At 72.5% G+C, this 88,328-nt stretch carries 65 protein-coding genes, 2 rRNA genes, 1 other RNA gene and 3 pseudogenes; 49 read left to right on the top strand and 22 right to left on the bottom strand.

What is annotated here, in order from left to right:
• Positions 1 to 388: ribosomal RNA gene (locus TU30_RS23185) — 23S ribosomal RNA — on the top strand; the annotation flags it as partial.
• Positions 389 to 487: 99 nt separating this feature from the next.
• Positions 488 to 604: ribosomal RNA gene (rrf, locus tag TU30_RS23190) — 5S ribosomal RNA — on the top strand.
• Positions 605 to 696: 92 nt separating this feature from the next.
• On the opposite strand, the gene TU30_RS23195 is transcribed toward rrf, so the two are convergent.
• Genes TU30_RS23195 through TU30_RS23215 form a run of 5 tightly spaced genes read right to left on the bottom strand, consistent with a single transcriptional unit; the run spans position 697 to position 6,289 of the window.
• On the bottom strand, positions 697 to 2,007 hold the full coding sequence (locus TU30_RS23195; protein WP_042173148.1) for a DUF58 domain-containing protein: 1,311 nt from the start codon (positions 2,005 to 2,007) through the stop codon (positions 697 to 699).
• Positions 2,007 to 2,996 carry an AAA family ATPase gene (locus TU30_RS23200; RefSeq protein ID WP_370626697.1) on the bottom strand — a complete coding sequence of 330 codons (990 nt, stop codon included), beginning with the start codon at positions 2,994 to 2,996 and terminating at the stop codon, positions 2,007 to 2,009. Before TU30_RS23200 ends, TU30_RS23195 begins: the two co-directional genes overlap by 1 nt.
• Positions 2,996 to 4,192, bottom strand: coding sequence for a DUF4350 domain-containing protein (locus tag TU30_RS23205; protein ID WP_042173152.1), 1,197 nt, complete (start codon positions 4,190 to 4,192; stop codon positions 2,996 to 2,998). Before TU30_RS23205 ends, TU30_RS23200 begins: the two co-directional genes overlap by 1 nt.
• Positions 4,189 to 4,965: a DUF4129 domain-containing protein gene (locus TU30_RS23210; protein WP_199816887.1), complete on the bottom strand. Its 777-nt coding sequence runs from the start codon at positions 4,963 to 4,965 to the stop codon at positions 4,189 to 4,191. Before TU30_RS23210 ends, TU30_RS23205 begins: the two co-directional genes overlap by 4 nt.
• Positions 4,966 to 4,969: 4 nt before the next feature.
• A complete protein-coding gene (locus TU30_RS23215) occupies positions 4,970 to 6,289 on the bottom strand; it encodes a membrane protein (protein WP_042173155.1) in 1,320 nt (439 codons plus the stop codon).
• 138 nt (positions 6,290 to 6,427) lie between these two features.
• Here TU30_RS23215 and mtnA point away from each other — a divergent pair, with 138 nt between their 5' ends.
• From mtnA to TU30_RS23250, 7 genes are all read left to right on the top strand, one after another.
• Entirely contained in the window at positions 6,428 to 7,576 is a 1,149-nt protein-coding gene (gene mtnA / locus TU30_RS23220) for an S-methyl-5-thioribose-1-phosphate isomerase (protein ID WP_042173157.1), read from the top strand.
• 4 nt (positions 7,577 to 7,580) lie between these two features.
• Positions 7,581 to 8,270 carry a two-component system response regulator MtrA gene (gene mtrA / locus TU30_RS23225; RefSeq protein WP_193478414.1) on the top strand — a complete coding sequence of 230 codons (690 nt, stop codon included), beginning with the start codon at positions 7,581 to 7,583 and terminating at the stop codon, positions 8,268 to 8,270.
• Position 8,271: 1 nt separating this feature from the next.
• Entirely contained in the window at positions 8,272 to 10,458 is a 2,187-nt protein-coding gene (gene mtrB / locus TU30_RS23230; RefSeq protein WP_042173161.1) for an MtrAB system histidine kinase MtrB, read from the top strand.
• On the top strand, positions 10,448 to 12,304 hold the full coding sequence (locus TU30_RS23235; protein ID WP_042173163.1) for an LpqB family beta-propeller domain-containing protein: 1,857 nt from the start codon (positions 10,448 to 10,450) through the stop codon (positions 12,302 to 12,304). Before mtrB ends, TU30_RS23235 begins: the two co-directional genes overlap by 11 nt.
• A 123-nt stretch (positions 12,305 to 12,427) precedes the next feature.
• Complete coding sequence (locus TU30_RS23240) at positions 12,428 to 13,351, top strand: ComF family protein (protein ID WP_042173165.1); 924 nt, start codon at positions 12,428 to 12,430, stop codon at positions 13,349 to 13,351.
• Positions 13,352 to 13,662: 311 nt separating this feature from the next.
• Entirely contained in the window at positions 13,663 to 14,355 is a 693-nt protein-coding gene (hpf, locus tag TU30_RS23245) for a ribosome hibernation-promoting factor, HPF/YfiA family (RefSeq protein ID WP_042173167.1), read from the top strand.
• A 207-nt stretch (positions 14,356 to 14,562) separates the two neighbouring features.
• Positions 14,563 to 15,345, top strand: a complete 783-nt coding sequence (locus TU30_RS23250) for a response regulator transcription factor (protein ID WP_042173169.1) — start codon at positions 14,563 to 14,565, stop codon at positions 15,343 to 15,345.
• Between the two features lie 6 nt (positions 15,346 to 15,351).
• Here the strand turns inward: TU30_RS23250 and TU30_RS23255 are convergent, their stop codons facing one another.
• The gene (locus TU30_RS23255) at positions 15,352 to 16,539 is read right to left on the bottom strand and encodes a winged helix-turn-helix domain-containing protein (RefSeq protein WP_042173170.1); all 1,188 of its coding nucleotides are present in this window, start codon (positions 16,537 to 16,539) and stop codon (positions 15,352 to 15,354) included.
• A gap of 245 nt (positions 16,540 to 16,784) precedes the next feature.
• On the opposite strand from TU30_RS23255, the pseudogene TU30_RS23260 reads away from it, so the two are divergent.
• A pseudogene (locus TU30_RS23260) lies at positions 16,785 to 17,702 on the top strand (IS110 family transposase); the annotation flags it as partial.
• 97 nt (positions 17,703 to 17,799) lie between these two features.
• Positions 17,800 to 18,000: a helix-turn-helix domain-containing protein gene (locus TU30_RS36580; RefSeq protein WP_234307960.1), complete on the top strand. Its 201-nt coding sequence runs from the start codon at positions 17,800 to 17,802 to the stop codon at positions 17,998 to 18,000.
• Between the two features lie 307 nt (positions 18,001 to 18,307).
• Here the strand turns inward: TU30_RS36580 and TU30_RS23265 are convergent, their stop codons facing one another.
• Positions 18,308 to 18,877, bottom strand: coding sequence for a GNAT family N-acetyltransferase (locus tag TU30_RS23265; protein WP_042173172.1), 570 nt, complete (start codon positions 18,875 to 18,877; stop codon positions 18,308 to 18,310).
• Between the two features lie 277 nt (positions 18,878 to 19,154).
• Here TU30_RS23265 and secA point away from each other — a divergent pair, with 277 nt between their 5' ends.
• Entirely contained in the window at positions 19,155 to 21,992 is a 2,838-nt protein-coding gene (gene secA, locus TU30_RS23270) for a preprotein translocase subunit SecA (RefSeq protein WP_042173174.1), read from the top strand.
• Positions 21,993 to 22,112: 120 nt separating this feature from the next.
• Here the strand turns inward: secA and TU30_RS23275 are convergent, their stop codons facing one another.
• The gene (locus TU30_RS23275) at positions 22,113 to 22,898 is read right to left on the bottom strand and encodes an Rv3235 family protein (protein WP_042173176.1); all 786 of its coding nucleotides are present in this window, start codon (positions 22,896 to 22,898) and stop codon (positions 22,113 to 22,115) included.
• 360 nt (positions 22,899 to 23,258) lie between these two features.
• Here TU30_RS23275 and TU30_RS23280 point away from each other — a divergent pair, with 360 nt between their 5' ends.
• The 3 genes from TU30_RS23280 (at position 23,259) to TU30_RS23290 (ending at position 30,217) form a co-directional block, all read left to right on the top strand.
• Positions 23,259 to 23,756, top strand: coding sequence for a hypothetical protein (locus tag TU30_RS23280; protein WP_042173178.1), 498 nt, complete (start codon positions 23,259 to 23,261; stop codon positions 23,754 to 23,756).
• Between the two features lie 361 nt (positions 23,757 to 24,117).
• Entirely contained in the window at positions 24,118 to 24,783 is a 666-nt protein-coding gene (locus tag TU30_RS23285; protein ID WP_042173386.1) for an HAD family hydrolase, read from the top strand.
• 505 nt (positions 24,784 to 25,288) lie between these two features.
• A complete protein-coding gene (locus tag TU30_RS23290; RefSeq protein ID WP_042173180.1) occupies positions 25,289 to 30,217 on the top strand; it encodes an NAD-glutamate dehydrogenase in 4,929 nt (1,642 codons plus the stop codon).
• Positions 30,218 to 30,319: 102 nt separating this feature from the next.
• Here TU30_RS23290 and TU30_RS23295 read toward each other — a convergent pair whose 3' ends face one another.
• Entirely contained in the window at positions 30,320 to 31,207 is an 888-nt protein-coding gene (locus TU30_RS23295; protein WP_042173182.1) for an ATP-binding cassette domain-containing protein, read from the bottom strand.
• Positions 31,200 to 32,126, bottom strand: coding sequence for an ABC transporter permease (locus tag TU30_RS23300; protein ID WP_042173184.1), 927 nt, complete (start codon positions 32,124 to 32,126; stop codon positions 31,200 to 31,202). Before TU30_RS23300 ends, TU30_RS23295 begins: the two co-directional genes overlap by 8 nt.
• A gap of 309 nt (positions 32,127 to 32,435) precedes the next feature.
• On the opposite strand from TU30_RS23300, the gene TU30_RS23305 reads away from it, so the two are divergent.
• On the top strand, positions 32,436 to 33,074 hold the full coding sequence (locus TU30_RS23305) for a TetR/AcrR family transcriptional regulator (RefSeq protein WP_042173186.1): 639 nt from the start codon (positions 32,436 to 32,438) through the stop codon (positions 33,072 to 33,074).
• A 33-nt stretch (positions 33,075 to 33,107) separates the two neighbouring features.
• On the opposite strand, the gene galE is transcribed toward TU30_RS23305, so the two are convergent.
• The gene (gene galE / locus TU30_RS23310) at positions 33,108 to 34,097 is read right to left on the bottom strand and encodes a UDP-glucose 4-epimerase GalE (RefSeq protein ID WP_042173188.1); all 990 of its coding nucleotides are present in this window, start codon (positions 34,095 to 34,097) and stop codon (positions 33,108 to 33,110) included.
• A 90-nt stretch (positions 34,098 to 34,187) separates the two neighbouring features.
• Positions 34,188 to 34,694 (bottom strand): MarR family winged helix-turn-helix transcriptional regulator, encoded by a 507-nt coding sequence (locus TU30_RS23315; protein ID WP_042173190.1) that lies wholly within the window; start codon positions 34,692 to 34,694, stop codon positions 34,188 to 34,190.
• Between the two features lie 134 nt (positions 34,695 to 34,828).
• Here TU30_RS23315 and TU30_RS23320 point away from each other — a divergent pair, with 134 nt between their 5' ends.
• Positions 34,829 to 35,242 (top strand): organic hydroperoxide resistance protein, encoded by a 414-nt coding sequence (locus TU30_RS23320; RefSeq protein ID WP_042173192.1) that lies wholly within the window; start codon positions 34,829 to 34,831, stop codon positions 35,240 to 35,242.
• Between the two features lie 72 nt (positions 35,243 to 35,314).
• Here the strand turns inward: TU30_RS23320 and TU30_RS23325 are convergent, their stop codons facing one another.
• Genes TU30_RS23325 through TU30_RS23335 form a run of 3 tightly spaced genes read right to left on the bottom strand, consistent with a single transcriptional unit; the run spans position 35,315 to position 38,887 of the window.
• Positions 35,315 to 36,229, bottom strand: a complete 915-nt coding sequence (locus TU30_RS23325; RefSeq protein WP_042173194.1) for a carbohydrate ABC transporter permease — start codon at positions 36,227 to 36,229, stop codon at positions 35,315 to 35,317.
• Positions 36,226 to 37,572 carry a carbohydrate ABC transporter permease gene (locus TU30_RS23330; RefSeq protein WP_078878459.1) on the bottom strand — a complete coding sequence of 449 codons (1,347 nt, stop codon included), beginning with the start codon at positions 37,570 to 37,572 and terminating at the stop codon, positions 36,226 to 36,228. The genes TU30_RS23325 and TU30_RS23330 overlap by 4 nt, the downstream gene beginning before the upstream one ends.
• Before the next feature lie 7 nt (positions 37,573 to 37,579).
• Positions 37,580 to 38,887 carry an ABC transporter substrate-binding protein gene (locus TU30_RS23335; protein WP_234307964.1) on the bottom strand — a complete coding sequence of 436 codons (1,308 nt, stop codon included), beginning with the start codon at positions 38,885 to 38,887 and terminating at the stop codon, positions 37,580 to 37,582.
• Here TU30_RS23335 and TU30_RS37555 point away from each other — a divergent pair.
• Entirely contained in the window at positions 38,868 to 39,128 is a 261-nt protein-coding gene (locus TU30_RS37555; RefSeq protein WP_234307965.1) for a hypothetical protein, read from the top strand. The two genes, TU30_RS23335 and TU30_RS37555, sit on opposite strands and share 20 nt — an antisense overlap.
• 165 nt (positions 39,129 to 39,293) lie before the next feature.
• On the opposite strand, the gene TU30_RS23340 is transcribed toward TU30_RS37555, so the two are convergent.
• A complete protein-coding gene (locus TU30_RS23340; protein WP_042173390.1) occupies positions 39,294 to 43,121 on the bottom strand; it encodes an FHA domain-containing protein in 3,828 nt (1,275 codons plus the stop codon).
• A 492-nt stretch (positions 43,122 to 43,613) separates the two neighbouring features.
• Between TU30_RS23340 and TU30_RS23345 the strand changes: the two genes are divergently transcribed.
• From TU30_RS23345 to TU30_RS37560, 4 genes are all read left to right on the top strand, one after another.
• Positions 43,614 to 45,314 (top strand): serine/threonine-protein kinase, encoded by a 1,701-nt coding sequence (locus TU30_RS23345; RefSeq protein WP_042173198.1) that lies wholly within the window; start codon positions 43,614 to 43,616, stop codon positions 45,312 to 45,314.
• 141 nt (positions 45,315 to 45,455) lie between these two features.
• The gene (locus TU30_RS23350) at positions 45,456 to 46,706 is read left to right on the top strand and encodes a serine/threonine-protein kinase (RefSeq protein WP_042173200.1); all 1,251 of its coding nucleotides are present in this window, start codon (positions 45,456 to 45,458) and stop codon (positions 46,704 to 46,706) included.
• A 98-nt stretch (positions 46,707 to 46,804) separates the two neighbouring features.
• Positions 46,805 to 47,911: a peptide chain release factor 2 gene (prfB, locus tag TU30_RS23355; protein ID WP_042173202.1), complete on the top strand. Its 1,107-nt coding sequence runs from the start codon at positions 46,805 to 46,807 to the stop codon at positions 47,909 to 47,911.
• A gap of 309 nt (positions 47,912 to 48,220) precedes the next feature.
• On the top strand, positions 48,221 to 48,832 hold the full coding sequence (locus TU30_RS37560; RefSeq protein ID WP_042173204.1) for a hypothetical protein: 612 nt from the start codon (positions 48,221 to 48,223) through the stop codon (positions 48,830 to 48,832).
• Between the two features lie 104 nt (positions 48,833 to 48,936).
• Here the strand turns inward: TU30_RS37560 and TU30_RS23365 are convergent, their stop codons facing one another.
• Positions 48,937 to 49,128: a hypothetical protein gene (locus TU30_RS23365; RefSeq protein WP_042173206.1), complete on the bottom strand. Its 192-nt coding sequence runs from the start codon at positions 49,126 to 49,128 to the stop codon at positions 48,937 to 48,939.
• A gap of 291 nt (positions 49,129 to 49,419) precedes the next feature.
• Between TU30_RS23365 and ftsE the strand changes: the two genes are divergently transcribed.
• The 5 genes from ftsE to ssrA all read left to right on the top strand — a co-directional run bounded on the left by ftsE (position 49,420) and on the right by ssrA (position 53,391).
• Entirely contained in the window at positions 49,420 to 50,109 is a 690-nt protein-coding gene (gene ftsE / locus TU30_RS23370; RefSeq protein ID WP_042173209.1) for a cell division ATP-binding protein FtsE, read from the top strand.
• A 29-nt stretch (positions 50,110 to 50,138) separates the two neighbouring features.
• Positions 50,139 to 51,056 (top strand): permease-like cell division protein FtsX, encoded by a 918-nt coding sequence (ftsX, locus tag TU30_RS23375; RefSeq protein WP_042173211.1) that lies wholly within the window; start codon positions 50,139 to 50,141, stop codon positions 51,054 to 51,056.
• A 67-nt stretch (positions 51,057 to 51,123) separates the two neighbouring features.
• Entirely contained in the window at positions 51,124 to 52,278 is a 1,155-nt protein-coding gene (locus tag TU30_RS23380) for a S41 family peptidase (RefSeq protein ID WP_078878460.1), read from the top strand.
• 72 nt (positions 52,279 to 52,350) lie between these two features.
• Positions 52,351 to 52,830: an SsrA-binding protein SmpB gene (gene smpB, locus TU30_RS23385; protein ID WP_042173215.1), complete on the top strand. Its 480-nt coding sequence runs from the start codon at positions 52,351 to 52,353 to the stop codon at positions 52,828 to 52,830.
• Between the two features lie 157 nt (positions 52,831 to 52,987).
• Positions 52,988 to 53,391, top strand: a transfer-messenger RNA (tmRNA) gene (ssrA, locus tag TU30_RS33245).
• Positions 53,392 to 53,503: 112 nt separating this feature from the next.
• Here the strand turns inward: ssrA and TU30_RS23390 are convergent.
• Both TU30_RS23390 and TU30_RS23395 read right to left on the bottom strand, forming a co-directional pair.
• Positions 53,504 to 54,511: a LacI family DNA-binding transcriptional regulator gene (locus TU30_RS23390; protein ID WP_042173217.1), complete on the bottom strand. Its 1,008-nt coding sequence runs from the start codon at positions 54,509 to 54,511 to the stop codon at positions 53,504 to 53,506.
• A gap of 242 nt (positions 54,512 to 54,753) precedes the next feature.
• Positions 54,754 to 56,118, bottom strand: a complete 1,365-nt coding sequence (locus TU30_RS23395; RefSeq protein ID WP_042173218.1) for an MFS transporter — start codon at positions 56,116 to 56,118, stop codon at positions 54,754 to 54,756.
• Positions 56,119 to 56,201: 83 nt separating this feature from the next.
• On the opposite strand from TU30_RS23395, the gene TU30_RS23400 reads away from it, so the two are divergent.
• The 4 genes from TU30_RS23400 to TU30_RS23415 all read left to right on the top strand — a co-directional run bounded on the left by TU30_RS23400 (position 56,202) and on the right by TU30_RS23415 (position 62,375).
• On the top strand, positions 56,202 to 57,170 hold the full coding sequence (locus TU30_RS23400; protein ID WP_042173220.1) for a LysR family transcriptional regulator: 969 nt from the start codon (positions 56,202 to 56,204) through the stop codon (positions 57,168 to 57,170).
• A 212-nt stretch (positions 57,171 to 57,382) separates the two neighbouring features.
• On the top strand, positions 57,383 to 58,852 hold the full coding sequence (locus TU30_RS35575) for a hypothetical protein (protein ID WP_052479895.1): 1,470 nt from the start codon (positions 57,383 to 57,385) through the stop codon (positions 58,850 to 58,852).
• A complete protein-coding gene (locus TU30_RS23410) occupies positions 58,852 to 61,050 on the top strand; it encodes a glycosyltransferase (protein ID WP_042173223.1) in 2,199 nt (732 codons plus the stop codon). The genes TU30_RS35575 and TU30_RS23410 overlap by 1 nt, the downstream gene beginning before the upstream one ends.
• Positions 61,047 to 62,375 (top strand): acyltransferase, encoded by a 1,329-nt coding sequence (locus TU30_RS23415; protein ID WP_042173225.1) that lies wholly within the window; start codon positions 61,047 to 61,049, stop codon positions 62,373 to 62,375. Before TU30_RS23410 ends, TU30_RS23415 begins: the two co-directional genes overlap by 4 nt.
• A gap of 166 nt (positions 62,376 to 62,541) precedes the next feature.
• Here TU30_RS23415 and TU30_RS23420 read toward each other — a convergent pair.
• Positions 62,542 to 62,823, bottom strand: a pseudogene (locus TU30_RS23420) (DUF6083 domain-containing protein); the annotation flags it as partial.
• Between the two features lie 45 nt (positions 62,824 to 62,868).
• Positions 62,869 to 63,414, bottom strand: a complete 546-nt coding sequence (locus tag TU30_RS38370; RefSeq protein ID WP_370626698.1) for a hypothetical protein — start codon at positions 63,412 to 63,414, stop codon at positions 62,869 to 62,871.
• Here TU30_RS38370 and TU30_RS23430 point away from each other — a divergent pair.
• The 9 genes from TU30_RS23430 to TU30_RS23470 all read left to right on the top strand — a co-directional run bounded on the left by TU30_RS23430 (position 63,350) and on the right by TU30_RS23470 (position 74,920).
• Entirely contained in the window at positions 63,350 to 64,342 is a 993-nt protein-coding gene (locus TU30_RS23430) for a membrane protein (protein ID WP_042173230.1), read from the top strand. The two genes, TU30_RS38370 and TU30_RS23430, sit on opposite strands and share 65 nt — an antisense overlap.
• A gap of 193 nt (positions 64,343 to 64,535) precedes the next feature.
• Complete coding sequence (locus tag TU30_RS23435; protein WP_042173232.1) at positions 64,536 to 65,927, top strand: NarK/NasA family nitrate transporter; 1,392 nt, start codon at positions 64,536 to 64,538, stop codon at positions 65,925 to 65,927.
• A 164-nt stretch (positions 65,928 to 66,091) separates the two neighbouring features.
• The gene (locus tag TU30_RS23440) at positions 66,092 to 67,291 is read left to right on the top strand and encodes a uroporphyrinogen-III synthase (protein ID WP_370626699.1); all 1,200 of its coding nucleotides are present in this window, start codon (positions 66,092 to 66,094) and stop codon (positions 67,289 to 67,291) included.
• Between the two features lie 448 nt (positions 67,292 to 67,739).
• A complete protein-coding gene (locus TU30_RS23445) occupies positions 67,740 to 68,360 on the top strand; it encodes an ABATE domain-containing protein (RefSeq protein ID WP_042173234.1) in 621 nt (206 codons plus the stop codon).
• Positions 68,361 to 68,604: 244 nt separating this feature from the next.
• A complete protein-coding gene (locus TU30_RS23450) occupies positions 68,605 to 69,192 on the top strand; it encodes a sigma-70 family RNA polymerase sigma factor (protein WP_074993260.1) in 588 nt (195 codons plus the stop codon).
• 65 nt (positions 69,193 to 69,257) lie between these two features.
• Positions 69,258 to 70,019, top strand: coding sequence for an anti-sigma factor (locus TU30_RS23455; protein ID WP_042173239.1), 762 nt, complete (start codon positions 69,258 to 69,260; stop codon positions 70,017 to 70,019).
• Between the two features lie 59 nt (positions 70,020 to 70,078).
• Positions 70,079 to 72,391, top strand: a complete 2,313-nt coding sequence (locus tag TU30_RS23460; RefSeq protein ID WP_042173241.1) for a UvrD-helicase domain-containing protein — start codon at positions 70,079 to 70,081, stop codon at positions 72,389 to 72,391.
• Between the two features lie 389 nt (positions 72,392 to 72,780).
• Positions 72,781 to 74,205, top strand: coding sequence for an NAD-dependent malic enzyme (locus tag TU30_RS23465; RefSeq protein WP_042173243.1), 1,425 nt, complete (start codon positions 72,781 to 72,783; stop codon positions 74,203 to 74,205).
• Positions 74,206 to 74,638: 433 nt separating this feature from the next.
• Complete coding sequence (locus tag TU30_RS23470; RefSeq protein ID WP_042173245.1) at positions 74,639 to 74,920, top strand: HU family DNA-binding protein; 282 nt, start codon at positions 74,639 to 74,641, stop codon at positions 74,918 to 74,920.
• 294 nt (positions 74,921 to 75,214) lie between these two features.
• Here the strand turns inward: TU30_RS23470 and murA are convergent, their stop codons facing one another.
• Positions 75,215 to 76,561, bottom strand: a complete 1,347-nt coding sequence (gene murA / locus TU30_RS23475; RefSeq protein ID WP_042173247.1) for a UDP-N-acetylglucosamine 1-carboxyvinyltransferase — start codon at positions 76,559 to 76,561, stop codon at positions 75,215 to 75,217.
• A 317-nt stretch (positions 76,562 to 76,878) separates the two neighbouring features.
• On the opposite strand from murA, the gene TU30_RS23480 reads away from it, so the two are divergent.
• The 9 genes and pseudogenes from TU30_RS23480 to TU30_RS23520 form a co-directional block, all read left to right on the top strand.
• Positions 76,879 to 77,457 (top strand): YqgE/AlgH family protein, encoded by a 579-nt coding sequence (locus TU30_RS23480; protein ID WP_042173249.1) that lies wholly within the window; start codon positions 76,879 to 76,881, stop codon positions 77,455 to 77,457.
• A gap of 29 nt (positions 77,458 to 77,486) precedes the next feature.
• Positions 77,487 to 77,783 carry a DUF3039 domain-containing protein gene (locus TU30_RS23485; protein WP_042173251.1) on the top strand — a complete coding sequence of 99 codons (297 nt, stop codon included), beginning with the start codon at positions 77,487 to 77,489 and terminating at the stop codon, positions 77,781 to 77,783.
• A 206-nt stretch (positions 77,784 to 77,989) separates the two neighbouring features.
• Complete coding sequence (locus TU30_RS23490; RefSeq protein WP_042173253.1) at positions 77,990 to 79,282, top strand: extracellular solute-binding protein; 1,293 nt, start codon at positions 77,990 to 77,992, stop codon at positions 79,280 to 79,282.
• Positions 79,279 to 80,253, top strand: a pseudogene (locus TU30_RS34490) (carbohydrate ABC transporter permease); the annotation flags it as partial. The gene TU30_RS23490 and the pseudogene TU30_RS34490, both read left to right, overlap by 4 nt.
• Before the next feature lie 40 nt (positions 80,254 to 80,293).
• Positions 80,294 to 81,139: a carbohydrate ABC transporter permease gene (locus tag TU30_RS23500; RefSeq protein ID WP_042173399.1), complete on the top strand. Its 846-nt coding sequence runs from the start codon at positions 80,294 to 80,296 to the stop codon at positions 81,137 to 81,139.
• 1 nt (position 81,140) lies between these two features.
• Entirely contained in the window at positions 81,141 to 82,820 is a 1,680-nt protein-coding gene (locus tag TU30_RS23505; RefSeq protein WP_042173258.1) for a beta-N-acetylhexosaminidase, read from the top strand.
• A 303-nt stretch (positions 82,821 to 83,123) separates the two neighbouring features.
• Positions 83,124 to 84,017, top strand: a complete 894-nt coding sequence (locus tag TU30_RS23510) for a xanthine dehydrogenase family protein subunit M (protein WP_042173260.1) — start codon at positions 83,124 to 83,126, stop codon at positions 84,015 to 84,017.
• Positions 84,014 to 86,044: a 2Fe-2S iron-sulfur cluster-binding protein gene (locus TU30_RS23515; RefSeq protein ID WP_042173262.1), complete on the top strand. Its 2,031-nt coding sequence runs from the start codon at positions 84,014 to 84,016 to the stop codon at positions 86,042 to 86,044. Before TU30_RS23510 ends, TU30_RS23515 begins: the two co-directional genes overlap by 4 nt.
• A partial coding sequence (locus TU30_RS23520) for a xanthine dehydrogenase family protein molybdopterin-binding subunit (RefSeq protein WP_042173401.1) occupies positions 86,041 to 88,328 on the top strand: 2,288 nt, incomplete at its 3' end. The genes TU30_RS23515 and TU30_RS23520, both read left to right, overlap by 4 nt.

Raw genomic sequence — 88,328 nt, forward strand, 5'->3', positions numbered from 1 at the left:
GTCGCATCCTGGGGCTGGAGTCGGTCCCAAGGGTTGGGCTGTTCGCCCATTAAAGCGGTACGCGAGCTGGGTTTAGAACGTCGTGAGACAGTTCGGTCCCTATCCGCTGTGCGCGTAGGAGTCTTGAGAAGGGCTGTCCCTAGTACGAGAGGACCGGGACGGACGAACCTCTGGTGTGCCAGTTGTCCTGCCAAGGGCATGGCTGGTTGGCTACGTTCGGGAGGGATAACCGCTGAAAGCATCTAAGCGGGAAGCCTGCTTCGAGATGAGGACTCCCACCTCCATGAGAGGGTAAGGCTCCCAGTAGACGACTGGGTTGATAGGCCGGATATGGAAGCACGGTAACGTGTGGAGTTGACCGGTACTAATAGGCCGAGGGCTTGTCCTCAGTTGCTCGCGTCCACTGTGTTGGTTCTGAAACCACGAACGACCCCGTGTTCCGCCGTTTTTTCGGCGGGGTGCGGTGCGGTTGTCTGTTTCATAGTGTTTCGGTGGTCATGGCGTAGGGGAAACGCCCGGTTACATTCCGAACCCGGAAGCTAAGCCTTACAGCGCCGATGGTACTGCAGGGGGGACCCTGTGGGAGAGTAGGATGCCGCCGAACAATTTTTGAGGGAAAGCCCCGTGCCATTCGGCACGGGGCTTTCTGCGTTTATTGGGGGCCTTGGGGCTGTGCGGCCCCCTCCCTCTCTCCTCTCAGAGGCGTCCCGCTGCCTTCAAGGCGAGGTAGGCGTCTGCCAGGGCCGGTGCCAGGCCGTCCGGGGTTGCTTCGACGACTGTGACGCCGTGGCGGCGGAGTTGTTCCGCAGTGCGGTCGCGTTCCGTCTGAGCCTGGGCTGCTGCCGCGGCCTCGTACACGGCGTCGGTGTTTCCACGGGCGTTGGACATCCGTGCCAGGTGCGGGTCGGCGACCGAGGCGAGCAGGACCGTGTGGCGCTGGGTGAGCTGGGCCAGCACGGGGAGCAGACCCTCCTCTATGGGGGCCGCGTCGAGTGTCGTGAAAAGGACGATCAGGGAGCGGCGAGGGGCTGTGCGCAGGGCTGTGGCCGTGAGGCTTCGCGCATCGGTTTCGACGAGCTCCGGTTCGAGGACAGCCATGACGTTGACCAGGGAAGGGAGGACGTCGCCTGCCGAACGGCCCTGGACGAGGGCGCGGAGGCGGCGGTCGTGGGCGAGGAGGTCGACGCGGTCGCCGGCCCGGGAGGCGAGGGCCGCGAGGAGCAGGGCCGCGTCCATGGAGGCGTCCAGGCGGGGAACGTCGCCGACCCGGCCCGCGGAGGTGCGGCCGGTGTCGAGGACCAACAGGATGTGCCGGTCGCGTTCGGGGCGCCAGGTGCGTACCGCCACGGCGGACTGCCGGGCCGTGGCACGCCAGTCGATGGAGCGGGTGTCGTCGCCGGGGACGTACGCGCGCAGGCTGTCGAACTCCGTGCCCTCGCCGCGGGTGAGGACGCTGGTGCGGCCGTCCAGCTCGCGCAGCCGGGCCAGTTTGGAGGGCAGGTGTTTGCGGCTGGTGAACGGCGGCAGCACACGGACCGTCCAAGGGACGTCGTGGGTGCCCTGGCGGGCGAGGAGACCGAGCGGGCCGTAGGACCGGACGGTGACACGGTCGGCCCGGCGGTCGCCGCGGCGGGTGGGGCGCAGCCGGGTGGTGACGCGCCGGCGTTCACCCGCGGGGACCGTGAGGCGGTGCCGGGAGGCTGCCACCTCGGTGCCGGGCTGCCAGCTGCTGGGGGGCCAGGCGTCACGGATACGGGCCCGGAGCGGTCGGCCGGACGTGTTGGTGACCGTCAGGGTGACGTCGGCGCTGTCGCCCAGGCGTACGGAGGTGTCCCCGGAGCGGCTGAGGCCGAGCCGGCGTACGGGGGCGGCCAGGGCGAAGTCGCAGGCACAGGCCACCGCCAGGGGGGCGTTGACGGCGAGCAGGCCCGCCCAGCCCGGTTCCCAGAGACCGACGGGGAGAGAGCCGAGAGCCGCCAGGAGAGCGGCGCGTCCGGTGAGGGCCATCAGCGGGGAACGGGGACGTGGGCGAGGATCGCGTTGATGACCGAGTCGGTCGTGACGCCTTCCATCTCGGCCTCCGGGCGCAGCTGTACGCGGTGGCGGAGGGTGGGCAGGGCGAGGGCCTTGACGTCGTCGGGGATGACGTAGTCGCGTCCGGTCAGCCAGGCCCAGGCGCGGGCGGTGGACAGGAGGGCGGTGGCTCCTCGGGGGGAGACGCCGAGGGCGAGGGACGGCGATTCGCGCGTGGCGCGGCAGATGTCGACGACGTAGGCGGTGATCTCGGGGGACACCGTCGTCTTCGCCACCGCGGTGCGGGCGGTTTCCAGATCGGCTGCGGTGGCGACGGGGCGTACGCCGGCGGCGCGCAGGTCGTGGGGGTTGAAGCCCTCGGTGTGGCGGGTGAGGACGTCGATCTCGTCCTGGCGCGAGGGCAGCGGGATCGTGAGTTTGAGGAGGAAGCGGTCGAGCTGCGCCTCGGGGAGGGGGTAGGTGCCCTCGTACTCCACGGGGTTCTGGGTGGCGGCGACCAGGAAGGGGTCGGGGAGGGGGCGGGCGGTGCCGTCGACGGTGACCTGGCGCTCCTCCATGGCCTCCAGCAGGGAGGCCTGGGTTTTCGGGGGCGTGCGGTTGATCTCGTCCGCGAGGAGGAGGTTGGTGAAGACCGGGCCGGGCTGGAAGGAGAACTCGGAGGTGCGGGCGTCGTAGACCAGGGAGCCGGTGACGTCGCTCGGCATCAGGTCGGGGGTGAACTGGACGCGCTTGGTGTCGAGGTCGAGGGCCGCGGCGAGGGTGCGGACGAGCAGGGTCTTGGCGACACCGGGAACACCTTCGAGGAGGACGTGTCCGCGGCACAGCAGGGCGACGGCGAGGCCGGTGACAGCGGGGTCCTGGCCGACCACGGCTTTGGCGATCTCGGCGCGCAGGGCTTCCAGGGAGGCACGGGCGGCGGCCGGACCCCCGGTGTGCGCGGCGTTGTCAGTGGTCGGGTCCATCATGGACGGCGTACCTCTCTTTCGAGGGCGTCGAGTCGGGCGGCGAGGGTGGTCAGGGCTGCGTCGTCGCCGGGTGGTGGGCCGAACAGGAGATCGTGCAGGGCCTGCCCGTCGCCGTGGAGGCGGGTGGACAGGGAGGGAAGCAGGGTCTCGGGCGTGTGGGCCCGGGACACGGGGACGCCTGCGAGAGGGGCGAGGCGCGTGCGGGTGGTGGAGCGCAGAGCGGTGGCCGCGCGGTCGCGGGCGTTCGCCTTGCGGTAGAGGCGGGCGCGGCCTTCGACGGTTTCGGAGGCGCGGATCGCGACGGGGAGTCTTTCGGGGACGAGCGGGCCGAGCCGGCGCGCCCGCCACAGGGCGGCCAGGGCCGCCGCGACGAAGAGCTGCGCGGTGCCCCAGAGCCAGCCGGAGGGGAGCAGGTCGAAGAAGCTGCGTCGGCCCTCTTCCGAGGCGGCGGAGGCGTCGGCGAGGGAGGGGAGGTACCAGACGAGATGCGGGCGCGAGCCGAGGAGCTGGAGGGCGAGCGAGGCGTTGCCGTGCTCGTCGAGGCGGTCGTTGAGAAGGACGTCGGGGGCGCCGAGGAGGACGGTGTCGCCGCCCCCGGTGGCTGCCGGGATGCGCAGCAGGGTGGCCAGGCGCTCGCTGGGGTAGCACTCGTCTGCGTCGAGATGGGCGGTGGTGTAGCGCAGGCCGCCCGTGTCGGCGGAGCCCGCGCGGACGGCGGCGGGCAGGTCGCAGACCGGGTCGAGGGTCGAGCCGAAGCTGGTGGCCGGGTCGGCGATGACGCCCGGGGCCAGCCGGTCGACGGACGTGCTGCCGGCGGAGACCAGGACGGTGCGGCCGCCGGAGTCGGCGAACCCGGAGTGCAGCCGCGACTGCTGGCGGTGCGTCAGGAGGTCGGGGACGGCCACCAGGAGGGTCGTGTCGGGTTTCGCGGCGGCGGACGCCTCTTCCAGGGTGGTGACGACGCGCGTGTCCACGCCGCGGTCGGCGAGGAGTTCGGCGACCGCGCGGCTGCCGTAGCGGTCGGCGGAGCGCGGGTCGAGTTCGCCGTGGCGGGCGTCGGAGCGGACCACGGCGATGACGACGGCTGCCACGGCCAGCAGCGCGAGTGCGAGGACGACGCCTCGCGCGCGGGTCCACACCTGGCGGGCGGTGGGCGAGGCCGAGGTGGGAGGGAGCGGGACCTCGGTCGTCATCCGGCGGCTCCCTGACGGGCGTTGCCGCCCGTGTCGCTGTGGTTGTGGCTGCCGGCGGAGGCGCTCGCGAGCCGGGGCCTGGCCCGTTCCAGGTCGCGGTCGAGTTCGGTGAGCCGGCGGTACGCCTCCTCCGTCGCGGTGCGGCCGCCGTAGGTCACGTCGTCGAAGTTTTGGGCCGCGGTGTGCAGCCGGCCGGTGTGGGCGGGCAGGGCGCGGCCGGCCTCCGCGGCGGCCTCGTCGGCGGTGCGGCCGGGGCGGAGGTCGAGCAGGGCGCGTTCCTCCAGGGCGCGGACGAGGGCGCGCATGCGTTCCTGGACGGCCTGGTTCCAGTGGCCCTGGGCGGCGTGTGCCTCGGCGGCCGCGCGGTGTTCGGCGGAGCTGCGGGGGCGGTCGTCGAACAGGACGGGCGCGGAGGTCGGCCGGCGGCGTGGGGTGCCCAGGCGCCACCACAGGGCGCCCAGGACGGCAAGCACGGCGACGACGATGACGATCAGCCCGAGCGTGCCGCCGGGCGCGGCGGTGGAGGCGGCGTCGAACAGCTTGCCGACCCGTTCCCAGAAGGCGTCCAGGGCCCGCTGGAACCAGCTGGGGTCGTTCTCGTGGTACATCTGCTTGGACAGTTCGCGCCGGGCCGCCTCCCGCGCGGGGTCGCGCGGGAGGGTGACGGGCGGTTCGCCGTCACCGCGCGGCAGTGCCAGGACGGCGCTGCCGGCGGCTTCGGGCAGTGTCGGCGCCGACGTGAGCACGGTGAGCACTCCCCCCGCGGTGTGCACCCTGTCAGCTCCCCGGGACGGTGCCGGGCCCGTAGCCCTGGACGCCGGCGGCGCGGCCCAGTTCGAGGTCGAGGGCCTCGCGGCGGATGCGCTGGTCGATGTAGAGGAGCACGGTGACGCCGGCCGTGATCGGGTACGTGATCATCGCGCCGATGACCGCGCCGATTCCGGTGATGATGAGGAACGTCCAGCCGATGTCGCCGCCGGCGCTGTTGAGGAAGCCGGTGACGCCGTCGCCGGTGAAGGCCGCGGCGATGAAGGTGAAGGGGATGATGATGATCGACGCGACGACGTTCGCGATGATCGTCGCGAGCAGCTGGATGCCGAAGATCCGCCACCAGGAGCCGCGCACCAGCTTCGCGGACCGGCTCAGCGCCTTGAGGACGCCCTGCTTCTCCAGCATCAGCGTGGGCGAGGCCAGCGAGTAGCGGATCATCAGCCACAGGGCGACGAGGCCGGCGCCGATGATGCCCAGGACGGTGAGTGCCACCGCGCCTCCACCGCCGACCGCGGCGGTCATGACGAAGCCGGGTACCGCGCCCACCGTGATGACGAGCACGGTGATCAGCAGCAGGCAGATCAGGCCGAACAGCCTCAGGATCTGGGGGCGGGCGTCGCGCCAGGCCTCGGCGGCGGTGACCGAGGTGCCGAGCACGGCGCGGCTGGTGACGGTGGTGAGCAGGGCGGTGGCGGCGACGGTGCCGATCAGGGTGACCATGAAGATCACCCCGCTGTTGAGCAGGGAGTCCCCCATGGCGGCGGTCAGTTCGTCGAGGGTCGCGCCCGGATCGCTGAGGGCCGCGGCGCTGGAGCTGTCCAGGAAGAACCCCTGGACGAGGACTGCGACGACCTCGGTGAGGACGGCGACGGTCAGCGCGATGCCGAGGACGGTGCGCCAGTGGGTGCGCATGGTGGAGACCGCGCCGTCGAGGATCTCGCCCACCCCGAGCGGGCGGAGCGGGATCACACCGGGCTTGGCCGCGGGCGGGGGACCGCCCCAGCCTCCTCCCCAGGAGCCGTGACCGCCGTAGCCGCCAGGGCCTGCGTACCCGCCGCCGTGGCCACCGGGTCCGTGAGGGCCGGGCCCGGCCGGCGGCGGGGCGCCCCAGCCCGGCGGGGGCGCCTGGCCGGGGTCCGGGGTGCCGGGCCGGCCGGTGGGCGCGGACCACTGGCTCGGCGGCTGCTCCTTCGACCAGCCCGGACCCTGCGGGGCGGGCTGCTCGGGGTTCGGGCGGTCTGCGGGCGCGGCAGGTCCGGACGCATCCGGTCCCTGCCCTTCGGACGGGGCGGATCCGGGCGAAGCCCAGCCCGGAGTGTCGTTCATCGTCGCTCCTTCACGGTGCCCGTCCGCGGTCGCGGCGGCAGGTTCGCTGCCATCGTGCCATGGGGCGGTCGGCGACGGACCGGCCGAGGTGAGGGCTGCGCCTTCAATTGTCCGCGCTCCAGGGGGCAGACTGGCGGCATGGCTGATCAGTACGCACACAGCGGCGACCACAAGCGGCCGACCGAGATCCCGGTGATCCGCTGGGAGGAGCCACCGGAGGGGCCCGTTCTGGTGCTCCTGGACCAGACCAGACTGCCGGCCGAGGAGGTCGAACTCGTCTGCACGGACGCCTCCGCGCTCGTGGAGGCGATCAGCTCGCTCGCCGTACGCGGTGCGCCACTGCTGGGCATCGCGGGGGCGTACGGCGTCGCCCTCGCCGCCGCACGGGGCTTCGAGGTGGGCGACGCCGCGGCCGCGCTGGAGGGCGCCCGGCCCACCGCGGTGAACCTCGGCGTGGGGGTGCGCCGGGCCCTGGACGCCCACCAGGGCGTCCTCGCCCGCGGCGGTGATCTCCAGGAGGCGGCCGGGGCGGCGCTGGCCGCGGCGCGGCAGCTGCACCGGGAGGACGCCGAGGCCAGCGCCCGGATGGCCGGGCACGGCCTGGCGCTGCTGGACGAGCTGATGCCCGGCGGCGGGCACCGGATCCTCACCCACTGCAACACCGGTTCGCTGGTGTCGGGCGGAGAGGGCACGGCGTTCGCGGTGGCGCTGGCGGCGCACCGGGCGGGCCGGCTCAGGCGGCTGTGGGTGGACGAAACGCGTCCGTTGCTGCAAGGTGCTCGCCTGACGGCATACGAGGCGGCCCGTAGCGGCATGGCGTACACGCTGCTCACCGACAGTGCGGCGGGATCGCTGTTCGCGGCGGGCGAGGTGGACGCGGTACTGGTGGGGGCGGACCGCATCGCGGCCGACGGCTCGGTGGCGAACAAGGTGGGGAGCTATCCGCTCGCGGTGCTCGCGCGGTACCACCATGTGCCGTTCATAGTGGTGGCACCGGTGACGACGGTCGATCCCCGGACACCGGACGGGGCGTCCATCGAGGTCGAGCAGCGCCCCGGGCATGAAGTGACCGAGGTCACGGCACCGCAGGTGCCGGTGGCCGGAACCGAAGCGGGAGGCGGGATTCTTGTGGCACCCCTGGGGACCCAGGCGTACAACCCGGCGTTCGACGTGACACCACCAGAGCTGGTCACGGCGATCGTCACGGAGGAAGGTGCCGTCTCACCCGTGACGGCAGAGGCCCTGGCCGAGCTGTGTGCCAGGTCACGCCAGGTCACGAATAGCTAATGGGATGATGTCGTTTATGAAGGGACGAGTCCTTGTCGTCGACGACGACACCGCACTGGCCGAGATGCTCGGCATTGTGCTGCGTGGTGAAGGTTTTGAGCCGTCTTTCGTAGCCGACGGCGACAAGGCGCTGGCCGCTTTCCGTGAGGCCAAGCCCGATCTGGTGCTGCTGGATCTGATGCTGCCCGGCCGGGACGGCATCGAGGTGTGCCGCCTGATCAGGGCGGAGTCCGGGGTGCCGATCGTGATGCTCACGGCGAAGAGCGACACCGTCGACGTCGTGGTGGGCCTGGAGTCCGGCGCCGACGACTACATCGTCAAGCCGTTCAAGCCGAAGGAGCTGGTCGCCCGGATCCGGGCGCGGCTGCGCAGGTCGGAGGAGCCCGCGCCGGAACAGCTCGCCATCGGCGACCTGGTGATCGACGTGGCCGGGCACTCCGTGAAGCGGGAGGGGCAGTCGATCGCGCTGACCCCGCTGGAGTTCGACCTGCTGGTCGCGCTGGCCCGCAAGCCGTGGCAGGTGTTCACCCGGGAGGTGCTCCTCGAGCAGGTCTGGGGGTACCGCCACGCGGCCGACACCCGGCTGGTGAACGTCCATGTCCAGCGGCTGCGCTCCAAGGTCGAGAAGGACCCGGAGAAGCCGGAGATCGTGGTGACCGTCCGTGGAGTCGGCTACAAGGCAGGGCCGAGCTGACATGTCCGGTGACAGTGCCGCTTCGGGCTCCGGCCGGTCCGGGGACCGACCGGAGCGGTCTGTCGGCCGGACGTCCGAGGGCCGCACCCCGAGGCGTTCCCGCTGGGGGCGCCTCCCGGCGGGCGGGCTGCTGCAGGGCGGAGTCCAGGGCAGCCCGGTCATCCGCCTGTTCGTGCGCTGGGTGCGCCGGCCGCTGCTGCCCGTCATGCGGCTGTGGCGGCGCAACATCCAGCTCAAGGTCGTCGTCACCACTCTGCTGATGTCGCTGGGCGTGGTCCTGCTGCTGGGCTTCGTCGTCATCGGCCAGGTGCGCAACGGCCTGCTGGACGCCAAGGTGAAGGCGTCCCAGAGCCAGGCCACCGGCGGGTTCGCGGTGGCCAAGCAGCGGGCCGACGAGGCCGCGAGCGGCACCGGGGAGGATCCGTCCGCGGTGGACGGGTCCTCGCAGAGCGTCATCCAGTGGATGAGCGACCTCGTGGAGTCGCTCTCCAGCGGCGGTCAGGGCGCCTTCGACGTGGTCACCCTGCCCATGGGCGACGAGAGCGGCGGCGGGCGCGGGCCGCGCGCCTCCGGGCACGTCGACCCGGCCCAGAGCGTGCCCGGCGACCTGCGGGACCGGATCGACACCAGCACGGGGGCGACACAGCGGTACACGCGGATCGTCTACAGCGACGGCGCGGACTCCCAGCCCGGTCTGGTCATCGGCAAGCAGGTCAACGACCCCAACGGCGATCCGTACCAGCTGTACTACCTCTTCCCGCTGTCGCAGGAGGAGAAGTCGCTGAGCCTGGTCAAGGGCACGCTGGCGACCGCCGGTCTGTTCGTCGTCGTCCTCCTCGGGGCGATCGCCTGGCTCGTGGTGCGGCAGGTCGTGACGCCGGTGCGGATGGCGGCCGGGATCGCCGAGCGGCTGTCCGCCGGGCGGCTCCAGGAACGGATGAAGGTCACCGGCGAGGACGACATCGCGCGGCTCGGCGAGGCCTTCAACAAGATGGCGCAGAACCTCCAGCTGAAGATCAACCAGCTCGAGGACCTGTCACGGATGCAGCGCCGGTTCGTGTCGGACGTCTCCCACGAGCTGCGGACACCGCTGACGACCGTACGGATGGCGGCGGACGTCATCCACGAGGCGCGTGAGGACTTCGACCCGGTGACCGCGCGGTCGGCCGAGCTGCTCGCCGACCAGATCGACCGGTTCGAGTCGCTGCTCTCGGACCTGCTGGAGATCAGCCGCTTCGACGCGGGCGCGGCGGCCCTGGAAGCGGAGCCGGTCGACCTGCGGGTCGTCGTACGGCGTGTGGTCGGCGGGGCCGAGCCGCTCGCCGAGCGCAAGGGCACACGGATCAAGGTGGTCGGCGACCAGCAGCCCGTCGTCGCCGAGGCCGACGCCCGGCGGGTGGAGCGTGTCCTGCGCAACCTCGTCGTCAACGCGGTGGAGCACGGCGACGGCAAGGACGTCGTCGTCAAGCTCGCCGCAGCGGGCGGGGCGGTCGCCCTCGCCGTGCGGGACTACGGCGTCGGGCTCAAGCCCGGTGAGGCGACCCGGGTCTTCAGCCGCTTCTGGCGGGCGGACCCGGCACGCGCGCGGACCACCGGCGGCACCGGGCTGGGGCTGTCCATCGCGCTGGAGGACGCGCGGCTGCACGGCGGCTGGCTCCAGGCCTGGGGGGAGCCGGGCGGCGGCTCGCAGTTCCGGCTGACGCTGCCCCGGACGGCGGACGAGCCGCTGCGGGGCTCCCCGATACCGTTGGAGCCCCGGGACTCGCGCCGCAACCGCGGACTCGACGCCGCCGGTCTGCCGCACGGCGGCGGGGACGGCGAGAAACGGGCCACCCTGCCCGCGCCGCCCGCGGACACCGAGGGCTCTGCCCGCGCGGCCCGCGATCCGCTCGCCCCGCTGTCGGCCGCCGTGACACCCACGGCCGATCCGACGGCACTGCCCGGCAACGGCGCACGCGTGGTGTCGCGGCCGGCAGCCGGCGCGCCGCGCCGGGAGGAGCCGGCGGGACCGGCCGCGGGAGACGCGGAGCCTGCCGCCGGGGGCACCGACGCCGCCGCGGATGACGACGCCGGTGACGTGGACGAACTGGATGACGTGGACGAACTGGACGGCCTGGACGATGCGGACGGTCCGGAAGGGCACGACGGCCTCGGAGGCAGGCAGGGGGAGGCTTCACGTGGGCGGTGAGCGCGCAGGGCGCGGCCGAGGGGCGCCGGCACGGATGATCGCGTACGCCACCAGCGGTGCCGTACTGCTGGCGGGGTGCGCCTCGATGCCCGACAGCGGGGATCTGCGGGGCGTGGAGTCCACGCCCCGGCAGGACGCGCAGGTGAGGGTGTTCGCGATGCCGCCGAGCGAGGACGCGTCGCCCGCACAGATCGTGCAGGGTTTCCTGGAGGCGCTGACCAGCGACGACGCGGACTACAAGACCGCGCGTCAGTATCTGACCACCGAGGCGGCCCGGGCCTGGAAGCCCGAGCTGTCCACCACGGTACTGGCGGACGGGCCGGGTGCGCAGGCCGACCGGCCTGGCCGGGAGGACACCGGCGCGGTCTCCTTCACGCTGACCGGCGAGAAGGTCGCCACCGTGGACGCGCAGCAGGCGTACGCGTCCGCCACCGGGCCGTACGGCAAGCTCGTGCATCTCACACGGGACGCGAAGAGCGGGCAGTGGCGCATCGACGGGGTCCCGCAGGGCGTCGTCATGGGAAAGTCGGACTTCCAGCGCAACTACATGTCCGTCAGCAAGTACTACTTCGCCTCCACCACCTCGAGGGCCGCCGCGGACGGACCACCGATGGCGGTCGCCGACCCGGTGTACGTCCGCAGCCATGTGGAGCCCACCACCCAGATGGTGCGTTCGCTGCTGGGCGGTCCCACGGCCTGGCTCGACCCGGTCGTCAGGTCGAGCTTCCCCGCGGGCGCGGCACTGCACGAGGACGCCGGGCCGCTGGCGGCGGACGACCACGGCAAGCTGACCGTGCCGCTCAACGACAAGGCGGCCGGAGCCGGTACCGGGCTGTGCAAGGAGATGGCCGCCCAGCTGCTGTTCACGCTGCGCGATCTCAGCCCCGCCGTGGACGAGGTCGAACTGCGGGCCGAGGGGAAACAGCTGTGCTCGCTGCCCCAGGAGGCGACCGAGACCGTGGCCGACCGGGGCTCGCTGGACAGTCCCGACTACCTGTACTTCCTCGACGAGGAGCACCGGCTGGTGCGGATCCCCGCCGGCGGCACCGCCACCCAGCCGGACCCGGTGCCCGGCGCGCTCGGCGAGGGCGAGACCTCGTTGCGGTCGGTGGCCGTCTCGCGGGACGAACGCACGGCGGCCGGGGTCACGCTCGACGGGCAGTCGCTGTACGTCGGCTCGATCGTGCCGGGCGGTTCGCTCGGGGAGCCCGTGCTGAGCAGCCGGGGCGAGTCCGAGGACGACCGGCTGACCGCGCCCAGCTGGGACGCGCAGGGCGGTCTGTGGGTGGCCGACCGCGACCCCGCCGATCCGGGGCTGTTCCTGCTCGAGGAGGGTGGGGGCGAGCCGCTGGAGGTGCGCACTCCAGGCCTGGACGGGCGCATCCAGTCGGTCCGGGTGGCGGCCGACGGGGTCAGGATCGCGCTCGTCGTGGCCGAGGGCGACCGGCGCTCCCTGATGATCGGACGGATCGAGCGGAGCGGGACGGAGGGGCCGGCCGGACCGGCCGAGAAGACAGGCGCGCGGCCCGCTGTCACCGTGCTGCAACCGAGGCCTGCGACGCCCGAGCTGGAGCAGGTCACCGCCATGTCGTGGACCGGCGACAGCCGGCTCGTCGTGGTCGGACGCGAGGAAGGCGGGGTGGAGCAGATGCGGTACGTCGAGGTCGACGGCTCCCTGCCGGAGGTCTCGCAGCCCGCAGCCCTGACGGGAGTCGAGGCGGTCGCCGGATCCGCCGACGAAGAGGTGCCGCTGGTGGCCCACTCGGTGGACGGGATCGTCCGGCTGCCGTCGGGGGCCCAGTGGCAGAAGGTGACGGAGGGGACCGCGCCGGTCTATCCGGGATGAGCGCTCGCCCGGCGGATGCCGGGCGGGGCTGAGGGGCCGCCGGCCGGGTGAAGGGTGTGCCGGCGGGCCGGGGAGTTTTCCACAGGGGTGGCCGGGCTCGGGGCGCCTTGGCACAGTGGGGCCGTGCGGGGCTGGTGGCAGGACCTCACCGACCTGGTGCTTCCGGCCGAGTGCGGCGGATGCGGCAGGCCTCGTACGGTGCTGTGCGACCGGTGCCGTACGGCGCTCGGCGGTGCCGCGCCCCGCCGGGTGCGGCCGGAGCCGGAGCCGGCCGGGCTGCCGGTGACGCACGCGGCCGCCCGGTACGCGGACGAGGTGCGCGCCACGCTGCTGGCCCACAAGGAACGGGGCGCCCTGGCCCTGTCCCGGCCGCTGGGCGAAGCCCTGGCGGGAGCCGTGCGCGGGGGACTGCGGGAGGCGGCGGTGGTGCGGCCGGGCTCCGGCCAGCCCGGGGGGCCGCTCCACGGCGACCGGGGCCCGGTGCTGCTGGTGCCCGTGCCGTCCGCGCGGCGGGCCGTGCGGGCCCGTGGCCACGACCCCGCCCTGCGGATCGCCCGGGCGGCGGCGGGTGCGCTGCGCCGGCAGGGGGTACCCGCCTCGGTGCTTCCCGCGTTGCGGCAGCGGCGGGGCGTGGCCGACCAGTCGGGTCTCGACGCCCGGGAGCGGCATGCCAACCTCGCCGGTGCGCTGGTGGTGGCGCCGGGCTGTGGCCGGCTGCTGCGCGAGGGGCAGGTCGTCCTCGTGGACGACCTGATGACCACCGGGGCGTCGCTGGCGGAGGCGGCGCGTGCGGTGCGGACCGCGCTGCGGGCGCAAGCGGATCCCGGGGCCGATTCGAGTATGTCGGCGCCCGCGTTCGTGTACAGAGGCGAGACCTGGGAACGGTGTGGAGAACAGCGAAACGGACCGGCTCACCAGAGGGCGGGCCGGAGGTCCGGCCGGTCGGTGGGCACAGTGGGCGCGCACGGGGCCGACCGGCCCATTGACGTGAAGTGCGCTGCGGTTGTTGCGGCTTCAGCGGATTCTTTCGAAATGAGCCGGAACTGAAGGGGAACGTGCATCGTTGCAGGTAGTGAGAGCGTAAATTCACCTGAACGGAGGTACGCGGTAGAAGAGGGTGACGACATCCGTCCGGGCGAGATATGTTCGGTTGTGAGGGAAAGCCGCAGGCCACACCTCTCGAATCCGAATGCCGTGCCACGGGTTTTTCGCAATCACCCGGGCCGGTGGACTGGGGATCTCGCTCCTGGGGGAGGAGGTGGAAGTCACCGAGTCCGAGGTTCCGGGGCCGACCGGAACCTGGTGCAAAAGGGAGACGCTCCGCACCGAGGCGGAGCGATCCGGGAACGGAGTTCTGCGTGGACATCGTCGTCAAGGGCCGCAAGACCGAGGTGCCCGAGCGGTTCCGGAAGCACGTGGCCGAGAAGCTGAAGCTGGAGAAGATCCAGAAGCTCGACGGCAAGGTGATCAGCCTCGACGTCGAGGTGTCCAAGGAGCCCAACCCCCGACAGGCCGACCGCAGTGACCGGGTGGAGATCACGCTCCACTCCCGCGGTCCGGTGATCCGGGCGGAGGCAGCGGCGAGCGACCCGTACGCGGCGCTCGACCTGGCAGCGGAGAAGCTGGACGCCCGACTGCGCAAGCAGCACGACAAGCGTTACTCACGGCGCGGCGCGCGCAGGATCTCGGCAGCGGAGGTGCCCGCCCACGTCCCCGACGCGGCGACACTCAACGGAACGGGGGCACTGTCCTCCCAGGAGAAGCAGGAAGCCGTCCCCACCAAGAAGATCAGCCCGCTGGAGGTGCAGGGCGAAGGGCCCCTCATCGTCCGCGAGAAGACCCACGTGGCCGCCCCCATGACCCTGGACCAGGCGCTCTACGAGATGGAACTGGTCGGGCACGACTTCTATCTGTTCGTCGACTCCGAGACCAAGGAGCCCAGTGTCGTCTACCGACGGCACGCCTACGACTACGGCGTGATCCACCTCAGCACGGACACCATGGTCACGCACCCGCATGCTCCCGAGGCGGGCGGGACGCTCGGCGGCTGACCGGGCCGGGTCACAGCTGGACCGGTGCCCCTGGTGCGTGCATGTGCGCCCCCAGGGGCACCGGTGTGCGACCACTTCGCACCCCGAGCTGTCACCCCCGTGCCGTCCGGGCATGGAATCATGGCGGCAACGGCCCAAACGGTGGGCCGTTGCCTTGGGTTGGCGATGGCTCAGGACCACAGGCCACAGCCTTCAGGGGGAGGAACGATGGCGGACAGCTTCGGACCGATGCATGGAAAGGACTCCGACGACGGCGACACCGGCAGGGGACCGGACACGCGCTCCAGGTACGGGGAACCGGCCGGCGAGTTGGCGAAGGAGCCGGAGCGGGAGCCGATCAGAGTCCTCGTGGTGGACGACCACGCGCTCTTCCGCCGCGGCCTGGAGATCGTGCTCGCGGCCGAGGAGGACATCCAGGTCGTCGGCGAGGCGGGGGACGGCGCGGAGGCCGTGGAGAAGGCCGCCGACCTGTTGCCGGACATCGTCCTGATGGATGTGCGGATGCCCCGGCGGGGCGGTATCGAGGCGTGCACCTCCATCAAGGAGGTCGCCCCCAGTGCGAAGATCATCATGCTGACGATCAGCGACGAGGAAGCGGATCTCTACGACGCCATCAAGGCGGGCGCGACCGGTTACCTCCTCAAGGAGATCTCCACGGACGAGGTGGCCACCGCCATCCGCGCGGTGGCCGACGGACAGTCGCAGATCAGCCCGTCCATGGCGTCGAAGCTGCTCACCGAGTTCAAGTCGATGATCCAGCGCACCGACGAGCGCCGGCTGGTGCCCGCGCCCCGGCTGACGGACCGTGAACTCGAAGTGCTCAAGCTCGTCGCCACGGGGATGAACAACCGGGACATCGCCAAGGAGTTGTTCATCTCCGAGAACACCGTGAAGAACCACGTGCGCAACATCCTGGAGAAGCTGCAGCTGCACTCCAGGATGGAAGCGGTGGTCTACGCGATGCGGGAGAAGATCCTCGAGATCCGCTGAGCGGAGTCAGGCGAGGGCGCGCGACAGTTCCCGGGTGAGTGGCTCGCGCAGCTCCGGCGGATCGACCCGCTCCACGCGGACGTCCGTGCAGTCCACCCAGCCCGCGGCCTCGACCAGGGCCTGCGCGACGGCCGGAACCGCCTTGGGGCCGTCCAGCGTGAGCTGCTTGGCCACCAGGGTGCGGCCCTCGCGGGCCGGGTCGACGCGGCCGACGAGCCGGCCACCGGCGAGCACGGGCATCGCGAAATAGCCGTGCACCCGCTTCTGCTTCGGAACGTAGGCCTCCAGGCGGTGGGTGAAGCCGAAGACCCGCTCGGTGCGCGCCCGCTCCCAGACCAGGGAGTCGAACGGGGACAGCAGCGTCGTACGGTGGCGTCCGCGCGGAGGCGTGGCGAGGGCCTCGGGATCGGCCCAGGCCGGCTTGGGCCAGCCCTCGACCGCGACCGGCACCAGACCCGAGTCGGCGATCACCGCGTCGACCTGATCGCCCTTGAGCCGGTGGTAGTCGGCGAGGTCCGCGCGGGTGCCCACGCCGAGGGACCTGCCGGCCAGGCGGACCAGGCGGCGCAGGCACTCGGCGTCGTCCAGCTCGTCGTGCAGCAGCGTGTGGGGGATCGCGCGCTCGGCGAGGTCGTAGACCCGCTTCCAGCCGCGGCGCTCGACGCACACCACCTCGCCGTACATTAGGGCCCGCTCGACGGCGACCTTGGCGCCGGACCAGTCCCACCACTCGCTGGTGCGCTTCGCGCCGCCCAGGTCGGTGGCCGTGAGCGGGCCCTGGGCACGGAGCTGCTCGACGACCCGGTCGTAGGCGCCGTCGGGGAGGTCGTGGTTCCAGTGCGGGCGGGCGCGGTAGGCGCGGCGGCGGAAGGCGAAGTGCGGCCACTCCTCGACCGGCAGCAGGCAGGCCGCGTGCGACCAGTACTCGAACGCGCGCGGCGGCTCGGACCCCGACTTCCAGTACGCGTCCTCGACCGTCGCCCGGCCGACGGCGCCGAGGCGGGCGTAGGGGATCAGCTCGTGGGAGCGGGCGAGGACCGAGATGGTGTCGAGCTGCACCGCGCCCAGGTGACGCAGGACCCCCCGGACACCGGAGCGGCGGTCGGGGGCGCCCAGGAAACCCTGGGCGCGCAGGGCGATGCGGCGGGCCTCGGCCGCCGAGAGGTCCGTGGACGGACGAGGGAGGGTCGTCATACGTCCGCACGATAGAGGGCGGCACCGACATTGATGCTGATACTCGGGTTCCGGTGGTCGTGACCCGGGCACTGACTGACGTCCTGCTGGGCTGTCTTCGCGTTGTTCTGTCCGGCCGCCGGGGCCTGTTCTCATGGCTCCGGCCGGGCGGAACATGACCTGAGGAGCTTGGTCAGAAGCCCCTTCAATGTCCTGTCTGCGCCACCCGGCCGGCGCCCACCTTCGGCTGGGAAGGCAGTATCAGCATGACATCAGCGGTCGCGGACGACACCACGGACCAGATCGTGTTCGGCGGGGCCGACTCCCACGCCGACACCGTCCACGTCGCGGTCATCAGCGACAACGGCGGCCGTCTCGCCGACGCCGAGTTCGCCACCACCGCCGCCGGATACGCGGCGGCCCTGGCTTTCCTGACCGCACACGGACGCGTCAGCGCGATCGGGGTGGAAGGCACCTCCTCCTACGGGGCGGGTTTCACCCGGACCGCTCGCACCCACGGACACCAGGTCGTCGAGGTCAACCGCCCCGACAGGGCCGAACGCCGCCGCACCGGCAAGTCCGACCCGATCGACGCCTACGCCGCCGCCCGCGCCGCCCTGTCCGGACGAGCCGACAGCGCTCCCAAGGACGACACGGTCCTTGGGATACGCGCCCTGCACAACGCCGCCCGCTCGGCGGTCAAGGCCCGCACCGCCGCGCTCAATCAGATCGGTCACGTCCTCATCACCGCCCCGGAGGCCGTCCGCGCGAAATACGGGCAGCTCAAGGGCACCGACCGGACCGAGGCCCTGGCCCGGCTGCGGCCGGCCGGCGACGCTCTTCACGTCGCGGTCCTCACCGCGCTGAGGAGTCTGGCCCGCCGCGTCAAAGAGCTCACCGCCGAGCACGAGGCGCTGACGAGGGCCCTGGATACCGAGGTCACCGCACACACCCCGGGCCTGCGGGCGGCCTACGGTGTCGGACCCGACACCGCCGCGCAGCTGCTGGTCACCGCGGGCGGCAATCCCGAACGGATGCGGAGCGAAGCGTCCTTCGCGGCCCTTTGCGGAGCCGCCCCGGTCCCCGCCTCCAGCGGCCGCACGAACCGTCATCGCCTGTCCCGGGGCGGCGACCGGGCGGCCAACGCCGCCCTCTACCGCATCGCCCTGGTCCGCATGTCCAGCGATCCCCGCACCCGCGACTATGTGGCACGGCAGACCGCCGCCGGCCGAACCAAGAAAGGAGATCATCCGGCTGCTGAAACGGGCCATCGCCCGGGAGGTGTTCCGCTGCCTGACCACCACGGTCACCAGCCCCGACACAGCCGACCTGCGGCCCCTGCGACAGTCGAAGAACATCACCCTCACCGCAGCGGCCTGCCACTTCGGAGTCTGGCCCGCCACGATCTCCACCCTCGAACGCGGAATCCGCCGAGACGACGACCTCGCCAACACCTACCGCGACTGGCTCACCGCCGCTTGACAGCAATAGGAGCATCAACGGCCGGGGCGGCGGACCGGACGGCGGGCGGTGACCTGTCCGGCGCAGACGGGCCGGGCGCAGGCACCGGCGGGAACCGCGGGACAGGACTTCGCGGAACAGGTTCCAGCCCGGCCTCCGCCCCGGCCCGGGGGCGGGCCGGGGCGGAGGCCGGGAGCAACGCCGCAAGGGACCGGAAGCCGGTGGGGGAAGGGCCTCGCCCGGACCCGGACGCGTCGCCCGGTGCGTACGGGGCCGGTGCGGGGGGCCGGTGCGGCGGGCCGGAGGGGGTCCCGGGTCCGGCGGGCCGTCACTCCACGGCGGGCAGGTACGGGGCCGTCGCCGTGAGGCCCAGGTCGGACGGGAGCAGGGAGCCGATCCAGGAGTCGCGCAGCACCCCCCTGTTGTTGAGCCCGGAGCGCAGGGTCCCCTCGACGACGAAGCCCGCCCGTTCCGCCACCGCGCGGGAGGCCCGGTTGCCGACCTCGGCGCGCCATTCCACGCGGTCGACGGACATCTTCGTGAAGGCCCACCGCGAAACGGCGACCACTCCCTCGGCGACGTAGCCGTGGCCGCGGTGCTCCTTGACACCCCAGTAGCCGATCTCCCCCATCCCCGGGGACTGCATGGTGAGGCCGAGCATGCCGGTGAGTTCCCCGGAGGGGAGGAAGGCGCCGAAGGTGAACATCGAACCGCTCGCCCAGCCGTTCGGGATCATCTCCTCCGTGAAGCCCCTCGCGTGCTCGGGGAGGTACGGGGAGGGAACCGTGGTCCAGCGCTGGATGTCGGCGTCCTGGCAGGCGGCGTACACGGCGTCGGTGTCCTGCGGGCCGACCGTGCGCAGCAGGAGACGGTCCGTGGTGAGGGTGACGGGGTCCATCGGCCGATTCTGCTCACGGAGGGGCGGGCGGCGCCAACCGTTTGCCGTACGTGAGGAAATGATCACCCTTCGCTCCATTCGACGGGCGGAGCGGCACCATCCGCAGCGGCCGGACGTTGTCCCTGTGAAGCAGCCGTGCAACAGATATGACGCTGCGCGCGGCCACCGTCACGGCAGGCCTCCCGACGTGGTGGGGTCCTCGCATACGATGGCCGTTGCTCAGCAGTGAAACGGAAACCGACCGTCCCAGGCCCGACCGGCAAGGAGACCACCCCCCGTGTCCGTCCTCTCCAAGATCATGCGTGCAGGCGAAGGCAAGATCCTGCGCAAGCTGCACCGCATCGCGGGCCAGGTCAACTCCATCGAAGAGGACTTCGTCGACCTCTCCGACGCCGAGCTGCGGGCCCTCACCGATGAGTACAAGCAGCGGTATGCCGACGGTGAGAGCCTGGACGACCTGCTCCCCGAGGCCTTCGCCACCGTCCGTGAGGCCGCCAAGCGCGTCCTGGGCCAGCGGCACTACGACGTGCAGATCATGGGCGGCGCCGCCCTGCACATGGGATACGTGGCCGAGATGAAGACCGGTGAGGGCAAGACCCTCGTCGGCACGCTGCCGGCGTATCTGAACGCGCTGTCGGGCAAGGGCGTCCACATCATCACGGTCAACGACTACCTGGCCGAGCGCGACTCCGAGATGATGGGCCGCGTCCACAGGTTCCTCGGCCTGGAGGTCGGCTGCATCCTGGCCAACATGACGCCGGCCCAGCGCCGCGAGCAGTACGGCCACGACATCACCTACGGCACGAACAACGAGTTCGGCTTCGACTACCTGCGCGACAACATGGCGTGGTCCAAGGACGAACTGGTCCAGCGCGGCCACAACTTCGCCATCGTCGACGAGGTCGACTCGATCCTCATCGACGAGGCCCGTACGCCGCTGATCATCTCCGGTCCGGCCGACCAGGCCACCAAGTGGTACGGCGACTTCGCCAAGCTGGTCAAGCGCCTCAAGCGCGGCGAGGCCGGCAACCCGCTCAAGGGCATCGAGGAGACCGGCGACTACGAGGTCGACGAGAAGAAGCGCACGGTCGCCATCCACGAGTCCGGAGTCGCCAAGGTCGAGGACTGGCTGGGCATCGACAACCTCTACGAGTCGGTCAACACCCCGCTGGTGGGCTACCTGAACAACGCCATCAAGGCGAAGGAGCTCTTCAAGGCCGACAAGGACTACGTGATCATCGACGACGAGGTCATGATCGTCGACGAGCACACCGGCCGCATCCTCGCGGGCCGCCGCTACAACGAGGGCATGCACCAGGCGATCGAGGCGAAGGAGGGGGTGCCGATCAAGGACGAGAACCAGACGCTCGCCACCATCACCCTCCAGAACTTCTTCCGCCTCTACAAGCGCCGCGACCACGACGACAAGGAACAGCCGGGCCTGTCCGGCATGACCGGTACGGCGATGACCGAGGCCGCCGAGTTCCACCAGATCTACAAGCTCGGCGTGGTCCCCATCCCGACCAACCGGGACATGATCCGCAAGGACCAGGCGGACCTGATCTACCGCACCGAGGTCGCCAAGTTCGAGGCCGTCGTCGACGACATCGAGGAGAAGCACGGCAAGGGTCAGCCGATCCTGGTCGGCACCACCTCGGTGGAGAAGTCCGAGTACCTCTCGCAGCAGCTCAGCAAGCGCGGCATCCAGCACGAGGTGCTGAACGCCAAGCACCACGACCGTGAGGCGACGATCGTCGCCCAGGCCGGCCGCAGGGGCGCCGTCACCGTGGCGACCAACATGGCCGGCCGTGGTACGGACATCAAGCTGGGCGGCAACCCCGAGGACCTCGCCGAGGCGGAGCTGCGCCAGCGCGGCCTCGACCCCGAGGAACACATCGAGGAGTGGGCGCACGCCCTGCCGGAGGCGCTCGCGCGGGCCGAGGACGCGGTCAAGGCCGAGAAGGACGAGGTCGAGCGGCTCGGCGGACTCTACGTGCTCGGCACCGAGCGTCACGAGTCGCGGCGGATCGACAACCAGCTGCGCGGCCGTTCCGGCCGTCAGGGCGACCCCGGGGAGTCCCGCTTCTACCTGTCGCTCGGCGACGACCTGATGCGCCTGTTCAAGGCCCAGATGGTCGAGCGCGTGATGTCCATGGCGAACGTGCCGGACGACGTGCCGATCGAGAACAAGATGGTCACGCGCGCGATCGCGTCGGCCCAGTCGCAGGTCGAGACGCAGAACTTCGAGACCCGTAAGAACGTCCTGAAGTACGACGAGGTCCTCAACCGCCAGCGCGAGGTCATCTACGGCGAGCGGCGCCGTGTCCTGGAGGGCGAGGACCTGCAGGAGCAGATCCACCACTTCATGGACGACACCATCGACGCCTACGTCCAGGCGGAGACGGCCGAGGGCTTCCCGGAGGACTGGGACCTGGACCGGCTGTGGGGCGCTTTCAAGCAGCTCTACCCGGTCAGGATCACGGTCGAGGAGCTGGAGGAGGAGGCCGGCGACCGGGCCGGGCTGACGGCGGAGTACATCGGCGACACGGTCAAGGACGACATCCGCGAGCAGTACGAGCAGCGTGAGGCGCAGCTCGGCTCGGAGATCATGCGTGAGCTGGAGCGCCGGGTCGTGCTGTCGGTCCTGGACCGCAAGTGGCGCGAGCACCTCTACGAGATGGACTACCTCCAGGAGGGCATCGGCCTGCGCGCGATGGCGCAGAAGGACCCCCTGGTCGAGTACCAGCGCGAGGGCTTCGACATGTTCACCGCGATGATGGACGGCATCAAGGAGGAGTCCGTCGGTTACCTGTTCAACCTGGAGGTCCAGGTCGAGCAGCAGGTCGAGGAGGTCCCGGTCGAGGACGCCAGGCCGGAGCCGGCGGCGCAGGACGCGGTGCCCGCTCAGGCGGGTGCCCGGCCGGAGATCCGTGCCAAGGGGCTCGACGCCCCACAGCGGCGGAACCTGCACTTCTCCGCGCCGACGGTGGACGGCGAGGGTGGCACCGTCGAGGGCGAGTTCGCCGAGGACGAGCCGGTGCGCTCCGAGGCCGACGGCCTCACGCGCGCCGAGCGCCGCAAGCAGGCGCGGGGCGGACGCCGCCGCAAGAAGTGACCGCTGCTCCACCGGGAGGCGTGAGCTGCCGGTGGAGGGACGGGCCGAGGCCGAGGGCCGGGCACCCCAGGGGTGCCCGGCCCTCGGGCGTCTACGGTGCCCGAGGGGGATGCCCGGGGCTCAGTGGCCGTGCGGGCGGGGCGGGCGGGGGCCGCCCAGCTCCACGGCGGTGCAGCGCCAGCGCAGGTCGCTGCCCTGTTCGAGGCGGAAGGCCATGGCCCGCAGCCTGTCCCCCGCACCGATCCGGGCGAACACCTCGAGAGCACCCTCGCGGGGGACGTAGTAGCCGATGTCGCGCACGACCGGCCGGGTACCGCGGGTGCGCAGTGGACCGCGCTCGGCGAGGTCCGCCAGCTCGTCGTAGGCGCGGCCCGCGGTGTGCCGGAGCATGGAGTGGACGGGCCGCTGACCGCTCAGGACGGCGAGCAGCAGTTCGGCGAAGTGGTCGGTGGGGCGGGGCTGCGGGACGGGCCGTCGGGGGGTCTGGACGGGCACCCGGGGGGCGGCGGGAGCCGGCTCCCGCGCAGGGACGGCGGCCGGTCGGGGGGCGTCGGTGAGGTACGGCGGCCGGCGCGTGGCGGGACGCGGAGCGCGGGCGGGGACGGCCCTCGCAGCGCGCACGGACGCTTCCTGCGCGGGGTCCGCGGGCAGCGGCAGTGGCAGGCGACGAGGGCGTCCGGGCGTCGCCGGGGCTGTCGTGGCGAAGGACGGCGGGCGGTTGTCGGCGGGGCGGGTGGAAGCGGTGCGGGGCGGGGGAGAGGGACGGTCCTCGCCGTGCGGCGGGGCGGGGGCGGCGCCTCCTGCGGGGATGCGCGGCGGGGTGGTGCCGGTCGGGCGGCGCGTGTCGCGGCGGCCGGGAGGACGCGTGCCGGTGCGGCGCTGTGCCCTGGTCATGACCTTGTTCATGGGACCCCGTTCAACGGGCCGGGCGGCGCCGCCGGCCGGGGGACCGGGGCGATACCAGGCAGTAACTTCGTGGTGGGGATCTTCTACGGGGCGACGCGGGGCGGCGGCAAGGAACCGTGAACCGTGTCGGGGCGGCCGGAGGGTTCACTTATCCGAGTGAACGACAGCCGGTCGGCCCCGCACGGGAGCGGGCGGACCGGGTGAATTCCGGGCCCGGAGTGGACGCCGCCGAGGGGGTGGGCAGCAACCCGATGGGGGACGCCCGCACGTATCCTGAAGGCCCACCTGGCCGGATGCGGCCGCCCCTCCCGGAGGTGTCCCGCGATCCCCGGCGGGCCCCCGACCACGAAAGCGGCCGACATGCGCGTCTACGTCCCCCTGACCCTCTCCGGTCTCGCCGAGGCGTACCGGACGGGAGAGCTGGGCGCGGGGCCGTTGCCCGCCTACGGCGTGACGCCCGCGCTGCGCGAGTGGTACCGCTCCGAGGACATCGAGGAACTGGAGTACGCGGCGCTGGGCCGTGCCGCGCTGGCCTCGCTGCGGCTGCTGGCGGCGGACGCCGGAGCCCCGCGACGCCGGGTCGTGGTCGCCGTGGACGTACCCGACCGGGCGGCCTCGGCCGATCCCGCCGGCCCCGGTGAGCTGCGGGTCGACGGTCCCGTACGGCTGGACCGGGCGGCGGCGGTGCACGTGGACGCGGCGGACGCGGAGTCGGACGTGACGTCGGCCGCGCAGGCCCTGCCCGCGGCCGACGCCGGGGACGCCGACGCGCAGTCCGCCGTGGACGGGGCGGAGGACCACGAACTGCTGTGGTATGCCACCCAGGAGATCCCGAACCTGGTGGGACCGACGGCCTAGCCGCGACACCGAGGGGCGCGACGGTGTCCTCGTGTCGGCGTCGGCCGGGCGGGACACGGGGTTCGTCGTCGTGCTCGTGATCGTCGGATACGGCGCCGGCCTGCTGTTCTCCCCGATGATGCTCCTACCGGTCGTCAAGCGGTCTGGAGCCGGTCGCGGTGGTTGTCGGCGAGGTCGTCGCGGCGGACGCCGCGTTCGAGGGGGGAGAGATCTTCGAGGGGGGAGACCACGGCGGGCCGGACTCCGAAGCGGCGGGCTGCGGTGGTGAGGGTGGTGTTCTTCGACTGCCGCAGTGGCCGGAGGCCGGCCGATGCGGGGGACGGTGACCGTGGTGGTCAGTGGTGGCGGGTACTTTTTCTGCATGGGGACGCACAGGGACGCGCACATCGTCTGGGACTGGAACGGCACGCTGTTCCACGACGTCGACGCGGTCATCGGGGCGACGAACGCGGCCTTCGCCGAGCTGGGTCTGGAGTCGCTGACGCTGGAGCGGTACCGGGAGCTGTACTGCGTGCCGGTGCCGAAGTTCTACGAGCGGCTGATGGGGCGGCTGCCCACCGGGGCCGAGTGGGAGCTGATGGACGCGACCTTCCACCGGTACTACACCGAACACCGGGTGCGGTGCGCGCTCACCGAGGGCGCGGCGGAGCTGCTGGCCGGATGGACGTCGGCGGGGCGCAGCCAGTCGATCCTCAGCATGTACGGGCACGAGGACCTGGTGCCCCTGGTCCGGGGCTTCGGCATCGAGCCGCACTTCCTGCGCGTCGACGGGCGGACCGGGCCGTCCGGCGGCGGCAAGGCGGAGCACATGGTGCGGCACCTCGGCGCGCTGACCGGCGTGGCCCCGGAGCGCACGGTGGTGATCGGCGATGCCGCCGACGACGCGCTGGCCGCGCGGCACGTGGGGGCGTCGGCCGTGCTCTACACCGGCGGCTCGCACAGCAGGGCGAGCCTCGAGGCGGTGGGGGTGCCGGTGGTGGACACGCTGGCGGAGGCCGTGGAGGAAGCGCGACGCCTGGCGGGCTGAGCCGGGTGCCGGGCGCCACGGCGAAGGGCTGACGGCGGGGGGAACGGACGACGGAGAACCCGGTGGCACCGGGGCGCACTGTGCAGAACGTCAAAGTTCCACCCCATGTTTTGTACACATACGGCTCATGACGGGCCCCCCGCGGGGGGCGATAGCCTGGGTGGCGTGATCAGCGCGATAGCTCGCGGGGGCCTCGTCGTCCCTGCTGTGCGCCCGGCGAGCACGGACGACATCCGTGGCCGGGTGACGCTCGCTGGTCCTCGCGGGCGGGACGGGACCCGGAGGGTCCCCGGGACGCGCCGCATCCCCCGGGTCCACACGTCGCGGAGAGCGATGTCACACCCGTCGGGCGCGTCGAAACGGGCAGAGAAGCCCCCGCTCGTCTCATCCTGCGGCATAGCGTCGGTACGGAGCGGACACCCCGCCACGTACTACCGCACCGCGGGCGCAGAGACCGTACTTCCTTCTACGTCACGCAACGGCGCGCGACAGGAGCCAGAGGACAATGCAGACCAAGCTGGACGAAGCAAAGGCCGAGCTGCTCGAAAAGGCTGCCCGGGTAGCTGAGAACAGCCCGGCCGGGGGGAAACTGCCGACCGGGACGACGGACAAGGGCATGCCCGACCGGGACACCGTGCTCGCGTTCCTCCAGCGCTACTACCTGCACACCGCCCCGGAGGACCTTGTCGGCCGCGACCCGGTCGACATCTTCGGAGCAGCCGTCTCCCACTTCCGGCTGGCCGAGAACCGCCCCCAGGGCACGGCCAGTGTCCGGGTCCACACCCCGACCGTCGAGGAGAACGGCTGGACGTGCAGCCACTCCGTCGTCGAGGTGGTCACCGACGACATGCCCTTCCTCGTGGACTCCGTCACCAACGAGCTGACCCGGCAGGGCCGCGGCATCCACGTCGTCATCCACCCGCAGGTGGTGGTGCGCCGCGACCTCACCGGCAAGCTGATCGAGGTGCGCGCCGAACCCGCCGGGGGGGAGCTGCCGCACGACGCCCACGTCGAGTCCTGGATCCACGTCGAGACCGACCGTGAGAGCGACCGCGGGGACCTCAAGCAGATCACCGTCGACCTGCTGCGCGTCCTGTCCGACGTCCGCGAGGCCGTCGAGGACTGGGGCAAGATGCGGCAGGCGGCGACCCTGCTGGCCGACGGCCTGCCCGACGAACCCGTCCCCGCCGACGTGCCGGGCGGGCAGGTCGAGGAGGCCCGGGAGCTGCTGCGCTGGCTCGCCGACGACCACTTCACCTTCCTCGGCTACCGCGAGTACCAGCTGCGCGACGACGACTCGCTGGCCGCCGTCCCCGGCACCGGCCTCGGCATACTGCGCTCCGACCCGCACCACCTCACCGACGACGGCCACCCGGTCAGCCCGTCCTTCGAGCGGCTGCCCGCCGACGCCCGCGCCAAGGCGCGCGAGCACAAGCTGCTCGTCCTGACCAAGGCCAACAGCCGGGCCACCGTGCACCGGCCGTCCTATCTGGACTACATCGGCGTCAAGAAGTTCGACGCGGACGGCAATGTCGTCGGCGAGCGCCGCTTCCTCGGCCTGTTCTCCTCCGCCGCCTACACCGAGTCCGTCCGCCGGGTCCCGGTGATCCGCCGCAAGGTCGAGGAGGTCCTCGAGCGCGCCGGCTTCTCGCCGCACAGCCACGACGGGCGCGACCTGCTGCAGATCCTGGAGACCTACCCGCGCGACGAGCTCTTCCAGACCCCGGCCGACGAGCTCCGGGCCATCGCCACCTCGGTGCTCTACCTCCAGGAGCGCCGCCGTCTCAGGCTCTACCTGCGCCAGGACGAGTACGGGCGCTACTACTCCGCCCTCGTCTACCTCCCGCGCGACCGCTACACCACCGGTGTGCGGCTGAGGATCATCGACATCCTCAAGGAGGAACTCGGCGGCATCAGCGTCGACTTCACCGCCTGGAACACCGAGTCGATCCTCTCCCGGCTGCACTTCGTGGTCCGCGTCCCGCAGGGCACCGAGCTGCCGCAGCTCTCCGAGCACGACCGCGAGCGCATCGAGGCCCGGCTCGTCGAGGCCGCCCGCTCCTGGGCCGACGGCTTCGGCGAGGCCCTCACCGCCGAACTGGGCGAGGAGCGCGCCGCCGAACTGCTGCGCCGCTACTCGGGCGCCTTCGCCGAGGGCTACAAGGCCGACCACACGCCGCGCGGCGCCGTCGCCGACCTGGTCCGCCTCGAACAGCTCGACGACGAGAAGAACTTCGAGCTCAGCCTGTACGAGCCGGTGGGCGCGGCCCCCGAGGAGCGCCGCTTCAAGATCTACCGCAAGGGTGAGGCCGTCTCCCTCTCCGCCGTGCTGCCCGTGCTCCAGCGGCTCGGCGTCGAGGTCGTCGACGAGCGGCCCTACGAACTGCGCTGCTCCGACCGCAGCGTGGCCTGGATCTACGACTTCGGGCTGCGGCTGCCCAAGGCCCCCGGCGGCGCCGACTACCTCGGCGACGACGCCCGTGAGCGGTTCCAGGACGCCTTCGCGGCGACCTGGACCGGCAAGGCGGAGAACGACGGCTTCAACACCCTCGTGCTGAGCGCCGGACTGACCTGGCGTCAGGCGACGGTGCTGCGCGCGTACGCCAAGTACCTGCGCCAGGCGGGCTCCACCTTCAGCCAGGACTACATGGAGGACACCCTCCGCAACAACGTCCACACCACCCGGCTGCTCGTCTCCCTGTTCGAGGCGCGGATGGCGCCGGAGCGGCAGGGCGCCGGGTTCGAGCTGGTGGACGCGCTGCTGGAGGAGCTCGACGCCGCCCTCGACCAGGTCGCCTCGCTCGACGAGGACCGCATCCTGCGCTCCTTCCTCACGGTGATCAAGGCGACGCTGCGCACCAACTTCTTCCAGGAGACGAGCGGCGGCCGCCCGCACGACTACGTCTCCATGAAGTTCGACCCGCAGGCCATGCCCGACCTGCCGGCGCCGCGTCCGGCGTTCGAGATCTGGGTGTACTCGCCGCGGGTGGAGGGCGTGCACCTGCGGTTCGGCAAGGTCGCGCGCGGCGGCCTGCGCTGGTCGGACCGCCGGGAGGACTTCCGCACCGAGATCCTGGGCCTGGTCAAGGCGCAGATGGTGAAGAACACCGTCATCGTGCCGGTCGGCGCCAAGGGCGGCTTCGTCGCCAAGCAGCTGCCGGACCCGTCCGTGGACCGCGACGCCTGGATGGCCGAGGGCGTCGCCGCGTACAGGACGTTCATCTCGGCGCTGCTCGACATCACCGACAACATGGTGGCCGGCGCGGTCGTGCCCCCGGCGGACGTCGTCCGGCACGACGGGGACGACCCCTATCTCGTCGTCGCGGCCGACAAGGGCACCGCCAGGTTCTCGGACACCGCCAACGAGGTCGCCGAGGCCTACGACTTCTGGCTCGGCGACGCCTTCGCCTCCGGCGGCAGCGCCGGATACGACCACAAGGGCATGGGCATCACGGCCCGCGGCGCCTGGGAGTCCGTCAAGCGGCACTTCCGGGAGCTGGGCGTGGACACCCAGAGCCAGGACTTCACGGTCGTCGGCATCGGCGACATGTCCGGTGACGTGTTCGGCAACGGCATGCTGCTCAGCGAGCACATCCGGCTGGTCGCCGCCTTCGACCACCGGCACATCTTCATCGACCCCACCCCGGACGCGGCCGTCGGTCACGCCGAGCGCCGCCGCCTGTTCGACCTGCCGCGCAGCTCCTGGGAGGACTACGACACCGCCCTGCTGTCGGCCGGCGGCGGCGTGTTCCCGCGCAGCGCCAAATCCATCCCGGTCAACGCGCAGATCCGCGAGGCCCTCGGCATCGAGTCCGGGGTCACCAAGATGACCCCGGCGGACCTGATGAAGGCGATCCTCAAGGCGCCGGTGGACCTGCTGTGGAACGGCGGCATCGGCACGTACGTCAAGGCGGCGAGCGAGTCCAACGCCGACGTCGGCGACAAGGCCAACGACCCCATCCGTGTCGACGGCAAGGACCTGCGGGTCGACGTCGTCGGCGAAGGCGGCAACCTGGGCATGACCCAGCTCGGCCGGATCGAGTTCGCGCTGCACGGCGGCCGGATCAACACCGACGCCATCGACAACAGCGCCGGCGTGGACACCTCCGACCACGAGGTGAACATCAAGATCCTGCTCAACACCCTGGTCGCGGACGGCGACATGACGGTCAAGCAGCGCAACAAGCTGCTCGCCTCGATGACCGACGAGGTCGGCGGGCTGGTGCTGCGCGCCAACTACGCGCAGAACACCGCCATCGCCAACGCCCTGGCCCAGTCCAAGGACATGCTCCACGCCCAGCAGCGCTTCATGAAGTACCTGGTGCGCGAGGGCCACCTCGACCGGGCCCTGGAGTTCCTCCCCGCCGACCGCCAGATCCGCGAGCGGCTGAGCGCCGGTCAGGGCCTGACCGGTCCGGAGACGGCCGTCCTGATGGCGTACACGAAGATCACGGTCGCCGACGAGCTGCTGCGCACCTCACTGCCCGACGACCCGTATCTCAGGGTGCTGCTGCACTCCTATTTCCCGGCCCCGCTGCGCGAGCAGTTCCCCGACCGGATCGACGCGCACCCGCTGCGCCGCGAGATCATCACGACCGTCCTGGTCAACGACACGGTCAACACGGGCGGTACGACGTACCTGCACCGGATGCGGGAGGAGACCGGCGCCTCGCTGGAGGAGATCGTCCGGGCCCAGACCGCGGCCCGCGCGATCTTCCGTGCCGCTGTGGTGTGGGACGGGGTCGAGGCCCTCGACACGTTGGTCGCGGCGGACGTCCAGACCCGGATCAGGCTGCACTCGCGCCGGCTGGTGGAGCGCGGCACGCGCTGGCTGCTGAACAACCGGCCGCAGCCGCTGGAACTCGAGGAGACGGTGACGTTCTTCGCCGAGCGCGTCGAGCTGGTCTGGTCCCAGCTGCCGAAGCTGCTGCGCGGCGCGGACCTGAAGTGGTTCCAGAAGATCCACGACGAGCTGACGGGCGTCGGCGTCCCCTCGGAACTCGCCACCCGGGTGGCCGGGTTCTCCTCAGCGTTCGCGGCGATCGACATCGTCTCGGTGGCCGACCGCATGGGCAAGGAGCCGCTGGACGTGGCCGAGGTGTACTACGACCTCGCCGACCGGCTGCGCATCACCCAGCTGATGGACAGGATCAGCGAGCTGCCCCGCGCCGACCGCTGGCAGTCCATGGCCCGCGCGGCGATCCGCGAGGACCTGTACGCGGCGCACTCGGCGGTCACGGCCGACGTGCTCGCGGCGGGCGACGGCACGGCGACACCGGAGCAGCGGTTCACGGTGTGGGAGGCGAAGAACGAGGCCATCATCGGCCGGGCCCGCACCACCCTGGACGAGATCCAGAGTTCGGACACCTTCGACCTGGCGAACCTGTCGGTGGCGATGCGGACGATGCGGACGCTGCTGCGCTCGCACGCGTAGGGCACCGCGCGTACGCGCACGGCCCGCCCACGGCTCACCACGCGCAGGGGCGCCCCGGACAGGATGGTCCGGGGCGCCCCTGCGGCGTTGCGGTGCCGGTGCTCAGGCGGGCTTCGGAACGGGCTCGGGATCCGGCTTCGGCTCGGCCCCGGCCCCGGGCTCCGGCCCGGTCCTGGGCTTCGGCTTGGGCTTGCGGGCCTTGTCCGGGCCGCCGGTGAACTTCTCGTACTCCTTGAGGACCTCGTCCGTCGGGCCGTCCATGCGCAGTTCGCCGCGCTCCAGCCACAGCACGCGGTCGCAGGTGTCACGGATCGACTTGTTGCTGTGGCTGACCAGGAACACCGTCCCGGCGTGCTTGCGCAGCTCGCGGATGCGGCCCTCGGAACGCTTCTGGAAGGAGCGGTCGCCGGTGGCCAGCGCCTCGTCGACGAGGAGGACGTCGTGGTCCTTGGCCGCCGCGATGGAGAAGCGGAGCCGGGCCGCCATGCCGGAGGAGTAGGTGCGCATCGGCAGGGTGATGAAGTCGCCCTTCTCGTTGATGCCGGAGAAGTCGACGATCTCCTGGTAGCGCTCCCGGACCTCCTCGCGGGACATGCCCATGGCGAGCCCGCCCAGCATGACGTTCCGCTCGCCCGTCAGGTCGTTCATCAGGGCGGCGTTGACGCCGAGCAGGGAGGGCTGGCCGTCGGTGTAGATCCGGCCGTTCTCCACCGGGAGCAGGCCGGCGACGGCCTTGAGCAGGGTCGACTTGCCCGAGCCGTTGGTGCCGATGAGGCCGATCGCCTCACCCCGGTGGGCGACGAAGGACACGTTGCGCACCGCGTGGACCTTGCGCACGCCGGACGCCTTCTCGGTCTTGCGGCGGCGCACGATGCGGTTGAGGGCGGCGGTGGCGCTGCCGCGTCCGGCGCCGGTGCCGTTGACCCGGTAGACGATGTCGACACCGTCGGCGACGACGGTGGGGATCTTCTCGTCGGTGTTGTCAGCCACGGCCGTACCTCTCCTCAGCCTTCCAGAAGTAGATGAAGCCGATCACGCCGGCCAGCAGCGCCCAGCCCAGCGCGAACGCCCACACGTGGGCGGGCAGGTACGAGGAGCCGTAGCCGTCGATCAGCGCGAAGCGGACCAGGTCCATGTAGACCGCGGCGGGATTCCACTGCAGGACGTCGGCGAGCCAGTGGGGGACGTCCTTGTCGGCGAGCATCGCCGGGATGCTGAACATGACGCCCGAGGCGTACATCCAGGTGCGCAGCACGAACGGCATCAGCTGGGCCAGGTCCGGCGTGCTGCTGCCGAGGCGCGCGAAGATCAGCGCGAGGCCGGTGTTGAAGACGAACTGGAGCAGCAGCGCGGGGACGACCAGCAGCCAGGACAGGGCGGGCATGCTGCCGAACGCCATCACCACGACGACCAGGACGATCATCGAGAACAGCAGCTGCTGGAGCTGCTGCAGCGCGAACGAGACGGGCAGCGCGGCCCGCGGGAAGTGCAGGGCCCGCACCAGGCCGAGGTTGCCGGAGATGGCCCGCACCCCGGCGAGGACCGAGCTCTGCGTGAACGTGAACACGAACACGCCCGTCACCAGGAACGGGACGTAGACGTCGCTCGGAATGCCCCGGCGGGCGCCCAGCAGCAGGCCGAAGATGAAGAAGTACACGGCCGCGTTCAGCAGCGGCGTGGCCACCTGCCACAGCTGGCCGAGCTTGGCCTGGCTGTACTGCGCGGTCAGCTTCGCCCGGGAGAAGGCGAGGATGAAGTGCCGGCGCGCCCACAGCTCGCGGACGTAGGCGGGCAGGGTGGGGCGGGCGCCGCTGACCGTGAGGCCGTGGCGGGCGGCGAGGGCGGGGAGGTCGTCCTCGGCGGCCGGGTGGACCGGTGCGGGAGGCGGTGTGTGGAGGACCTGACTCACATCCGCTGCTTTCGCTAGGGGGTGGGGGAGACGGCGGGGTCGTGCGGTGCCGGGCTCCGCCCGGTGTTTCCCCGCGCATCGTCGCGCGTTCACCCACGTCGGGACGGCACCGTATCGTCGCAACGCGAGCGTAGGCCGAACGCACGTCGGAACGCAACCGTTTCGTCGTGACGGCCCGGGGGTCGGCCCGTCCTCTCCGGTCCCGGCCGGGTCCGTTCCGGTCCCGGCGCAGCTCCGCTCCCGTGCCTGTCTGTGCCGGATCGGTGTACGTGCTGTCGTCAGAACGGGTCCGTATCGTCGTCACGCCCTATGCTGGTCCGCATGACGACGAACGCCGAGGAGCCCCAGCCGCCTCCGCGCCGCAGGGCCCCCGCCGGGGCCGCCGTACTGCGCGAGGACGTGACGGAGGCGATCCGGACGGCGGTCTTCGAGGAACTCGCGGCCGTCGGCTACGCGCGGATGTCCATCGAGGGCATCGCGCGCCGCGCGGGTGTCGGCAAGACCGCCGTGTACCGCCGCTGGCGGTCCAAACTGCACCTGGTCCTGGACCTGGTCTCGGCGATCGCCGTGCAGGGCCTGCCCGCGCCGGACACCGGCTCCCTGGAGGGCGACCTGCGGCTGCTGTACGAGGTCACCTCACGCGCCCTGCGCCACCCCGTCGCCTCGCAGATCCTCCCCGACCTCCAGGCCGAGGCCGCCCGCAACCCCGACATCGCCGAGGCACTGCAGAAGGCGCTGCGGGAGGGCCAGGACGGGGTCGCCAAGGGCGTCGTCACGGCGGCCCAGGAGCGCGGCGAGGTGCGCCCCGGCGTCGACCACGCCCTGGCCCTCGACCTGATCTCGGGCCCGCTGTACTGGCGCTCGGTCGTCATCCGCAACCCGACACTCCCGAAGGGCTACCTGGCAGCCCTGGCGAGGGCGACGACCGCGGCGCTCAGGGCGCTGTAGGGCAGGTGCCGGGGCGGAGGGCGCCCGCGCGGGTCAGCCGCGCCCCGCCGCCGGGTGCAGGCGCTGCCAGCCCTGCCAGGCCGAGGTGATCATGTCGTCGACGCTGTGGCGGGCCTTCCAGCCGAGTTCGGTGGCGGCGCGGTCGGACGAGGCGACGACGTCCGCCGGGTCGCCGGGGCGGCGGGGGGCGACCGTGGGCTGAAGGCCGTGGCCGGTGAGGACGTTGATGCGGTCGATCATGCCCCTCACCGAGACGCCCTCGCCGCGGCCGATGTTGAGGGTGAGGTCCCGGCCGGGTGCGGCACGCAGCGCGCGCGCCGCGGCCACGTGGGCCTCGGCCAGGTCGACGACGTGGATGTAGTCGCGGACGCAGGTGCCGTCCGGGGTCGGGTAGTCGTCGCCGAACACCCGCGGGGGCTCGTTCGCGGTCAGCCTCTCGAAGACCATGGGGACGAGGTTGTGGACGCCCGTGTCGGCGAGTTCCGGGCGCGCGGCGCCCGCCACGTTGAAGTAGCGCAGGGAGGCGGTGGACAGGCCGGTCGCCCGCCCCGTGGCGCGGACCAGCCACTCGCCGGCCAGCTTCGTCTCGCCGTAGGGGGACATCGGCAGGCAGGGGGTGTCCTCGGTGACCAGCCCGGCGCCGGAGGGCGGTGTGCCGTACACCGCCGCCGACGACGAGAACACGAAGGACGACGCCGCGTCCGCCGCCGTCACCGCCTCCAGCAGGACGCGCAGGCCCTCGACGTTCTCCCGGTAGTAGTGCAGGGGCAGTTCCACCGACTCGCCCACCTGCTTCTTCGCCGCCAGGTGCACGACGCCGGTGACCTCGTGGTCGGCGAGGGCGCGCGCCACCCGCTCGCCGTCCAGGACCGAGCCGACCACCAGCGGTACGCCGTCCGGCACGCGGTCGGGGATGCCGGTGGACAGGTCGTCGTACACCACCGTCCGTTCCCCCGCCTCGGTCATCGCGCGTACGACGTGCGCCCCGATGTAACCGGCGCCGCCGGTGATCAACCAGGTCATGTGCGGCCGTCCCCTCGTCGTTGGCCCCGTGGCGGTGCGGTGGGTGGTCGGTCTCCACCGTGTCTCCGGTCTCCGCCGTCCGTCAGGATCCTAGGCTTCGTTCGCCGCCGCCGTGTCCAGTGCGGTGGTGAGACGGTCCAGGCGGACCTTCAGGTCCTGGATCTCGTCGAGCCCGGATCCGGTCGCGGTGGCGATCCGGCGCGGGAGGTCGAGGGCCTGTTCGCGCAGCGCGAGGCCCTCCCCGGTGGGCCGTACCTCCACCGAGCGCTCGTCGCGCGCACTGCGTTCCCGACGGACCAGGCCGGCCGCCTCCAGCCGCTTGAGCAGCGGGGACAGCGTGCCGGAGTCGAGCCGCAGGTGCTCGCCGAGCGTCTTGACGGGCAGCGTGCCGTGCTCCCAGAGGGCCAGCATCACCAGGTACTGGGGATAGGTGAGGCCGAGGTCCTTGAGGAGTACGCGGTACAGGCCGTTGAAGGCGCGGGAGGCGGACTGCAGGGAGAAGCAGATCTGCTGGTCGAGGCGGAGCCAGTCGCCGGCGGGCCCGGGTGGCCGGGCGGTCGTCTCCGGGGCCGGTCCGGGGTTCGGGGTCGGTGTCATGACTCCAGGGTAGCTCTTTCGAGCCATTTAGTTGTGCGCAACTTAATTGTGTGCTTTGCTTGTGGTCGTGCGGAGGCCCGGACCACCGACGGACCGGCCTCCGCACGACCACCACTCGAGAGGGAAGGGTTCCCATGGACGCGCTCTACACCGCTGTCGCCACCGCCACCCACGGCCGCGACGGCCGCGCCGTCACCTCCGACGGCAAGCTGGACCTCGGCCTCAGCGCCCCCGTGGAGCTGGGCGGCAACGGCGAGGGCACCAACCCGGAGCAGTTGTTCGCCGCCGGTTACGCGGCCTGCTTCGGCAGCGCCCTCGGCCTGGTCGGCCGGGCCGCCAAGGTGGACGTCAGCGAGGCCGCGGTGACCGCCGAGGTCGGCATCGGCAAGCAGGGCGAGGGCTTCGCGCTCGCCGTGACGCTGCGCGTCGAGCTGCCCGACGCCGTGGACCAGGAGACCGGACGCAAGCTGGTCGAGCAGGCCCACCAGGTCTGCCCCTACTCCAACGCCACCCGCGGCAACATCCCGGTCGAGCTCGTCATCGAGTAGTCCACGGCACCGGTCCCGGCCCCGCTTCGGGCCCCGGCGCGCACGACGCGTCCGGGGCCCCTGCGCGGTACGTCACTTCACCGCGCCCGCCATCACGCCGGAGACGAACTGCCGCTGGAAGGCGAAGAACACGGCCAGCGGGATCACCATCGAGATGAACGCGCCCGGTGCCAGCACGTCGATGTTGTTGCCGAACTGCCGTACCTGCGTCTGCAGCGCGACCGTGATCGGCTGGCTCCCGGAGTCCGTGAAGATCAGCGCGACCAGCATGTCGTTCCACACCCACAGGAACTGGAAGATGCCCAGCGAGGCGATCGCCGGCCCGCCCAGCGGCATCACCACCCGCGCGAACAGGCGCAGTTCGCCGGCGCCGTCCAGGCGGGCCGCTTCCAGCAGCTCCTTCGGGATCTCCGCGAAGAAGTTGCGCAGCAGGAACACCGCGAACGGCAGACCGAAGCCGACGTGGAAGAGGACCACGCCGACGACCGAGCCGAAGACGCCGATGGTGCCGAAGAGTTCGGCGATCGGGATCAGCGCCACCTGCACCGGCACCACCAACAGCCCCACCACGCCCAGGAACCACCAGTCCCGGCCGGGGAACTCCATCCAGGCGAAGGCGTATCCGGCCAGCGAGCCGATCACCACCACCAGCACCGTCGCCGGGACGGTGATGTACACCGTGTTCAGCAGGGAACCGGTGATGTCGTCGTTCTCCAGCAGGGTCTCGTAGGCGCCGAAGGTGAGCTGCGACGGCTCGGTGAACACCGTCCACCAGCCGTCGGCGGCCATGTCCTGCGGGGTGCGCAGGCTGGCCAGCAGCAGACCGGTCGTCGGGACCAGCCAGAACAGGCCGACGACGGTCAGGAAGACGCGTACCAGCCCGCCGCTCACCCCCTCGCCGAGCCTCGAACCCAGTGACCGCCCGGCCTTGACGGCACCGACAGGCGGCGAGGCCGCCTCGGTGGCACTGCCGGCGTCCGCGCTCATCGCCGTACCTCCCGCCTCAGCCGCCGCACGTTGAACCACATCACCGGGATCACCAGAAGCAGCAGGAACACCGCGATCGCGCTGGCGACGCCCGGCTGGTCCTCGGAGAAGCCCTTGCGGTACAGCTCCAGCGCGAGGACGTTGGCGTCGTCCTGGGAGGAGCCCGGCGCGATGATGAACACCAGGTCGAACACCTTGAGCACATTGATCATCAGGGTGACGGTGACCACCGCCAGCACCGGCGCCAGCATCGGCACCGTGATCCTCCGGAACACCTGCCACTCGTTGGCGCCGTCGACCCGTGCGGCCTCCAGCAGCTCCCGCGGCATGCCCGCGAGCCCGGCCGCGATCAGCACCATCGCGAAGCCCGCCCACATCCAGATGTACGAGCCGACGACGGCCGGCGTGACCAGCGACGGGCCCAGCCAGTCCAGGCCGTTGTACGGCTCCTGGAAGTTGCTCGCCGGCAGCCGGAGCCGTGCGCCGTCCGCCTTCGCCGACAGGGAGAACGTGCCGTCGGCGCCCGCCGTGGCCGTCTCCACCACCGTGCCGTCCCTGACCGCCTCGATCCTCATGCCGGGATAGCCCAGCTCGTCCGCGTCGACGCCGTTCAGCGTGCCGACGCCCTTGCCGCGGGTGAAGTCCTGCCAGGTCGTGCCGGTGATCCGGTCCGCCTTCGGCTTCGGCGCCGCGGCCCGCTCCGCGTCGTCCGGGAGCAGGTCCGGCGCGACACCGACCAGCGGCAGCGTGACGGCCTCACCGACGCTCACCGTCGCCCTGGTGACGAAGGCACCCCCGCCGGCCGCCTCCAGCGGCGACTCACGGCCGGGGTGGGCCTTCGGGTACGCCGACGCCTGGGCGAAGGTGTCGTGCACGCCCACCCACACCGCGTTCGCCACGCCCTTGTCCGGGTCCTGGTCGTACACCAGGCGGAAGATGATGCCCGCCGCCAGCATCGAGATCGCCATCGGCATGAAGACGACCAGCTTGAACGCCGTTCCCCACCGGATCCGTTCGGTCAGCACCGCGAAGACCAGGCCGAGCGCGGTGGCGACCGTCGGCGCGAACACCACCCAGACGACGTTGTTCCTCAGGGCGGCGCGGATGCCGTCGTCGGTGAACAGGGCCCGGTAGTTGTCGAATCCGGCGAACCCGTCGCCGGACCGGTCGTAGAAGCTGCGGACGACGGAGTACCCGATCGGGTAGACCACGAGCGCACCGAGCAGCAGCAGCGCGGGCAGCAGGAACAGCGCCGCCACGGTGGTGCGGGTGCCGGTGACGCTCCTGCGCGGCCGGCGAGCGGCAGGGGCCCCGGAGGACCCCGCCGCCGTGTCCGACGCCATCGCCGGCTCAGTTCCCGTACGCCGCGGCCGCGCCGGCCTCCAGCTGCCGCTGGGCGCCCGCGATGTCCTTCGGGTTCTTCAGGAAGTCCTGGAGCGCCTTCCACTCGCCCTTGCCGGGGGTGCCGCCGAAGGCCTGCGGGGCCTGGTCGGACATGTCGAAGCGGAAGTCGTCCCCGGCGTCGACGAGCGCCCGGGCCATCTTCCGCTGCACCTCGTTCGGATACGCCGAGTTCGGCACGTTCCTGTTCGGCGAGAGGTAGCCGCCCAGCTTCGCCTGAACGCCGGCGGCGTCCGGGGAGGCGAGGAACGTCGCCAGCGCCTGCGCCGCCCTCGAGTCCTCGAGGATCACGGCCGCGTCGCCGCCGGACACCACGGGCGGGCTGTCACCGACCGCGGGGAACGGGAACACCTTCGCGTCCGTACCGACCTCCGCCTCGGTCTCGCCGATGTTCACCTGGACGAAGTCGCCCTCGTAGACCATGCCCGCCTCGGGCTGGTCGCCGCCGGTGAAGGTCTGCGTCACGGAGGCCGGGAACTCGGTCTGCAGGGCGCCGTCCGGACCGCCCGCCAGGTACTCCGGCTTGCCCCAGATCTCCGCCAGCGTGGTCAGCGCGTCCTTCACGGACGGGTCCGTCCACTTGATCTCGTGCGCGGCGAGCCGGTCGTACTTCTCCGGGCCCGCCTGGGAGAGGTAGATGTTCTCGAACCAGTCGGTGAGCGTCCAGCCGTCGGCGCCGCCGACCGAGAACGGGGTGACCCCGGAGTCGTAGACCGTCCGCGCCGTGCTGAGCAGGTCCTGCCAGGTGGCCGGCTCACTCGCGCCGGCGTTCTCGAAGACCTGGGCGTTGTACCAGATCAGCGACTTGTTGGCGGCTTTGTAGTAGACGCCGTACGGCGTGCCGTCGACCGAGCCGATGTCCTGCCAGCCCTGCGAGTAGTTCTTCTTGAGCTCCGCCTGCGCCTCGGCGCCCAGCGGCTTCGCCCAGCCCTTCTCCACGGCCTGCTTGACGGCGCCCGGCTGCGGCAGCAGCGCCACGTCGGGCGGTGCGCCGCCCGCGATCTTCGAACCGAGGAAGTTGACGATGGGGTCCTGGGCGGGAACGAACGCCACCTTCGCGCCGGTGCGCTTCTCGAACTCCGCGAGGACCTTCTTGAAATGGGCCTGTTCGGTGCCGGTCCACACGGCGGCGACCTCGAGGCTCTGGCCGTCGAGCCGGGGAAGGGTGACGGTGGAGGCGGTCCCGTCGGTGCCGCCGCCCGGCTCGTCGCTGCCGTCGTCGTCGCCCCCGCACGCGGTGAGCGAGACCGCGAGCACGCCCGCGACCACCGCGGCCGCCGCCCTGACGGCCCTGCGGGTGCGGGGAGTTGCCGTTGCCGTGGGTGTACCGGACGACCTGTGTGCCCGGATGGTCCTGCTCGTCCTGCGCATCACTGCCCCGTTCTTCGTACCTCGTCGAACGTCGAGCGCTGTCCCGTGCGCTCTGGTGTACGCCCGTGAGGTCGAGGGCGGCAAGAGCGCGTCCCGTGTCACGTCCGGGATCGTGACCGCGTCGTGACTCTCCGGGGCGGAGGAGTCCCGTCCGGACCCGCGGGAGCGAGTCGCACGCCCTCACCATCCATGGGATACAGGGGTGTTGAGGGGGTTGAGGGATTCCGCGGGTGGGGCTGGTGCGAGGGCCGTGACGGCCGGGGAACGGGGCGCGCCGCTCCCCGGGACCGGGTCACAGCAGCGACGGCACCTCGGTGGCCGCGACCTCGCGGGCCGCGCGTTCCAGCGCGCTGGCGAGCAGCGCCAGGTCGGTCGGGCCGTTGCCGAGTTCCCTGACCGTGCGACGGGCCGGCGGATCGCCCATGCGGTGCCACTCCAGCGGCACGACCGTGGGCCGCAGCGTCGCCGTGCGCGGGATGCGCCCGGTCACCCGCCCGCCCTGGAACGCGGTCACCCGGCCGTCCGGGTGGGCCAGACGCCCCCGGCCCGGAGCCGGTTCGCCCCCGCTCTCCTGGTTCGGCTCGAACGGGGAGGCGGTCCCGCGGCCCGGCGCCGACGCGTCCAGCGTCACGCGCAGGGCCGCGCGGCGCACCGGCTCGGTCTCCGCCGTACGGGCACCGGGCCCGGTGGCCGACACCAGGTGCACGCCCAGCCGTTCACCCTCCCGCGCCACCGCCTCCAGCGCCCGCAGCACCGACCCGGCGGCGGGCCGCCCCGGTGAACCGAGTGCGGGGGAGACCAGCGCGTCCAGGTCGTCCACGACCACGATCAGCCGGGGCAGCGGCGGCGGGGCCTCGGCCCTGCGCAGGGCGGAGCCGGGCCGCAGCCGCAGCGTGGAACTGCTGGGCAGGGAATCCAGGTCTCCAGGGTGCTCGCCGCCGCCGGTCGCGGGGCCGCGGGGCGCGGCCGCGCGCTGGGCGACCATACGGTCCGACAACTCGCGCCCGGTGTGCCACTCCACGAAGTCCGACCGGCCGAGGAGTTCGGCACGCCGCTTCAGCTCGGCGCTCAGCGACTGGGCGAACTCCCGCATCCGCACCGGGTCGTTGGCGCTGAGATGCGTGGTGACGTGCGGTACGTCCGTACACACGCGCAGTCCGTCGCCCTGCCCGCCGCCGTGCCCGCTGTTCTGCCCGCCGCCCTGTCCGCCGTCCGTGGTGCCGGCGCAGCCGTCCACCAGCACGATGCCCAGCCGGTCCGGCCGCTCGGCCGCGGCCAGGGAGGCGACGACGGCCCGGAGCAGTTCCGTACGGCCACTGCCGGACGGGCCCTCCACCAGCAGATGCGGCCCGTCGGCCACCAGGTCGGCGGAGACCGGGCCACGCGGCCCGGCACCCAGCACCGCGCACACCCGGCCGCCGAGCCGCTCCTTGTCGTCGGCCGAGTCCGCCCAACGGGCCATCAGCGAGGCCGGGGTGGCGCGGGCCAGCCCCAACTCGTCCAGCAGCCGCGCCGACCGGGGCAGCGGCGCCGACACACGCGCGTGCCGCGTGCCGGAGGCGCCCGCCGTGCGCAACGGTGCCAGGGCCCGCGCGAACCGCTCGGCCCACGCGGGGGAGACCGCGTCGACCGTGGCCACCGTGCCGTGACCGACCGGGCCCGGTGCCGTCCCCGAACCGGTGGCGGCCACCCGCAGCAGCCGCAGGGTGGTCGCCACGTCCCCGCTGAGCAGGGCGACGGCACCGCACTCCCGGAACGCGGGCGTCACCGCGCAGGCCGCCTCGTACGTCTTCGTCACCGGGGAGGAGGCCGAGGCGGCGGCCGTCTCGGCGAGACACACCAGGTGGATTCCGGCCCGCGGCCCCTCCACCGCCAGCCGTGCCACCGCGTCGCGCACCCCGGGGTCCCCGGGGTCACCGTCCACGACGACCACGGTGTACGAACCGGCGAAGCCGCCCGCCGCACCGCCACCGGCGCTGTCGTCCCGGACCCGGGAGGGGCGCCGGGGGGTGCCCCGGTCGGCGCCGGAGGCCCGGGGCTGTTCGGGGATGAGCGGGGCGGACGAGGCGGATGAGGCGGATGGGGAGGCCGGGGCGGAGGAGGTGCGGGACGCGTGGTCGTGGTCCTCCAGGCGGCGCAGCAGCTCCTCGGCGCGGGCCGCCGCCTGTTCACGGTCGTGGGCGAGGAGCAGCCGGCAGTCCTGCCCGTGCCCCGGCCGCACGTGTGGCAGCCAGCCCAGCCAGGCCCATTCCGCGGTGCGCTCCTCCAGGGTGCGGGAGCGGTCGGCGGTGATCAGGACGATCTCGAGCACGTCGGGGGAGTGCAGTGCGGCGAGCTGGGCCAGGACCGCGCGGGCCAGCCCGGTGAGCCGCTCGCGCGGACCGGCCAGGCCCAGCGCGCCCACCTCGCGCAGCCCCGACGTCACCGGTACGGCGGGCAGCAGGCCCGAACCGCCGGGCACCGCCCGGTCGGCCGTGCCGAGGCGTATCGCGAGCGCCTCCGGGTGGCCGGGCCCGCGCTCCCACAAACGGGGGCCGGGGCCCAGGGCGGTCAGCAGCAGGGTGGCGGGGTCGGGCCAGGTCTCGGGCGGTCCGGCCGCGGCGACGGCCGGTTCGGCCGGGACGGCACCGGCCGCCTCCTCACCGTACGGGTCCGGTCCGGTGCTCTCCGGCTCCGGACGCCCCCCGGCCAGCCGGCGTGCCCACGCCGAGAGCCCGCCGCGCCGGCGTCCGCCGGAGGGCTGCGGCGCGAGGTCGGCTTCGGCCGGATCGGTGCCGCGCGCCGGCGTGCCCCGGCGGCCGTCGGCGGGCCGGTCCCCGGGAGCGCCGGGCCAGGCGGTGAGCCCGCCGTCGGCACCGGACCCGGCGGGCGCGCCGGTACCGCCCGCGTGGGTGGCGGCCCCCGCCCCGGAGACCCGGCCGGACCCGTCGCCGGCCGGCCTCGGCTGCGACACCCGGCGCCCCTTGGGGACCCGCGGCACATCGCCCCGGGAAGCCACGTGGACCGTACGTCCGCCACTTCCGCCGTGGCGATCGGTGTTTCTGGAGCCGTAGCCGTAGCCGGTCTCGGAGCCGAGACCGGCACCGGCACCGGCATCAGCACCGGAGCCTGTGCCCGTGCCCGAACGGGGGCCGGGACCCGAATCCGAGCCGTGGGCCGAACCGGAACCCGGACCGGAACCCGGACCGGAGCCGGATCCTGTGTCCGAACGGGAGCCGGAAGCGGCGCCGGAGCCCGGGCCGTGGACCGAACCCGAACCCCAACCGCCCGTCCCGCGGTTCTCGGTCCCCGGGGCGCTGCCCAGGCCGGGTACCGGCGGGGCTTCCCCGGCGGTCCGGACCGCCGCGGAACCGTGGGCGTGGTGTGTCGGGCCGTCCGGCGGACGCACGGTCACCGACCCCGACCCCGCGCTCGCCTCCGCGCCCGAGGGCGGCTTGGTGGACGGCTCCGTGGACGGCTCCGGCACGCGGACGTGCCCCTCGCCGTCCGGCGTCGTCCATGCCCGCGCCCCCGGCCCCGCGGCCGGGGTGAGCCGGAGGGCCGACTCACCGATCCGCAGCAGCGCGCCCGGTGCCAGACCGACCGGGCGGGAGCCCACCCGCCGGCCGTCCAGGGTCGTGCCGTTGGTGGAGCCGAGGTCGGCGACCGAGACCCTGCCGTCCGGGCCGACCGTCACCGCGCAGTGCAGCCGGGAGACGTCCGGGTCGTCGAGCGGCACATCGGCGTCGGCCGAGCGGCCGATGCGGATCTCGCCGCCGTGCAGCAGATGGACGCCGCCCGCGTCGGGGCCGGCGACGACGTGGAGCCTGGTCGGGGCGTCGTCCAGCTCGGGATGCGGCTCGGGCTGGCCCGGGGTGCCCACGGCCAGCACCGCGCCGTCGATCAGGGGAGGCTCGCCGAGCGTGCAGCGCTGGGCGTCCAGCCGCTGGTCGCCGGCGTACAGCACCGGGGCGCCGGAGGAGCCCGGGGAACCGGAGGCGCTGTCGCCGCCGGAGACCGCGGAGGCCAGCGTGGCGGCCACCGCCGCCAGGGCCGTACCGGCGGGGGCGGTGACGACCACATGGCCTCGCGCGGGGGAGGGCGGGCCCAGCGGATCTACCACGGTCAGCCGGATCTGCATCGCCGTGAGCGGTCCCTTCTGCGCGAGCGCCCGTGGTACGGAGGACGGGACCGCCCCGCGGTCCCCCACCGCGGACTTCCCCCACCACCACACGCGCACGTACGGCCAGTGCTTCCCGCATCCTCGCACCTGCCACCGACAACGCGCCCGCCTTCCCGCATCAAATGATCTTGATTGGTCGGCTCTGCCCTCAAAAGTGCCTGACCAATGAGTCGTGAATGATCGTTCCTCCGCCGCTTGAGATCGGTCACGTCCGGCCCCCGGCAACCAGGGGACCGGGTCGAGCGTCTTCCCTTCACACGTGTTGCCTCGCCTCGCACGGGGGCGGGCCCGTACAGGAGACGGGGAAGGAACCGGGAGGGAACCGGGAAGGAAGTCGTCGACGGTGTCAGGCCGGTGTCCCGCGCTGCGGCATTACAGTGGGGCGGAACATTTCCGAGCACGACGCATCACGGTGTACGCCAGCCAAGCAAGCAGCAGGGAGCGCATGACGTGCGGCCGGTAGGCAGCAAGTACCTGCTCGAGGAGCCGATCGGACGCGGCGCCACGGGCACCGTCTGGCGGGCCCGCCAGCGGGAGACCGCGGGGGCCGAGGCGGCAGTGCCCGGTCAACCGGGAGAGACCGTCGCGATCAAGGTCCTCAAGGAGGAGCTCGCGAACGACGCGGACGTCGTGATGCGTTTCCTGAGGGAACGCTCCGTCCTGCTCAGACTGACCCACCCCAACATCGTCCGGGTCCGCGACCTGGTCGTCGAGGGTGATCTGCTGGCGCTGGTCATGGACCTCGTCGAGGGCCCCGACCTGCACCGTTACCTGCGCGAGAACGGCCCCTTCACGCCCGCCGGCGCCGCTCTCATGACCGCCCAGATCGCCGACGCCCTCGCCGTCAGCCACGCCGACGGCGTGGTGCACCGCGACCTGAAGCCCGCCAACGTGCTGCTCCAGCAGGGCGGCGGCGAGCTGCACCCGATGCTGACCGACTTCGGCATCGCCCGGCTGGCCGACTCCCCGGGGCTGACCCGCACCCACGAGTTCGTCGGCACGCCCGCGTACATCGCGCCGGAGTCCGCCGAAGGCCGCCCGCAGACCTCCGCCGTCGACATCTACGGCGCCGGCATCCTGCTGTACGAGCTGGTCACCGGTCGCCCGCCGTTCTCCGGCGGTTCCGCCCTGGAGGTGCTGCACCAGCACCTGAGTGCCGAGCCGCGCCGCCCCTCCACGGTTCCGGACCCGCTCTGGACGGTCATAGAGCGCTGCCTCAGCAAGAACCCCGAGCAGCGGCCCAGCGCCGAGAACCTCGCGCGCGGCCTGCGGGTCGTCGCCGACGGCATCGGCGTGCACGTGAACTCCGCGCAGATCTCCGCCGCCGAGAACGTCGGCGTGCTCCTCATGCCCGACCCGGCGCCCGCCCCCGTGCCCGGCACCCCCGGCGCGCCCGGTTCCGCCGACCCGACGCAGGTGCTGCCGCACACCCAGGGTGCGTACGACCCCAACGGCGCGACCAGCGTCCTGCCGCAGACCGGCCCCCACACCGGCGCGGGCGGCCCCTCCGGCGCCGCCGACCCGACCGCCGTCATGCCCCCGGTACCACCCGGCTCGCCCGGCCAGGGCGGCCAGGGACAGTCCGGCCCCGACGACCCGCATCCCTGGCAGAACCAGATGCGCGCGGCCCGCGACCGCAACGATCAGACCCAGGTCCAGTACGTCGACCCGGGTGAGGACCCGCTGCGCCGTCGCCCCCAGCGGCAGGTCGCCCGGCCACAGCAACAGCCACAGCAGCCGCCGCGGCGGCGCCCGCAGTCCGGAACCGGCCCCGGACGGCCGCAGCCGTACCAGCAGGCGCAGCAGCCTCAGCAGTACGCCCCGCCCCCGCCCCCGCAGCCCCGGCCCCAGCGGTCGCGGCAGCCGGAGCCGCAGCGGTACACCCCGCCGCCGGAGCCGCGACGCCCCGCGCGCGAGCCCCGGCAGCGCGGCGCCAACCCGATGCGCATCCCCGGTCTCGGCTGCCTGAAGGGCTGCCTGTTCACGATCGTCATCCTGTTCGTGGCGAGCTGGCTGATCTGGGAGCTGAGTCCGCTGCAGGACTGGATCGGCAGCGGCAAGGGCTACTGGGACCAGCTCACCGACTGGTTCGGCAACACGGTGGACTGGTTCCAGGACCTGGGCGATTCCGGTTCCGACCTGCCGCAGTAGTCCGGCGCTGCCGACGGCCCGGGGCGCTTCCGGCCGGTGTGTCGACGTGTCGACATCCGGCGGGTGATTTCCGGATCCCCGGTGAAGGTCGGCTTCCGGGGCGCGTAGCTTTGGCGGCAACACGCGTCGGTAGGAGCAGTCTTGGCACGGAAGATCGGCAGCCGGTACACCGCCCACCAGGTCCTCGGCCGGGGCAGCGCCGGCACGGTGTGGCTCGGCGAGGGGCCGGAGGGGCCCGTCGCCATCAAGCTGCTGCGCGAGGACCTCTCCTCGGACCAGGAACTCGTCGGACGCTTCGTGCAGGAGCGGACGGCGCTGCTCGGCCTGGAGCACCCGCACGTCGTCGCGGTGCGCGACCTGGTGGTCGACGGCAACGATCTCGCGCTGGTCATGGACCTGGTCCGCGGTACGGATCTGCGCACCCGCCTCGACCGCGAGCGCAGGCTCGCCCCGGAGGCCGCCGCGGCGATCGTCGCCGACGTCGCGGACGGCCTGGCGGCGGCGCACGCGGCGGGGGTCGTGCACCGGGACGTCAAGCCGGAGAACGTCCTGCTGGACATGCAGGGTCCGCTCGGCCCCGGCGGCTCGCACCGCGCGCTGCTGACCGACTTCGGTGTGGCCAAGCTCATCGACACCCCGCGCCGCACCCGTGCCACGAAGATCATCGGGACGCCGGACTACCTGGCTCCGGAGATCGTGGAGGGCCTGCCGCCGCGCGCGTCGGTCGACATCTACGCCCTCGCCACGGTCCTGTACGAGCTGCTCGCGGGTTTCACGCCGTTCGGCGGCGGACATCCCGGAGCGGTGCTGCGCCGCCATGTCACCGAGTCGGTCGTCCCGCTCCCCGGCATCCCCGACGAGCTGTGGCAGCTGCTCGTGCAGTGCCTGGCCAAGGCGCCCGCCTCGCGGCTGCGGGCCTCGGAGCTCGGGGCGCGGCTGCGGGAGCTGCTGCCCCTGCTGGCCGGGATGCCGCCGCTGGACGTGGACGAGCCGGACACCGAGCCGGCGGAGCGGGAGGGCGACGAGACCCGGCCCTCCGGTCCGGCGCCGGCCACCGCGGAGCCCGCGCCGCGCCGCGGCGCCGTTCCGCTGGTGCCGGGCGCGAAGCCGGCCGACTCCAACCGGGACACCCATACGTCGATGCGGGTGCCGGCCCCGGACGAGCTGGCCGGAGGCGCCCGCGGCACGGCCCGCGCGCCCCGCGCCAGCGGCGCCCGCCGCCCCGGCTCGGCCCGCAACCGCGCGATCGCCCGGCGGCGCCGGCTGGCCCTGGCCGCGCTGACGGTGACCCTGCTGGCCGCCGTCGGGGCGGGCGCCTGGCTGGCCGCCTCGGACGACGGGCCCGGAGCGGACCCGCGCGACTCGAACAACTCGGCCCCCGCCACGCCCTGACCCCCGACTCGCCGCCCTGACCTGCCCCGACGCCCGCTACAGGCCCTGCGGACGGGCGTCCGGCATGGGCTGCTCGGACGAGCCGTTACGCTGGGGGTGTGGCAGTCGTCGATGTTTCCGAAGAGCTCAAGTCCCTCTCCTCGACCATGGAGTCGATCGAGGCCGTTCTGGACCTCGACAAGCTGAGGGCAGACATCGCCGTGCTCGAGGAGCAGGCGGCCGCTCCCTCCCTGTGGGACGACCCGGATGCGGCGCAGAAGATCACCAGCAAGCTCTCCCACCTCCAGGCCGAGGTCAGGAAGGCGGAGACGCTGCGCGGGCGGATCGACGATCTCGCCGTGCTCTTCGAGATGGCCGAGGAGGAGGACGACCCGGACACCCGCGCGGAGGCCGAGTCCGAGCTGACCAACGTCCGCAAGGCGCTCGACGAGATGGAGGTCCGGACCCTCCTGTCCGGCGAGTACGACGCGCGCGAGGCGCTCGTCAACATCCGCGCGGAGGCCGGTGGCGTCGACGCCGCCGACTTCGCGGAGAAGCTCCAGCGCATGTACCTGCGCTGGGCCGAGCAGCACGGCTACAGGACCGAGATCTACGAGACGTCGTACGCGGAGGAGGCCGGCATCAAGTCGACCACCTTCGCCGTGCAGGTGCCGTACGCCTACGGCACCCTCTCGGTCGAGCAGGGCACCCACCGGCTGGTGCGCATCTCGCCCTTCGACAACCAGGGCCGTCGCCAGACCTCGTTCGCGGGCGTCGAGGTGCTGCCCGTCGTCGAGCAGACCGACCACGTCGAGATCGACGAGTCCGAGCTGCGGGTGGACGTGTACCGGTCGTCCGGGCCCGGCGGCCAGGGCGTGAACACCACCGACTCCGCGGTGCGGCTGACCCACCTCCCCACCGGCATCGTGGTCTCCTGCCAGAACGAGCGCTCGCAGATCCAGAACAAGGCCACCGCGATGAACGTCCTCCAGGCCAAGCTGCTGGAGCGGCGCCGCCAGGAGGAGCAGGCCAAGATGGACGCCCTCAAGGGCGACGGCGGCAACTCCTGGGGCAACCAGATGCGTTCGTACGTGCTGCACCCCTACCAGATGGTCAAGGACCTGCGCACGGAGCACGAAGTCGGCAACCCCGAGGCCGTGTTCAACGGTGAGATCCAGGGCTTCCTGGAAGCCGGAATTCGCTGGCGCAAGCAGCGGGAGAAGTAACCCGGCGCGCGAACAATGCTTTGTCGACAAGGCAACTGCCGCCCCTGTGGCGGCAGTTGCCTTTTGTGTGTCGGAGAAGCCGGGGTTTTACGTCACAATCACAGCTCCAACTCTCGGCAAAGTGCCTTTACCCGGACATCGCGTACGCAACGGCCTTGACGTTCATTTGAAAAATGGGAAAGGTGAGGCGCGGCATGCGTATCTCTGGGGCGCATGTGAACCGGGGGGCTTGCCTGTGGCAGTCGGCCCTGTTGATCACGGCCCCGAACGCAGCCTCATTGACGATCAGCTACTGGGGGTAGCACGCATATGACGAAGAAGACGCGGATTCGCGTCGCACGCATCGCAGCCGGCGCAGTGGTCGCCGCGGGTGCATCGCTGATGGTGACGGGCGTGGCCCAGGCCGACGAGGACCCCATCTGCGACATCGTGGTGACTCCGGACTGTGAGGAGGAGCCCGGCGAGGAGGAGCCCGGCGAGGGGGAGCCGGAGGAGCCTGTCGAGCCGGAGGAGCCCGTCGAGCCCGGGGAGCCTGTCGAGCCGGAGGAGCCCGGGGAGCCTGTCGAGCCGGAGGAGCCCGTCGAGCCCGTCGAGCCGGAGGAGCCCGTCGAGCCGACCGGGGAGCCGACGACCCCGGGCGGTGGCGGCAACGGTGACGGCAAGGGGAACGGCAACGGCGGCAACGCCGCCGACCCGGCCGGCGGCTCCGGCCCCTCCACCCAGGAGGAGGGCTCCTCGGCCCTCACCGACACGGGCGACGAGCCCGCCACGTCGGCCCAGGGCAGTGGCGAGGAGCTCGCCGAGACCGGTGCCGCCGAGATGACCTTCCTGGTCATCGGCGCCGCCACGATGATCGCCGGTGGCATCGGCTTCCGTGTGCTGCCGCGTCTCGCGGGCAGCCGCTCGGGTGCCGCTGCCTGAAGGTGACGGCGCGCGTACGCACCGTACGCACGGCAGGACGGAGGTCGAGGGGCTCGGAGCGGCGCATGCGCTCCGGGCCCCTCGGTCGTCCGTGCCGTGTGCCGTCAGGCGGTCTGGTGGGCGAGCAGCGCCACCGCCGCGACCAGTACCACCAGCAGCGCGATCAGCGCCGTCGGGTTCAGGCCCGCGAAGAAGTTCACCTGCTGCAGCCGCTCACGGTTCGCGCGGCACACCGGGCACCGGCCCTCGTTCACGGGTGCGGCGCAGTTGGCGCACACCAGCCGGTCGTACGTCATGCGCTCGCCCTCCTCGCGCCGGTTCCGGTCGGTACAACGCCCGCGACGACGCGAACGTTCCCCGTCCCACTGTGCCAGGTTCCGCGGGAATCGGCGCGGCCCTCCGTGCCCTGCCTCGCCCCCGCCCCCGGCCCCGTCCCGTCCGTCCTCTGTCGGCTTCCGGCGCACCGGGCGGGTGCACATCCGGCATATAGCGCGCAAGTGTCGCGCAACCCCGGCCGGTGACTGCGGGCGGCCTTCCGCTTCGCGTAAGGTCACGCACATCTACCCCCGGCGACCCGTGGTGCACCAGTGATCCGATTCGACAACGTCTCCAAGGCCTACCCCAAACAGAACCGTCCAGCCCTCCGGGATGTCACCCTGGAGGTCGAGAAGGGCGAGTTCGTGTTCCTCGTGGGGTCCTCGGGCTCCGGCAAGTCCACCTTCCTGCGGCTGATCCTCCGCGAGGAGCGGGCCAGCCACGGGCAGGTGCACGTCCTGGGCAAGGACCTCGCGCGCGTCTCCAACTGGAAGGTGCCGCAGGTCCGGCGCCAGCTGGGGACGGTGTTCCAGGACTTCCGGCTGCTGCCCAACAAGACGGTCGCCGAGAACGTCGCCTTCGCGCAGGAGGTCATCGGCAAGTCCCGCGGCGAGATCCGCAAGTCCGTGCCGCAGGTGCTCGACCTGGTGGGGCTCGGCGGCAAGGAGGACCGGATGCCCGGTGAGCTCTCCGGCGGTGAGCAGCAGCGCGTCGCCATCGCGCGGGCCTTCGTCAACCGGCCCAAGCTGCTCATCTGCGACGAGCCCACCGGCAACCTCGACCCGCAGACCTCGGTGGGCATCATGAAGCTGCTCGACCGGATCAACCGGACGGGCACCACCGTGGTGATGGCGACGCACGACCAGAACATCGTGGACCAGATGCGCAAGCGCGTCATCGAGCTGGAGAAGGGCCGCCTCGTCCGTGACCAGGCACGCGGCGTCTACGGCTACCAGCACTGACGAGGAACGGAAAGGCTTAACCCCACGCCATGCGCGCCCAGTTCGTTCTGTCGGAGATCGGTGTCGGTCTCCGCCGCAACCTGACGATGACCTTCGCCGTCGTCGTCTCCGTCGCCCTGTCGCTCGCCCTGTTCGGTGCCTCACTCCTGATGAGCGACCAGGTCACCAGCATGAAGGGCTACTGGTACGACAAGGTCAACGTCTCCATCTTCCTGTGCAACAAGAGTGACGCCGAGTCCGACCCCAACTGCGCCAAGGGGGCGGTGACCGAGGACCAGAAGGGGCAGATCAAGGGCGACCTGGAGAAGATGTCGGTCGTCGACTCGGTCACCTACGAGTCCCAGGACGCGGCGTACAAGCACTACAAGGAGCAGTTCGGCGACTCCCCGCTGGCCAGTTCCCTCACGCCGGACCAGATGCAGGAGTCGTACCGCATCAAGCTCAAGGACCCGGAGAAGTACGAGGTCGTCGCGACCGCCTTCGACGGGCGGGACGGGGTGCAGTCCGTGCAGGACCAGAAGGGCATCCTGGACAACCTCTTCGGTCTGCTGAACGGCATGAACTGGGCCGCCCGCGCGGTGATGGCCCTCATGCTGGTCGTCGCCCTCATGCTGATCGTCAACACGGTGCGTGTCTCGGCGTTCAGCCGTCGGCGTGAGACCGGGATCATGCGGCTGGTGGGTGCCTCGGGCTTCTACATCCAGGCGCCGTTCATCGCCGAGGCCGCGGTCGCCGGACTCATCGGCGGCACCCTCGCCTGCGGATTCCTGCTGGTCGGCCGGTACTTCATCATCGACAACGGACTGGCGCTGTCGGAGAAGCTGAACCTGATCAACTTCATCGGCTGGGACGCGGTGCTGACTAAGCTTCCGCTGATCCTCGCCACCAGTCTGCTGATGCCGGCCCTGGCCGCTTTCTTCGCGCTGCGCAAGTACCTGAAGGTGTGACTCTTGCCAAGAGGGGCGTACGGGCAACCGACCGTGCGCCCCTTCGCGCTGTCCTAGACTCACCGGCATGTCAGGTCGTGCCCCGTTCTGCGAGCCCCGTCGGATCCGCCGAGGGGGCGCCCTGACCTTGGTGTTCGCCGGTGTGCTCGTGGCCGGCGCGGCCACCGGCAACCTGCCCGCGCCCGCCGACCGGAAGCCCGCCGCGGGCAGTACCCCGTCGGCCGCTCCCGTCGGCCGCCACGCCGAGGTCGCCGAGGCGGCCGAGGAGGCCATGGCCGCGGGCACGTCCCCCGTGGAGGCCGCACGGCGCGCCGTCAGCCGCAGTGGGGACCGGTGGGGCGCCGTCTACTCCCCGGGCGAGTACGAGGACACCCTCGACGGCAGCTACACCGGCGTCGGCCTGTGGGCCCGGGAACGCTCCGGCCGCATCGAGGTGACCGGGGTGGGCGGCGACACCCCCGCGGCCGACGCCGGCATCCGTGCGGGCGACCTGCTGCGCAGCGTCGACGGCACGCCGGTCGACGGAAGGCCCGTCACCGAGGTCGTCTCCTTATTGCGCGGTGACGACACGGAGGAATCCGCCGGCACCACCGTCCGCCTCGGCCTGGAGCGCGGCACGCGCGCGTGGAGCGAGACCCTGCGCAGGGCCAGGCTCTCCCGCGACACCGTCACCGTCGACGAACTCCCCGGCGGGACCACCGTCGTCAGGGTCGGCGCCTTCACCAAGGGCTCCGGCGACGAGGTCCGGGCCGCCGTGCGCCGGGCCCCGGCCGACGCGGGCATCGTCCTCGACCTGCGCGGCAACTCCGGCGGCCTGGTCGCCGAGGCGGTCACCGCGGCCTCCGCCTTCCTCGACGGCGGCCTGGTCGCCACGTACGACGTCGAGGGCGAGCAGCGCGCCCTGCACGCCGAGCCCGGCGGCGACACCGGCAGACCCCTGGTCGCGCTCGTCGACGGCGGGACGATGAGCGCGGCCGAACTGCTCACCGGCGCCCTCCAGGACCGCGGACGGGCGGTCGTCGTGGGCTCCCGCACCTTCGGCAAGGGCGCGGTGCAGATGCCCGGCAGGCTGCCCGACGGTTCGGTCGCCGAACTGACCGTGGGCCACTACCGGACCCCGTCCGGCCGGGGTGTCGACGGCCGGGGCATCACCCCCGACCTGGAGGCCGAGGAGCAGGCCATCGAGCGGGCGGGCACGGTCCTCGCCGGACTCGGCCGGTAGCACGGCCGGGGGCACGGCCGTCGAAATCGGCTTTCCGCCGACCCCCTCCGTAGTGCCAAAATGGGCTGCACTATGGCTAAGGAAAAAGGGCGCAAGCTGATCGCGCAGAACAAGAAGGCGCGGCACGACTACCTCATCATCGACACCTACGAGGCAGGCCTGGTCCTCACCGGGACCGAGGTGAAGTCGCTGCGCCAGGGCAGGGCGTCGCTGGCGGACGGCTTCGTCCAGCTGGACGGCAACGAGGCGTGGCTGCACAACGTGCACGTCCCCGAGTACAGCCAGGGCACCTGGACCAACCACAGCGCGCGGCGCAAGCGCAAGCTGCTGCTGCACCGTGAGGAGATCGACAAGCTGGAGTCCAAGTCCCAGGAGACGGGACACACCATCGTGCCGCTCGCCCTGTACTTCAAGGACGGCCGCGCGAAGGTGGAGATCGCGCTGGCGAAGGGCAAGAAGGAGTACGACAAGCGCCAGACGCTCCGTGAGAAGCAGGACCGGCGCGAGACCGAGCGGGCGATCTCGGCGGTCCGCCGCAAGCAGCGGGCGTAGGGCGGACCCCGGGCAGGAGGGCCTGCCCGAGCGGCCTCCGGGCCGGCGGCGGAGGCCGCGGAGCGGCCGCGCGGGAATACGCTGGCACCGACCCGCGTTGGTCACGTACGATGGGGATCGCACCTCACAGCGGGTGCACACCTTGAGAAATGAACATGGGGATGATCGGTTTCGACAGCGGCTGTCGAAGCAGGGGAAGCGTGTCGAGGAAGCGGCCATGATCTCGTAAACCACAGGCCGAAAAAAATAATCGCCAATTCCAAGCGATCCATCTCCCAGGGCGAGCTCGCCCTCGCTGCCTGATCTTCAGGTAGCGAGCAGCGGCTCCCCTACCAAAGGGAGTGTCAGCCCGGGGGTGTTCCCGACCCGGATCCTGGCATCATTCAGGGAACTAAACCTTGATCCCGGTCACGGGGTGAAGAGGGAAATCCAACAGTGACTGAGCCCGTCGGAGACTTGTCCGCGTGATCTCCGGGGCTGAGAAAAGCACAGCGGACTGCACACGGAGAAGCCCTGATTCCGCACCGTTGGACGCGGGTTCGATTCCCGCCATCTCCACTTACCCCATGTGGGCACAGGCCCCGTCGCATCAGCGGCGGGGCCTGTGCCATGCGCTCACGCACCGTGTCACGCGGTCGCGCGAAGGCCACGGCCGGGTGGCACGCCGGGCGGGTCAGGCCCGGCGCGGCCCCGTGCTGGCGCGCTCGGTCAGGCGGGGCGGCAGCAGCGTGGCCTGCGGTACGGGGGCGCCGGACAGTTTCCGTACCAGCAGGTGCACCGCGCGGGTGCCCAGCTCGGCGGACGGCACGGTGACCGACGTGAGCGGGACACGGGCCGAGGCGGCGACCGGCGCCGGGCAGACGGCGGTGAGGGAGAGGTCGTCGGGGACGCGCACGCCGAGTTCCGCGAAGGCGTCGATCAGCGGGTCGAGCAGCGGCTCGTTGTGCACGACCACCCCGGTCAGCGCGGGCTGCTCGCGCAGCAGCCGCTCGGCGATCGCGCGGGCCGCGCCCCGGCCCGGCGCGCACGGGTGCACCGCGGAGGCGATCCGGTGCCGGTCCGCCGCGGCCGTGAAGCCCTGCACGAGCCGGCGGGCGAACGCCGTCCGCCGGACGTACACCTCCGGTGGCGAGCCGACCAGCGCCACCGTCCGGTGCCCGAGCCGCACCAGATGGTCCACGCACAGCTCACCCGCCGCACCGAAGTCCAGGTCCACACAGGTCAGCCCGTCCGGTTCGGCCGGGACGCCGATCAGCACGGACGGCAGGGGCAGCGCGCGCAGTAACGGCAGCCGGGGATCCTGGAGCTGTAAGTCCATCACCACCAGCCCGTCCGCCAGCCCCGTCTCCGCCACCCGCCGGACGCCCTCCACCCCCTCCCCCCGGGTGAGCAGCAGTACGTCGTGGTCGTGGGCGCGGGCGGCGGTGACCACCGACACCGCGAACTGCGTCACCACCGGCACGTGGACACCGGAACGCACCGGCACCGCCAGCGCCAGCACCCGCGATCCGGCCCCGCCCGCGCCACGGGCACGGGCGTGCGTGCGGTAGCCCAGCTCGTGGACGGCGGCCTGGACGCGGCGCCGGGTCTCGTCGGAGATCGGCCGCTTGCCGCTGAGCGCGTACGACACCGTGCTGGGGGAGACCCCGGCGCGCCGGGCCACGTCCGTGATCTTCACCATCGGGGGTCCTTCACTGAAACCGGGTGCCGCTGCGGGAGGGGGTGTCGGAGCGAGGGAGTGTCGAAGCGCTTCGACGGGTGAAGGTATGTGCGGGCCGTGGAACCGTCAATGGGGTGCGCGGGAATCGGTGGGGCGGTTCGACGGCCCGAACCGCGGACCGGGTCGAACGGTGCCGAAAGGTCTGAACGGGAGATGCCCCGGCCGGTGGGAGAGGGAAAGGGGAGGAGGGAGGACCGTCGGCCTCAGGCACCCGGGCGGGCCGGGGAGGGTGCCCCGAACGGGCGGGGCCCCGACGGGCCGAGCAGGACGAGGGCGGTCAGCAGGGCCGTCGCGGCCGCCGCCACCGGGACCCCGTACCCGGCCGCCGCCGAGACGTGCTCCACCGTCCATCCGCCGGCCGCGCTGCCGCAGGCGATCCCGCCGAGCAGGCCGGTCACCGCGAGGGTCATGCCCTCGTTCAGCCGGCCCTCGGGGGTGCAGCGCTGGACCAGGGTCATCGCCGTGACCATCGTCGGCGCCGTGGCCATGCCGGCCGGCAGGAGCGTGCCCGCCAGCAGGACGAGCGAGCCGCTGAGGGAGGCCGCGAGCAGCGGCAGCACCATCAGGGCGGTCATCGCCGCCAGGCACCACGGCAGCCGGGACCACGCGGACCCCGCCGGGCGCGTCGCCCCGTACACGAGCCCTGCCGTGAAGGAGCCGGCCGCCTGGAGGGCGAGCACCGCGCCGGCCGCCGGGCGGTGCCCCCGGGCGTCCGTGAACGCGACCGTGACGACCTCCATCGCGCCGAACACCGCGCCGGTCGCGAGACAGACGACGAGCAGCGGGCGCATCCCGGGCGCCCGGAAGGGGGCCCGGCCGCCCGGCGCGTGGCCTGCGGTCGGCGGTTCGGTGGAGCGCTGGGCGGTGAACAGCGTCACACCCGTCAGCAGCAGCACCGCCCCCACCAGCGTGCCCGCCTCCGGGAAGAGCGCCGTGCAGAGGAAGGCCGCGAGCACCGGCCCGAGCATGTAGCACAGCTCGTCCGCGGCCTGCTCGAAGGAGTTCGCGGTGTGCAGCGCCCCGGCGGCCCCGGGACGGCCCCGCAGCAGGTGCGCCCAGCGGGCCCGGGACATCCCGCCGGTGTTCGGCGTCGTGGCGGTGGCTGCGTGGGCGGCGAACAGGGTCCAGTCCGGGGTGCCGTGGCGCACGCAGAGCAGCAGCGCGAGAGAGCCGAGCACGGCGAACACCGTGGCGGGCAGGGCGACACGGGCCTGCCCGTGCCGGTCGACCAGCCGCGCGATCCAGGGAGCGGCCACCGCGGTCACCGCGAGCCCGGTCGCGACGACCGCGCCGGCCAGGGCGTACGAACCCCGTGTCACGGCGATCATCATGACCGCGCTCACGCTGAACATGCCCATCGGCAGCCGGGCGACAAGGTTCCAGGCCGTGAACGCGCGGGCGCCGGGCAGCGCGAAGAGGCTGCGGTACGGGCTCCGCCGCCGGGTGCGGCCGTCGTCCTTTCGGCCCCGCGGCGAGAAGTCGACGGCGACCAGGGTGTCGGCGGTGACCGTGAACAGAGGGGTGTCCCGGGAGGCCGGAGGGCGCCTGTGGAAGGTCGGTTGCGGCATGGCCCCACCGTCGCCCGGGCCCGCGGTGCCGGTCCAACACCTTCCCGGTACCGATTCACGCACCCGCGTTGTAGGTTCACGGGGTGCCCGCTCCCGCCCACCTCGACCCCCGGCTCCTGCGCGCCTTCGTCACCGTCGCCGAGGAGCTGCACTTCACCCGCGCCGCGATGCGCCTCTACGTCGCCCAGCAGGCGCTGAGCCGCGACGTGCGGCGGCTGGAACGGGAGCTGGGCAGCGAACTGTTCGTACGGACCACCCGGCAGGTGGCGCTCACCCCCGACGGTGAACGCCTGCTGCCGTACGCCCGCCGGGCCCTGGTCGCGCAGGACGATCTGCTCGCCGCCGCCGGACAGGCCCGGCCGCTGCTGGTGGACCTCAACTCCCCGGGACTGGCCACCGGGCGCCGCGTCCTGCACCGGGCCCGCGAACTCACCCCCGGTCACGAGCTGATGGCCCGCTACGAGAGCGGACTGACCTGGGCCGCGGGCGAGTTGACCGCGGGGCGGCTCGACGCGTCGTTCGGACGGTTCGCGGGGCTCCCCGAGGCGCTGAAGGCCGGGCTCGACCAGCAGCCCGTACGCTACGAGCCGATGGCGGTGATCCTTCCCGAGGGCCACCGGCTGGCCGCCCTGGACCGGGTGCCGCTCGACGCGCTGGCCGGCGAGACCGTGTACGCCGGGGCGGGCAATCCGCGCACGCCCGAGTGGACCGACCTCGCGAGGCTGCTGTTCGAGGGGCGGGGCATCGACGTCGCGCCGCCCGCGCCCCTGGCCGTCGGTGAGGAGGAGTCCCAGCGGATCATGGCCCGTACCGGGCATCCGGTCCTCGCCGTGGTGGACTTCCCGCCGCTGCCTTCGATGGTGCTGCGCCCGCTGGTCGACCCCGTTCCGCTGTCCCCTGTGTCACTGGTGTGGCGAAAAGGGATGATTCACCCCGCTCTGGAGGGACTTCGTGGTGCGGCGGCCGAAATCGCCGCGGAAGAGGGCTGGTTGCGACGGCCCGCGAAGGGGTGGGTTTCGGACAGGGATCTCGATGTCATGAGTTCTCCGTGATGTCTCATGGATGTCTCATGCCCGTCCGTGATGTCTCACGCCTGACACGAATCCACACCCGGGGAACGCGGGACCTCCGCGTACGCTACATTCGATGCTCGAGCACAGTGTGATAAACGGGACGCTCGGAGCGGGCGGGGGACCATGTCCGGCGGCGCACGCCCAGGCCGCACGCGCACCCGGAACAGTCCCGTGGGGGAAAGAGCGTGCGCGTGGAGAAGTGGCGAGAAAACGCCCAACCTGAACGGTCCGAGGCCGAGGCCGAAGCCGCCCCGACCGGGGACGCCCGGCCCGCCCCCGGCGGTTCTGCCACCGACCGGGGAACGTGGTTCTCCCGGGACGTGCCCGGCCGCACCGCCCGTGCCGACGGGGCGGACGACGCCACCGCGGTGAAGGGAACCCCCGCCACACCCCACGCGGCCGGCCCGGACGACCGGGCCGACCTGGAGCACCGGGTCGCCCCGGACGACGCGAAGGCCAGGACGACCACGATGAGCGCAACGCCCCCGCCGGGCGGCACGAGCAGGATGCCCGCACAGCGCGGGCCGGAGCGGGCCGCCCCGACGCCCCCGAGGGCCTTCGAGGACCCCGAAGAGACCAGGGCGCTGCGCATCAGGCCCCGTACTCCGGCCGAGGGGGGCGGTGGGTTCGACCGGACCGAGAGGTTCGAGAAGCCCGGGGCGCCCTTCTCCGCCCGCACCACCCCCGCACCCCCCTCCACCGGGGACACCGGCTTCACCGCGCGCCTCTCCACCCAGGTCCCCGCGTCGCCCCGGCCGCCCCGTACTCCCCTGCGCGACCCCTGGCAGGAGGGGGCCGAGGCGACCGCGCCCGCCCCCGCGCCCACCAGGCCGGTGCCCGCAGTCGCGGAGACAGCCGCATCCGTAGTCGCGGACGCCGGTGCGACCGAGCACACCCACGACCCGCACGAGGTGACGGTCCAGCTCGACGCCGTGCAGTTCGGCGACGGCGTGCTGCGGGCAACGCCGGGCAGGCACCGCAGCGGCGCGGGCCGCGACGCCGCGGACGGACCCGTGTTCGTCGACGAGTCGGGCCGCCGCAGCCGCCTCTACCGCCGGATCGGCCTGGCCGTCGGCCTGGCCTGCGCCGGGTACGCCGTTGTGATCGTCGCCACGCTGGTGTCCGGCAACTCCACCGCCCCCTGGATGCCCGTGCCCGGCCAGGGGAAGGAGCAGCCCGCCGGGAAGGTCGAGACCTCGCCGCGGCCCGCCGAGCCGGTCGCGTCGCCCAGTGCCGACCCGACCCCGGGCACCGGACCGACCGCGGGCGACCCCGGCGCCCCCGCCTCCCCCGACGCCGGCGTCCCCGCGGGCGGCGTGGCGACCGCCGGGGCCGAGTCCGGCGAGATCGCCGAGCCGTCGTCGACGCCGACCGGGACCGCCCCGGAAGCGGGCACCGGCACCGGCGGCTCCGCCACGACCGAGCCGGCCGATCCCCCGGCCGAGACGGAAACCGCCGACCCGCCGGCCTCGTCCGGCGGCACCGGCACCGATCCGGACACTCCCCCCGTGGAGGAGGGCCCCGGCGACGAGGAGCCCGCCGGCACCGACACGGTCGCCCAGGCGCCCCAGGCCCCGCCGGCCGTGGCCGCCGAGAACCCCGCCGCACAGCCCGCCCCGTCCCCCGCCCCCACCGCACCGTCCCCGGAGCACGCTCTCTGATGGCCTCCCACTCCCGCCGCCCCGGGCCCGCGACCAGAGCCCGAGGCGGCTCCCGGCGTCGCCGTCTGCCCCTGCGCCTGCTGCTTCCGCTGCTCGTCCTCGTCGCCCTGTCGGCGATGCTGATGCTGCGCGGATACACGCACAGCGAGATCCTCGCCGACCACCGCGTCCAGCCGCCCGCCGCCACCGACCGGGTGCCGGAGAAGATCCTGGAGGGCGGCCCGGTCATCGACGCCCGGGAGGGGCGCGCCGAGACCCTGAGCGTGCCCGACCGCCGGCTGGTCCTCACCTTCGACGACGGACCGGACCCGACCTGGACGCCGCGCGTGCTGGACGTGCTGAAGAAGCACGACGCGCACGCGGTCTTCTTCGTCACCGGCACCATGGCCTCCCGCCACCCGGACCTGGTCCAGCGCATGGTCGACGAGGGCCACGAGCTCGGCCTGCACACGTTCAACCACCCCGACCTCTCCCTCCAGTCCAGGGAGCGCATCGACTGGGAGCTGTCGCAGAACCAGCTGGCGCTCACCGGCGCGGCCGGGGTGCGCACCTCCCTCTTCCGCCCGCCGTACTCCTCCTTCTCCGCCGCCATGGACAACAAGTCCTGGCCGGTCACCGAGTACATCGGCAGCCTCGGGTACATCACCGTCGTCAACAACACCGACAGCGAGGACTGGCAGCGGCCCGGCGTCGACGAGATCATCCGCCGTGCCACGCCCGAGGACGGCGAGGGCGCCATCGTCCTGATGCACGACTCCGGCGGCGACCGCAGCCAGACCGTCGCGGCGCTGGACCGGTTCCTGCCCGACCTGAAGGAGCGGGGCTACGAGTTCGCCAACCTCACCGAGGCCCTGGACGCGCCCGGCGCGATGACTCCGGTGACCGGCGCCGAGCTGTGGAAGGGCAAGGCGTGGATCTTCCTGGTCCAGGCCTCCGAGAAGATCACCGGCGGCCTGGTGGTGGGCCTGGCGGTCATCGGCACCCTGGTCATCGCCCGCTTCGTGCTGATGCTCCTGCTCTCCGGCATCCACGCCCGCCGGGTCCGCCGCAAGGGCTTCCGCTGGGGCCCGCCGGTCACCGAACCGGTGACGGTGCTGGTCCCGGCCTACAACGAGGCCAAGTGCATCGAGAACACCGTCCGTTCCCTGATGGACAGCGACCACCCGGTCGAGGTCCTGGTCGTCGACGACGGTTCCAGCGACGGCACGGCCCGCATCGTCGAGGCCATGGGCCTGCCCAACGTCCGGGTGATCCGCCAGCTCAACGCGGGCAAACCGGCCGCCCTCAACCGGGGCCTGGCCAACGCCCGGTACGACATCGTCGTGATGATGGACGGCGACACGGTCTTCGAGCCGTCCACCGTCCGCGAACTCGTCCAGCCCTTCGGCGACCCGGGGGTGGGAGCCGTGGCGGGCAACGCGAAGGTCGGCAACAAGGACAGCCTCATCGGCGCCTGGCAGCACATCGAGTACGTGATGGGCTTCAACCTGGACCGCCGCATGTACGACGTCCTCGGCTGCATGCCGACGATCCCGGGCGCCGTCGGCGCCTTCCGCCGCTCGGCACTGGTCCCGATCGGCGGCATGAGCGACGACACGCTCGCCGAGGACACCGACGTCACCATGGCGCTGCACCGCGCCGGCTGGCGCGTGGTCTACGCCGAGAACGCCCGCGCCTGGACCGAGGCCCCGGAGACGGTCCAGCAGCTGTGGTCCCAGCGCTACCGCTGGTCCTACGGCACCATGCAGGCCATCTGGAAGCACCGCCGCGCCGTGATCGACAAGGGGCCCTCGGGCCGCTTCGGCCGTGTGGGCCTGCCCTTCGTCTCCCTGTTCATGATCGTGGCCCCGCTGCTGGCCCCCCTGATCGACGTCTTCCTGCTCTACGGCCTCGTCTTCGGCCCGACCGAGAAGACGATCACGGCGTGGCTGGGGGTCCTGGCCGTCCAGGCGGTCTGCGCGGCCTTCGCCTTCCGGCTCGACCGCGAACGCATGACCCACCTGATCTCGCTGCCGCTGCAGCAGCTCCTCTACCGCCAGCTCATGTACGTCGTGCTGCTCCAGTCCTGGATCACCGCGCTCACCGGCGGCCGCCTGCGCTGGCAGAAGCTGCGGCGCACCGGCGTCGTCGAGGCGCCCGGCGGCTCGGTGCCGCGCCAGAACGCGCGGACCGACGACGATCGGAGGCCCGTGGCATGACCCACGGATACACGACCGGTACGGGCCCGGTGCCGGAGCCGGCCGGCCCGTACGGAACCGGGCGCACGGGAGACGCGCACGGCGTCCCGGAAACGCCGCTCGCGGTCCCGCGGCAGCGCACGACCGCGTCCGCGCCCGTACCGGACCCCGACGCCCCGGCGGCCCCCGCGAAGCCCGGCCGTGACCGGTATCTCGACCTGCTGCGCTCCCTCGCCCTGGTCCGCGTGGTCGTCTACCACCTGTTCGGCTGGGCCTGGCTGACGGTGCTGTTCCCGTCGATGGGCGTGATGTTCGCGCTGGCGGGTTCGCTGATGGCGCGTTCGCTGAAGCGTCCGGCGGGGAGCGTGATCCGCAGCCGGGTCCGCCGTCTCCTGCCGCCCATGTGGGCGTTCGCCGTGGTCGTGCTGGCGATGATGTTCGCGAACGGCTGGAACCCGGCGAAGGACGACGGTTCCTGGGGTCTGATCGGGCTGTTCAACTACATCGTCCCGATCGGTGCTCCGCCCTATCCCTGGGAGCTCGGCTCCCCGTCGGGCCTGCTGGGCGACACCTGGGCGGTGCAGGCCGCGGGCCCGCTGTGGTACCTGCGCGCCTACCTGTGGTTCGTGCTCGCCTCGCCGCTGCTGCTGTGGGCGTTCCGCCGGGCCCCCTGGCCGACCCTGCTCGCACCGCTGGCCCTGACGGCGGTCGTCGGCACCGGCCTGGTGACCATCCCCGGTGAAACGGGCAACGCGGTCACCGACTTCGCGGTCTACGGCGGCTGCTGGGTGCTGGGCTTCGCCCACCACGAAGGCATGCTGCAGCGGATCCCGCGGTACGTCTCGGTCTCCTGCGCGTCGCTGGTGATGGCCTTCGGCCTGTGGTGGGCGTCGAACCACCTGGGCCCCGACGGCTGGGACCTCAACGACATCCCGCTGGCCCAGGCGGCCTGGTCGTTCGGGTTCGTCGTGATCCTGCTCCAGTACTCCCCGTCGTGGCGGGAACTCCCGGGCCGCCTGGCGCAGTGGGACAAGCTGGTGACCCTCTCCAACAACCGGGCGGTCACCATCTACCTGTGGCACAACATGCTGATCATGGCGACCGTCCCGATCATCGACCTGCTGTACCGGCTCCCGTTCCTGCAGAGCGAGCGCGGGGCGGATGCCATCACCAGCACGTACACCCTCTGGATGTTCGCCCTGATCTGGCCGCTCATCGGCCTGACGGTCCTCGCGGTCGGCTGGGTCGAGGACCTCGCGGCGAAGCGAAGGCCCCGCCTGTGGCCGAACGGCGCGAAGCGCTCCGCCGGAAAGGGGCCCGGCCGCCGCGCAGCCCGCCGGGGCTGACGACGACCCTCTTCCCGGGACTCCGCCTTCTTCGGCGACAGCGTCGGCGAGGGCGCCGGGCCTGCGGTCCACGTCGGCGCAGGTCTCGTCGAAGGGGTGCCGGCAACCCGTTACGTGTTCCGGCCGGGCCTGACGGCCCGGGTGGAAACAGAGATGTCCGCGGTGGTCAGCCCGCGTCGGGCAGCGCCTCCGGGAAACCCCGCTCACCCGCCTTCCGCCGTGCCCGCTCCGTGTTGAACCGCCGGACCGTCTCCAGCCACCGCCACGGACGGATCTCGTCGAGGGCCAGGCCGGGACAGGCGAGCCGGTGGGGGACGCGGCAGGTGGCGCCGGGCAGGGGTTCGTCCAGGCCGCCGTTCCAGGCGGTGCCGTCGGTGTCGAGGTGCCAGCGGTGTCCGCCGGGCACGAGAGAACCCCATGAGTGCCGACAGAGCCACTCGATGAATTGACCGCGGCTGCGCTCGCGTTGGCGTGCCGGTCCGGGAGCTCGGGTTCAGCTCGCGGTCGAGTCCCTGGTCAGCGCGTCCATGAAGAGGTCGACGAGCGGGCGGGCTTGCTCTTTGGTTCCGTGCTGCACGGAATAGGCGATGCCACCCATGAGGAGTAGGACATCGTCCGGGGCGGCGTCCGTTCGCAGGCTTCCGTCTCGGGCGCCGGCCGCGAGGAGGGTGGCGACAGCGTCGGTAAGGAGTGTGCGGCTGTCGGAGTCCGGGCGTGGACTGCGCCTCGTCCAGGAGTGCGCCGACTCCTGGGGAGGGTGGGCCCTCGGCGGCAGCGTGCTGGGGTGCGGGGCCGGGAAGCTGCTGTGGTTCGAAGTGGGTGGGCGATGAGCGATGAGCGATGAGCGGTGAGCGCTGCGGTGAGGCTCGATCCTCCGCCAGGCGCCTCGGCCGCGCTTCCGCGACGGTGCGCCCCCGTGCGAAACTGCCCCCTGTTGCGGAAGTGAACAGTGTGACCAGGGGGAGCGGGAACGGATGAGCAAGCGGCAGATGCGCAAGATGCTGGGGCTGATGGCGGGCGGGGAGCCGGTGGAGCTCACCAGTGCGATGGCATCCGTGAAGAAACTCGCCCGACTCGCCTTCGTCGCGCAGCAGTTCGGGTACGAGTACGCAGACGTGCGCCAGGGCGGCGGGCAGAACGCCTCGCTCAGGATGCTGATCGTCCCCGACCCCTCCCCGCAGGCACGGGCGCGGGCCGCGCAGAACCGGGCCCAGTACCCGAACGCGGGGGACGGCGTCTCCCTGCCGCCGCTCGTGCCGGACGCCTTCGAGCTCCTCAAGGCCCGCATCAACTTCGACCTCACCGGCAAGAACGCCGAGAAGCGGATGGGGTACGGGGCGCTCGGTCTTTCCATCGGCTGCGTGATCCTGGCCTACCGGTCCGGGGGCGCGTCGTCCGACTTCGTCGTGGCGGGCGTGATCTGGCTCCTCCTCATGACCGCCTTCGGCATCGGCTTCGTCGTCACCCGCAGGCGCAACGCCAAGTTCGCGGCCCGGCTCCGGGCGGCCGGGTTCACCCCGGTGACGGACGAGACCGGCCGGGTGCGCTACCTGCCGCCGGGCGGACAGACGCCGGGGCACGGAAATCCGCTCGGCGGGAACCCGTACGGCGGCAACTCGTACGGCGGGGCCCCGTACGGCGCCCCGGGCGCGGCCCCCGCGCCGTACGCCCAGCAGGGTCCGTACGCCCAGCAGGCCCCGGGCCCGTACGCCCAGCAGGCCCCGGGCCCGTACGCCCAGCAGGCCCCGGGCCCGTACGCCCAGCAGGCTCCGGGCTCCTACGCCCAGCCCGCACCCGCCGCCACCCCCGCCGTCCATGGCACGCCGCCCGCGCCCGTCCCGTACGGGACTCCGCAGCAGCCCCCGGTGCCCGGTGGTCCCTACGCCCAGCCGCAGCCGCCGTACGGGCAGCCGGTCCAGCCGCCGTACCCCCGGCACAACGCCTACGGGCAGCCTCCGCAGCGCTGACCTCACGGTGTGGTGTCCGACCGGTGCCGGACTCCTCTCACCCCGCCCCGGCCCGGGGTGAGAGCAACGTTCCCCAGCGGTCACCCACCGCCACGGGCCGGAAACGCTCCCTCCCTACCTTCGGGACCAGGCCCCGGGCCCCCAGGCCCTCGCGGCATCCGTCCGCACCACCCCGGAGAACAGTGGAGGCGTCATGACAGCCCCTGGCCAGGTCCCCGCACCGGCGCCGCCCCCGAACAGGGGCGGTCGCTGGATCCAGCACTGGGACCCCGAGGACGAGACGTTCTGGAACCGGACCGGGGAGCCGATCGCCCGCCGGAACCTCCTCTTCTCCGTGCTGTCCGAGCACATCGGGTTCTCGGTGTGGACGATGTGGTCCGTGCTCGTGCTCTTCATGGGTCCCGAGTACGGGCTGACCCCGGCCGACAAGTTCCTGCTGACGTCGGTGGTGACGCTGGTCGGCGCCGTCGTCCGGGTCCCGTACACCTTCGCCGTGGCGGTGTTCGGCGGGCGCAACTGGACGATCGTCTCCGCCGCGCTGCTGCTCGTGCCCACGGTCGCCGCGTTCGCCGTGATGGAGCCGGGGACGTCCTTCTCCACGTTCCTGCTGGTCGGCCTGCTGGCCGGCATCGGCGGCGGCAACTTCGCCTCCTCCATGACCAACATCAACGCCTTCTTCCCGCTGCGGAAGAAGGGCTGGGCGCTCGGTCTGAACGCCGGTGGCGGCAACATCGGCGTCCCGGTGATCCAGCTCGCCGCCCTCGCGATCATCGGGGCGGGCGGCGGGCCCCGGGTGCTGCTCGGCCTCTACATCCCGCTGATCGTCGTGGCCGCCGTGCTCGCCGCGCTGTACATGGACAACCTGGCCTCGGTACGCAACGACACCGGTGCGGCCAAGGACGCCGCCCGGGACGCGCACACCTGGATCATGTCCTTCCTCTACATCGGTACCTTCGGCTCGTTCATCGGCTACAGCTTCGCCTTCGGGCAGGTGCTGCAGAACCAGTTCGACCGCACACCGCTCGAGGCCGCCTACGTCACCTTCATCGGCCCGCTGCTCGGCTCCCTGATCCGCCCGGTGGGGGGCAGGCTCGCCGACCGGTACGGCGGCTCGCGGATCACGCTGTGGAACTTCGTCGGCATGGGCGCGGCGACCGGGGTGCTGATCCTCGCCTCCATGCAGGAGTCGCTGGCGCTGTTCACCGTGGCCTTCGTGGTGCTGTTCGTGCTCACCGGCCTGGGCAACGGCTCGACGTACAAGATGATCCCGGGCATCTTCCAGGCCAAGGCACTGGCCCGGGGGCTGAGCGGCGAGGAGGCGGCCGCCTACGGGCGCCGGCTGTCCGGGGCCTCCATGGGGCTGATCGGCGCGGTGGGCGCGCTCGGCGGCGTCGGCATCAACCTGGCCTTCCGCCAGTCCTTCCTCTCCTACGGGTCCGGCACCGGCGCGTTCGTCGCCTTCCTGGCCTTCTACGCGGTCTGCCTGGCGGTCACCTGGGCCGTATACCTTCGCCGCCCGGCCCGGCCGTCCGTGCCGACGGCCACCGCGGAGGAGAAGCCCCAGCTCAGCTATGCCGAGGTGTGACGTAACACGGGCGACACGAAGCAGAACCGAGCCTGTCATGGACCGTTGACAGGCTCGGTCGGCATGAGGACGAGCCGTGCCTCGGGCAGCACAACGCAACACAGCACAACGCAACGCAACGCAGCACACCGACTCGAGTGCGGGACGAGAGCGGGACGAGAACCATGCACGACGAACAGCAGAAACCCGACCGGCCCACGGAGCCGTCCACGGAGCAGACCATGGAGCAGACCCCCGACCACGGGCCGCTCGCGGGCTTCACCGTGGGGGTGACCGCGGCGCGCCGGGCCGACGAGCTGGGCGCGCTGCTCCAGCGGCGTGGTGCCGCCGTCCTGCACGCCCCCGCGCTGCGGATCGTGCAGCTCGCCGACGACAGTGAACTGCTGGCCGCCACCAAGGAGATCATCGGACAGGCTCCGGACATCGCGGTCGCCACCACGGCGATCGGCTTCCGCGGCTGGGTCGAGGCCGCCGACGGCTGGGGGCTCGGCGACGCTCTGCTGGCGCGGCTGCGCGGGGTGCGGATCCTGGCCCGCGGACCGAAGGTCAAGGGCGCGATCCGGGCGGCCGGGCTGACGGAGGAGTGGTCGCCGTCGTCGGAGTCGATGGCCGAGGTCCTCGACCGGCTCCTGGAGGAGGGCGTCGACGGACTGCGGATCGCCCTCCAGCTGCACGGTGAACCCCTGCCCGGGTTCGTGGAGTCGCTGCGGGCCGCGGGAGCGGACGTGGTGGGGGTGCCCGTCTACCGGTGGATGCCGCCGGAGGACATCACCCCCGTCGACCGGCTCCTCGACGCCACCGTCGCCCGGACCCTGGACGCGGTCACCTTCACCAGCGCGCCCGCCGCCGCGTCCCTGCTGTCCCGGGCCACGGAACGCGGTCTGCTCGACGACGTCCTCGCCGCCCTCGGCCACGACGTCCTGCCCGCCTGCGTCGGCCCGGTCACCGCGCTGCCGTTGCAGGCCCGGGGCGTCGACACGGTCCAGCCGGAACGCTTCCGGCTCGGCCCCCTCGTCCAGTTGCTCTGCCGGGAACTGCCCGGCCGGACCCGCTCGCTGCCGGTCGCCGGGCACCGGGTGGAGATCCGCGGGCACGCCGTCGTGGTGGACGGCGAGCTGCGTCCCGTACCGCCCGCGGGCATGTCGCTGCTGCGGGCGCTGGCCCGCCGCCCCGGCTGGGTCGTCGCCCGCGCGGACCTGCTGCGCGCGCTGCCGGGCACCGGCCGCGACGAGCACGCGGTGGAGACCGCGATGGCCCGCCTGCGCACCGCCCTCGGCGCACCCAGGCTGATCCAGACGGTCGTCAAACGCGGCTACCGCCTGGCCCTGGACCCCCAGGCGGACGCCAAGTACGGGGACGCCTGAACGGACCGGACGGCGCGGCGCCGCGCGTGAGGCCGGGGGGAGGCGTACGAGTGCGGGTCCTGAACCGGGACGTGGACCGGCCTTGGGCGGGGGCCGGGAGGAGTGTCCTGCGTCGGTAGGTGGCGCGGCCCTCGGTGGGGGCCTGTGCCGGGGCCGGGTCGGATCTCGGTCGGGACCTGTGCCGGGGCCGCAACCCGGTGCGGGATGTGGGACGTGGGACGCGGGTGGCACCGGCAAGGGGTCCGTCCCGGGACCGGGCCGGAACGTCCGGGCCGGGTGTCCCGGGCGAGGGGGTTCCGGTCGTAGGGTTCCGGACGGGGGGTTCCGGGCGGGGGAGCGGGCGGGCACTGTAGAGGGAGCGGATTCCCGGAACGCGTCCCTCAGATCCCTCACTCGCACCGCCCCGGCCCCCACCCGACCGGGGTGAACCCTAGGCGGTGACAGGCACATGGCACTGGGTACGGTCACGGCGCCCCACGAGCTGCGGTTCGACACCGGGCGGGTCTGTCTGGATCTCCTCGCGACCACGCATCCCGAGGAACGGCTCGGCTCCGTCGACGTGCTGAGCGCCTGGATCACCGGCTCCGGCCTCGTCCCGGACGGCACCCCGCTGACCCACGCCGACGACGCCTGGCCGGTCGCCTTCCGCGAACTGCGCGGCCACCTCGCCCGTCTGGTGCGCGGCCACCTCGCCCGTCCGGCGCGCGGTCGCCCGGGGCCCGGCGGTGCCGCCCACGACCTCGCGCTCGCCCGCCTCAACGAGACCGCCCGGGTCGCGCCCCCCGCGCCGCGCGCGGTCCCCGGCGACGACGGGGCACTGGTACGGCGGCTGGAGGCGCCGCCCGGCTGCGCCGCGCTGCTCGCGGCGATCGCCCGGGACGCCGTGGACCTGCTCACCGACCCGCTCGCGCGCGCGTGCCTGCGGCAGTGCGAGGGCGACCACTGCCCGATCGTGTACCTGGACACCTCACGGGGCCGCCGCAGGCGCTGGTGTTCCAGCGAGGTCTGCGGCAACCGTGAACGCGTGGCCCGCCACCGCCGCAGGGCCGCGGCGCACCCCCGCGCCTGACCCGTCCTCAACTCCGTGGACGTGTGACATCGCCAACACCCCGTTTGCCTTCCGTGCGTCACGGGCGGCCGGGCCGCTCCCCCGCCTGTGGTGGAAATGTGAAAAAGGAGCGGGGGGAATGTGCTCCCATGTCCCGGTCTTCACCTCACTCTTCAGAAAAACGACGCCTCACGTTGAACACCCGGCGCACCGCCTCCGTACCCGATGTCGAGCGACCGACGGGGGGATCCCCGGGACACCGGAGGTGGGCGTGCGCAAGGATGCGGCCGTGGCCAATGAACGTGGAGCGAGGGCCCGACATCGCATGTCCCCGTCCTCGTCGAACGAACCCGACGAGGAGTTGATGCGTGCGCTGTATCGAGAGCACGCCGGGCCTCTGCTCGCCTACGTCCTGCGGCTCGTCGCCGGAGACCGGCAACGAGCCGAGGACGTCGTGCAGGAGACGCTCATCCGTGCCTGGAAGAACGCCGGTCAGCTCAATCGGGCGACCGGATCGGTACGCCCCTGGCTGGTGACGGTCGCCCGGCGCATCGTCATCGACGGCCACCGCAGCCGGCAGGCCCGGCCGCAGGAGGTCGATCCGTCGCCGCTGGAGGTCATCCCCGCGGAGGACGAGATCGACAAGGCGCTGTGGCTGATGACGCTGTCGGACGCACTCGACGACCTGACCCCGGCCCACCGGGAGGTGCTCGTCGAGACGTACTTCAAAGGACGTACCGTGAACGAGGCGGCCGAGACCCTCGGGATACCCAGCGGCACGGTCCGCTCCCGGGTGTTCTACGCCCTGCGTTCGATGAAGCTGGCTCTGGAGGAGCGGGGGGTGACGGCGTGATGAGTGCGTACGGGGGATTCGGAGCGAGCGGTACGGGTATGTCTGGTGCCATGCAGGGATCACCGGTGCCGAACGAGCACGAGACCGTCGGTGCCTACGCTCTCGGTATCCTCGACGATGCCGAGGCGACCGCGTTCGAGTCGCACCTCGCCGGCTGCGAGTGGTGCGCCCAGCAGCTCGACGAACTCGCCGGCATGGAACCGATGCTGGCCGCCCTCGCGGACCTGCCCGGCACCGGCACGCCGTCGCTCGGCGAGTCGCTGTCGGCCAAGCCGGCGCCGCGCGTGGTGGAGAAACTGGTCGACGAGGTCGCCGAGCGCCGCGCCAGGAAGCGCCGCCGCAACTTCTACATGGTCGCCGCCGCGGGCGCCCTGATCGTCAGCGGCCCCTTCGTCGCCGTCGCGGCGAACGGCGGGGGCGACAGCGGCAGCGGGGGAGGCAATACCAGCCAGACCCTCTCCGCCGACCCCGCGAAGGACGTCTTCGAGCAGATCCCCGACAAGCTCGCCGTGACCGACCCGGGCACCAAGGTCTCCGTGACCGTGGCGTTCGAGGAGAAGGACTGGGGCACCGGCCTCGCCGCGCGGATCACCAACGTCAAGGGCCCCGAGAAGTGCGCCCTGGTCGTCGTCGGGAAGAACGGCGAGCGGGAGACCGCGACCTCCTGGACCGTCCCGGAGTGGGGCTACGGCCTGCCGGACGCCAAGACGGACAAGGCCAAGCAGCCGCTCCACGTCCAGGGCGGCGCCTCGCTGAACCCCGACGAGATCGACAGCTTCGAGATCGTGACCTTCGACGGCGACAAGCTCGTCGAGGTCGACGCATAGCCTGACGGGTCCCCTTCGCGTACGGTTGACGGCTGCCCAGCACGTCAGAAGGGGGCCCGGTGGCCGTTCAGGCTCAGCAGGAAACCGCGGTCGATCCGGTTCACGAATCCACTCGCGACCGGGAGATCAGCGGCGAACAGGAACACCTCGACCGGGTGTACCGGCGGCTCGAGGAGAAGATCCACGAGGCCGAGTTCCTCATGCACGACGCCGCCCGGCGCGGCCAGGTCGGCACGCCCGGCGCACTCGCCGAACGGGACGCCCAGGTCTTCCGGGCCGGCGTTCACCTCAACCGGCTGAACAACGAGTTCGAGGACTTCCTCTTCGGCCGGATCGACCTGCTCCTCGGCAAGGACGGCAAGAAGGGACCCGACGGCGCCTACACCGCCGTCGAGCCCGCCGAGGGCGCCGTCCGACCCGACAACACCGCCGACATCGCCGAGACGCTGCACATCGGCCGCATCGGCGTCCTCGACGAGAACTACACCCCGCTGGTCATCGACTGGCGGGCGCCCGCCGCCGCCCCGTTCTACCGGTCCACCCCGGTCGACCCCGGCCGGGTGGTGCGCCGCCGCGTCATCCGCTCCAAGGGCCGCCGGGTCCTCGGTGTCGAGGACGACCTGATGCGCCCCGAGCTGACGGCCTCCCTGGACGGCCGCGAGCTGCCCGTCATCGGCGACGGCGCCCTGATGGCCGCGCTCGGCCAGGCCCGGACGCACAGCATGCGGGACATCGTCGCCTCCATCCAGGCCGAGCAGGACCTGGTGATCCGCGCCCCCGCCGCCTCCGTGACCCACGTCGAGGGCGGCCCCGGCACCGGCAAGACCGCCGTCGCCCTGCACCGCGCGGCCTACCTGCTCTACCAGGACCGGCGCCGGTACGCGGGCGGCATCCTGATCGTCTCGCCCACACCGCTCCTGGTCGCCTACACCGAGGGCGTCCTGCCCTCCCTCGGCGAGGAGGGCCAGGTCGCCATCCGCGCCATCGGCTCCCTGGTCGACGGCGCCGAGGCCACCCTGTACGACGCCCCGGCGGTGGCCCGTGCCAAGGGCTCCTCCCGCATGCTCAGGGTGATCCGCAAGGCCGCACGCGGCGCCCTGGAGAGCGGCGGCACGCCGACCCGGCTGCGCGTCGTCGCCTTCGGCCGGCGGCTCGAACTGGACGCCGACGAACTGGCGGCCGTCCGCCACACCGCCCTCGGCGGCACCGCCCCGGTGAATCTGCTGCGCCCCCGCGCCCGCAAGCTGCTGCTCGACGCCCTGTGGGAGCGCTCCGGCGCGGGCGGCCGGCACACCGACCCGGAGCTGGCCGCCGAACTGCGCTCCTCCTTCGACGACGACATCACCACCGAGGACGCCTTCCTCGCCTTCTTCGACGCGTGGTGGCCCGAACTGACCCCGGCCGCCGTGCTGGACGCCATGGCCGACGAGCGCCGCCTCGGCCGCTGGGCCCGGCGCGTCCTCAACCCGGGCGAGGTCCGCAAGGTCGCCCGCTCCCTGCGGCGGGACGGCCGCTCGGTGCACGACATCGCGCTGCTCGACGAACTCCAGGCCGTCCTCGGCGCCCCCTCCCGCCCCCGGCGCAAGCGTGAGCTGGACCCGCTGGACCAGCTCACCGGCCTCGAGGAACTGCTGCCGGTGCGCGAGGAGTCGCAGCGCGAACGGGCCGAACGCCTCGCCCAGGAGCGCACCGAGTACGCCCATGTCATCGTCGACGAGGCCCAGGACCTCACCCCCATGCAGTGGCGCATGGTCGGCCGGCGCGGCCGGCACGCCACCTGGACGGTCGTCGGCGACCCCGCCCAGTCGTCCTGGTCCGACCCCGACGATGCCGCCCAGGCCCGCGACGAGGCCCTCGGCAGCAGGCCCCGCCGCCGCTTCGAGCTCACCGTGAACTACCGCAACCCGGCCGAGATCGCCGACCTCGCCGCCAAGGTGCTCGCACTCGCCATGCCCGGCTCCACCTCGCCGCGGGCGGTGCGCTCCATCGGCGTCGAACCCCGCTTCGTGACCGCCGGCCCGTCCGCACCCGGCTCCGCCCTGGCCGAGACCGTGCGCGCGGAGACGGCCCGGCTGCTGGAGCGGGTCGACGGCACGGTCGGTGTGGTCGTCGCCATGCAGCGCCGCGAGGAGGCGCGGCGCTGGCTGGACGGGCTCGGCGGCCGGGCCGTCGCCCTCGGCAGTCTGGAGGCGAAGGGCCTGGAGTACGACGCGACGATCGTCGTCTCCCCGGCCGAGATCGCCGACGAGTCCCCGGCCGGCCTGCGCGTCCTGTACGTCGCCCTGACCCGCGCCACCCAGCAGCTCACCGTCGTCTCGGCGGAACGCGACGAGCCGGACGCGGCGGGCGTCCCCGATCTGCTGCGGGACTGATCCGGCCGAGGGAGTGGTTCTGCGGCATCCGTTTGTTAGCCTGGCAAGTGACACCGGCCCGATCCAAGCCCCCGGGCCCAACCTTCGTCGCTACGAGCGACCACTTGCCGCGAGGCGAGCATGGCGGGCCGGTGTCACTGAGCAACCGAGAGGCCCATGTCACTTCCGGGTGACATGGGCCTCTCGCGTTGGCCTGCGAGACGTACGGGGCGTACGAACGTCCCCCGACTTCTCGTATGGTGGAACGGCCTTCCGGAGGGTTTCGCAGTTACCCGCTTTCCCTGTGACCAAAACGTTCGCAATCGGATGCGGCTACCACGTACTCGGCGGTAGGTGCGACGATCGGACGGCACAAAGCAGCTACACGGTGAAAGCAGAGGAAGTCGGCCATGGCAACGGCGCCCAGCGTCTCCTACTCGATGACCATCCGGCTGGAGGTGCCGGCGAGCGGAACCTCCGTCTCTCAGCTCACCACCGCCGTGGAATCCTCCGGCGGCACGGTCACCGGCCTCGACGTCACCGCGTCCGGCCACGAGAAACTCCGCATAGACGTCACCATCGCGGCCACCTCCACCGGGCACGCCGACGAGATCGTCGAGAAGCTCCGCGGAGTCGAGGGCGTCAACCTGGGCAAGGTCTCGGACCGTACGTTCCTGATGCACCTCGGCGGCAAGATCGAGATGGCGTCCAAGCACCCCATCCGCAACCGTGACGACCTCTCGATGATCTACACGCCGGGCGTGGCCCGCGTCTGCATGGCCATCGCCGAGAACCCCGAGGACGCCCGCCGCCTCACCATCAAGCGCAACTCCGTTGCGGTCGTGACGGACGGCTCCGCCGTGCTGGGCCTCGGCAACATCGGCCCGAAGGCCGCCCTGCCGGTGATGGAGGGCAAGGCCGCCCTGTTCAAGCGGTTCGCCGGCATCGACGCCTGGCCGCTGTGCCTCGACACGCAGGACACCGACGCCATCGTCGAGATCGTCAAGGCGATCGCCCCGGGCTTCGCCGGCATCAACCTGGAGGACATCTCCGCGCCGCGCTGCTTCGAGATCGAGGCCCGGCTGCGCGAGGCCCTCGACATCCCCGTCTTCCACGACGACCAGCACGGCACCGCGATCGTCGTCCTCGCCGCCCTGACCAACGCGCTGCGGGTCACCGGCAAGGCGATCGAGGACATCAGGGTCGTCATGTCCGGCGCCGGCGCGGCCGGTACGGCGATCCTCAAGCTGCTCATCGCGGCCGGTGTGAAGCACGCCGTCGTGGCCGACATCCACGGTGTGGTGCACGCGGGCCGCGCGGACCTGGTGGACGCCCCCGCCGACTCCCCGCTGTGCTGGATCGGCGACAACACCAACCAGGAGAACCTGACCGGCACGCTGAAGGAGGCCGTGCACGGCGCGGACGTCTTCATCGGCGTCTCCGCCCCGAACGTCCTCGACGGCGACGACGTCGCCGCGATGGCCGACGACGCGATCGTGTTCGCGCTCGCGAACCCCGACCCCGAGGTGGACCCGGGCATCGCCCGCCGGACCGCGGCCGTGGTCGCCACCGGCCGCTCCGACTTCCCGAACCAGATCAACAACGTGCTGGTCTTCCCGGGTGTCTTCCGCGGCCTGCTGGACGCCCAGTCCCGCACCGTCAACACCGAGATGATGCTGGCCGCCGCCAAGGCCCTGGCCGACGTGGTCACCGAGGACGAGCTGAACCCGAACTACATCATCCCCAGCGTGTTCAACGACAAGGTCGCGGGCGCGGTCGCCGGTGCCGTCCGGGAGGCCGCGAAGAACACGGAAGCCCCGGCCGCCCTCGCCTAGGACCCCTGCCGCGGCTGTGACCATCACCACGGCAGGTGTGCGAACGGCGCGTCGTGGAACCCGTGACACACGGCCTCCCTCTAGGGTGGCGGCCGTGACTCGGGCCCCGGCCTCCGCGGTCCGCTGCCGACAGTGGACGCAGCGTTACCGTCGTCGGGCCGTGGGCGCCTCCCGGGTGACTCCCACGGGTGACTCCGGGGTGGTATCGCGGCTCCTGCGAGTGCCGGATTGGCTTTACCGCCGCAGGTAGAGGCAGGATGCTCCACCGGGACCACGTTCAGGGGGCAGCACCTCCAGGGGCGTACGGGCCCGAATAAGTACCCGGGTCCGGGGGACTCACCGAGGACCCTGGCAGCATCGGCTTGGTCGTGCCCCAAGTGCGGCCCCGCCGCGTGGCACGCCCCAACGGCAAGAAGAACACGGGAGTAACAACATGAACCGCAGTGAGCTGGTGGCCGCGCTGGCCGACCGCGCCGAGGTGACCCGCAAGGACGCCGACGCCGTGCTGGCCGCGTTCGCCGACATCGTCGGCGACATCGTCTCCAAGGGGGACGAGAAGGTCACCATCCCCGGTTTCCTGACCTTCGAGCGCACTCACCGTGCCGCTCGCACCGCGCGCAACCCGCAGACCGGTGAGCCGATCCAGATCCCGGCCGGCTACAGCGTGAAGGTCTCCGCGGGCTCGAAGCTCAAGGAAGCCGCCAAGGGCAAGTAATTCCGCCGTTCGTACGTCCCGGGACGGCGTACGACGCACAGCGACGCCAAAGGGGCGGCCACCCGAACGGGTGGCCGCCCCTTTGGCGAGACCGCGACAGGCCGGCGGGCGGGGGACCGGGCTGCCCGGCAGGGCGCCCTGCCGGGCAGCCCGGCCTTCGCCTCCGGCTTCCCCGGCTTGTCCATGCTGTGTCTGTCCGGGGGAGGGCCCTCAGCCCCCCGGCCCGTCGGCCGGGCGGGTGGTGCCGGGCGGGTCGGCCGGGCGGGTGGTGCCGGTGCCGGTGGTGAGCCGGTCTCAGCCGAGGGCCTTGCCGGGCAGCTCGACCTTCGCCCCCAGCTCCCCCAGCTTGTCCATGAAGTTCTCGTAGCCGCGGTTGATCAGGCCGATGCCGTGGACGCGGGACGTGCCCTGGGCGGCGAGAGCGGCGATCAGGTAGGAGAAGCCGCCGCGCAGGTCGGGGATGACCAGGTCGGCGCCCTGGAGCCGGGTCGGGCCCGAGACGACGGCCGAGTGGAGGAAGTTGCGCTGGCCGAAGCGGCAGTGGGAGCCGCCCAGGCACTCGCGGTAGAGCTGGATGTGGGCGCCCATCTGGTTGAGCGCCGAGGTGAAGCCGAGCCGGGACTCGTAGACCGTCTCGTGGACGATCGACAGGCCCGTCGCCTGGGTCAGGGCGACGACCAGCGGCTGCTGCCAGTCGGTCTGGAAGCCCGGGTGGACGTCCGTCTCCAGCGCGATCGACGTGAGCTGGCCGCCCGGGTGCCAGAACCGGATGCCCTCGTCGTCGATCTCGAAGGCGCCGCCGACCTTCCGGTAGGTGTTCAGGAACGTCATCATCGAGCGCTGCTGGGCGCCGCGGACGTAGATGTTGCCCTCGGTGGCCAGCGCCGCGGACGCCCAGGAGGCCGCCTCCAGGCGGTCGGGGAGGGCGCGGTGGTTGTAGCCGCCGAGCTTGTCCACACCGGTGATGCGGATGGTCCGGTCGGTGTCCATCGCGATGATCGCGCCCATTTTCTGCAGGACGCAGATCAGGTCCTCGATCTCCGGCTCCACCGCCGCGTTGGACAGCTCGGTGACGCCCTCCGCGAGGACCGCCGTCAGCAGCACCTGCTCCGTCGTGCCGACGGACGGGTACGGCAGCTTGATCTTCGTACCGCGCAGCCGCTGCGGGGCCTCCAGGTACTGGCCGTCGGCACGCTTCTCGATCGTCGCGCCGAACTGGCGCAGCACGTCGAAGTGGAAGTCGATCGGCCGGCCGCCGATGTCGCAGCCGCCCAGCCCCGGGATGAACGCGTGCCCGAGCCGGTGCAGCAGCGGGCCGCAGAACAGGATCGGGATGCGGGACGAACCCGCGTGGGCATCGATGTCGGCGACGTTGGCGCTCTCCACCCGCGTGGGGTCGAGCACCAGTTCACCGGGCTCGTCGCCGGGACGGACCGTCACTCCGTGCAGCTGGAGCAGCCCTCGGACGACGCGGACGTCGCGGATGTCCGGAACGTTGCCCAGTCGGCTCGGCTCGCTGCCCAGCAGGGCGGCGACCATGGCCTTCGGTACGAGGTTCTTCGCACCGCGGACACGGATCTCCCCCTCCAGCGGGGTCCCGCCGTGGACAAGCAGTACGTCTTCAGCGCCGTTGACGGTCATGAATCTCGCGTTCCGTGGAGGGGGGCAGGGCCAGAAGGGCAAGGGTAGTCGCCCGCAACGCCCGGTCCACCAGTCCGTGCACGGCCCGCTCCCGCCCCCGGGCCGCCACGACACGGGCGGTTTCCGTCCGGACACCCGGGGTCACCGGTGCCACCGTGCGCCGGGGGTGCTCCCGTACGCCCGCCCGGCTCCGGCGGGCCGCTTCGGCCCGCCCCGACGGGCGCCCCACCAGGCCGCTCCCGCGCCGGACGGCCGCGACCACCCCCGTACTCCCATTGCCTCCCCACGGAGGGGGAAGATGCGGGATCATGTCTGGCATGACCGAGGTGTCCTCGCTCACAGGGCGGCTGCTCGTGGCCACGCCCGCCCTGGCGGACCCGAACTTCGACCGCGCGGTCGTGCTCCTCCTCGACCACGACGAGGAGGGGTCCCTCGGCATCGTGCTCAACCGCCCGACCCCGGTGGACGTGGGCGACATCCTGGAGGGCTGGGCGGACCTGGCCGGCGAACCCGGGGTCGTCTTCCAGGGCGGCCCGGTGTCGCTGGACTCGGCCCTCGGCGTCGCCGTCGTCCCCGGCGGGGCCGGGGCGGGCACCACGGCCGCGCCGCTGGGCTGGCGCCAGGTCCACGGCGCGATCGGACTGGTCGACCTGGAGGCGCCGCCGGAGCTGCTCGCCGCCGCCCTCGGCTCGCTGCGCATCTTCGCCGGATACGCGGGCTGGGGCCCCGGCCAACTGGAGGACGAACTGGTGGAAGGCGCCTGGTACGTCGTCGAGTCGGAGCCCGGCGACGTCTCGTCCCCGGTGCCCGAGCGGCTCTGGCGCGAGGTGCTGCGCCGCCAGCGGGGCGACCTGGCGATGGTGGCCACGTATCCGGACGACCCTTCGCTCAACTGAGCCGTGTGAGCTTCAGTACTCTTGGTTTCATGAGCACTCTTGAGCCCGAGCGCGGGACTGGTACGGGGACCCTCGTAGAGCCGACGCCGCAGACCTCCCACGGTGACGGCGACCACGAGCGCTACGCCCACTACGTCCAGAAGGACAAGATCATGGCGAGCGCTCTCGACGGCACGCCCGTCGTGGCGCTGTGCGGCAAGGTGTGGGTGCCCGGCCGTGACCCGAAGAAGTACCCCGTCTGCCCCATGTGCAAGGAGATCTACGAGTCCATGAGCGGCGGCGACGACGACAAGGGCAAGGGCGGCAAGGGCAAGGGCGGCAAGTAGCCGCGCCGGGCTCCGGCCCCCGGGTGCGTGGTGTACGCCCTGGGGGCCTTCGTGCTGCCCGCGCGTCGCACGGAGTGCGTCGGTCGGTCACAGAGTGGTGGCGACCTCTTGTGGGCTCGTTCACCTAGTCCCTAGCCTCCGGTGTTGTTGTGCACGGCGAAACCAGCGTTGCGCATGTTGCAGCGCTTCATCGGAGGAAGCCGTCCATGAAGCTGTCCGTCCGCCTGGTCGCCCTCGCGGCCGTCATCGCCACCGCCGCCTGCGCGCCCCGGACTTCCGGGGATTCCTCCTCCGGCCAGGACGAGAGGACCGGGCCCTTACGCGTCTGGCTCTTCCAGGAGGTGAACAACGCACCCAAGGAAAAGGTCGTCGAGTCCGTCGTCGCCGGATTCGAGAAGGCGCACGACGGCACCGAGGTCACCGTGGAGTACATCCCGGTCGAGACCCGCGCCGAGCGCATCAAGGCCGCCTTCAACGACCCGAAGTCCGCGCCCGACCTCGTCGAGTACGGCAACACGGACACCGCCGGCTACGTGAAGGACGGCGGACTCGCGGACGTCACCGAGGAGTTCGGTGACTGGGACGAGGCCGAGGACACCGACCCGACCGCCCGGCAGTCGGTCACCGTCGGCGGCAGGGTCTACGGCGCGCCGTACTTCGTGGGCGTGCGCGCCCTCTACTACCGCACCGACGTCTTCGACGAACTCGGCCTCGAACCCCCCGCCTCGCAGGCCGAACTGATCTCCACCGCACAGGAGATCCGCGCCGCGAAGCCGGACCTGTACGGCATCGCCGTCGGCGGTGCCTACACCTACGGCGCGATGCCCTTCATCTGGGCCCACGGCGGCGAACTCGCCACCGGCAAGGGCGGCTCGTACGCCTCCGCGATCGACACCCCCGCCGCCCGCAAGGGCATCGAGGCGTACACCTCCCTCTTCGGCGACGACAACTGCCCGGCCGCCAAGTGCGCCGGCATGGGCGGCAACGACACGGTGACCGCCTTCGCCTCGGGCAAGGCCGCCATGGCGATCGGCGGCGACTTCAGCCACGCGGCGATCGAGGCCGGGGCCGTGAAGGGCAAGTACGCCGTCGTGCCGCTGCCGGGCGTGGAGCCCGGTTCCATCGCCCCCGCTTTCGCGGGCGGGAACAACCTCGGTGTCCTGAAGTCGACCTCGCACCGCACCCTCGCCGTCGACCTGATGCGGCGGCTCGCCTCGAAGAAGACGCAGGGCGAACTGTTCGACGCGATGGGCTTCCTGCCGACCTTCTCGGACGTGCGCCGGCAGGCGGCCGCCGAGGAGCCGTTCCTGAAACCGTTCGTGGAGACCCTCGAGGCCGGCACCGAGTTCGTGCCGGCCTCGCCCGCCTGGGCGCAGATCGACGCCTCGCTGGTACTGCCGACCATGTTCCAGGAGGTCGTCAGCGGCAAGAAGGACGTGGACGCCGCCGCGGAGAGCGCGGAGAAGAAGATGAACGAGGCGTTCGGCTCCGCCGGATGACCGCGCCCGGCAGCTCGGGGGGCGTGGACCGTGTACGGCTGCCGGCGGTTCGTGGCCGGCCGCGCCCACGCGACGGCAGCCGCACGTCCGGCACGGCCCCGCGCCCCGCCGGGCGCTCCGGCACCCCCTGGCTCCATCTCGCCCCCGCCCTCGTCGTCCTCGGCGGGCTGCTCGCCTACCCCGTCTACCAACTCGGCCTGATCTCGCTCTTCCACTACACCCAGGCCCAGGTCAGCGGCGGCGAACCGACCACCTTCCAGGGCCTGGGCAACTACGGCGAACTCTTCGCCGACGAGCAGTTCTGGCAGGTGCTGCTCACCACCGTCCTGTTCGCGGCGGCCTGCGTGGCCTCCACCCTGGCCGTGGGCTGCGCGCTCGCCGTGCTCCTCACCCGGGTGCGCGCCGTGCCCCGGCTCGCGCTGATGCTGGCCGCGCTCGGCGCCTGGGCGACCCCGGCCGTCACCGGCTCCACGGTGTGGCTGCTCCTCTTCGACGCCGACTTCGGTCCGGTGAACCGGATCCTCGGTCTCGGTGACCATTTCTGGACGTACGGGAGGTACAGCGCCTTCTCCCTCGTCCTGCTCGAGGTCGTCTGGTGCTCCTTCCCGTTCGTGATGGTCACCGTCCACGCCGGTATCCGCGCCGTGCCCGCGGAGGTGCTGGAGGCCGCCGCCCTGGACGGCGCCTCGCAGTGGCGTGTCTGGCGCTCGGTGCTCGCCCCGATGCTCCGGCCGATCCTGGTCGTCGTCACCATCCAGTCGGTGATCTGGGACTTCAAGGTCTTCACCCAGATCTACGTCATGACCGGCGGGGGCGGCATCGCCGGCCAGAACCTGGTCCTCAACGTCTACGCGTACCAGAAGGCGTTCGCGTCCTCGCAGTACGGCCTCGGTGTCGCGATCGGCGTGGTGATGCTGCTGATCCTGCTCGCCGTCACGCTGGTGTATCTGCGACTGCTGCGCCGCCGGGGGAGGAACTGTGACGCGCGTGAGCCGGGACGGGGTGCGCCGGGTGGATCCTGTGCGCGGGTTCGTACGGCGTCCGTGGCGACTGGCCGCCGGGGCGACCGCGCTGGCGGTCGCCGTGGTGGTGGCCTTCCCGCTGTACTGGATGGTGCTCAGCGCCTTCAAACCGGCCGGCGAGATCGAGTCGGACCGGCCGCGGCCGTGGACCCCGGCCCCCACGCTGGATTCCTTCCGGAGTGTGTTCGGGCAGGAGGAATTCGGCCGGTACTTCCTCAACAGCGTGGTCGTCGCGGTCGCCGTGGTGCTCGCCTCCGCGCTGATCGCCTTTCTCGCGGCGACCGCCGTCACACGATTCCGGTTCCGTATGCGGACCACCCTGCTGATCATGTTTCTGGTGGCCCAGATGGTGCCCGTGGAAGCGCTGACGATCCCGCTGTTCTTCCTCATGCGGGACGCGGGCCAACTGAACACGCTGTGGTCGCTGATCCTGCCGCACACCGCGTTCTCGCTGCCGTTCGCGATCTGGATGCTGCGGGGTTTCGTGAAAGCCGTTCCCGACGCGCTGGAGGAGGCCGCCTGCCTCGACGGCGCGCGCCGCGCGCGGTTCCTGTGGCAGATCCTTTTCCCGCTCGTTCTGCCGGGGCTGGTGGCCACCAGCGTGTTTTCCTTCCTCTCCGCCTGGAACGACTTCCTGTTCGCCAAGTCCTTCATCATCAGCGACACCTCGCAGTCGGCACTCCCGATGGCCCTGCTGGTCTTCTACAAGCCGGACGATCCCGACTGGGGCGGCGTGATGGCGGCGTCCACGGTGATGACGGTTCCGGTACTGGTCTTCTTCGTACTCGTACAGCGGCGCCTGGTCTCCGGCCTGGGCGGCGCGGTGAAGGACTGACATGACAGCACCGACGGAACTGATTCCCGCACCGCGCAGCGTCGTCGCCGGGTCGGGCGAAGTGCGGCTGACGGCGGACTCCCGGCTCTGTGCCGGCACTGCGACGGAGGGCGTCGGACACTGGCTGCGCACCGTGCTCCGGCAGGCCACCGGCCTGCCGCTGCGCGAGGGACGGGAGCCCGACGACACCGGCGGCGACGGTATCCGGCTCCGGCTCGGCTCCGGGCTCGGCCCCGAGGAGTACCGCCTCGTCAGCGACCGGAACGGCGTCCTGATCGAGGGGGGCGGCGCGGCCGGTGTCTTCTGGGGTGCCCAGACGCTGCGGCAGCTCCTCGGCCCCGACGCGTACCGCAGGGCTCCGCTCGCCCGCGACCGGGTCCGGGCCGTGCCGCACGTCACCATCGAGGACGCCCCCCGCTTCCGCTGGCGCGGCCTCATGCTCGACGTCGCCCGGCACTTCACGCCCAAGGAAGGCGTGCTGCGCCACCTCGACCTGATGGCCGCGCACAAACTCAACGTCCTGCACCTCCACCTGACGGACGACCAGGGATGGCGCATCGAGATCGAACGGTACCCGCGGCTGACGGAGGTGGGTTCCTGGCGGACCCGGACGAAAACCGGCCACCGCGCCTCGCCCCTGTGGGACGACACACCGCACGGCGGCCACTACACGCGGGACGACATCCGGGAGATCGTCGCCTACGCGGCCGAGCGGCATATCGCCGTCGTTCCCGAGATCGACGTGCCCGGCCACTCGCAGGCCGCCATCGCCGCGTATCCGGAACTCGGCAACACCGATGTCGTCGACACCTCCTCGCTGACAGTCTGGGACACCTGGGGGATCAGCCCGAACGTACTCGCCCCCACCGACACCACCCTGCGCTTCTACGAAGGGGTCCTCGAGGAAGTCCTGGAGCTGTTCCCCGCCGACGCCGCGGGTCCCGCCGCGTATGCGCCGTCCCCCTCGTTCTCGTCGTTCGTCCACATCGGCGGCGACGAATGCCCGAAGGACCAGTGGCGTGCCTCGGAGGCCGCGCAGAAACGGATCGCCGCTCTCTCACTGGCCGACGAGGACGCCCTCCAGCCCTGGTTCATCGGGCACTTCGCCGGCTGGCTCGCCGCGCGCGGGCGCCGGCTGATCGGCTGGGACGAGATCCTCCAGGGCGGCCTGCCCCCGGGCGCCGCCGTGTCCTCCTGGCGCGGCTACGCCGGCGGGGCCGCCGCCGCCCGCGCGGGACACGACGTGGTCATGTGCCCCGAGCAGCACGTGTACCTGGACCACCGTCAGGACGCGGGCCCCGAGGAGCCGGTGCCGATCGGGTACGTGCGCACCCTGGAGGACGTCTACCGGTTCGAGCCCGTACCGGCGGACCTCACGCCCGAGGAGACCGGGCGGGTGCTCGGCACCCAGGCCAACGCCTGGTCCGAGGTGACCGAGAACCAGGCGCGGGTGGACTACCAGGTCTTCCCCCGGCTCGTGGCCCTCGCCGAGGTCGCCTGGAGCCCGCTGCCCGCGCCCGCGCAGCGGGACTTCGCCGACTTCGAGCGCCGGATGACCGCCCACTACCGGCGGCTCGACGCCCTCGGCGTCGCCTACCGCCCGCCCACCGGCCCGCTGCCCTGGCAGCGGCGCCCCGGCGTGCTGGGCCGCCCCCTCGACGGCGTACCCCCGAACCGGTAGCGGGTACCGGGCCGGTGACGCGCACCCCGGCCGGAACCGGCCATGCGCGGAAGTCCACCCCCTGGTGAACAGGTCGTGCGAAAAGGGTGCAAGTGCCACTGAACCGTTCTCATTCGATCGCACGGGCGATGGTGTGCGAAAACGGTCCAATTGGGCTGTGAGGTGGGTGAACGTCTCCTAGTGGACCCCTGTCCTCGGTGCTCGCGAAGATGTGCCAGAGTTGCCACGTCCGCCCTGTCAGGTCGTACCGTACGGCTGCAACAGGTGGGGCCAGGTGGGGTCGCGGGAAGGGGCTAGTCGGTTTTGAGCACGCACGCACCGCAGGCGGCGCAGTCCGTGACGCTGCCCACGACGCTGGACGAGGCCGTGGCGGCGCTGACAGCCGTGCCCGCCGCCGTGCCCGTCGCGGGCGGCACCGATCTGATGGCCGCCGTCAACTCCGGGCAGCTCAGGCCGACGGCACTGGTCGGCCTCGGCAGGATCAGCGAGATACGCGGCTGGCAGTACCAGGACGGCCACGCGCTGCTCGGCGCCGGCCTCACCCACGCCCGTATGGGCCGCCCCGACTTCGCCGCCCTCATCCCGGCGCTCGCCGCCTCCGCGCGGGCCGCCGGACCGCCGCACATCCGCAACGCGGGCACCCTGGGCGGCAACATCGCCTCCGCCGCCCCGACCGGGGACGCGCTGCCCGTGCTGGCCGCGCTCGAGGCGACCCTGATCATCGCGGGCCGGGGCGGGGCCCGCCGGGAGATCCCGGTGTCGCACCTGCTGGCCGGGATGGACATGCTGCGCGCCGGTGAACTCATCGGCTACGTGCGCGTGCCGCTGCTGCACGCCCCGCAGGTCTTCCTGAAGGCCACCGGCCGCACCGGCCCCGGCCGCGCGGTCGCCTCCGTCGCCCTGGTCCTCGACCCCGCCCGGCGCGGTGTCCGCTGCGCGGTCGGCGCCATAGCGCCGATGGCGCTGCGGCCCCTGGAGGCCGAGCAGTGGGTCGCCCAGCTCATCGACTGGGACAACAACCGCGCGCTCGTGCCGGAGGCGCTGAAGGCGTTCGGGGAGTACGTCGCCGCGGCCTGCATCCCCGATCCGGTACCCGACGAGGACGGCTCCGTCCCGTCGCTGCCGCCCGCGGTACTGCACCTGCGGCGCACCGTCGCCGCACTGGCCCGACGAGCACTGGGGAGGGCGCTGTCGTGACCGACGACCAGCACGGAGAGGGCACGTCCGGCACGTCCCAGGGCGGCGGAGGCCGCTGGGACCCGCTGCCCCAGGGTGACTACGACGACGGCGCCACCGCCTTCGTGAAGCTCCCCGAGGGGGGCATCGACGCCCTGCTGGACTCGATGGAGAGCCCGCTCGCCGCACCCGGCCACGGCTACGTGCCGCCGTCCATCACCGCCACCACCGCGGGCACCGACCCCGCGGGCACCGACCCCGCGGTCGCCGGCGGCTGGGCGGTGCCGGGTGCCCCCGCCGACGGCGTCCAGTGGCACGACCCGCAGGCCGGGCAGGCGGGGGAGGACCCCGGGGCGCAGGCGGCGCAGCAGTACGGCGGCCAGGACCGGTTCACGTACGACCCCGGGGCCTTGGGCCAGTGGCACTTCGAGGAACCGCCCGGCGCCGGCGGCCCGGCGCAGGCGCCGGGTTCCGACGTGACCGGCCAGTGGTCGATCCCCGTCGCCGGCGGCGACCTCCCGGACGAGTCCGGCGAGTTCACCACCTCCGCGCTGGCCGAGCAGTGGGGCGCCACCCCGCCGGTCACCCCGCCCCCCACCCTCCCGGGCGGCGCCTCCGCGCCCTGGGCCGCGCAGGCCATCGGACAGCCGTGGGGCCCCGGAGTGCCGGGCGTGGACCCGGAGCACCACCCCCACTCCGCTCCAGGCCGGGAGCAGGAGCGCGGACAGGACGGGGGCCAGGGCCGCGGGCAGGGCGGCCCGGAGACCGACTGGCGCGCGGAGCACGGCCAGAGGGCCCCCGCGTACGGCCAGGAGTACACCGCCGACCCCGCAGCGGAGCGGACCGACGGGTGGCCCGCCCCGGGGCACGACACCCCGCCCCGGTCGACCGGGGTGCCACAGCCGGCCCCCGCCGAGCCCCACTGGCGGCCCGGCCCCGAGGCCCACCCGGAGGCGGTCGGCGGACCGTCCGCCCCGGAGTTCCGCGAGCACCCGCAGCCGGATCCGGAGGCCGCCGCACGGCCCGCCGACGGGCACGGGCAGGCTCCGGGAGCCGACGGAGCCGACGGAGCCGACGGAGCCGACGAGGCCGTCGCGGACGTCCAGCCGCCCCAGGAGCCGCACGACGCCCAGGAGGGCCCGGGAGCCCCCTCGGCCGCAGCGGCACCCGAGGGCGCCAGGGACCACACCGGGACGTCCCCGGACGGGGACGCCGGACCGGAACCCGCGGCCCCCGAACCCGCCCCGCCCCTCGACACGGGCGCGGACCCGGACGCGGGCCCGGACGTACCCGACGACACGTCACCCGGGCACGAACCGCTCCTCGTCGCCGCGCACGACGACCACCCCCTCGCCTCCTACGTGCTGCGCGTCAACGGCATCGACCGGCCCGTCACCGACGCCTGGATCGGCGAGTCGCTGCTCTACGTGCTGCGCGAGCGCCTCGGCCTCGCCGGCGCCAAGGACGGCTGCTCGCAGGGCGAGTGCGGGGCCTGCAACGTGCAGGTCGACGGCCGGCTCGTCGCGTCCTGCCTGGTCCCGGCCGTCACCGCGGCCGGCAACGAGGTCCGTACCGTCGAGGGCCTCGCCCAGGACGGCCGGCCGTCGGACGTGCAGCGCGCGCTCGCGCGGTGCGGCGCGGTCCAGTGCGGCTTCTGCGTACCGGGCATGGCGATGACCGTGCACGACCTGCTGGAGGGCAACCCGGCGCCCACCCCGCTGGAGACCCGCCAGGCGCTGTGCGGCAACCTGTGCCGCTGCTCCGGCTACCGGGGCGTGGTGGACGCCGTCCAGGAGGTCGTCGCCGAACGCGAGGAACTCGCCGCGCACGCCGAGGACGACCAGGACGACCAGGACGACCAGGACGACCAGGACGAGGACCGGGACACGCACCGGGGCACGGGACCGGAACACGGATCCGGCGGCGGGACGGGCGAGTTCCGCATCCCGCACCAGGCAGGACCGGGCGCCGGCGGCGTCGGCCCCGCCGCCTTCACGGACCCCGGACCGCATGACCGGCCGCACGGCCGGGACGGAGGCCAGGCATGAGCAACGAGGCCGCCACCGTGCAGGCCGCACGGACCACGGAGGACGCCGCCGGGACGGAGGCGCCCCCGCGCGGGCTCGGTGTCTCCCTGCCGGCCGCCGACACCCGCGCCCAGACCGAGGGCACCTTCCCGTACGCCGCCGACCTGTGGGCCGAGGGCCTGCTGTGGGCGGCCGTGCTGCGCTCCCCGCACCCGCACGCGCGGATCGCGTCCATCGACACCACCCACGCCCGCGAGATGCCCGGCGTGCACGCCGTCGTCACCCACGAGGACGTCCCCGGCACCCCGGTGTACGAGCGCGGCCGGTCCGACCGCCCGGTCTTCGCCTCCGACGTCGTACGCCACCACGGCGAGGCCATCGCCGCCGTCGCCGCCGACCACCCGGACACCGCGCGGATGGCCGCCGCCGCCGTCATCGTCGAGTACGAGGTGCTCGACCCGGTGATCGACCCCGAACAGGCCTTCGAGGCCGAGCCGCTGCACCCCGACGGCAACCTGATCCGCCACATCCCGCTGCGCCACGGCGACCCCGACGCGGCCGGTGAACTCGTCGTCGACGGCCTGTACCGCATCGGCCGCCAGGACCCCGCGCCCATCGGCGCCGAGGCCGGACTCGCCGTTCCCCGCCCGGACGGAGGCGTCGAGCTGTACCTGGCCTCCACCGACCCGCACGGCGACCGGGACGAGGCCGCCGCCGCGTTCGACCTGGACCCCGAGCGCGTGAAGATCGTCGTCACCGGGGTGCCCGGCGCGACCGCCGACCGCGAGGACCAGAGCTTCCGGCTGCCGCTCGGCCTGCTGGCGCTGAAGACCGGCTGCCCGGTCAAACTCACCGCCACGCGCGAGGAGTCCTTCCTCGGGCACGCCCACCGCCACCCCACCCTGCTGCGCTACCGCCACCACGCCGACGCCGAGGGGAGGCTGGTGAAGGTCGAGGCGCAGATCCTGCTCGACGCGGGAGCCTACGCCGACACGTCCTCGGACGCGCTGGCCGCCGCCGTCTCCTTCGCCTGCGGCCCCTACGTCGTCCCGAACGCCTTCATCGAGGGCTGGGCGGTCCGCACCAACAACCCGCCCTCCGGCCACGTGCGTGGCGAGGGCGCCCTGCAGGTGTGCGCCGCCTACGAGGCGCAGATGGACAAGCTGGCCAGGAAACTCGGCCTCGACCCGGCCGAACTGCGCATGCGCAACGTCATGGCGACCGGCGACGTCCTGCCCACCGGCCAGACCGTGACCTGCCCGGCCCCGGTCGCCGAACTCCTCGAGGCGGTGCGGGACCACCCGCTGCCGCCGCTGCCCAAGGACACCCCCGAGGACGAGTGGCTGCTGCCCGGCGGCCCCGAGGGCGCGGGCGAACCGGGCGCGGTGCGCCGCGGTGTGGGCTACGGCCTGGGCATGGTGCACATGCTCGGCGGCGAGGGCGCGGACGAGGTGTCCACGGCCACCGTGAAGGTCCAGGACGGGGTGGCGACGGTGCTGTGCGCGGCCGTCGAGACCGGCCAGGGCTTCACCACGCTGGCCCGGCAGATCGTCCAGGAGATCCTCGGCGTCGACGAGGTGCGGGTGGCCCCCGTGGACACCGACCAGCCCTCGGCCGGCGCGGGCAGCCGCGGCCGGCACACCTGGGTGTCGGGCGGCGCGGTGGAGCGCGCGGCGAAGATGGTCCGCACCCAGCTCCTGGCGCCCCTGGCCCACAAGTTCGGCATGTCCGCCGAACTGCTCCAGATCAGCGACGGCCGGATCACCTCCTACGACGGCGTGCTGTCGACGCCCGTCGCCGACGAACTGGTGGGCAAGGAGCTGTGGGCCACCGCCCAGTGCCGTCCGCACCCCACGGAGCCCCTGGACGAGTCCGGCCAGGGCGACGCCTTCGTCGGGATGGCGTTCTGCGCGATCCGCGCGGTGGTCGACGTCGACATCGAGATCGGTTCCGTACGGGTCGTGGAACTGGCCGTCGCCCAGGACGTGGGGCGGGTGCTGAACCCGGCCCAGCTGGCCGCCCGGATCGAAGCGGGCGTCACCCAGGGCGTGGGGGCCGCGCTCACCGAGAACCTGCGCACACCGCGCGGTCTGGTCCGGCACCCCGACCTCACCGGCTACGCCCTGCCGACCGCCCTGGACGTGCCCGACATCCGGATCGTGAAGCTGGTCGAGGAACGGGACGTGGTCGCGCCGTTCGGCGCGAAGGCGGTCAGCGCGGTGCCGGTGGTGACCTCGCCGGCGGCCATCGCCGCCGCGGTCCGCGCGGCCACCGGCCGCCCGGTCAACCGCCTGCCGATCCGCCC

Source organism: Streptomyces sp. NBRC 110035 (assembly GCF_000829695.1).
GTDB lineage: Bacteria > Actinomycetota > Actinomycetes > Streptomycetales > Streptomycetaceae > Streptomyces.

Bases quoted from the DNA above. Each gene is read 5' to 3' on its own strand.
- TU30_RS23195 (WP_042173148.1), bottom strand. From the start codon at position 2,007: ATGGCCCTCACCGGACGCGCCGCTCTCCTGGCGGCTCTCGGCTCTCTC.
- TU30_RS23200 (WP_370626697.1), bottom strand. From the start codon at position 2,996: ATGGACCCGACCACTGACAACGCCGCGCACACCGGGGGTCCGGCCGCC.
- TU30_RS23205 (WP_042173152.1), bottom strand. From the start codon at position 4,192: ATGACGACCGAGGTCCCGCTCCCTCCCACCTCGGCCTCGCCCACCGCC.
- TU30_RS23215 (WP_042173155.1), bottom strand. From the start codon at position 6,289: ATGAACGACACTCCGGGCTGGGCTTCGCCCGGATCCGCCCCGTCCGAA.
- mtnA (WP_042173157.1), top strand. From the start codon at position 6,428: ATGGCTGATCAGTACGCACACAGCGGCGACCACAAGCGGCCGACCGAG.
- mtrA (WP_193478414.1), top strand. From the start codon at position 7,581: ATGATGTCGTTTATGAAGGGACGAGTCCTTGTCGTCGACGACGACACC.
- mtrB (WP_042173161.1), top strand. From the start codon at position 8,272: ATGTCCGGTGACAGTGCCGCTTCGGGCTCCGGCCGGTCCGGGGACCGA.
- TU30_RS23250 (WP_042173169.1), top strand. From the start codon at position 14,563: ATGGCGGACAGCTTCGGACCGATGCATGGAAAGGACTCCGACGACGGC.
- TU30_RS23255 (WP_042173170.1), bottom strand. From the start codon at position 16,539: ATGACGACCCTCCCTCGTCCGTCCACGGACCTCTCGGCGGCCGAGGCC.
- TU30_RS23265 (WP_042173172.1), bottom strand. From the start codon at position 18,877: ATGGACCCCGTCACCCTCACCACGGACCGTCTCCTGCTGCGCACGGTC.
- TU30_RS23275 (WP_042173176.1), bottom strand. From the start codon at position 22,898: ATGAACAAGGTCATGACCAGGGCACAGCGCCGCACCGGCACGCGTCCT.
- TU30_RS23280 (WP_042173178.1), top strand. From the start codon at position 23,259: ATGCGCGTCTACGTCCCCCTGACCCTCTCCGGTCTCGCCGAGGCGTAC.
- TU30_RS23285 (WP_042173386.1), top strand. From the start codon at position 24,118: ATGGGGACGCACAGGGACGCGCACATCGTCTGGGACTGGAACGGCACG.
- TU30_RS23290 (WP_042173180.1), top strand. From the start codon at position 25,289: ATGCAGACCAAGCTGGACGAAGCAAAGGCCGAGCTGCTCGAAAAGGCT.
- TU30_RS23305 (WP_042173186.1), top strand. From the start codon at position 32,436: ATGCTGGTCCGCATGACGACGAACGCCGAGGAGCCCCAGCCGCCTCCG.
- galE (WP_042173188.1), bottom strand. From the start codon at position 34,097: ATGACCTGGTTGATCACCGGCGGCGCCGGTTACATCGGGGCGCACGTC.
- TU30_RS23315 (WP_042173190.1), bottom strand. From the start codon at position 34,694: ATGACACCGACCCCGAACCCCGGACCGGCCCCGGAGACGACCGCCCGG.
- TU30_RS23320 (WP_042173192.1), top strand. From the start codon at position 34,829: ATGGACGCGCTCTACACCGCTGTCGCCACCGCCACCCACGGCCGCGAC.
- TU30_RS23325 (WP_042173194.1), bottom strand. From the start codon at position 36,229: ATGAGCGCGGACGCCGGCAGTGCCACCGAGGCGGCCTCGCCGCCTGTC.
- TU30_RS23330 (WP_078878459.1), bottom strand. From the start codon at position 37,572: ATGGCGTCGGACACGGCGGCGGGGTCCTCCGGGGCCCCTGCCGCTCGC.
- TU30_RS23340 (WP_042173390.1), bottom strand. From the start codon at position 43,121: ATGCAGATCCGGCTGACCGTGGTAGATCCGCTGGGCCCGCCCTCCCCC.
- TU30_RS37560 (WP_042173204.1), top strand. From the start codon at position 48,221: ATGACGAAGAAGACGCGGATTCGCGTCGCACGCATCGCAGCCGGCGCA.
- TU30_RS23365 (WP_042173206.1), bottom strand. From the start codon at position 49,128: ATGACGTACGACCGGCTGGTGTGCGCCAACTGCGCCGCACCCGTGAAC.
- ftsX (WP_042173211.1), top strand. From the start codon at position 50,139: ATGCGCGCCCAGTTCGTTCTGTCGGAGATCGGTGTCGGTCTCCGCCGC.
- TU30_RS23380 (WP_078878460.1), top strand. From the start codon at position 51,124: ATGTCAGGTCGTGCCCCGTTCTGCGAGCCCCGTCGGATCCGCCGAGGG.
- smpB (WP_042173215.1), top strand. From the start codon at position 52,351: ATGGCTAAGGAAAAAGGGCGCAAGCTGATCGCGCAGAACAAGAAGGCG.
- TU30_RS23390 (WP_042173217.1), bottom strand. From the start codon at position 54,511: ATGGTGAAGATCACGGACGTGGCCCGGCGCGCCGGGGTCTCCCCCAGC.
- TU30_RS23395 (WP_042173218.1), bottom strand. From the start codon at position 56,118: ATGCCGCAACCGACCTTCCACAGGCGCCCTCCGGCCTCCCGGGACACC.
- TU30_RS23410 (WP_042173223.1), top strand. From the start codon at position 58,852: ATGGCCTCCCACTCCCGCCGCCCCGGGCCCGCGACCAGAGCCCGAGGC.
- TU30_RS23415 (WP_042173225.1), top strand. From the start codon at position 61,047: ATGACCCACGGATACACGACCGGTACGGGCCCGGTGCCGGAGCCGGCC.
- TU30_RS23430 (WP_042173230.1), top strand. From the start codon at position 63,350: ATGAGCAAGCGGCAGATGCGCAAGATGCTGGGGCTGATGGCGGGCGGG.
- TU30_RS23435 (WP_042173232.1), top strand. From the start codon at position 64,536: ATGACAGCCCCTGGCCAGGTCCCCGCACCGGCGCCGCCCCCGAACAGG.
- TU30_RS23440 (WP_370626699.1), top strand. From the start codon at position 66,092: ATGCACGACGAACAGCAGAAACCCGACCGGCCCACGGAGCCGTCCACG.
- TU30_RS23445 (WP_042173234.1), top strand. From the start codon at position 67,740: ATGGCACTGGGTACGGTCACGGCGCCCCACGAGCTGCGGTTCGACACC.
- TU30_RS23465 (WP_042173243.1), top strand. From the start codon at position 72,781: ATGGCAACGGCGCCCAGCGTCTCCTACTCGATGACCATCCGGCTGGAG.
- TU30_RS23470 (WP_042173245.1), top strand. From the start codon at position 74,639: ATGAACCGCAGTGAGCTGGTGGCCGCGCTGGCCGACCGCGCCGAGGTG.
- murA (WP_042173247.1), bottom strand. From the start codon at position 76,561: ATGACCGTCAACGGCGCTGAAGACGTACTGCTTGTCCACGGCGGGACC.
- TU30_RS23480 (WP_042173249.1), top strand. From the start codon at position 76,879: ATGACCGAGGTGTCCTCGCTCACAGGGCGGCTGCTCGTGGCCACGCCC.
- TU30_RS23485 (WP_042173251.1), top strand. From the start codon at position 77,487: ATGAGCACTCTTGAGCCCGAGCGCGGGACTGGTACGGGGACCCTCGTA.
- TU30_RS23490 (WP_042173253.1), top strand. From the start codon at position 77,990: ATGAAGCTGTCCGTCCGCCTGGTCGCCCTCGCGGCCGTCATCGCCACC.
- TU30_RS23505 (WP_042173258.1), top strand. From the start codon at position 81,141: ATGACAGCACCGACGGAACTGATTCCCGCACCGCGCAGCGTCGTCGCC.